A 111462-nucleotide genomic window follows, 5' to 3' on the forward strand; every position below is an offset into this window, starting at 1 on the left:
CTCTGCCCAGGTTGTGCAGCAAGGCGGGCGGGAGTTCCTGGCGGCGGCTCAGATGATGGCGGAGATTCGCGTGCTGTTCCGGCTGCGCTGGATCGAGGGCATTACCGTGCTTGATCGCGTTGCCTATGCCGATCGCCTGCACAACATCAAAGAGGTTCGCGAGCTGGGCCGGCGTGAGGGCCTGGAACTGATGACGGTGGCGGCCGCCCTATGAGCACGCGCGCTGCCCGGTTCAAACAGGCTGATGCCACCCGCGCCCTTCGCGCTGCGGTGGCGGCTGGCCTGAAACCGAGCGGCTACCGCATTGATCCGGCCGGCGCGATTGTCGTCATGTTTGCCGATGGCGCGCCCCGGAAGGCGGCGAACAGCAATCCTTGGGATGAGGAATTGCAGGCATGACGCGGCACCGCCTGCGCTCCAACCGCTTCCTCCCGGAATACGTCTCCCGGTTCAAGGATCGCCACGGCAAGGAGCGGCTGCGCTTTCGGCGCAAAGGCTACCCGTCCAAGTATTTCACCGCTCCGCTGGGCACTGAGGCGTTCCGGGAGGAATACCGGCGCTTCAACAGCCCTGAGGCTATCGCGGAGGGGATCGAGGAAGCGCACGCGGCGCGCACCGTGCCCGGCAGCATTGGCGACCTGCTACGGCGCTATTTCGCTGTGCCTGAGCGGCTGGGGCCGACCGAGACGACGCAAACCAAGGTGCGCCGCATTCTGGAGCGGTTCGCGGAGGGCCGCGAGGATCGCCCGGTGAAGGGCGTGAGCTTCGAGCATATCGACGCGATCATTGCGAAGGTGCGGAACAAGAGCGTTGACGCGCGGGGCCGCACGATCGGCGGCAACGAGGCGGCGCGGAAGCTGCGGAAGGAATTGCGGCGGCTGTTCGCGTTCGCTCGCAAGCTGGAATGGATCGCGACGAACCCGGTTGACGATTCGGAGCCGGTAAAGGTTGCGCCTAGCGACCGCTCGCCCGGCTTCTACACCTGGACCGAGGAAGATATTGCCACCTATCGGGCGCACTGGCCGCTGGGCACGAAACAGCGCCTCGCCATGGAGCTGATGCTGTGGACCGATCAGCGCAAGGTTGATGCGATCCACCTGGGCCGCCAGCACGTTCGCGCCGGCAAGTTCGTCATTCGGCAGAGCAAGACCGGCAAGCTGCTGCGGCTTGCCATTGCTCCCCAGCTCGCGGCGGCGATCGACGCCATGCCGGCGAGCGATGCCATGTGCTTCCTGGTGACGGAGTGGGGCAAGCCCTTCTCAGTCAAAGGCTTTGGCGGCTGGTTCCGGGAACAATGCGATGCGGCTGGCCTGCCCAAGTGCACCGCGCACGGGCTCCGCAAGGCGACCATGCGGCGCATGGCTGAGCTGGAGATGCCGAACAAAACCATGAAGTCTGTGAGCGGCCATTCCAAGGATGATGAGGTGGCGCGATACACCGCCGCTGCCAATCAAGAGCGGCTTGCCGACAGTGCAATCAAGCAACTTTCGGATTGGGAAATGTCTAACCCCGATCCAAGGTTAGACACCGATCCAGCGCAAAGGGCGGAAAATGGGTGACATTTTGAAAGAGGTGGAGGCCCGAGCCGGAATCGAACCGGCGTGCAAGGATTTGCAGTCCTCTGCGTAACCACTCCGCCATCGGGCCATCCGTCGCGGTGGACGCCGCAAATGTGCGGCTTTGGTTGCAAAGTCAAGCGGCGGATCGGGCAGTGGGCGCAAGATTCTGGTCCTTTGCCGTGCAAAGCCGCTTGGCGTGGCCTGCGCGCTGATTTAGAGGTCCGTTGATCCCCTTGCTGTATTGCATTACCAATACAGTTGTGCCAAGTCCAATCGACCAAGCGAGAATGATCGTGACCGAGCAGAATTTTTCTTCGATGCGGACCGCCATGGTCGAAAGCCAGTTGCGTACCAGCGACGTGGACGATCCGCGCGTGATCGCCGCGATGGCGAGCGTGCCGCGTGAGGATTATGTCCCCGTCGAGCGCCGGGCCATGACCTATGTCGATCGCCCGATCCCGCTGAGCGGCGGCCGTGCGCTGAACCCGCCGCTGGTGACGGGGCGCCTGCTGACCGAGGCGAAGGTTGCGCCCGGCGACAAGGTGCTGCTGATCGGCGCGGCGACCGGCTACAGCGCCGCCTTGCTGGCCGCAATGGGCGCACAGGTGACGGCGATCGAGGAAGAGGGCGGGCCGGACATTGCCGGCGTGAGCGTGGTGCGTGGTCCGCTCAATGCCGGATCGCCCGCTGGTGCGCCTTATGATCTGCTGTTTATCGACGGCGCGGTGGCGGAAGTGCCCGCCGTGCTCGTTGGGCAGCTTTGCGATGGGGCGCGGGTCGTCACGGGCGTGGTCGAACGCGGCGTCACCCGGCTGGCGAGTGGCCGGGTTGTCGCGGGCGTGCTGGGCCTGTCCAGCGTTGCGGATATTGAGATGGTGGTGCTGCCGGGCTTTGCCGCGCCGGAGCGATTCGTTTTTTGAGACGGGGATCATGACAGCAAAGCGACCTAATTTCCGGCGGACCACCGCTACAGCCTTGCTGTTGCTATCCTCTTGCCTGGCCGGTCCGGCCATGGCCGAAACGTTGCAGGGGGCGCTGGCGAAGGCCTATGCGTCCAACCCGACGCTGACCGGCGCGCGCGCAGGGCAGCGCGCAACGGACGAAAATGTGCCGCTCCAGAAGGCGAACGGGCGTCCCGCGGCCGACGTGAGCGGCAGCTATAGCGAAAGCATCCTGAAGCCCACGATCAGCTTCACCGCGCCACAGCGCACCGTGAATGCACAGGCGCAATTGAATGTGCCGATCTATTCCGGCGGGACCGTTCGCAATGGCGTGAAGGCCGCCAAGACCCGCGTCGCCGCCGGTCAGGCGAACCTGCGCGGCACCGAAGCAAGCGTGTTTTCGCAGACGGTTGCGGCCTATATGGACGTGATCCGCGACAGCGCCATCGTGGCGCTCAACCAGGCCAATGTGAAGGTGCTGGACGTCAACCTGCAGGCGACGAACGACCGGTTCGAGGTGGGCGACCTGACCCGCACCGACGTTGCCCAGTCCGAATCGCGGCTGGCGCTGGCCCGGTCCGACCTCCAGATCGCCCAGGCCAACCTGATCACCAGCCGGGAAAATTACATTGCGCTGGTCGGCGAGGCGCCCGACAATCTGGAGCCGCCGCCGCAATTGCCGGGTCTGCCCGCCAACCCGGAAACCGCCGTGCAGGTGGCCCTGCGCGACAATGCGGACATATTGGCGGCGCAGAAGCAGCGCGAGGCGCGCCACTATGACGCGAAGGCGGCGAAAGGCGGCGTGCTGCCGCGCGTGTCGGCTTTCACCCAGGCGGGCTACACCAATTATCTCCATTCGCTCGACAGCACCGCGCTCGACGCCAATGGCAATGCGGTCGAAGGGCCGCAGATCAACAAGCAGGCCGTCGCGGGCGTGCAGCTGACCATCCCGCTATATCAGGGCGGTCGTCCGGCCGCGCAGGTGCGCCAGACCCAGGCGCTCGAATCGCAGGCGATCGAACAGGAGATCGAGATCGAGCGCGGCGTGATCGCGCAGACGCGGGCCGCCTATGCCAGCTGGCAGGCGTCGCTCCAGACGATCGATTCGAACCAGAAGGCGGTCGAGGCGGCATCGCTGTCGCTGGAAGGCGTGCGGGCCGAAAATTCGGTCGGCAGCCGCACCATCCTCGACATTCTCAATGCCGAGCAGGAAGCGCTCAACGCCCGCGTCCAGCTGGTGTCGGCGCGGCGCAACGCCTATGTCGCCGGCTTCAGCCTGCTCGCCGCGATGGGCCATGCCGAAGCGGACGATCTGGGGCTGGCCAGCGGCACGCTCTATGATCCGATGGTCAATTATGACCGGGTGAAGGGCAAATGGTTCGACTGGGACTATGGTGCAGCGCCCATGCCGGTCGCCACGCGCACCGTTGACACGCTGCCACAAAACGCCAATGTGAGTCCCGAAACGGCACAACAGCCATAAGGGGCTGTGATTGCGGGGCCGATAGTCAGGGGACGGCATGGGCGACATGACAAAGGAACCGTCGATGGAAGAGATACTCTCGTCCATCAAGCGGATCATCGCCGAGGAAGGCGAGGAGGCGGTACAGGCGGCGCCGCGTCGCGGGCGGGCTGACGCCGCGCCCAAGCCCGTGATCGAGACTGGCACGCCTGACGAACCGGCCCCCGTATCCTTCGCGCCGATGGTCGACGAGGTGCTGGAACTGACCGATGAGGTCGTGGTGGAGGATGTGATGCCCGCTCCCAAAGCTGCCGCGAAGGCGACGCCCGCGGCCAAGCCCGCAGCCCCGGCGGATGAGTCGATCCTGTCGGTCGAAAGCGAAGTCGCCGCGCGCCATTCGCTGTCCGCCTTGTCCTCCATGCTGATCGCCGCGCCCGAGGGTGCCGACAATACGCTCGACGGGCTGGTCCGGTCGATGCTGAAGCCGATGCTGAAGGAATGGCTGGACGCCCGCCTGCCGGCCTTGGTCGAGGATATGGTGGCCAAGGAAATCGCCCGCATCACCGCGCGCTGATTTTTCCTTTGTTCGACGACTGACGCGATTGTTCCAATCATGATATGCTGCCCCTGGCTTGGCATGGCTGGGGGCATGGCGATATGATGCTGTTGATCGCGGCGACGGCGTTTGTCGGAACGCATTTCCTGATGTCGCATCCATTGCGCGCGCCGCTGGTGTCGCGTCTGGGGGAAAAAGGCTTTCTGGGCCTCTATTCGCTGGTAGCGGCGGTGACGATGATCTGGATGATCCTGGCCTATCGCGCCGCGCCGGTCACGCCCATGCTGTGGCCGGTGGGGGACGACCTGTGGGCGCTGGTGACGGTCATCATGCTGATCGCGTCGATCCTGCTGCTGGGGTCGCTGGTCGGCAACCCCGCCTTGCCCGCGCCTGATGGCAGCGCCATGGTGCCCGCCGAAGCCAAGGGCGTGTTTGCCATCACCCGCCACCCCATGATGTGGGCCATCGCGCTGTGGGGCGTGGCGCATATTCTGGTCTATCCCGTCATCGCCAACATCATCCTGTCCGTGGCGATCATCATCCTGTCGCTGGTGGGCGCTGCTCTGCAGGACAGCAAGAAAGCGGCATTGACCCCTGATTCGTGGCCGCTGTGGGAATCGCGGACCAGCTATTGGCCGTTCGCCGCCATCCTGGCCGGACGGGCGCGTTTCGGGCGTTTCGGTCTGCATGCGCTGGCAGGGGGAACGGTCCTTTGGCTGGTTGCGACCTGGGCGCATATACCGCTGACCGGCTGGCCTGCGGGCATTTGGCGCTGGCTGGGCTGATCTTTCGGCTGGAATGGAACGGGAAGGGCCATTAAGGGCGCTTCCATGACCGATCTGCCCAAGACATTCGACCCCGCCGATATCGAAGCCCGCTGGTACAAGCATTGGGAGACGAACGGCCTGTTCCGCCCCGAACGGCCGGACGCGCAGCCCTATACGATCGTCAATCCGCCGCCAAACGTGACCGGCAGCCTGCATATCGGCCATGCGCTCGACAATACGTTGCAGGACATCATGATCCGTTACGAGCGGCTGCGCGGCAAGGATGCGCTGTGGGTGGTCGGCACCGACCATGCGGGCATCGCGACCCAGATGGTGGTCGAGCGGCAGATGAATGCCCGCGGCGAGAAGCGCACCGATTACACGCGCGACGAATTCATCGCCAAAGTGTGGGAATGGAAGCAGGAAAGCGGCGGCACGATCACTGGCCAGCTGCGGCGGCTGGGCTGTTCGATGGACTGGAGCCGCGAACAATTCACCATGGACCCGCATTTCAGCAAGGCCGTGGTAAAGGTGTTCGTGGAACTGCACCAGCGCGGCCTGCTCTATCGCGACAAAAGGCTGGTCAACTGGGACCCGCATTTCCGTTCGGCCATTTCCGATCTGGAGGTGGAGACGAAGGAGACGCAGGGCGGCTTCTGGCGCTTCAAATATCCGCTGGCCGACGGCGTGACACTGGCGGACGGGAGCGATCATATCGTGGTCGCGACGACGCGGCCCGAAACGATGCTGGCGGACATGGCGGTCGCGGTCCATCCCGACGATGCGCGCTATCGCAGCGTGATCGGCAAGGAGATATTGCAGCCGATCACTGGACGGCGATTGCGGATCGTTGGCGATGATTATGCGGACCCCGAACTGGGATCGGGCGCGGTCAAGATCACGCCGGGGCATGATTTCAACGATTTCGAGGTCGGCAAGCGCGCGGGCATCGCCGCTGGCGCGATGCTCAACATGTTCGATGCGGACGCCAATGTCGTGCAGACGACGGACGGTCGGGTGCCCGACGCCTATCTGGGCCTGCACCGCTTCAAGCGCGATGGCGTGGACGGCGCGCGTGAGGCTGTGGTCGCGGAGATGAAGGCGCTGGGCTTCCTGATGCCGCATGTCACCAAGAACAAGGAAGGCGAGGAGGTCGTCGCGGACTTTGAGCCGCGCGTCATCCAGACGCCGTTTGGCGACCGCTCCGGCGTGGTGATCGAACCCTGGCTGACCGACCAATGGTATGTCGACGCCGCCAAGCTGGCCGTCGCGCCGATGCAGGCGGTGCGCGACGGGCGGATCGAGATCGTCCCCAAGACGTGGGAAAAGACCTTCTTCAACTGGATGGAGAATATCCAGCCCTGGTGTGTCTCTCGGCAGTTGTGGTGGGGCCATCAGATTCCGGCGTGGTTCGACGAGGATGGCGCATCCTATGTGGCAGAGACCGAAGCCGAAGCGCAGGCTATGGCTGGCAACAGGAAGCTGACCCGCGATTCCGACGTCCTCGACACCTGGTTCTCCTCGGCATTGTGGCCGTTCGGGACGCTGGGCTGGCCGGATGGCGCACAGGAAAAGGGGAGCAACTCACTAGTGTCCCGTCACTACCCCAATGATCTGCTGATTTCCGGCTTCGACATCCTGTTCTTCTGGGACGCGCGGATGGCGATGCAGGGGATGGAATTCATGGGGGACGTGCCATGGCGCAAACTCTATCTCCACGGCCTCGTTCGTGCGGCGGACGGGCAGAAAATGTCCAAGTCCAAGGGCAATGTCGTCGATCCGCTGGGCCTGATCGATACATATGGCGCGGACGCCCTTCGCTTCTTCATGAGCGCGATGGAGAGCCAGGGCCGCGACGTGAAGATGGACGAGAAGCGGGTCGAGGGGTATCGCAACTTCGCGACCAAGCTGTGGAACGCCGCGCGCTTCCTCCAGTCGAACGGCGTCACGGCGTCGACCAGCATCGATGCGCCCGCCGCCAGCCTGCCGGTCAATCGCTGGATCATCGCGGAGACGGTGGCCACCGTGCAGGCGATCGACACGGCGCTCGCCGACCTGCGTTTCGATGCGGCGGCCAACGCCATCTATCATTTCGTCTGGGACCAGTTTTGCGACTGGTATATCGAACTGACCAAGGGCGCGATGGATGACGAAACGCGCGCCGTCGCCGGATGGGCGTTCGACCAGATCCTGGTGATGCTGCACCCGTTCATGCCATTCATCACCGAAGAGTTATGGCACCTGACCGGCGACCGCGCGAGCGCGCTGATCGTCGCGCAATGGCCCAGGGCGCTGGCGGCGGTGGATACGGAGGCGCAGGCGGAGATTGACTGGCTGATCCGGCTGGTCAGCGCGATCCGCACCGGGCGCACCGAACTGAATGTGCCGCCCGGCGCGAAGCTGCCCATGGTGGTGCGCGACGGATCGGAAGAGACGCATCGTCGCCTCGACCGGCAGGGCGCGGCGCTGGCGCGGCTGGGGCGGATCGAGAGCCTGACGTTCGGCGAGCCACCCGCAGGCGGCGCGGCGCAGATCGTGGTGGATGAGGCGACCTTCATCCTGCCGCTGGAAGGCGTGATCGACATTGCGGCGGAAAAAGCGCGGCTCGCCAAGGCGCTGGCCGCCGCGGAGAAGGAGCGGGACGCGCTGGGCGGGCGGCTGTCCAACCCCAGTTTCGTTGAGAAAGCCAAGCCCGAAGCGGTCGCCAAGGCCCGCGAGGACCATGCCGAAAAGAGCGCCGAGGCCGAACGGTTGAAAGCAGCGCTGGACCGGCTGGGGTAAGTGAGTAGTCTGGCGTAGCAGAATATAGACCCGTTCGGGCTGAGCCTGTCGAAGCCTTGTTCTTTCCTTCAAGAAGGACGGCCCTTCGACAGGCTCAGGGCGAACGGGGGTGGAGGGTTTCATCCTCCGTTCGATTGGGTGGGCTGAGGAACGAGCATGGCAGCGAGCACAGCGGGCGGAAAAGACCTGACGCAGGGGCCGATCGCGTCCACGCTGTTGCTGTTTGCCATTCCCACGCTGGCGTCGAACATCCTCCAGTCCCTCAACGGCTCGATCAATGCGATCTGGGTCGGGCGCTTTCTGGGGCCGCAGGCGCTGGCTGCGACGGCCAACGCCAATATCATCATGTTCCTGATGTTCTCCGTCGTGTTCGGATTTGGCATGGCGGCCACCGTCATGATCGGCCAGTCGATGGGGCAGCGGGATGTCGATGCGGCGCGGCGCGCGTTTGGATCGGCGGTCGGTTTCTGCATGGGGCTGGCGGTCGTGGTTTCGACCGCGGGCTGGCTGGGCGCGCCCGCTTTGCTGCGGGTGCTGGCGACCCCGGCGGAAGCCTATGACATGGCGCTGGTCTATCTGCGCGTCATCTTCATCGCCATGCCCGCCACCCTGTTGTCGGTGATGATGATGATGGGCCTGCGCGGGGTGGGGGACGCCCGCACGCCGCTCATTTTCATGATCGTCAGCGTAGGCGTCGACCTGATTCTCAATCCCGTGCTGATCCTGGGGCTGGGGCCGTTTCCCGCCATGGGCATCGCCGGGTCCGCGACCGCGACGGCGCTGGCGGGCTTTATCAGCCTGATCGGCATCATCGCCTATAGCTATGCCAGGGATTTGCCGCTGCGGTTGCGCGGCCCGGAGCTTGCCTATCTCCGTCCCGCCGCCGACCAGATGCGGGTGCTGCTGGGCAAGGGGCTGCCGATGGGGCTGCAAATGATCGTCATGTCGGCGTCGGGGCTGGTGATGATCGGCCTCGTCAATCGCGAAGGGCTGGCGGTGACGGCGGCCTATGGCGCGTCGCAACAGCTATGGACCTATCTCCAGATGCCGGCCATGGCGATGGGCGCGGCGGTCAGCGCCATGGCGGCGCAGAATGTGGGGGCGGGCCGGTGGGACCGGATCAGCCGGATCACAGGGGTCGGCATCGGCTATCAATTGCTGATCACCGGCACGATGGTCGCGGTGATGCTGGCGTTCCACGAGCCGCTGCTGAGCCTGTTTCTGGGCAATAACAGCGCGGTGATGGCCGAAGCCTGGCATATGCAGTTGCGGGTGAGCTGGAGCTTCCTGGCCTTTGGCTGCACTATGATCCTGTTTGGCGTGATGCGCGCCAATGGCGTGGTGGTAAAGCCGCTCATCATCCTGATCTTCACCCTGTTCGTGGTGCGGATCGGCTTTTATTATGTCGGTTATCCGCTGATCGGGCCGGACGCGCTGTGGTTCAGCTTCCCGGCGGGGTCGTTCGTGTCGCTGCTGCTGGCGTTCCTCGTCTATGCCCATGGCGGCTGGCGCAAGGCCAAGTTGCTGGTGCCGGTGCACGAGGAAGAATGCCGCGAGGCCGTGAACAGCGAGGCGGAGCCGGCCGGGCGGATCGCACCAACCGGGTAAGGGGTCTTTTGAAAAATGCGCCGAAGGGCGCATTTTTGCAGCCGCACCGGCCCTCTCCCCCACCCGGCCACCCATAGGCTACTATCGTGGGGTGGCCGGGTGGGGGAGAGGGCCGGTGCGGCACGAATGTGCTAAGGCACATTCAACAATGAGCCGCTTTAGCGCCCCTGATTGCGCCAGCGGGTGATGGTGCGGTCGAGAATGGCGTCCTCGCCGCCCGACTGGCGCCAGAGTTCGGTGAAGCTGGGGTCGCCCGATGCGGGACGGCGATGTTCTTCCAGATTGTCGAGCGCGACGCGGATGGGCACCGCGACGCCTTCGCCGCAGATGATCGCTTCCCGATTGCGCAGTGCCGGGATGGAATCGAGGAAGCCGCGTGCGCCTTCGGGCATGGCGGCTTTCACGAAGGCCTGGTCGCGATCATTGTTCAGGCGCATCGAAATGATGGTGCCGCACTGGGATAGCACGCCTTCGGCCAGATCGGACGGGCGCTGGGTGATGAGGCCCAGCGAGACGCCATATTTGCGGCCTTCCTTGGCGATCCGCTCCAAAATCTTGCGCACTGCCTGACCCGCGCCGGTGGTGCTGTTGGGAATGTAGCGATGCGCCTCTTCGCAGACGAGCAGGATGGGGCGCTGCGGTTCGTCGCGCGCCCAGATGGCATAGTCGAACACTAACCTGGACAACACCGACACGACGGTCGAGGTGATGTCGGACGGCATGGCCGACACGTCGATGATGGAGATGGGCTTGCCGTCCGATGGCAGGCGGAAAATCTTGGCGATGAACGCCTGCATCGTGTCGGCGACCAGCATGCCGGAGAACATGAAGCTGTAGCGCGGGTCGGCCTTGATCTCGTCAATCTTGGTCTTGAGCCGCATATAGGGCAGCGAGTTGGTGCCTTTGTCGAGCTTGCCCATCTCATTCTGGAGAATGTTGGTCAGGTCCGACAGCAGATAGGGGATGGGCGAATCGACGGTCAGGCGGCCAATCTGTTCGGCCAGGCGGTTCTTCGATCGCGCCGCGAGCAGGCATTTGGCGAGAATGTCGCAATCGACGGTGCGTTCGGAGCCGGACGAGGTGACGAACACCTCGCAATGCTCCTCGAAATTCATCAGCCAATAGGGCAGGGCCAGATTGTTGATGTCGAACACGGCCCCGTTGCTGGCGAAGGCCGCGCCATATTCGCCATGCGGGTCGATCATGACGATATGCCCCTGCGGCGACAGGTCGCAGATGCGGTGCAGGATCAGCGCTGCGCTGGTCGATTTGCCGGTGCCCGTGGAGCCGAGCAGCGCGAAATGCTTGCCCAGCATCGAATCGACATACAGGGCGGCGCGGGTGTCGTTGGTCGGATAGACGGTGCCGATTTCGACATTGGCCCGGTCGTCCGCAGCGTAAATCTGCTGCATGTCGCTGCCCGACACGGGGAAAATGTCCGTACCCGGCGTGGGATAGCGGGTAACGCCGCGACGGAAGCGATGGATACGGCCGGTCAGCTTTTCCTCTTCGCCTTCACCCAGAAAATCGATGTCGGCGATGATGCTCTGGCTCGCCTGATCCAGCGTCATCGCGCGGACGCTGGCGACCAGCCAGCATTCGCCGACGCGCATCTTTACCTGACTGCCGACCTGCCCGGCCATGGCAGTGCAGGGATCAAGATCCTGACCCAGGACGGCGAGCCGCACAGGGTCTATCATCACCTTGGAACTGGAGCCGGCGATCTGGAACACCATACCCATGGCCTGCCCCAAGGCGGGGTGCGCGGACGGTACAGCATTACAAAATTCATGTACGCCCGGCATCTGGGTCATGAGCCTTTGTCATCCCTTTGACCGGAGCGGATTCCGGCAAACAGAGACTTGTCTAGGCGATGAAGGTAAAGATTGGCTTATACGCGCGGACGGTTAACAGGGCGTAGGCACGGGTCCGAAACGGATCGACCTTGCCACGCGGGGAACAGCGGGCCAATTGGCGCATTGTTGCCGCGTAACTGTCAGGATCTTTGTTTGTCCGAAACGATATTGGCCGATGGAGCGCGTCGCTCCGACGCGATCGCCATTGCCCGTGTCATCTGCATCCTTGGCGTGGTCTATGTCCATGCCTGGACCGGGCAGAATGGGGAAGCGCTCGCGGCGCTGCGCGGCAGTGCGCAGGATAATCTGCGCTGGGCGTTGATGGAGATATTCGGGCGCAGCGCGGTGCCGCTGCTGGGGCTGATTTCCGGCTGGCTGGTGGCGGGATCGGACGCTGCGCGCCATTGGGCGCCGCATGTCCGGCGCAAGGCGCGCACGATATTGCTGCCGATGATCCTGTGGAACGGGCTGGCGATCCTGCTCGTGTCGGGCACGGCCTACCTCTGGTCGCTGAGCGCGCCGGTGCCGACATCGCTTTGGTGGGTGGCGCAGGAAGTGCTGATCATCAGCCGCAACCCCGACATCAATGTCCAGATGCCGTTCCTGCGCGACCTGTTCCTGTGCATGGTCGTAGCGCCCATGCTGGTGCGTTCGCCGGGATGGGCGCTGTGGCTGGTGGTCATGGTGGCTGCTGCGGCGCATGTGGCGGGGCTGGGGCCGCCATTGCTGATGCGGGCGTCGATCCTGTGCTTCTTCACGCTCGGCATCCTTGCCCGGCGCGGCGCGTGGGCGCCGCGGGCGATCGCCCTGCCGCTGGCGGCGGCAGTGTTGCCCTTTGCGCTGATGATCGGCGTGCAGTTTTGCTTGATGGTCGGGCTGGTGGACATGCCCTACGCGCCGGTGCGCAATGCTATCGACCTGATGGTGCGGATCGCGGCCACGCTCGCTTTCTGGCGGTTGGCATGGGCGCTGGCGGGAAGCAGGGCGCGCGCCGTGCTGCTGCGGATCGAGCCTTTTGCCTTCTTCCTCTTCTGCGCGCACCTGATCCTGATCTGGCTGTTCGGGCCACTGCTGGGCAAGCTGTTCGGCAAGCTCGGATCGCCGCTCTATCCCGTCTACCTGCTGATCCAGCCATTGCTGGTGCTGGGCGCGGTCATGCTGATCGCTACCGGGCTGCGCCGGATCGCGCCCGGCGCGGCGAGCGTGCTGAGCGGTGGCCGGCTGAAACCTCGTTCGCGTTAAGCCGGTTCGCGGGCGGTAAGCGCCTGTGCCGCGGCCATGGCGATGGCGAAACTGTGCTTGCGCGCCTGCACATCATGGATCTGGCCCGTGAGGATCAACTCGTCCGCCTGGGTACGGCGCAGGAAGGCGGCAATGTCGCGCTCGACATGGGCCTGGGTGCCGATGCTGGAAACGCTCAGCACGTCGGACAGCATCGCCTGCGCCTGGGGCGGCAGGCTGTCATAATAGCCCTCCACCGGCGGCTGGAGCTTGCCCGGCTGCCCGGTGCGCAGGCGCACGAACGCCTGCTGCATCGAACTGGCCAGCAATTGCGCTTCTTCCATGCTGTCGGCGGCAAAGACGTTATAGCCCGCCATGACATAGGGATATTTCAGCTGCGCCGATGGGCGGAAATCGCGGCGGTAGATGGCGATCGCCTCATCCAGCGCGCCCGGCGCGAAATGGGAGGCGAAGGCGTAGGGCAGGCCAAGCGCGGCGGCGAGCTGCGCGCCATAGAGGCTGGACCCCAATATCCACAGCGGCACATCCTCGCCCGCGCCCGGCGTCGCTTCTATGCCCAGCCGCGCGTCACCCGCGAAATAGGCCTGCAATTCCATGACGTCGCGCGGGAACTGATCCGCGCCGCCGGCCAGATTGCGGCGGATCGCCTGCGCCACCCGCTGGTCGGAGCCGGGCGCGCGGCCCAGCCCCAGGTCGATCCGGTTGGGGAAAAGCGCCGCGAGCGTGCCAAATTGCTCGGCAATGAGCAGCGGGGCGTGGTTGGGCAGCATGATGCCGCCTGCGCCGATACGGATGGTGGAGGTCGCATGGCCGATATGGGCCAGCACGACCGATGTGGCGGCCGACGCAATGCCCGGCATGCCATGATGTTCGGCAACCCAGTAGCGATGATAGCCCAGCGCCTCGGCATGGGCCGCAAGATTGGCGGCATTGGCGAGCGCGGTGGATACGCTGTCGCCTTCGCGGACGGGGACGAGGTCGAGTAGGGAAAAACGTGTCATGCCCGCTATATGGGGGCATGATGAGTTTTATTTCAATACGGGAAATCAGACGGCGCGACCAAATCCCTGTGGCGGGGTGTCTGCGCGGCGGCCAAATGTCACGGGGCGGCGGGCGACCAGCGGATTTGCGTCCCGGTCGAGCAGCGCCATCGTTTCGGTAAAGCAGGGACGCAGCGCCACGACGGTTTCGATCAGTTCGTCCGGGCCTTCGCGGGTTTCGACGCATCGGCGGGCGACCATCTCGATTTCTTCGGCCATGGCGCTCAGCCGATAAGCACCAAACTGGGCCGATTCGCCCTTGAGCGTATGGGCCGGCGTCACCAGCGCGGCGGCGTTGCGGGCACGAAAGGCATCTTCGACCGCGCTGATGGATTTGGCGCCATCTTCACGGAAATAGCCAAGGATGCGCAGAAATGCCGCACCCAGCTCACCGCGGGTTCGTGCAAAATCGCTCCAATTGACGAGGTCGGCGTCTTGATGAGGCACCCGTGCCACTCCTTGTTCTACGAACGGGAAAATAAGTGGCGCGCGTAAATAGAGCGTTAAAGCGTGGCGGGCAGCAACCGATTGTTTGCGTCAATCCGGAGCCATGCGCGACAACGCATATTGGTGCGTGTCGAGGACCGCGAAAAGCCAGCCATTTTGCCGGGCAAGCGCTTCCAGTTCGCGCCCGGCAATCGGGTCATCCGCTTCGATCCTGATGGCGGGCGCATCGCGCATCGCCCGTGCCGCGCGCAGGGCGGGCCAGGGGCATTTCATGCCGCGTGCATTGACGATGACCGGGTCGGCCATCGCGCCTATTTGCCGAAGGGATTTTTGGCGCTGCGCAGCGTCAGCCGCACCGGCACCGCGCCAAAGCCCAGTTCCTTGCGGATGCCGTTGACCAGATAGCGACGATAGCTTTCGGGCAGATCATCGAGCCGGGTGCCGAACAGGATGAAGCCGGGCGGGCGCGTCTTGGCCTGGGTGATGTAGCGCAGCTTGATCCGCTTGCCGCCGGGCGCTGGCGGGGGATTGGCCTCCAGCGCGCTTTCGAACCAGCGGTTGAGGACGCCGGTGGACACGCGCTTCGACCAGGTGGAGCGGGTTTCGAAGGCGACGCGGATCAGATCGTCCAGTCCCTTTCCGGTCGCGGCCGACACGGTCATGATCGGCACGCCGCGCACCTGCGCCAACCCGTCGAACAGCGCCTGCTTGATGCCCTGATACAGGGCCGATCCATGTTCGACCGTATCCCATTTGTTGAGCGCGACGACGAGCGCGCGCCCTTCCTCCAGCACCTTGTCGGCGATGCGCAGATCCTGCGCCTCCAGCCCGCGCGTCGAATCCAGCAGCAGCACGACGACTTCGGCGAAATTTACAGCGTTCAGACCGTCGGTCACGGCCAGCTTTTCCAGCTTGTCCTGCACCTTGGCATGTTTGCGCATGCCGGCGGTGTCGATCAGGCGGACGGGACGCTCCAGCCCCTCGTCATCGACCCACATCCAGTCGACGGCGATGCTGTCGCGGGTGATGCCCGCTTCCGGGCCGGTCAGCAGCCGGTTTTCGCCCAGCAGCCGGTTGATCAGCGTGGATTTGCCCGCATTGGGACGGCCGACGATGGCGAGCTTGAGCGGGGCGCTCTCCTCATCCTCGTAAAAAGTCTTGTCTTCGGATTCAAATTCTTCCCGCTCCAGATGCGGGAGCAGCGCCTGGAACAGATCGGCCAGGCCCTGACCATGTTCGGCGGAAAAGGGGATGGGTTCGCCCAGGCCCAGGCTGAAGGATTCCATCACGCCATCGTCGGCAGCCTTGCCCTCCGCCTTGTTGGCAACCAGCACGACCGGCACGTCATTGGCACGCAGCCAGCGGGCGATTTCCTCATCCAGCGGGGTGATGCCCGCGCGCGCGTCGATCATGAACAGGGCAAGGTCGCAATTGTCGACCGCCGCTTCGGTCTGCATCCGCATGCGACCGGGCAGGCTGTTGGCGTCTTCATCCTCATAGCCTGCGGTATCGACGATGATGAAATCCAGGCCAAGCAGATGGGCCTCGCCCTCCCGCCGGTCGCGGGTCACGCCGGGCTGGTCGTCAACCAGCGCCAGCTTCTTGCCGACCAGGCGGTTGAAGAGGGTGGACTTGCCCACATTGGGACGCCCGACAATGGCTACTGTGGGCAGCATGGAGGCCCGTATCCTTCCGAAAAATTCAAAATCGACAAACGCCGCGCTCCCGCGAAGGCGGGAGCCCAGTCCGTATCGGGGAACTGGACTCCCGCCTTCGCGGGAGCGGGCTTAGCATGTTTGTTGCTCTTAGCGGAGTGCCGTCAACTTTCCATCATCGGCAAGCACATAAAGCATATTGTTGGCGACGATGGGCGGGAGCGACATGGAGCGATTCATGTCCACATCGGCCTGCACGCTGCCATTGGTGGGATCGACATAGACCATCTGGCCGCGCGTCGACACGACGATCAGCCGATTGCCCGCCAGAACGGGGCCGGTCCAGCGGATCGCCTTGTCCTTCTTCTTTTCCTTCTGCCAGCGGCGCAGCTGGCTGACCCAGCGAATCTTGCCGGTGGCGCGCGCGACGCAGAGCAGGCGGGCGTCGCTGGTGACGACGAACACCCATTCGCCGACGACCGACGGGGTGGAGATGCCCGCAATGTTGATTTCCCACAGGCGCTGGCCGCTGGTCAGTTCATAGGAGGCCATGCGGCCGCCCTGACCGATCGCGAACACACGGCCCCGGTCGATCACGGGATCAGCATCGATGTCGGTCAGGGTCGCGACGGCGGTGGAAATACTGGTGCGCGACAGTGCGTCGCCCCACAGCGTCCGGCCATTTTCATATCGATAGGCGGTCAGTTCGCCTGAACTATAGCCTGCGATCACCGTGCCCTGCGCCGCGGCGGGGGCGGCGACACCGAACACGCCGGTCACCTGCAACGTGCCGCTGTCGGTCCACTGGGTTTCGCCGTCGGACTGGTTGAGCGCGAAAATCTGATTGTCCTGACCCATCACATAGACATGGCCATTTTCCAGCGTCGGCGCGCCGCGCAGCGGCCCGGACAGATGCTTTTTCCAGATGATCGCGCCATCGGCGACGTTGAGCGCGAATACGTCGCCAAGGCCGGTGCTGGCGAACACCCGGTCGCCCAGGACGCTGACGCCGCCGCCGAAGAGCGAACGGCCATTGCCCTTGCCCTCGGCAGGCAGGCTGGTCTGCCACAATTTGCTGCCATTGGCCGCATCGAACGCGATGACATGGGCGCCTGCGTCAGTAACGAACAGCTTGCCGCCCGACACGACCGGCGATGCGGCGAGGCGCGCCTGTGGCGAACTGCCCTCGATCGAGGCGCTCCACACCTGCGTCGGCGATGCGCCGAGCGCGACATTGCCCATCGCCTTGGACGGATCGCCGCCCGGCTGCGCCCATTGATCGTTGACATAAGGGGCGGGCAGGGCGACGGGCACGTCGGCCAGAGCCGGTTCGACCTCGATACCCTGTTCATTGTTCAGGATGGACACGCGGTTGCCCAGCACCGGGGTCTTGGGGCCGCCCTTCTTGCCGCCGACAATGCCGCAGCCGGCCAGCAGCGCGATCATGAGGGTGAGCGTCACAGCGCGGCCGATGGGCGCCTTTGTCTTCATGCTGTCCATTCCCATGCGCTCATTCATCCCTGTGCCGGATCAGCGGGCGATTCCACCGCGTCGATCCCCAATAGTCCCGCCATCTGTCGCGCGCGTGAACGGATCGACTGGGGGACGTTGGCGTCCTTGGCGATTCCGGCGAACAGTGGCCCGGCGAGGTCATTCTTGCCCATCTTCATATAGGCGATCGCGACCAGTTCCCCCGCGCTGCCGAACCAGGGCGCGCCCTCGACCGCCAGCGGTTTCAGCCGATCGACGATCTGCTGCGGCTTCAGGCTGTCAAATTCCAGCGCGGTCTGGCGGATCAGCGCGACATCGCGATAGGGCTGGTCCAGCCCCGTGTCGGCGACCATCGCGCCATAGAGCGCGATCGCACCCTTGGTATCGCCCTTCCGCGACGCCGCCCCCGCCTGCACCAGCAGTGCCGACGCGCGATAGCCCGGCTGGCTGGCCTTCGTCAGCGCGTCCAGTTGCTTGGCGTCAGGAGTGCCGCCGCCGGTTGCGGTCGCCAGCACGGCGTCCATCTGTTCCGACACGGCTTCCGCCTCGGTCTTGCTGTGATGCTGCCAGTAGAGCCAGCCGCCAAAGGCCGCCAGCCCGGCCACGACCGCGACCAATATCCAGCGCCCGTAGCGCTGCCACACGGTCAAAAGCTGGTCCTGACGGACGGCTTCATCGACCTCGCGCATGAAGGCTTCGCTATTTTGCGGCGTCAGGGCCACTTTATTCTCCGGGACATGGATCAGAAACAGATGGGCAGAAGGCGCGATCAATAGCGGCGCTTATGCCACAGACAAATCACTTTTTAGGGCGATAGACCTGTTCTTCGGTCGGAAAGCTGCGCGCCCGCACATCATGGGCGTAACGCTCCGCCGCGCTGGCGATCGTTTCGGCGATATTGTCGAAGCGTTTGACGAAGCGCGGCACCCGTTCGAACATGCCCAGCATATCTTCGGTCACCAGCACCTGCCCATCGCAATGAGCCGATGCGCCGATGCCGATGACGGGCACATCGACGCTGTCGGTAATGGCGACGGCCAGTTCCTCCATCACGCCTTCCAGCACCAGCGCGAAGGCGCCCGCCTGCGCGACGGCGCGGGCGTCGGCCATGATCTTGGCATGTTCTTCCTGGCTCTTGCCGCGCGCGCCATAGCCGCCCAGCGCATTGACCGCCTGCGGGGTCAGGCCGACATGGGCCATGACCGGGATGCCGCGCTGGCTCAAAAAAGAGATGGTTTCGGCCATCACCTGACCGCCTTCCAGCTTCACCGCCGCCGCGCCGGTTTCCGCCATGATGCGGCTGGCGCTGGCAAAGGCCTGTTGCGGTGAGGCTTCATAGCTGCCGAACGGCATGTCGACGATGACGACGCTATGATAGCTGCCGCGCACCACCGCCGCGCCATGCGCGCACATCATGTCGAGCGTGACGGCAAGGGTGGAGGGCAGGCCGTAAATCACCTGCCCCAGCGAATCGCCGACCAGCAGCATGTCGCAATGCGGATCGAGCAATTGCGCCTGCCGCGCGGTGTAGGCGGTCAGCATCACCAGCGGTTCGGCGGTTTTTCCCTCAAACTTGCGCCGCTGGATGGCGGGCACGGTCAGGCGCTTCATCGGCGCGGGCGTGGGATTGGCGCGGCTGGTCGAGGTGTCGAGCGTGAAGGTCGTGGACATGGGCAGGCTCTAGCCCAGCCAGTCCCGCGGCGCAAATGGCCAGCAATGGGCGGAGTGGCATGGTCGTGCCGCTCCGCCCACCGGGGGTGAGAGGGATCAGAAGGAAAATTTGATCGTGCCGCCCCAGGTCCGGGGGTCGCCGGGCTGGCCAGCGATCAGGCCGGTATTGCCGGGTGCGACCTGGAGCGTTTCGATATAATCGACGTCGAGCGCATTGCGGACCCAGCCGAACACGTCGAACCCTTCGCCCCGAAAACCGGCGCGGAAGTTGGTCAGCGCATAGCCCTTCACATTGGTGTAGATCGAGGGCGAGGCGTTGCTGTTCCAGTGCGAACGGTAATTGCCGTCCACGCCGAAATAGACTTGGCCCTCTTTCGCCAGCAGCGTCACCGGCTGGTTGATCTCCGCACCATAGGAGAAGGCCCATTTGGATACGCCGGGCAGATCGGCGCCGGAAATGTCGCACTGGCGCGGGCTGAGTGCGCCCGGCACGCCGGGTTGCGAATAGTCCGGCGTCGCATTGGCCGCCTGGAACGTGCCGCCCGACAGTTCGGGCGGGCAAGGCGCGTCCACGAACTTCTTATATTTGGCGTCGGTATAGGCGCCATTGGCATAGGCGGTGAAGCGGTCGCTGGCGACGATCTTGAAGTCCGCCTCTATGCCCTGCGAGCGGACCTTGCCCGCATTGGCCAGATAGCCGCGCACCGTGCCGAACTGGCCGCCATTCACCGTTGCCTGAAAATTCCTGATGTCGGTGCGGAAGGCGGTGAGATTGAAGGTCGCCCGCCGGTCAAGGAACTGGGTCTTCAGGCCGATTTCAAAATGGTTGACCGATTCCGGCTTCACCGTGCTGGCGTCGTAGTTGACTGTATTGTCGGCGTTGAGCGGCAGGCCGTTCTGGTTGATCCCCAGCGTCTTGAAGCTTTTGGCATAGGTCGCATAGGCCAGCACGTCGCGGGCGATCTTGTAATTGATGTTGAAGTCATAGGTGAAATTCCATGCGCTGTCGGATGGCGTGCTGACCTGCGGCTGATAGACGCCGCATTGCTGTGACGTTCCCTTGATGGTTCCCGGCTCAGCGACGGCGGTGCAGCTGATGGCCTGACCCTGCGCATTGGTGACGACGCGCTGATAGAAGCCTGATTTCTTGTCATAGTTGAGGCGCAGGCCCGGCTGGATCGTCAGCGCGTCGGTCACCTTCCAGCTCAGTTGCCCGAACAGCGCAGCGCTGTCCGCCTTGAGCCACTGGGTGTTGCTGGCGGTCAGGCCAGCGAGTGTCGCGGGGTTATTGGCGGGGTTGGCCGGATCGGATGAAGGCGCAAGGCTCCATTGCGCGGCGGCGCTGCCCTGTTGCTCCGTCCCCTGGGTGTCGACGCGCTGCCTGAAGCCGAACAAGCCGACAACGACATCGACATGCTGGCTTTCGTAATTATAGCGGAATTCCTGGCTATACTGGTCCTGCTGAGAGGGGTTTTGCGATCGGGATACGATCGACAGGCCGGTAAAGTCGCGGTCATTTTCCGGCTTCCAGTCCCAGAAGCGCCAGGCGGTAACCGACGTGAGCGTGCCGGGGCCGACATCCCATTTGATCTTGGCCGACACGCCGCCAATCTTGTTGCCTGCGTTCAGGTTGGAATCCAGGTCGGTCAGCCGATCATAGGGATTGCGGCTGGGCACCACATAATTTTGTGCCGCCGCCAGCGCGTCATATTGGCGGTTGAGCGGGCGCTGGGTGCGGCCAACCCGCACGAAGGTCGTGCCGCAGCATTCCGGGTTCTGGCGGCTGTAATCGCCTGACAGGGTGACGCTGAAATCCTCGCTCGGTTTGAACAGCAATTGCCCGCGAAGCCCCAGATTGTCCTGTTCGTTGATCCAGCGCTGGCTTGTCACATTGTAGAGCGTGCCGCGTCGGCTGGTCGACGCCATGGCGATGCGCACGGCGACCGTGTCTGACAACGGGCCGGAAACAGCGGCCTTTGCCTGTTTGAGGTTGAGATTGCCGACGGTCAGTTCGGCGCGGCCTTCAAAATCGAAGGTCGGCTGGTTGGTCGTGATGTTGATCGCGCCTGCCGTGGTGTTCTTGCCATAGAGCGTGCCCTGCGGCCCGCGCAGCACTTCGACCTGCGCGACGTCGAGAAAGTCGAAGGTCGCAGCGGCAACGCGGCTGTTATAGACATCGTCGACATAGATGCCGACGCCCTGTTCAAAGCCATCGCTGGTCAGGCCGAATGGCACGCCCAGGCCACGAATGTTGACCGAGGTGTTGCGCGGGTTGGTGGTATAGACCTGCAAGGTCGGCGCGAGTTGTTGCAGCTTCACGATGTTGAAGTTGCCGGTGGCTTCGATGCTGTCGCCACGGACCACGGAAATGGCCAGCGGTACTTGCTGCGCCGTTTCCTGACGGCGGCGGGCGGTCACGACGATAACGTCGCCGCGCGGGTTCTGCGTTTCGGCGGCCGGATCGACCGGCTGTGGTGTGGCGTCCTGCGCATGGGCGGCAGGCGTGATGAAGGAAGCGCTTGCCACGCTGGCAAGCAACAGAAAACGCGCAATCATATTGGTCCCCTTTTCCGGCGGTCCGGTGGTTGTCGATCGCGGCGTTTCCGGTGGTCCGGTCAAAGCCTGTAATGTCGGGGTGATGCTGGATGATGCGGCTCACCCCCTTGCCGCACGGGCCGTGATGACCCGGTCGCTCTTGCGCGCCCTATATGGTCAGCTGGTCAGGCGCGTCTTTTCCGTAACGTCGATCTGGACCACGCGGGCGTCATGGACGGTCAGCGTGATCGATCCGAACTTCAGGCCCGTCAGCACGGCGCGCACCTTGTCGATGCTGACCATGATGTCGGAGCGCTGGGTGTCGGTACGGCCGTTGCGCAAGTCAGTTGGCAGGGTGTCTTTCATATGGCCTCCGTTTCGCGCTATATATCAACTAAAATGATAGACAAAAAAGCAAATATGGATGGCGCGCAACTTTCTCTTTGTCGCTCCCTGTCGGAGCCAAGGATCATCGGTGGGCGCGCGCACTGGCAGCCACCAGCGGCTGCCGCGCAAGTGGCATGGCCGGGCGGGACTGATGCATGGCGGACGCCTGTTCCCGCGCATTGTCGATCAACCTTTCGAGCAGCCCTTGCCCGAAGCGCCATCCGCCAAGGCCGGAAGCCGCGTTGATATGGCCGGCATGGCCAGCGTCCACAAATTCGCTGCCCCAATATTTGCCGATGCTATGGGCGCGCTCGAAGAAAATATAAGGATCGTCCCGACTGGCCACCAATATGGAGGGGAAGGGCAAGGGCGCGCGTGGCGTGGGGCCAAAGCCGCCGATCATTTCGGGCGTTTCCATCCGGTCGCAATCGGGCGGGGCGACCAGCAGCGCGCCGGTCACTGGCCAGCCATAGGCCTGGCTCTGCAAGGCGCCCCACCATGCGACCGCCATGCAGCCCAGGCTGTGCGCCGCCAATATGACGGGGCCGTTGGCGGCGCGGATCGCCGCGTCCAGCCGGGTGACCCAGGCATTGCGATTGGGGCTGGCCCAGCTGCCAAGATCCACCCGCTCACAATCGCCGCGCGTTTCTTCCCACAGGCTTTGCCAATGGTCCGGCCCGCTATTGTTCAGGCCGGGAATGGTCAGCACGAGCGGTTGGCGCGTGTCACCCGAAAATCCGAATCGCTCCATGATCTGGTCCTCAATCCTGTCTATCCAGGCCATGACCGTAATTCTACTATTTAGATAGACAATTGGTCAACGACGGAATGTGGCAGAATCCGGGCAATTGGAATGGCGTAGGTGGGAAGGGAGGCGAAGAAGCGGGAAACGTGGCGGCGGATCGGGGGCGCCTTGCGGCTGCGCCCGTCCGCCAGCACCATTTTACCAGGGGTAGATCAGGCCATAATATTGATAGACGTTGCGGCCATAGCCTTCGTCATAGTCGGGCCGTTGATCGGCCATGTAATGCGGGGCCTGCTCCAGCACCTTGCTGTCCAGGTCGACGACATAGCCGCCCTGTTCGGTGTCATAGTTCAGCATCGACCAGGGCAGGGGATAATGGTCATTCCCGATCCCCAGAAAGCCGCCGAAGGACAGCACCGCATAACGGACCTGCCCCGACATCTTGTCGACCATGAAGTTGGAGATTTTGCCGAGCTTTTCGCCCTGCCGGTTATAGACGGCGGTACCCTCCACCCGGTCGGACGCAATCAGTTCGCCATGATTGGCCGCATGATTGATCATTGTCGTTTCAGACATTGTCATTCTCCTGCATCAGTGGGGTTATATCTATGCAACCACGAGCGACGCTGGGGGTTCCTTGTCGATTAGCAGGAGATAGAAGCATGAAGATCAATCGCAGCGGCTCAGCGGTGTGGAGCGGCGGGCTGAAGGACGGCAAGGGCGCGATATCGACCCAGAGCGGCGCGCTGGACGCCTATCCCTATGGCTTTGCGACCCGTTTTGAAGGGGTGCCGGGCAGCAACCCGGAAGAATTGATCGCCGCCGCCCATGCCTCCTGCTTCACCATGGCCTTGTCGCTGATCCTGGGGGAAGAAGGATTTACCGCCAGCAAGATGGAAAGCCATGCCGTCGTCACGCTGGAAAAGCAGGAAGATGGCTTTGCCGTCACCGCCAGCCATCTGACGCTGAAGGCCAGCATCCCCGACGTCGACGAGTCGACATTTCAGGATCTGGCGGCAAAGGCCAAGGCCAATTGCCCGATTTCCAAATTGCTGAAGGCCGACATCAGTCTGGAGGCAGAGTTGCTGTCCTGACCCGTGCCGCCTTGCCGCGGACATGTTCGCGCCAGGCGATATAGAGACCGCTGGCGATGATCAGGCTTGCCCCGATCCAGGTCGTCGCCAGCGGCCATGGCGCGCCGATCGCCAGACCCAGCAGCGTCGTCCAAATGATCGCGCTGTAATCCATCGGCAGCACGACCGACACCGGACCCCAGCGCAGCGCGGCGGTCAGGCAAATCTGGGCGATGCCGCCAAACAGGCCGATCAATAGCAACAGGCCCCATGTGACCGGATCATGCATCTGCGCGAAAAAGGGCATGGCGATGCCCAGCGGGATCATCGACAGCGTGGTGAACCAGAATACGACCACGCCAGCGCTTTCGGTACGGCCCAGTTCGCGCAGCACCAGGCTGACGCTGGCGGTCACGAAAGCGGCGGCGATGGCGACCGCGACGCCCTGTAGCGGGAAATGGGCGGCATCGGGCCGTACCATCACCAGCACGCCGACAAAGCCGATCAGCACCGCAGCCCAGCGATGGATGCCCGTTGCCTCCCGCAGGATCAGCGCCGACAGGATCGTGCCGAAAATCGGCATGGTGAACCCGATTGTCGCGGCTTCGGCGGGCAGCAGCAGGATGTAGGACAGGAAGTTGAGCAGCATGCCGGTCAGGCCCAGCAGCATGCGGCTGGCATGGACGCCGATGCGCCGGGTTTGGACGCTGCGCAACCCGTCGGCCATCGCCACCCAGCCCAGCACGAAGGGAAGGGCCAGAGCCTGGCGATAGAAGAGCGATTCGACGACATGGACGCCCCGTCCATCGACCACCCGCACCGTCACGAACATGATGGACAGGCAGATGACAGCAGACAGCCGAAGTCCGATGGCGAATAGCGGTCGATGCGGTCGGGAATGGGGCGGGGCGGGCGTCACCGCTCCGCCTTAACCCGGTTGCGCCATCGCGCAACCGGGAAGGGACGGCAAAATCCTATTGCATCGGCTTGACGAATTTCAGCGTCATGCGATCGCTTTCGCCGATGGCCAGATATTTGTCGCGGTCGACATCCTTCTGGCTCAACGTCGGGGGCAGGGTCCATACGCCCTTGGCCCAATCCGCCGTATCCTTGGGATTGGCGTTCACCTCCGTTGCGCCGGCATAGGTGAAGCCGGCGGCTTCCGCGATGCGGCGGATGGTGGAGGGTTTGAGATAACCGCTGGTCTTTTCCAGCGCGCTGTCGCGTCCTTCGGGCATGCGATGATCGACCACGCCCAGCGTACCGCCCGGCTTGAGCATCGCGAAGAACGCCGCGAAGGTCGCCGCCTCCGTGCCGCCCATCACCATGTTATGGACGTTGCGGAAGGTCAGGACGGTGTCCACGCTGTTGGCGGGGATCGTGGCGCTTTCGTCGGGGAAGGGGACAACCGTGACCTTGTCATAGACGGTCGGCTTGGCGGCCAGGAAGGTCTTGTAACCGTCCAGATACCGCCCGGTCGGTTGCAGGGCATAGAATTTGCCCTGATCGTGCAGCAGCGGCGCCAATATCTCAGTGTACCAGCCACCGCTGGGCGCATATTCGACCACTGTCTGGGTCGGCGTCACGCCGAAAAAGGCGAGCGTTTCGGCCGGGTGGCGATATTTGTCGCGCGCGACATTGGCCGGCGTGCGGCTGGGCGCCGCGATGGCGGCGGCGATCGGGTCAGCCGCCTTGGGCGCGTTATGATCGCCATGCCCGGCATGCTGGGCGAGCAGGGGCAGGGCAGGCAGGGCAAGGCCGGTCAGCAGCAGTCCGGCACGGGCGAGACGGTTCATCGGCAGTCCTCTCTTGAAAAGTCAGGAGGAGGGTGTGCCGGTCGCGGCGAAGCGATGCAAGGGGGCTGGAGGGGAAATCCCCGCCAGCCACGATTCGTCATGAAACAGCTTTGCCGTTTCTCTCAGCCAGCGCTTACAGGCAGGCTTCCAGGAAAGGCTGATCGAAACCGAACATCCGCGCCTTGTCCAGCGTGTAGGGACGCAGGCCCATCGACCGATATTCGCCGACGATCTTTCCGCTGTCATCCTCATCATGATATTCGAACTTGAACAGTTCCTGCGTCACGATGACTTCGCCTTCCATGCCGATCACTTCGGTCACGTTGGTGATGCGGCGCGAACCGTCACGCAGGCGCTTGACCTGGATGATCAGATCCACCGAGTCGGCGATCTGCTTGGAAATGGCTTCCTTGGGGATTTTGATGTCCCCCATCAGGATCATATTTTCCATACGGCCCAGACATTCGCGGGGCGAGTTGGCGTGAAGCGTACACATGGAGCCGTCATGGCCCGTGTTCATCGCGGCGAGCAGGTCGAAACATTCCGCGCCACGAATTTCGCCCAGGATGATGCGGTCCGGGCGCATACGCAGGGCGTTCTTGACCAGATCGCCGATGGTGATGGCGCCATTGCCTTCCAGATTGGCCGGGCGGGTTTCCAGCGGCAACCAGTGCGGCTGTTGCAGCCGCAATTCGGCCGCGTCCTCGATCGTGAGCACACGTTCGCCCGGATCGATCATTTTCGACAGGGCATTGAGCATCGTCGTCTTGCCCGAACCGGTACCGCCCGAAATGACGATGTTGAAGCGGCAGGCGCCTGCAATCTTGAGCGCGGTCGCCATCTTGGGGCTCATGGCGCCCCATTGGGCGAGCATGTCGATGGTGATCGGCTTGGCAGAGAATTTACGAATCGAGATGGCGGTGCCGCGCAGCGACAGCGGCGGCACGATGACGTTGACGCGGCTGCCATCGGGCAGGCGGGCGTCGGCCAGCGGCGTGGTCTGGTCGACGCGGCGGCCAACCTTGCTGACGATCCGTTGCGCGATCTGGAACAGATGTTCCTCGTCCCGGAACTTGATCGGCGCGATCTGGAGCTTGCCCTTCTTTTCGATATAGGTCTGGTCCGGACCGTTGACCATGATATCGGTCACGTCCGGGTCGGACAGCAATTCTTCAAGCGGGCCGAGGCCAAGCAGTTCATCGACCAGCACCTTTTCCAGCGCGAACTGTTCGCGCCGGTTGAGGGTCAGCTTCAGTTCCGCCAGCACTTCCATGATGATCGGGCGGAATTCCTCGGCCAGTTCATCCTTGGTCAGGGTCGCGGCGGCTTCCGGATCGACACGCTCCAGCAGGCGGGGCAGCACCTGCTCCTTGATCTTGTGGACGCTGGCTTCAAAACCCTGCGGTCCGGCGTCGGCGACATGTTCATGATTGGCGCGGTCGGACAGGCGCTGGATGGCGTCGGCATTGCGCTGCATCTGGCTGGTCGGTGCAGCCAGTGGATCGACGCTCGTTTCGCCTGGCAGGGCCGCTATGTCGAGCGGGGGAAACTGATCGCCGCCGCGCGCTTCTTCCTTGGGCGCGCCGCCTCCCTGCATCGGCCGGGCAACGCCAAAGCCGGGCTTGATGCCAGCAGGTCCATTTTTCCGTCCAAAGGCGCTCATAAGTCTCCGCCAGTAATTCGCGATCGAAGCCGCCCAGTTGAGGGCCGATCAGATAGGGCTTGGGAAGGTGAATAAGATGGAAACTTTGACAAATGGCTAATGGACCGGCGGCCCGCCAGCAGCGCCAGTATCAGTAGCGCGATCAGGCTGACCGCCGCGCCAGCCGTTTCCTGCCACAACCGCACCCGCTCGATGCGGTAGGTGCCCGGCGTCGCGTCGAAGCTGATCAGCGGACCATGGCTCGCAATGGCCTGCCCGTTGCGCGTCACGCGCCAGATGGGAAAGGCCGCATGGCCCATCGTCACCGGGCCGGAGCGGGTCACGGTGATGCTGTCGCCGCGCGGGAGGGTGGCAAAGCGGCCAAGGTCGGTCCAGCGATCGACCCGATCGACGAGCGAAGCATCGAATCCGGCGGGCAGATATTCCGGCGCGTCAGGCTGGTGCCGTTCGATCCTGTTATAGTCGACAGGCATGCGCAGCAGGGCATGGGCGATCAGGCCAGTGAGCAGGAACGGGAAGGCCAGCACCAAAGCCGCGCCAAACGCCATGATGCGGCGAGGCGGGCAGGCGGCGATCGCAGTGACGGCGGCAAATTCGGTGATGGCCAATATCCGCCAGGGAAATTGCACCTTGTCGAGTAGGTCGATGCTCCACAGCAGCGGGATCAGGTTGATCGCCGCCAGCGCCGTGCCGATCGTGATGGCGGTCCATAGCGATCGCGCGCGCCAGGCAAGCAGGACAAGGCCCAGCGCGATGGAGGGGAAGAGTTCAAAGTCCTCGCGCCAGATCGACCAGACGCTTGCCTGATATTTGCCAGTCCATAAGAGCGCGGTCGACATGTGCGCCTGAAGCGTCGCGGCGGGTAGCAGATAGAAGGCGGCGAGCGCAAAGGCGAGCAGGCCGGCTACAAGGCCCGGTAGCAACGTCGCGCGGTCCTGCACGATCCGCTGAAGCATCAGTGGCGCGATCAGGAACAGGCCGGTCAGCGTTGCCAGTGGCAAATGGGTCAGGATCAGCGCTGCATAGGCGCTGGCGAGGAGCGTCACGCCACGCCGCGACGGCAGCCAGCCAATGCCCAGCGCGATCAAGGGCAGCCAGACAAATCCGGCAAATTCCGCCAGTGCGCCGCGCACATACAGGTCGAACAGATGATAGGGCGCAACCATATAGAGGGCTGCGCCGATCAATGGCCGCGTTCCTCTCTCGGCCAGCCACGCATACATGGCCAGCCCCGATGCGATCAGCAACAGCAGGCCAGCGCCGGTTATCGCTTGCGTTACGTTCAGCCCGATCGCGTTCAGGCCGCCCGACAGCCAATAGGCGAGCGGCGGATAGAAATAGAAGGTCGGGCTGCCCAGCCCTTCGAAACTGTGGGGGAGCCAGCGCTCGTAAAAATGCCCTGCCGCGATCTGATCGCCAAAATGGCGGGTCCACATAAGATTGTAGAGATGGCTGTGAGTCGCGCCCGGTCCCCATAGCAAGGCAGGCAGCATCAGGCCGCAGCCCAACAGGGTCAGCGTCCAGACCGGGTGCCGGCTGGCAAGGGAGGCGATGGCGCGCATGGGCCGGTGATGACGCAATATGGTAAATGAAGCGTAAGGATGATGGCGCGCACTTACGATCCATTAACCATTCTAGCCGATAGCGGAGTCAGTTTTTCGCGAGGATCATTGCGCCCATGCGCACGCTGTCGATCGTCATTCCGGTCTATAACGAGCAGGACAGCCTGTCGCTGTTCCTGGAGGCGGCGCGTCCGGCGGTGGGGCGGGCGCTGGCGCTGATCGGGCCTGATGCGCGGGCGGAATATCTGTTCGTCAATGATGGCAGCAGCGACCGGACCGGCGACATATTGACCATATTGGCGCGGCTGAACCCCGACATAAGCGTCGTCGCCCTGTCGCGCAATTTCGGCAAGGAAGCGGCGCTGGCGGCCGGGATCGACCATGCGAGCGGTGACGCCGTGATCCCGATCGACGTCGATCTGCAGGATCCGCCGGAGGTGATCGTGGATATGGTCCGCCACTGGCTGGCGGGCGCGCAGGTGGTCAATGCCCGCCGGTCCGACCGCTCCACGGACGGCTGGTTCAAACGGACGAGCGCGCGCGGATTCTATCGCCTGCTCAATCGTCTGTCCGATTATCCGATCCCCGAAAATGTCGGCGACTTCCGTTTGCTCGATCGGCAGGCGGTGGACGTCATCAAGCAATTGGGCGAGCAGGCGCGCTTCAACAAGGGGCTGTTCAGCTGGATCGGCTTTCGCGTCGCCACGGTCGATTATGTCCGTGCCGCGCGCGGGACGGGGACGACCAAATGGCGGCTCGGCAAGCTCTGGTCGCTGGCGATCGACGGCATCACCGCGTCGACCACCATGCCGCTGCGCATATGGTCCTATATCGGTGGCGGCATTGCGTGCCTGGCCTTTGCCTATGCGGCCTTTCTGGTCGCCCATACGATCATCACCGGGGTCGATACGCCGGGCTATGCTTCCATCATGGTCGCGGTGCTGGGGCTGGGTGGGCTTAACCTGCTCAGCCTGGGCATTATCGGCGAATATCTGGGCCGGGTCGCGCGCGAAGTGCGGCAACGGCCGCTCTATGTGGTCGCGGATCAATCGACTGTGCCGGTGGCTCCGGTCGCCGAACCAATCAGGGACGAGGATGAATGGACCGATCAGCCTATGCGAGCCTGAGCGCGCAGGAGGGGAGCCATTGGTGGTTCGTCGCCCGCCGCGCCATAGTGGACGCGCTGATCCGCACCCGGATCGCGCCGCGCGCCAACGCGCGCATATTGGAGGTGGGTTGCGGCACCGGCGGCAATCTGGCGATGCTGGCGCGCCATGGCACGGTCGATGCGCTGGAATATGACGGCGAATCGCTTGCTCTGGCGATGTCTCGCGGCGTCGGCACAGTTGCGGTGGGAGCATTACCTGACCAGATCGGCTTCGGTGACAACTGCTACGACCTCATCGTTTTGCTCGATGTGCTGGAGCATGTCGAACAGGATCGAGCATCGCTGGCGGCCTTGCGCGAACGGCTCGCGGTGGGCGGTTCACTATTGTTGACAGTTCCGGCCGCGCCATGGCTGTGGTCGGACCATGATATCCTCCACCATCACAAGCGCCGCTATACGCTTGGCAGCCTGTCTGCTGTCGCCCGTTCGGCCGGGCTAGAGGTTAAAGAAGTCGGTTATTTCAACAGCCTTCTATTCCCGGTTGCCGTTCTGGCGCGATTCGCGCAGCGCCTGACGGGGCGAACGACAGTTGCAGACTCGCGCCCTGTACGGCCTATAAACGCACTGTTTCGCCATATTTTCTGCATGGAACGCCACCTGATCGGGCGGATCAGCCTGCCTGTTGGCTTATCGGCTTACGCGATCCTGTCGGCCTGACGGCGGCGCATCCGGCTTGTCCGGGTGATGCCATGCCCCGTCCCAGCAGCGGTCCGGTTCGGTCGGGTCTAACCGATAAGGAACAGTCGGTCGCACGAGTAACGGCATTCTGTCCAGCGGAGCCAGATATGTGCCTTTGGGCTGAAACCAGAAACTTCCTTCCCAGGCCTTGACGAAACTGCATCGGACTTCCGGCGCCGGGGGATAGGCCAATGCGCGGCGTATTTCCGTCAGCGGGGTGATGATGCCGATGGCCAGCGCCAGCAAAAGCCATGGCCGTGCGGGCGAGGCGGTCCGCACGGCATCGGCGACCATGACTGCCAATATTGTCAATGCAGTGATCGACCCGCGCATCATGAAATCGGTGGACGATCCGATCTGAAGGAAGGGGATCGCCAACAGCCACAGCGTTAGTACCGCCAATATGTCTATCCCGAAACGCGACCTCCTCACGAACAACGCCAGTGGTACGACATAGACCAGCACTTCAAGCAGCTCGAAAAAAGCCCATTGCAACGGCACGATTGAGATCAGCTTTGCGCCCACGCCATCACCCGCTGCGCCCAGATAAAGCAGCCCGGGGATGCACAGCAAGGTGGTGAGGGCGGGCAGGGCGATGTCGGCGGGGCTGATGGCGCGCGCGCGCAGGCTCCGCACCCCCGCCAGTGCCGCAAATGGCATGGCGCCCATCAACCCCAGCGGCGACCAGAGCGCCGTCAAGGGCAGCAGCGCCAGATAGGCGCCCAGCGGCAATTTCTCGGCACGCCAAAGGAGGAAACCCAGCGCGCCGATCCAGCCTGAAATCGCATGTTGCGGCACCCAGAAGGCCAGGGTGACAGTCGATGAATATTGAAGATAGGCCCAGTTTTCGAGATGATCCGACAATCCACCACGAAACAGGATGCGCCCCAGCGCGTCGAGGCCGCTGAAGCCCACGACGACCGCCAGCGCGATCATTTTCGCGCGGCGCGTGACAAATAGCGTCGATCCCAAAGCCAGCAGCGTGCCGGTCATCAGGCTGTTCTGGAACAGCAGCGCGATGTCGCCAGCGCTTCCACCCAGCGCCTTGGCCACCAGCGCGGGGATCAGGAACATGCCGACCGGCGCGCGCAACAGTTCCGCCTCGCCCCTTGCGGTGTAGACGAACGGCCAAGGGTTGATGCTCATGTCGCGCAGCACGGCGAAGCGCACCTGCCAGTCGATATTGGCGTAGAAAAAGCGTCCCTCCCCGCCCAGGAGAAGGAGTATCGTCGCCACGCCGATGCAGATCAGCCATGTCGCGGCTGTCGGTCCGGCAAAGTCGCGCGCCGTCCGGACGATGGCGACGCAGAGCAAGCCGGTCAGCAGCGCGCCCAGCCCATAGGCCCAGAGGGGCATGACGTTCAGGAACCGCCACAGCAGCAACTGGTCGAGGGCGAGCCAGCCGGCCAGCAAGGCGATTAGCCAGCTGCCGGGCAGGGGCCGCTGGAGCGCGGGGGAAGGGGGCGGGGCGATCATCGGGCTTGTTCATGACAAGGCGGGGCGAGTGCGGCAATCGGCGTTGCCCGCCTCATGCATAAAAAAGTTGCGGTAAGGATGCAGATTGCCAACATTGCCTCATAGGACAGCAGGGCTATCGCATATGGCACCATGCCTATCTTATTCGTCACCCTGAACTTGGTTCAGGGTCCATTTCGCCAGCCCATGCCGTTGTCTGCGACGATAAATGGATGCAGAAATAAATTCAGCATGACGTTTGGGGGTAACGCTAAGTCATACGCGATAGCGCTGCATTGAGCAGGGAGACAGGCGATGCGGGTGATGGTGCTGGTGAAGGCGACGCCGGATAGCGAGACCGGCCTGTTTCCCGAACCCTGGACAAGTCAGATGATGGCGGCGATGGGCCGCTATAATGACGCATTGCGCGACGCTGGCATATTGATTGCCGCCGATGGGCTGACCCCCACATCGCAGGGCAAGCGTATCGCCTTCGACGGCGCGGATCGGGCCGTGATCGACGGTCCGTTCACGCCCAGCCGCGATCAGGTGGCAGGTTTCTGGCTATGGGATGTCAGGGATATGGACGAGGCGGTCGCCTGGGCGAAGCGTTGCCCCAATCCGATGCCCGGACCCAGCGAAATCGAAATCCGGCCCCTTCATGAATGACCGCCCAACAAAAGGGGCGCTGTCGAGCGCCCCTTCTGCTGACCGTGCCACGCCGGGCCGGTCCTTTCATATGCGGTGATCAGCCGGCCTTTTCGGCCAGGACCGTCAGACCCTTTTCATTGACCTCGGCAAAGCCGCCTTCCACCGGGATGATTTCGGGCGCGGCCCCTGCGGTCGCATAGATCTGGATGCTACCGTCGCGTACGGTCGACATGAAGGGCGCATGACCCTCCAGTACGCCGAAGTCGCCATCGGTGCCGGGCACCACGACCTGATAGACCTCTTCCGACCGGAAGAGCTTTTCGGGGGTCACGAGTTCAAAATGCAGTGCCATGTTCGTTTCCTTAGCCCCTCCCTTTCAAGGGAGGGGATGCAACAGGTCGCTTAAGCCGCTTCGGCGGCCAGCTTCTTGGCCTTCTCAATGGCTTCGTCGATGCCGCCGACCATGTAGAAGGCGTTTTCGGGCAGATGGTCATATTCGCCATCGACCACAGCCTTGAACGACTTAACCGTGTCCTCGATCTGGACGAACTTGCCGCTGATGCCGGTAAAGACTTCGGCGACGTGGAACGGCTGCGACAGGAACTTCTGGATCTTGCGCGCGCGGGCGACCGTCAGCTTATCTTCTTCCGACAGTTCGTCCATGCCCAGAATGGCGATGATGTCCTGCAGCGACTTGTACTTCTGCAGGATCGACTGGACGGCGCGGGCGGTGTCATAATGTTCCTGACCCACGGTGCGCGGTTCCAGAACGCGGCTGGTGGAGTCGAGCGGATCGACCGCCGGATAGATGCCCAGTTCCGAAATGGCGCGGTTGAGAACGGTCGTCGCGTCCAAGTGCGCGAACGACGTCGCAGGCGCGGGATCGGTCAAGTCGTCCGCGGGGACGTACACGGCCTGCACCGAGGTGATGGACCCCTTGTTGGTGGAGGTGATGCGTTCCTGCAGCGCGCCCATGTCGGTCGACAGGGTCGGCTGATAGCCCACGGCCGAAGGAATACGGCCGAGCAGAGCGGACACTTCCGCGCCTGCCTGGGTGAAGCGGAAGATATTGTCGACGAAGAACAGCACGTCCTGATTTTCGACGTCGCGGAAATATTCAGCGATGGTCAGGCCCGACAACGCGACGCGGGCACGGGCGCCCGGCGGTTCGTTCATCTGGCCATAGACCAGCGCAACCTTGGACCCTTCGGTGATGGCGTTGCCATCGGCATCCTTGGCGATGACGCCCGCGTCCAGAAATTCGTGGTAGAGATCGTTACCTTCGCGGGTACGTTCACCAACGCCCGCGAAAACCGACGTACCGCCATGGCCCTTGGCGATGTTGTTGATCAGTTCCTGAATAAGAACCGTCTTGCCCACGCCAGCGCCGCCGAACAGGCCGATCTTGCCGCCCTTGGCATAGGGGGCGAGAAGGTCGATGACCTTGATGCCGGTGACCAGGATCGCGCTTTCGGTCGACTGGTCGACAAATTCGGGAGCCTTGGCATGGATGGGCGAACGCAGTTCGGTCGCGACCGGGCCGCGCTCGTCAATGGGTTCGCCAACGACGTTGAGGATGCGGCCAAGCGTGGCGGGGCCGACGGGGACGCTGATCTGCGCGCCGGTGTCGGTCACTTCCTGGCCGCGGGTCAGGCCCTCGGTCGAGTCCATCGCGATGGTGCGGACGGTGTTTTCGCCCAGATGCTGCGCGACTTCCAGAACAAGGCGCTGGCCGTTGTTGCTGGTTTCCAGTGCCGACAGGATCGACGGGAGCGCATCAGGGAAGGTCACGTCGACGACGGCGCCGATGACCTGCGAAATGCGGCCTACATTGTTGGTGGTTGCCATGACTGCTTCCTTGCGTGCGTGTGCTTAGAGGGCTTCAGCGCCCGAAATGATTTCAACGAGTTCGGTGGTGATCGCGGCCTGGCGGCTGCGGTTATACTGGATCGTCAGCTTGTTGATCAGGTCGCCGGCGTTGCGCGTGGCATTGTCCATCGCGGTCATCGACGCGCCCTGTTCGGATGCGTTGTTTTCCAGCAGCGCCTTGAACAGCTGGATCGCGACGTTGCGCGGCAGCAGGTCGTCCAGGATCGCTTCCTCGCTCGGTTCATATTCGACCGTCGCGGCGATGGCGTTGCGGTCGGCGTCGGCGGGGATCTTGACGGGAATGATCTGCTGTTCGGTCGGGATCTGCGCCAGCGCCGACTTGAAGCGCGAATAGAAGAGATGCGCGACGTCGAACTTGCCGTTCAGATACATGTCGGTCAGCTCGCCAGCGATGGCGTGCGCCTGGTCATAGCCGGGCTGCTTGGCGCCAGTCGTGTCATATTGGGCGACGATCTGGCCGGGATACATGCGGTTGATCACCGGACGGCCCTTGCGACCGATCAGGTAGAATTTCACCGTCTTGCCCTGCTGGATCAGCTCGTCCGCCTTGGCGCGGGCGGCCTTGACGATGTTGGCGTTGAACGCACCGGCCAGGCCACGGTCGGAGTTGGCGACGACCAGCAGATGCACGTCATCCTTGCCCGTGCCCGCCAGCAGCGGCGATGCGCCTTCGCCCGAACCGCCCGCGATTTTCGAGGCGAGGGAGGCGACGACGGCTTCCAGGCGGCTGCTATAGGGGCGCGCGGCTTCCGCTGCGGCCTGCGCCTTGCGCAGCTTCGCGGCGGCGACCATCTGCTTCGCCTTGGTGATCTTCTGGGTCGATTTGACCGACCCGATGCGGATCTTCAGTTCCTTGAGGCTTGCCATCTCAATCCCGAATTCAGTGTAGGGAGGCCGCCGGTCGCCCGGCGGCCTTCATCAAATCACTTAGGCGCCAGACTTAAGCAAAAGTCTTGCCGAAGCTGTCGAGCGCGGCCTTGAGCTTGCCCTTGGCTTCGTCGCCCAGATCCTTGGTGTCGCGGATCATGGTCAGTACGTCGGCATGATCGTGGCGCAGATAGGCCAGCATCAATTCTTCGTAACGGGTCACGTCCTTGACGGCGACGCTGTCCAGATAACCGTTGGTGCCAGCGAAGATCGACGCGGTCTGTTCCTCGAACGGCAGCGGCGAGAATTGCGCCTGCTTGAGCAGTTCGGTCAGGCGCGCGCCGCGGTTCAGCAGCTTCTGGGTCGATGCGTCGAGGTCCGAACCGAACTGGGCGAAGGCCGCCATTTCGCGATACTGGGCCAGTTCCAGCTTGATCGAGCCGGACACCTTCTTCATCGCCTTGGTCTGCGCGGCGGAACCGACGCGCGACACCGACAGGCCGACGTTGATGGCCGGACGGATGCCCTGGTAGAAGAGGTTGGTTTCCAGGAAGATCTGGCCGTCGGTGATCGAGATCACGTTGGTCGGGATGTAGGCCGACACGTCGCCTGCCTGCGTTTCGATGATCGGCAGTGCGGTCAGCGAGCCAGACCCGTTGTCGCTGTTCATCTTGGCCGCGCGCTCCAGCAGGCGGCTGTGCAGATAGAACACGTCGCCCGGATAGGCTTCACGGCCCGGAGGACGACGCAGCAGCAGCGACATCTGGCGATAGGCGACGGCCTGCTTCGACAGATCGTCATAGACGATGACGGCGTGCATGCCGTTGTCGCGGAAATATTCGCCCATGGTCACGCCGGTATAGGGGGCGAGATACTGGAGCGGAGCGGGCTCCGAAGCGGTCGCGGCGACGACGATCGAATATTCCATCGCGCCATTTTCTTCGAGCTGCTTGACGATCTGGGCAACGGTCGAGCGCTTCTGGCCGACTGCGACATAGATGCAGTAAAGCTTCTTGCTCTCGTCATCGCCCGCATTGGCGGCCTTCTGGTTGATGAAGGTGTCGATCGCCACGGCAGTCTTGCCGGTCTGGCGGTCGCCGATGATCAGTTCGCGCTGGCCACGGCCGACGGGGACGAGCGTGTCGATGGCCTTGAGGCCGGTCTGCACGGGTTCGTGAACCGAGGTGCGCGGGATGATGCCGGGCGCCTTGCGCTCGACGCGCATGCGCTGGTCGGACACGATCGGCCCCTTGCCGTCGATCGGGTTGCCAAGGCCGTCCACGACGCGGCCCAGCAGGCCCTTGCCGACGGGGACGTCGACGATGGTGCCGGTGCGCTTGACGGTGTCGCCTTCCTTGATCTCGCTGTCGGACCCGAAGATCACGACACCGACATTGTCGGCTTCCAGGTTCAGCGCCATGCCCTGAATGCCGTTGGCAAACTCGACCATTTCGCCCGCCTGGACATTGTCGAGGCCATGGACGCGGGCGATGCCGTCACCCACGGTCAGCACGGAACCGACTTCGCTAACCTGCGCTTCGGTGCCGAAATTGGCGATCTGGTCCTTGATGACCTTCGAAATTTCTGCGGCGTTGATATCCATGTTCAGCCTTTCATCGCCATGGCGAGACTATTCAAACGGGTACGAATGGAGCTGTCGATCATCTGGCTGCCGATCTTGACGACCAGCCCGCCCAGGATCGCGGGGTCGACCTTCGCATCGATGGCGACGTCGCGGCCGACGCGGGCGCGCAGGCTTTTGCCGAGCGCGGTGATCTGCGTCTTGGTCAGCGGGTGCGCGCTCGTCACTTCGGCGCGGGCCTCGCCCTTGTGATTCGACAACAGGGTTTCATAGGCGCGGATGACAGCGGGAAGCTGGCCAAGCCGGCGGTTCCCGGCAAGCACGCCCAGAAATTTCGTGGTCAGGGGATCGATCCCCATGGAGGATGCGACGGCGGCGATCGTCTTTCCAGACGCATCGCGGCTCAGCACCGGGCTGTTGATAAGCGCTTTGAAATCAGGCGATTGGGCAATCGCACCCTTCAACGCAGCAAGGCTGTCCGCCACGGTGTCGAGCGATTGGCCATCGCGCGCCAGATCGAACAGCGCAACCGCGTAGCGGCCGCTGAGGCTGGCCTGTATACCGCCGGTAGTCTCCACGCGCTTACCGTCCTCCATTTGATGTGCCGGTCATGCAAAGAGGGGGGAGCAGTTACGCCCGTCCCCCTTGTTGTGGGGCCGGTTAGCAGCGCGATTATGACTATGCAAGTCATGCTGCGCGATTCCGGCAATAGTGCGAAACCGCTGGCATTTGACTGAGTTTTTTCGCGGCACCGAATCGGTTATTGCGCCGGATCGACCGGGGCAAGCCGACCTTTCTGGCAATGATAGACAATCCGTTCGTTGGGCTGGGCCGGGACGATTGCCGCAATATGCGATTGCAGCGCGGCAATCCGGGCCAGAGCTCCCGGGTTGCTGCCACAGGCGGGAATCGGCTTGTCCCCCACCAGCGCGCGCGCCTTGGCCATGGTGTCGGCATCGGGCAGCCAGCGGTCGACGCGCAGCACGCCATTGACGGGATCGAAGCGGCTGGAGGCGAGATAATGGCCCTCCGCCGGGATCGTCACCCGCTGCCATCCAGTGCCGCTGGCGACATATTGGGTGTCGCCATTGACGCAGCCGCCCTCCGCCCAGTTGAAGGCGATGTCATCGGGTTGCGACAGGGTCAGGCGGCTGCGCGCCATGTCCACCTTGCAGATATTGTCGCCCGCCCAGGCAAAGGCGGTATTGCTGACCACGCCCCCATCCTGCGCCACGGCGACCTTTTCGTCGATGCTGGCGAAACTGGGTCGAAAGAAGAACAGCCCCGCCGCCCCGAACAGCAGCAGCCCGCCGATCGCCAGCGACCATGTCGCATGCTTCTCCCGCTTCTGGCTGTAGAACAGCCCGCCAGCGCCCAGCGCCAGTACGGCCACGGCCAACAGTACGGCTGCCCCGGCCATCGCGTTTTCGCGCGCGGAAATCACCTCCCGCTCGGCAGCGTCGCGAGCGCGGTCCATCGCCTGCTGGCGCGCGCTGTCGCTGGCGCGCAGCTTCTGCTCGCTCATCGCCGATTCGCGCTGGAGGATCGCGGCCTCGGCCGAATCGGCGTCGGCAAAGGAACGGCACGGCACGACAGTATGGCGCGACGATACGCCCGCCTGCCGCAGGAAGGAGGCGATTTCTCGCCAGGATACGGCAAAGCCGAATTCGGCGTCGCTGCCGTCCGATACCGATCCGAAGCTGTTGACCCCCAGCACTCGACCACAATCATCGACCAGCGGCCCGCCGCTGTTTCCAGCCGCCAGGGGCGCTGTGTGCAGCAGCGTGTCGAAGCTGCGGCTCGCGCGGCCGGCGGACACATTGCCGCTGGTTTTGACGGTCGCCACTGGTTCGACCATCTGCTTGAGGCCCAGCCCCTGCGCCCGGTCGACCGTGCCGGGATAGCCGATCGCGGTGACATGCTGGCCGTCGGTCACGGCCCCGGCATAGAAAGTGCTGACCGGCAGGCTGCCCTGTTCCAGCTGGATCAGGGCCAGGTCGTTGCCGGGCGAAAAGGCGATGATGCGCCCGCCATAGCTGTTCGTGCCTTCGGAGGGGATCACGCCGATGACGAGATTTTTCTCTTCCCGCGCCAGTTCCACGACATGGGCGTTGGTCAATATCTTGTCGGGTGCGACCGCCAAACCGCTGCCATGGCCGACAAAATAGGCTTCGCTGCCATCGGTCGCGACCAGCACGACACGCACCACACCGCGCGCGGCAGCGGCGATGTCCTGCTGTTCGGCGCGGGAGACCGTCGGCGCGGCAAGGGCGAGCGCCAGGAGGATGAAGCGGAAAAGAGCGACCATAGGCGCGCATACATATGCGAAGGCGGGCGTTGCGCAATCGGGAAAAGTGCGTGGTTTTTTTGAGCGCAAGCCGCGGGAAGCATGGCCAGCGCTTTCGCTATATCCCATAATGTATGAACCAGATGACCCGCCTGTCCACGCCCGTGCCCTCCATGCCCGATCCCGACCAGTGCTGGGCGGCGGTCTTGCGGCGCGACCGGACGATGGACGGGCGCTTCGTCAGTTGCGTCGCGACCACCGGCATCTATTGCAAGCCCAGTTGTCCCGCGCGGCACCCCAGGCGGGAGAATATGACCTTCCTGCCCGATCCCGCAGCGGCGCGCGCAGCGGGCTTCCGCGCCTGCCTGCGCTGCCGCCCGGACGAAACGGGGCGGGACAGGCAGGCGGTGGCCGCCGCGATCGCACTGATCGAAGCGGCGGAGGAGTCCCCCCGGCTGGAGGCGATCGCAGCCCATGTCGGCTATGCCCCGCATCATTTCCACCGCCTGTTCAAGCGCGAGACCGGGCAGACACCCGCCGCCTATGCCCGTACGCTGCGGGCCGACCGGCTGAAGACCGCGCTGGACGCGGGCGGCAGCGTGACGGCGGCCATTTACGAGGCGGGCTATGGTGCGCCTAGTCGCGCCTATGCCGACGCGGCAACCCATCTGGGCATGACGCCCAGCGCCTGGCGCGCGGGCGGGCGCGGCGTCACGATTCGCTGGCGCACCATCGACAGCAGCCTTGGCCCGATGCTGATCGCAGCGACCGACAAGGGGCTGTGCCGGATCAGCTTCGATGAGGGCGAGGCGGCGCTGCGCAACCGCTTTCCGCAGGCGGACCTGCGCCCCGCCGACGCTGCTCTGGATCGGCTCGCCGCTGCCGTCGTGGCGCTTGTGGATGATCCGACCGGCGCGCCGGATCTGCCGGTCGATGTTGGCGGCACCGCCTTCCAGCAGGCGGTATGGTCCGCCCTGCGCGCGATACCTGCCGGGCAGACCCGCAGCTATGGCCAGATCGCCGCCGCCATCGGCCGCCCCGGCGCCGTCCGAGCGGCTGGCACTGCCTGCGGCGACAATGCGCTTGCCGTCCTCATCCCCTGCCACCGCGTCCTGCGCAGCGACGGCACGGCGGGCGGCTACGCCTGGGGCGTGGAGCGGAAACAGGCACTGCTGGCGCGAGAAAGGCGCAAATAGCGGATCAGATTGCACTTTCCAATCGGTCCGGCCTCCGCCACTCTGGGGACCGGTCTTTGGGTGAAATATAACGATGCGGATGTGGGCGGCCCTGTTGCTGGGCATCGGATGGATGATGGCGTTGCCCGGCACGGTGCAGGCGGCATGGTGGCAGGCGAAAAGCCGTCACTTTACCGTTTACAGCGAAGGCAATGACGAAAAACTGCGCGGCTTGGCCGAACGGTTGGAGAAGTTCGATTTCCTGCTGCGGCGGCTCCATGATGTGACCGATCCCGAACAGGGTAGCCCGGTGCAGGTCTATCTGCTTTCCAACGACAGGAAGGTGCAGAAACTCGCGGGCAATCCCAACATCGGCGGCTTTTACACGACATCGAATTGCAGCGCCTTTGCGGTGCTGGCGCGCGGCGAAAAGACCGGAAAATTTGATTTCGGCGCGGAAGAAATCCTCTTCCACGAATATACGCATCATTTCATGCTGCATCACTTTCCGGCTGCCTATCCCGCCTGGTATGTCGAGGGATTTGCCGAGTTTTTCTCTGTCGTGAAATTTCCCAAGAGCGGCGCGATCGAGTTCGGCCATGTGCCCATGGCGCGGTTGCCCGGACTGGTGCTGGGCCAACCCTATCCGCTCGAATATCTGTTCGCCCGTGACACGGGCGATCTCAGCCGACGTGACGGGGACCGTTATTATGGCACCGCCTGGCTGCTCACCCACTTCTATCAATATAACAAGACGCAGCGTGGCAAGGAGATCGCCAGCTATTTGGCGGATTTGGTCAGGGGCGTTCCAGACCGTTCGCCCGACAGCTATTTTGAAGGTGGGCTTGCAGGTCTGGAAAAGGACCTCAGGGCCTATATGCGCCACCGTCTGTCAGCCTCATCGCTCAAATCCAATGAAATGAAGATTGGCGAGATTGTCGTCAGCCCTGTCGATCCGGCGCAGGGCGCGTTGGTCGAGGATGAACTGCGGCTCATCAATCACCCGAAGGCCGACGAACTGCCCGCCATCGTCACCGCCATTCGCGCGACCGCCGCCCAATTCCAGGATTCTGCCTATGCGGCTGCCCTGTTGGCGGAAGCGGAATGGGCCGCTGAGGAAAAGGACGCCGCGTTGGCGGACGCGGACCGGGCGATCGCGATGGATGCCCGCTCATCGCGTGCCCATGCGGTTCGCGCGCAGGTTTTGCTGGAGCGCGCGCATGACAGCGACAAGGCGGACGACTGGAAGGCGGCGCTGACCGCCATCGTTCGCGCCAACCGCGCCGACACGGAGGACCCCGTGCCGCTTGCGCTATTCTACCGCTATCACGCGATGCGAGGCGGCAAGATGCCCGATCTTGGCTATGATGGGCTCTACAAGGCCTTCACCCTGTTGCCGCAAAGTCCTGACTATCGCTTCAATGTCGTCCGCGCGATGGCGGCGCGGGGCGACTATGCCACAGCTTCCCTGCTGCTCGATCCCATCGCCTATTCGCCCCATGCGTCTAACATGCGCGAAGCGGCGATCAGGTTGAAGGCGGAACTGGACGGCCAGGCGGCCCAGACGTCGGCAGAGAAGGCGAAGAAAACGGGAAATCCCGCACCCGCGCCATGACGGCGGCGCGGGCTTCGTCGCCCATGCTGCGCCAATGGACGATTTCGTCGATCGTCCGTCCGCAACCAGTGCAGATCCGCGCTGCGTCCAGCGCGCAGAGGTTGCGGCATGGGCTGGCGATAGGCGCGTCCATCACATGAAACTGTAGGGATCGACATCCACGGCGACGCGGGTGCTGGATTTCCACACGATATTGCCCAGCCATTCGCGAATCGCCGCCTGTATGTCGACCTGCCGCGTCGCGTGGATCAGCAGTCGGTGGCGATGCCGTCCGCGCAGGACGGAGAGCGGCGCAGGGGCAGGGCCATAGACGCGCATACCCTCTATCAGCGGCGCAGACTTGCCGATCAGGCGCGCGACCTGTGCTGCTTCGTCGGCATCCTCGCTCGAAATGATGATCGCGGCGAAGCGGCCGAAGGGCGGGGCGTTGGCGCGCCGTCGATTTTCGGTCTCGACCGCGTAGAAGCGCTCGGTATCGCCCTCGATCAGCGTCTTGATGACCTCGCCTTCGGGCATCCGGGTCTGGATGAACACGCGGCCCGGCTTTTGTCCGCGTCCGGCGCGCCCGGCCACCTGCATGATCTGCTGGAAGGTGCGCTCCGACGCGCGCAGGTCGCCGCCCTCCAGCCCCAGATCGGCGTCGATCACCCCCACCAATGTCAGATTGGGGAAATGATAGCCTTTGGTCACCAACTGGGTGCCCACGATGATATCGATGTCGCCCGCCTCCACCGATTTGACGAAATCGGCGACCCTGGCGGGCGAAAATAACGTGTCGGATGTGACGATGGCGGTGCGCGCCTGCGGCCAGAGCGCCTTCACCTCGTCAGCGATCCGCTCCACCCCCGGCCCGCAGGCGACCAGCGAATCCTCCTCCTTGCATTCCGGGCAGAAGCGGGGCGCGGGAACGACATGGCCGCAATGATGGCAGGCCAGCCGATGTGTCAGCCGATGTTCGACCATCCAGGCGGTGCAATTGGGGCATTGGAAGCGATAGCCGCAATGGCGGCAAAGGGTCAGCGGGGCATAGCCGCGCCGGTTGAGGAACAACAGGCTCTGTTCGCCCTTGGCCATCACCTCGTCGATGGCCTTGACCAGAGGCGGCGCGATCCAGCGACCGCGTTCGGGTGGATCGGTCAGCAGGTTGATCCCCTCGATCTGCGGCATTTCCGCCCCGCCATAGCGGGATGGCAATTTGATTTCGCGATAGCGGCCCAGTTCGACCTGATGCCGCGTCTCGATCGCGGGCGTGGCGGACGCCAGGATGACCGGGAATTTCTCGATCAGGCCGCGCATCACCGCCACGTCGCGGGCGTGATAATGGACGCCATCCTCCTGCTTGAAACTCGCCTCATGCGCTTCATCGACGACGATCAGGCCGAGCTTCGGATAGGGCAGGAACAGCGCCGAGCGTGCGCCGACGACGACCTGCGCCTGCCCGCTGGAAATCGCCCGCCACGCCCGCCGCCGCTCGGTCTGGCGCAGGCCGCTATGCCAGTTGACCGGGATCGTGCCGAACCGGGCCTCGAACCGTTCCAGAAACGGCTCGGTCAGCGCGATTTCGGGCAGCAGGACCAGCACCTGGGCATCGGCCCGGATGGCGGCGGCGATCGCCTCGAAATAGACTTCGGTCTTGCCCGATCCGGTCACGCCGTCGAGCAGGAAGGGCGCAAATTCATGGTCGCGCACGGCGTTCGCCATCGTCATCGCCGCGTCCGCCTGTGCCGCTGACAGGGTGGGCGGGGCATGGTCCGGGTCGGGCGCGGGGAGGGGTGTATCGACGCTGACTTCGATGGCGTCGAAAATATCCTGCTTGATGAGGCCGCGAATCACCGCGTCGCTCACCCCGCCGATCAGCGCCAGTTCGCGCACCAGCCCCTGCCGCTCGCCGATCCGCTCCAGCGCCTGCGCGCGCTGATCGGTCATGCGGTCGGGCTGACGGCCATTGGCCTTATATTCGATGACGGTGCGCGTGCCTTCCAGCGCCGCCATCGACGCCAGCGCCATGCGCAGCACGGCGGCAGGGGGCGACAGATAATAGTCCGCCGTCCATTCGATCAGCCGCCGCAGCGTTTCTGGCAAAGGCGGGGCGTCCACCAGCTCGATCAGGTTGCGCAGCCGGTTGTCGCCCACGCTCTCGACATCGGGGAAACTATCTTCCTCCCACACCACGCCGACCAGCTGGCGGGGCCCGAGCGGCGCGACGACGATGCTGCCGGGCTTCACGTTCATGCCGTGCGGCACGCGATAGTCGAGCGGCCCCAGGGCAGCGTTGAGCAGGAGGACACGGGCGCGGGACATGCCCCGTCCTTAGCGCCTGACGCCCGACAGGCAAATGCCGCCTGCTATATCCGCCAGCTCAATGTCAGCCAGGGTATATGGGCGACGACATCTGGCCGTGCCTCGCGAAAAGTCTGCTGCCGCATGTAGAGCAGTTGCGCATCGAGGTTCTTGCCGATCGGGTGGCGCAGGCCGATCTGTTGCCGCATCACGGCAAGGCCGGTCCTGTCGCTGGGCCGGGCGCGATTGAGGTGAAAGAAGAATTCCGTCACCGCGATCATGGTCCACTGTTTCGCCCGGTCCAGCGGTACGCTGGCCTGGAGCCGCTGGCGCAGGCGCCAGCTGGCGGTGTCGACATTGTCGAAGAAGCGCTCCTCCATCCGGGTGCGGGCTTGCCAGATGCCCTTGCTGAGCGTCACCTGCTGATGAAAGCGCAGTTCCTGGTCGACCTCGCTCTTGAGATAGGCGATGGCGCCGCCCACCTGCACCGCCGGGCTGATGCGATGGTCCAACGCGATCCGCGCCAGAAACTGCTCGCCGCCGCTGCCAGTGTCGGACCGCGCGCGCTGGCTTGCATCAATGGTGACCAGATCGTCCTTGCTGGCGTGGATCGTCGCCATTTCCGTGATCCACATTTGCGATTCCTGGGTCGCGGCTAGCGCGGGAGAGAGCATCGCGATGACCGGCAGGACGCCTGCCAGCAGGCTGAGGGGCAAATGGCGGCGCATCTCTGGTCCTTTGGCAGGGTGCGCGCCCTATAATCGCAGTGGCGGGACGACACAATCACCCGATCCGACATGGCCAATCCCGCCGCCAGCCGCTAAAGGGACCGGATTCGCCCATCCCCGGAGCCGCATTCCATGAAATTCTTTGTCGATACCGCCGACACCGCCGAAATCCGTGATCTCGCCGCCACCGGCCTGCTCGACGGCGTGACCACCAACCCGTCGCTGATCCACAAATCCGGCCGCAAGTTCCTGGAAGTGGTCGAGGAAATCTGCGGGCTGGTCGAAGGCCCCGTTTCCGCCGAAGTCGTCGCGCTCGATCATGAGACGATGATGAAGGAAGCCGCCGTCCTGCGGAAGATCGCGCCCAATGTCTGCATCAAGGTGCCGTTGACCATCGACGGCCTCAAAACCTGCAAGGCGCTGACCGACGATGGCGTGCTGGTCAACGTCACGCTGTGCTTTTCCGCCAATCAGGCGCTGCTCGCGGCCAAGGCGGGCGCCAGCTTCATCTCGCCCTTTGTCGGTCGGCATGACGATAACGGCTTTGACGGCATGGCCCTCATTCAGGACATCCGCCTGATCTACGACAATTATGGGTTCGACACCGAAATCCTGGTCGCGTCGGTCCGCCACCCCATCCATGTGCTCGAAAGCGCGCGGATCGGCGCCGACGTCATGACCGCGCCGCCCGCGGTCATCAAGGCGCTGTTCAACCATGTCCTGACCGACAAGGGCATTGCAGGCTTCCTGGCCGACTGGGAAAAGACCGGCCAGACCATCCTCTGATCCAGGAGCGCCGGGCGCGTTAGACGACGCGCCCGGCGCTGATCGTCCTTATATGATGGATGGTGACCCCGGCAGGACTTGAACCTGCGACCATCCGCTTAGAAGGCGGATGCTCTATCCAGCTGAGCTACGGGGCCATGCTTCGCCCCGATAGCGGCGAGCGCGGCAGCTTGCAATCACCGGCCTGTGCGATATGCACGGCTGCATGATCGACGGGGCCGTTCAGAAAATCGATGCCGATGCGCTGGGCGGTCGCCCGTTGCGCTATTTCGACTTTGTGATGGCGGCCTTCGTCGTCATCCTGCTTCTGTCCAACCTGATCGGCGCGGCCAAGCTGTCGACGCTGGGCGGCGTCACCTTTGGTGCGGGCATCCTGTTTTTCCCGCTGGGCTATGTCATCGGCGACGTATTGACCGAAGTCTATGGCTATGCCCGCGCGCGCCGCTGCGTCTGGGCGGGCTTTGTCGCGATGCTGTTCATGGCGCTGATGAGCTGGGTCGTGGTCGCGCTGCCGCCAGCGCCCGGCTGGCCGGGGCAGGACGCCTATGAATCGGTGTTTGGCAATACCTGGCGGATCGTGTTCGCTTCCCTCATCGCCTTCTGGGCCGGGGAATTTGCCAACAGCTTCGTCCTGGCCCGCATGAAGGTGCTGACGCAAGGGCGGCACCTTTGGATGCGCACGATCGGGTCGACCGTCGTGGGGCAGGGCGTGGACAGCCTGCTCTTCTATCCGCTCGCCTTTTACGGGCAGTGGAGCAATGCGCAGGTGCTGACCGTCATGGTCACCAACTGGGCGATGAAGGTCTTTTGGGAGATGCTGCTGACGCCGGTGACCTATGGCGTGGTCAATATGCTCAAGCGGCGCGAAGGGCTGGACGTCTATGACCAGGGCACCAATTTCACGCCGTTCCGCGCCCGGCTTTAAGCCGGATAATCGGCCCGCACAAAATAGAGGCCATCTGGCGGCGCATTGAGCCCCAGCGCGGCACGGTTGCGGGCCTCCAGCGCATCGCGCAGGTCATCGGCCGACCATCGCCCCATTCCCACCATCGCCAGGCAACCGACCATGGACCGCACCTGATGATGCAGGAAGGATCGTGCCCCGGCATGGATCGCAATCCGGTCCCCCTCCCGCTCGACGCTTAGCCGGTCGAGCGTCTTGACCGGGCTGGCCGACTGGCAATGGGCGGACCGGAAGGTGGTGAAATCATGCAGCCCGACCAGCACTTGCGCCGCGTCATGCATCGCCCCGGCATCAAGCTGCGGCTTTACCTGCCAGGCCAGCCCCGCTTCGAAGGTCAGCGCCGCGCGGCGGTTGACGATGCGATAGACATAGGATCGGCCCATGCAGGAAAAGCGCGCGTGCCAGTCGTCCGATACTTCTTCGCAACCCAATATCGCCACCGGCTGCCGTCCCAGCCGCGCGTTGATCGCCTCCATCAGGCGGAATGGCGTCATCGGCTTGGCCACATCGGCATGGGCGCGCATCGCCAGCCCGTGCACACCGGCGTCGGTGCGCCCGGCGGCATGAACCACGACCCGCTCGCCCGTCACGGCATGGATCGCATCTTCGATCGCCTGCTGCACGCTCGGCCCATGCGCCTGCCGCTGCCACCCCATGAACGGCCGTCCGTCAAATTCGACGGTGAAGGCAAAACGGGTCATGGCTCAGGGGCGTTCGTGTCGAACATGGTCGAGAAACAGGGGACGCGTCATCTCACCCGTCCACCCGGCTCCCCGCCGGCATATCGAACCCGCGCAGCATCTCATCCGGCGTCATCGCCGCCTTGCCCGCGCGCTGGATCAATGTCGGGCGGATCGCGCCATGGCCGCATGCGATCAGCAGCGCGTCGTCCAGCAACGCGCCGGGCGCGCCATCCTCATGCTCGACCTGCGCCGTCAGGATGCGAAACCGCTCCCCGCCATATTCGAAAAAGGCACCGGGAAAAGGATTGAAGCCGCGAACCTGCCGCTCGATCTGAAGCGCGGGCCGGGTGAAGTCGATCCGCGCCTCGGCCTTGGCGATCTTGGCGGCGTAGGTGACGCCCTCATCTGGCTGGGCCATTGGCGGATGCTGCGCGACATCGTCCAGCACTTCGACCATCAGGTCCGCGCCCGCCTGCGCCAGTTCGGCGGTCAGCGCGCCCGCCGTCTTGCCCTCTATCTTGGTCACATATTTGGCCCGCATCGGCCCGGTATCCAGGCCAGCCGCCATGTCCATGATTGTGACCCCGGTGACATTGTCGCCCGACAGGATCGCCCGCTGGATCGGCGCCGCCCCGCGCCAGCGCGGCAGCAATGATGCATGGATGTTCATGCAGCCATGGCGCGGCGCATCCAATATGGCGCGCGGCAGGATAAGCCCATAGGCCGCGACCACCGCGACATCGGCATCGAGCGCCGCGAAGGCGGCCTGTACCGCCGCGTCCTTCAGCGATTCCGGCGTCCGAACCTCAATCCCCATCGCCTCGGCCCGTTGATGGACAGGGGAGGGGGTCAGGTTCTTGCCACGCCCGGCCGGACGGGGCGGCTGGCTATAGACCGCGACGATGTCGTGCCCCGCCTTTGCCAGTGCGTCGAGCGCGGGAACCGCGAAATCGGGAGTGCCCATGTAGATGATACGCATAGCATCATCTCAAAGCCCTTGTCGGGACGGGTTGCAAGCCCTTATCTCACGGCATGGCCTCTCCCGAAATCGAAGCGCTGACGCAAGCCCTGTCCCGCCTGCCCGGTCTGGGGCCGCGTTCCGCGCGGCGGGCGGTGCTGCACCTCATCAAGAAGCGCGAGGCCGCCATGGCCCCGCTGCTGCGCGCGCTGGAGGCGGTGAACGACCGGCTCGTCACCTGCCATGTCTGCGGCAATGTCGACACGGTCGATCCTTGCGGCATCTGCGCCGATCCGCGCCGCGACCCGCGTGCGCTGTGCGTCGTGGAGGATGTTGCCGACCTGTGGGCGCTCGACAAGTCCCGCCTTTTCCCCGGCCGCTTCCATGTGCTGGGCGGTCGCCTGTCCGCGCTGGAAGGGGTGCGGCCGGAGGATCTGACCATCGATGCGCTGGTCGGGCGGCTGGAACAGGGCGGCATCGATGAAGTGGTGCTGGCGATGAACGCGACGCTGGAGGGGCAGACGACCGCCCATTATCTGGCCGAGCGGCTCGAACATTTCCCGATCCGCCTGACCCAGTTGGCCCATGGCGTGCCGGTGGGCGGCGAACTGGACTATCTGGACGAAGGAACGCTGGCGCAGGCGCTGCGGGCGCGAAGGCCGGTGGGGTAGGGGAGTGAAACCTTTTGCCCGCGCCGTGGATCGCTTGAAATCCTGCGTCTTTCCGCTATTTTATGAAGATGGCCATTCTTCCCATCCTAGAGGCGCCGGACCCGCGCCTGCGCACCATTTCGACCCCCGTGGAGTCGATCGACGACGATCTGCAACGTCTGATCGACGACATGTTCGACACCATGTATGACGCGCCGGGCATCGGCCTGGCCGCGATCCAGGTCGGCGTGCCCAAGCGGGTGTTGGTGATGGACTTGCAGGAACCGGAATCCGACGCGGAGGACGCTCCCCCGGTCAAGAAGCCGATGGTGTTCATCAACCCCGAAATCCTCAAGGAATCGGAGGATTTGTCCGTCTATAACGAGGGCTGCCTGTCCGTTCCCGACCAATATGCGGAGGTGGAGCGTCCCGCGACGATCCGCGCCAGCTGGATGGACCGCGACGGCCGCATTCATGAGGAACAGCTCGACGGGCTGCTTGCCACCTGCCTCCAGCATGAAATGGACCATCTGGAGGGTGTTCTCTTCATCGACCACCTGTCGCGCATGAAGCGCGACATGCTGATGAAGAAGCTGACCAAGGCCCGCCGCGCCGCCTGATTTATGTTCGTCATCCCGGCGAAAGCCGGGATCTCGTTTCCTTTGCGCGGCGCTGCAAGAATAAGGGAGATGCCAGCCTTCGCTGGCATGACGGGCCTCTGGGTCAGTTCACCCCGTCGGTATCCAGCGCATAGCCCGCCGACCGCACGGTGCGGATGATGTCCTGAAACTGGCCATCGCCGTTGATAGCCTTGCGCAGGCGGCGGATATGCACGTCCACGGTGCGCAGTTCGATATCGCTGTCCTGCCCCCACACGCTGTCGAGCAGCCGTTCGCGCGAGAATACCCAGCCGGGATGCTCCAGAAAATGGCGCAGCAGGCGGAATTCGGTTGGGCCGAGCGGGATAACCTGCCCGCCGCGCCGTACCTTGTGCCCCACCGTGTCCATCTCGACATCGGCAAAGGTCAGCGTTTCGCCGGCCAGCGCCGGGCGCACGCGCCGCAGCACCGCGCCGACCCGCGCCACCAGCTCGCGTGGCGAAAACGGCTTGGTCACATAATCGTCCGCGCCCGTTTCCAGCCCGCGCACCCGATCCTCTTCCTCACCGCGCGCGGTCAGCATGATGATCGGCACATTGGCGGTGCCGTTGGCGCGGCGCAGGCGGCGGCACACCTCGATCCCCGACAGGCTTTCCACCATCCAGTCGAGCAGCACGATGTCGGGCACATTTTCCTGCGCCATCAACAGGGCTTCCTCGCCATCGACCGTATGGGCGACGTCGAAATCCTCACGCTTGAAATGCCAGATCAGCAATTCGGCCAGCGCTGCGTCATCCTCGACCAGCAGCATTTTTGCACGGGCCATGGTCCTTATTCCTCCGCCGCCGCGCCGCCGCGATCGCGGTCGGGCAGGGTCTGGCCCGTAGCCGCATAATAGACCATTTCCGCGACATTGGTCGCATGGTCGCCGATCCGCTCGATATTCTTGGCGATGAACAGCAGATGCGCGCATTCGCTGATCGTCTTGGGATTTTCGACCATATAGGTGACCAGCGTGCGGAACACGCTGTTGTAGAAATCGTCGACCACCGTGTCGCGCTCGACCACGGCGACCGCCAGATCGGGATCGCGCGCGGCAAAGGCGTTGAGCGCGTCATGCACCATCTCGCTCGCCACCTGTCCCATGGACGGCAACAGCGATACCGGCTCCAGCGTGCGCTGGTTGACCATGATCAGCGGCACCCGCTTGGCGATATTCTTGGCATAATCGCCAATCCGCTCGACCACGCCGACAATCTTGAGCGCGGCGATGACGTCGCGCAGGTCATTGGCCATCGGCGCGCGGAGCGCGATCACCTGGATGACCAGCTTTTCGACTTCCGCCTCGATCGCGTCGATACGCTTGTCGTCGGCCACCACCTGCGCCGCCAGCGCCAGATCCTGCCGTTGCAGCGCGGTCATTGCGCTTTCGATGGCAGCTTCGGCCCGTCCGCCCATTTCCGCGATCAGGCCGCGCAGCCTGTCGATTTCCTCGTCGAACGCCTTGATCGTATGTTCAGCCATATTCGTTTCTCCCGCGATCAGCCGTAGCGACCGGTGATATAATCCTTGGTCCGCTCCTGCGTCGGGTTCGTGAAGATGTCGCTCGTCACGCCATATTCGACCAGATCGCCGAGGTGGAAGAAGGCGGTGCGTTGCGACACGCGCGCAGCCTGCTGCATGTTGTGGGTCACGATGACGATCGCATAGCGGCCGCGCAGTTCGTGGATCAGCTCCTCGATCTTCGCCGTTGCGATCGGGTCCAGCGCGGAACAGGGTTCGTCCATCAGGATGACCTCCGGCTCCACCGCAATAGCGCGGCCAATGCATAGCCGCTGCTGCTGCCCGCCGGACAGGGCAGTGCCGCTGTCGTGCAGCCGGTCCTTCACTTCTTCCCACAGGCCCGCGCGGCGCAGCGATTTTTCGACGATCACGTCCAGGTCCGCCTTGGCATGGGCCAGGCCATGGATGCGCGGCCCATAGGCGATATTTTCGTAGATCGACTTGGGGAAGGGATTGGGCTTCTGGAACACCATGCCGACCCGCGCGCGCAGTTGCACCACGTCCATCGACGGGGAATAAATATCGTCCCCATCCAGCGTGATCGTGCCTTCCACCCGCGCGCTGGCAACCGTGTCGTTCATGCGGTTCAACGTCCGCAGGAAGGTCGACTTGCCGCAGCCCGACGGGCCGATGAAGGCGGTGACATGGTCCATGTCGACGTCGATCGACACGCCCTTTATCGCCTGCTTCGCGCCGTAAAAGACCTTGACGTCGCGGGCCGACATTTTGGGGTTGGCAATGGCCAGAGGGTTTGTTGCTTCGGTCATGGGCGCGTTTACCACCGTGTTTCAAACTTGTTGCGCAGATAGATGGCCAGGCCATTCATCGCGAGGAGGAAGGCCAGCAGCACGATGATCGCGGCCGACGTCTTTTCGACAAAGCCCCTGGAGACTTCATCGGACCACAGGAAGATCTGCACCGGCAACACGGTCGCCGGATCGTTGATCCCGCCCGGCGGCGTTGCGATGAAGGCGCGCATGCCGATCATCAGCAGCGGCGCGGTTTCGCCCAGCGCGCGGGCCATGCCGATGATCGTGCCGGTCAGGATGCCGGGCAGCGCCAGCGGCAGGACATGGTGGAACACGACCTGCACCGGCGAGGCGCCGATGCCGAGCGCCGCGTCGCGGATGCTGGGCGGGACGGACTTGATCGCGTTGCGCCCGGCAATGACGATGACCGGCATCGTCATCAGCGCCAGCGTCATGCCCCCGATCAGCGGCGCCGATCGTGGCAGGTGCATGAAGTTGAGGAAGATGGACAGGCCAAGCAGGCCGAAGATGATGGAGGGGACCGCCGCCAGATTGTTGATCGACACTTCGATAATGTCGGTCCACCACGTCTTGGGCGCATATTCCTCCAGATAGAGGGCGGTGGCCACGCCAACCGGGAAGCTGAGCGCCAGCGTCACCAGCATCGTCAGCAACGAACCCTTGAACGCCCCCCAGATGCCGACCTGCGTCGGATCGGTGCCGTCGCTGGACGTCAGGAAGCCCCAGTTGAAGCCGGTCGTCAGCAGCCCTGCCTTGCGCAGGCGCTCCACTGCCGCTTCGGCTTCCGGCGCGCCTTCATGCTTGGCGGCGAGGTCTATGGTGGTCGAGGCTGGAACGCGGATCGTCACCGTCTGTCCCAATATCGCCGGATCGGCCTTGATCGCATCGCGGATGCTGATCCAGGCGGTCGGCGACAGCAGGGCGTCGGCGTCCGGGCCGAGCGCTGCCTTCGCGACCTGCCCGGTCACCATCGGCAGATTGGCATTGGCCAAGGCTGCGTCGGTGATGTTGGCCGGATCAAGCAGCAGAGGGGACGCAGGGAAGTTGACCTGAAGCGCGATTTCCGTGCGGGTGAATCCGCGCAGCCCGTTGCCGATCATCGTGAACAGCAGGAAGGCGAGGAAGGCGGCAGAGAGCGCCACGGCGAACAGGCCGGCGAATTTGAACCGCCGCTCGGCCGCATAGCGCCGCGCAATCCGCTTGCGCATCGCGTCCGACTTCCAGTCGGTGGGGTTGCGAGTGGTCATTCTGTCTCTCCCCGTTCGGGCTGAGCCTGTCGAAGCCTTCCACTGAGCGCAGCGAAGTGACCTCCTTCCGGTCGGTCGAACCCTTCGACTTCGCTCAGGGCGAACGGATGTTGGGTGTTCCGGCTCATTCGTAAGCCTCGCGATATTTCTTCACGACCCGCAGGGCCACGATGTTGAGCAGCAGGGTGACGATGAACAGCACGAGGCCAAGCGCGAAGGCGGCCAGCGTCTTGGCGCTGTCAAATTCCTGGTCGCCGGTCAGCAACTGGACGATCTGGGTCGTCACCGTGGTCACGCTGGCAAAGGGGTTGAGGGTCAGGTTCGCGGCCAGACCGGCGGCCATGACCACGATCATCGTTTCGCCGATCGCGCGGCTGACCGCCAGCAATACGCCGCCGACCACGCCGGGCAGGGCGGCCGGGATCAACACCTTGCGGATCGTTTCGCTCGTGGTCGCGCCCATCGCCAGGCTGCCGTCGCGCATCGACTGCGGCACGGCGGCGATGCTGTCGTCGGCCATGGAAGAGACGAAGGGAATGATCATCACGCCCATCACCAGACCAGCCGCCAGCGCGCTTTCCGACGAAGCGCCATGGATGCCGATCGTCACCGCAAAGTCGCGCAGCGCAGGCGCAATGGTGAGCGCCGCGAAATAGCCATAGACCACCGTTGGAACGCCCGCGAGCATCTCCAGCGTCGGTTTCATCCATTTGCGCACGACGGGCTGGGCATATTGGGTCAGATAGATGGCGCTCATCAGGCCCAGCGGAATGGCGACGACCATGGCGATGATCGCGCCGATGAAGATGGTGCCCCAGAAGAGCGGCACCGCGCCGAACGCATCCTTGTTGCCATAGCCCATCGCCGCCGATTGCGGCGACCATTTGGTGCCGAACAGGAAGTCCAGCGGATTGACCATGGAAAAGAAGCGGAAACTTTCCCACAGCAGGGACGCGACGATCCCCACCGTCGTCACGATCGCGATCAGCGATGCGATCAGCAGCGTCGCCATCACCAGCCGTTCGACCCGCGTGCGCGCCCGGAAATCGGGGCGAACGCGCGTGAAGGCATAGGCGCCGCCGGCAAAGGCGAGCACGATCGCCAGCACAGCGCCCGCCAGGCCATATTTGCTGATGGCGGCGCGATAGGGTTCGACCAGTCCCTGCGACAGCGGATTGAACGCGCCCGCCTGCGCGCCCGTCGCGATCGCCCGTGCCTCACCCAATATGGCGGAGCGCGAGAAATCGTCGGCGGGCAGGCTTTGCGCCGCCGGATCGGCCAGCACTGCCTGCGTCACCAGACCGGGCGCGACATTGGACCAGACCGCCAGAAACAGGACCGCCGGTACGATCGCCCACAAGGCGACATACCAGCCATGATAGCCCGGCAGCGAATGGACGGCATCGCGCCGCCCGGTCGCCCGTGCCACGGTCTGCAAACGCATGGCGCGGGCGCGGGCGCTGACCCAGGCGATAGCGCCCAGGCCAGCGAGCAGCAGGAAAAGTGCGGGACCGGTCATTATGGCCCTTACTTCAGCTTGGAGCCGTCAAGCACGGTCAGCGCCTTGATCGTTTCGGCGCTGGCCTTGCGGACATCTTCGGGGGCCGCGACCATGCCGCGCTTGGTGAGGGCGCCATCGGGCGCCCAGTTGGCGGCGAAGGTGTTGAGATAGTTTTGCAGCCCCGGAATGGCCGCAATATGCGCCTTCTTCACGTAGATATAGAGCGGACGCGCACCCGGATACTGGCCGGTCGAGACCGTTTCATAGGTCGCCTGGATGCCGTTGATCGGCACATCCTTGAGCGTGTCCTTATTCTCTTCCAAGAAGCTGTAGCCGAATATGCCGACCGCATTGGGGTTCGCGCCCAGTTTCTGGACGATCAGATTGTCATTCTCGCCCGAATCGACATATTTGCCGTCCTCACGGACGCGAGTGCAGGTTGCCTTATACTCGTCCTCGTTCTTCTCTTTCAGTTCCTTCATCGCCGGGTCGGACTGGCAACCTTTTTCCAGAATCAGTTCCGCCAGCGAATCGCGCGTGCCGCTGGTGGACGGAGGACCGAACACCGAAATCGCGATGGCGGGCAGGCTGGGATCGACATCCTTCCAGGTCTGCGCCTTGTTCGGGCCCTTGCCATAGGGATTGGCCGCCAGCGCCTCATAGACGATTTTCGGCGTCAGCTTGTAGCCGGGACCGTTTTTGGCTTCGGCAAAGGCCAGGCCGTCGACGCCGACCTGCACTTCGATGATGTCCTTGACCCCATTGGTCGCACACATGTCGAATTCGGATTTCTTCATCCGGCGCGATGCATCGGCAATGTCGGGATGCTGGGCGCCGACGCCGGCGCAGAACAGCTTCATGCCGCCGCCAGTGCCGGTCGATTCGATGATCGGCGACTTCATGCCGGGATTGCCCTGAACGAACAGTTCGGCAACCGCCGTCGCGAAGGGATAGACAGTCGACGATCCGACCGCGCGAATCTGGTCGCGGGTCTGGCCCGCGCCGCCGCTGCCGCTCTGGTCGCCGCAGGCGGACAGGGAAATGACGCTCAATGCCGTTGCGGCGAACAGGGTGAATTTATGCACGGAAACCTCCATTATGAAAGGCCGCGATTCGCTGTTCGCTGCCCCCTTTGACCGGCGCTATAGGGCCGCTCCATCGCGGCATTGTGACATTCAGGTTGCAGTTTGATGACATCGCAAAAGGCGATGATGACAGGATCGCTATTTTGGTCAAACCTGCCCGGCTTCCGCCTCGTTCATCAGCGGCAGCAGCACGGTCACGGTCGTTCCCTTGCCCAAAACGCTTGCTACGTCCAGCCGTCCGCGATGCCGTTCGACAATATGTTTGACGATCGCCAGCCCCAGCCCGGTGCCGCCCATCGCCCGGCTGCGCCCTGAATCGACGCGGTAGAAGCGCTCGGTCAGGCGTGGCAGATGGTCCGGGCCTATGCCTTCCCCTTCGTCGGCGACGGACAGGCGGCACATGCGGCTGCCGCCTTCGCTCAGCGTCACCCGGATCGGCGTGCCGGGACGGCCATATTTGACCGAATTGCCGATCAGATTGTGCAGCAGCTGCGACAGCTGCGCCCGATCGCCCTGCACCGCCTGCCGCCCCGGCGCGACATCCATCTCCACCTCGCGGCCACGCTCGCCATGGCTGGATCGGAACACATTGACCGCTTCGGCGACCAGTTCGCCCAGATCGACCGCGTCCGCGGGCGCGCGATATTTCTCCGCCTCGATCCGCGACAGCGAGATCAGGTCATCGACCAGTCGCTGCATCCGCCGCGCTTCGCCATCCATGATTTTAAGGAAGCGCTGCCGGGTTTCGTCGTCCTTGCCCAGTTCGGGATCGGCCAGCGTTTCGATAAAGCCCAATATCCCGGCCAGCGGCGTGCGCAGTTCATGGCTGGCATTGGCGACGAAATCGACCCGCATCCGCTCGGCGGCATGGGTGCCGCTATGGTCGACCAGATGCACCAGGCGGCGCATGTCCGCCACCGCGCCCACCGGCGCGACCCGCATCTGCCAGCGCTGCTCGCGCGTGCCCAGCCCGACCAGTTCGATCATGAACGGTTCGGCCAGCGGGGCAAGGCTCGCCAGTCGTTCGGCGGCGGCAGGATGCCGGATGGCGATGCGCGCATCCTCCCCCTCGATATGCGCGCCCAGCAGGCGCTGCGCCGCCCGGTTGACCCGCGCGATCCGCCCGCGCTCCACCAGCATCAGCGGATCGGAAATCCCCTCCAGCAGGCTCGCAAAATCGGGATGGTCGATCAGGTCCGGCTCGTCCAGCGTCACTTTCGGTACGTCGCGCCGTGGCGTACCGGCTTCGGCGGTAATGGCCAGGACGATCACGCCCGCCAGCACCGGCAGCATGACGGCAAAGGGGGATGCGCCCATCATCAGGGCAGCGCCCGTGCTCAGCAGCAGGACGGCGAAGGAGGCGATGATCTGGGAAGGACTGAGTCGATTCATGGTTACCGCACTGGATTTGTCGCGCATTTGCTGCGATGTCTGGCCCAATAGCGTGCAATCATGACGCTTTGGCAAGCCCGATAGCGGACCAGGATCAGATGAGCGAGCCGATGACCGGACAGGATGATGACCAGCAGCCCGATATGGCTGCGCAGGCCGACACGCCCGATCTGGCCGTGCCTTCGCGTCGCCAGTTGTTGATGGGTGGCGCAGCGGCGGCGTCCGCGATCGTGTCGATCCGCCCGGCGCTGGCCAATACCGCCGCCTCGGTCCTCAACTGCACGATACCCGTGCCGGATGCCGGCCGGGCGGGCAATCTGATCGCCCCCAATGGCCAGCTCGTCCCCGCCGGGACGCCCGGCGCCTTTCCCGGCGCGGGTCGCCCCTTCACCGGCGAACAGGTCAAGCAAGCCTTGCGGGGACGCCCGCTGCCGGGCACCAGCTATCAGCAGAATCAGGCCTATCTCAACTATATCCGCCGCCTTCAGTCCGGCACCAGCGGCTTCACCTGCTACGCCTCGCTCCAGATGCCGCGTTAGGCACTTGGCTACCCCTCTGCGTTAGGGCAGGGCGGATGTATGTGAGGCCAACATCTCCTTCATCGTCACCCTGAACTTGTTTCAGGGTCCATTTCACCAGATCAAGCAGTTGTTTGGGACGAGAAATGGATGCTGAAACAAGTTCAGCATGACGGGCATGTGGTGGCACCATATGCAATAGCGCCGGAGCAGGGCGCTGCTTATGGGGTAGCAGAGAGTGACAGCGACGAAACTCTATCGGCGGGACGGGGCGGATGCGGTGACCGCCTGCGCGCTCGACGACATCGTCCTCCTCTACCATCCACGGTCGGAGCAGACCCATATGGTGATCAGCCCGGTCCCCGAAATTCTTGATCAACTGGCCGATGGCGGCCCGGCCAGCGTGGCGCAGATCCATGACCGGCTGGCCCGCAGCTTCGACCTTGGCCCGGCAGACGAAGCGATCGACGAAATCGCCGCCCATCTTGACGCGCTGGTGGCGCTCGGCCTGGTGCGCCCGGCATGAGGCACCATCTGACGCTGCGCATTGGCCCGGCGACCTTCCGCATCGGCTCCGCCTGGCCAGCGCCGATCGACCAACTTGCCAGCCTCTACGCCGCCTATCCGCAACCTGCCGACGCCATCGCGGATTTCACCGTCCGGCTCCAGCCGACCAGTCTTGTGCGCCGCTTCATCCGCCCGTCCATTTTCATCACCGGCGACCATGGCCTGGCCGATGCTGCGCCGATGAGCCTGTCCCATGGCCTGCTCGCGGCGGAGATGGGGATGAACCTGCAAATGGCGCTGGGCTGGCGGCGGCACCTGCTGCTTCATGCCTCCAGCGTAGAAAAAGATGGTCGCGTGCTGGTGATGACCGGCGAGTCTGGCTCGGGCAAATCGACCCTCGCGGCCCTGCTTGGCGAACGTGGCTGGCGCTTCATGGGCGATGAATTTGCCTTGCTGGACCTTGATAGCGGCGCGATCCTGCCCTTTCCCCGCCTCGTCAGCCTCAAGAATCGCGCGATCGACGTGGTGGCGGGCCAAGTCGGGGAGGGGCGCATGGGGCCGCTGCTCGCCGCCACGGCCAAGGGCGACATTCGCCATATGGTCCCCGCCATGATGCGGTCGCGCGCATGGGGCAGGGGGCGATGCCCGCACTGCTGCTTTTCCCCCGCTTCGGCCACGCCGCCGATGTGCGTGCCGTTGGCCAGGCGGAAATCTTCATGCGCCTCACGCAAGCCTCGACCAATTATGTCGCGTTGGGCGAACCCGCTTTCACGGCGCTGACCCGGTTCGTGCGCGATGTTCCCGCCCGCGCGATCGACTTCCCCACGGGTGAGGACGCCATCGCCATGGTCGAACGGCTGTGGGAGGAGATGGCATGAGCGCCGCGCTGCTGGTGCGCACGCTGCGTGATCCTGCGTCCGTCGCCGGGCTGGACGCATCCGGCTGGAACGGCCTGATCGCCGCCGCGCGTGCCGAACGGCTGATCGGGACGCTGGCGTTTCGGCTTGATGGGGTGACGGTGCCCTCAGCGCTCACGCCGATCCTGTCCGATGCGCGGCTGGATGCCGCCCGCGAAGCGCGGCAGGCGCTATGGGAGGCTGATCGCGCGGCGCAGGCGCTTGGGGCTCTGGGCGTGCGTGTCGTCCTGCTCAAGGGCACGGCCTATGCCGCCGCCGGACTGAAGGCCGGGCAGGGGCGCTTCATCGGCGATCTCGACATCCTCGTGCCGGTCGAGGCGATGGCGGCGGTCGAACAGGCGCTGATCGCGGCGGGCTGGGAATGGGTGAAGGATGATCCCTATGACGATGTCTATTATCGCCAATGGATGCACGAACTCCCGCCGATGATCCACGCGACGCGCGACCGGATGATCGACGTGCATCACACGATATTGCCGCTCACCGCGCGCCAGACCCCCGATGCCGCCGCGATGATCGCCGACGCCGTGCCAGTGGATGATGGCCTTTTCGTCCTGTCCCCCGAAGATCGGGTCGTCCATGCCGTCGCCCATATGCTGGCCGATGGCGATTTGCAGGGCGGGCTGCGCAACCTGTGGGACATCCATCATCTGCTGGCCGACACTGACCCGGACATATTGGCGACCCGCGCCGCCCGCCATGGCCTGACGTCCCATGTCCGGCAAGCGCAGCGACTGGCCGCCGCGCTCTACGGCCCCGGCGCGCGCCTGACCCTGTGGGATCGCCTGATCCGCGCCCGGCTGCTGGCCCGCGACGGCTGGGGCCGCGAGACCCGCAAGGCGCTGGTGTTCGCCTTCTTCCTGCGCTCCCACTGGCTAAGAATGCCGCCCCTGATGCTGGCCCGGCACCTGTGGACCAAATGGCGCAAGGGGCATCGGCCGCAATAGGCAGCCTACTCCTTCTTCAATATATCCAGCGCCAGCACCGTCATCGCTTCGCTCGCCGTTGCGATCACTGCGTCGGCTTGCGGCGCCCAGAAAGGGCTGTGGAGCGAGGGAAGGGGAGCCTGGCCCGCCTGCGCCGCCGCCATCTTGTCCGCAGGCACGCCGCCGACCCAGAAGATGAAGCTGTGGATGCTCTTGTCCGCGCGATAGAAGCGGCCGAAATCCTCGCCGCCCATCACCGCCTGGGTCTTGACCACCCGGCCTTCGGGGAAATGCCCTTTCAGCACGCCTGCCATCTGTTCGGCAAATTCGGGCGGGTTGTAGGTGGAGGGGGTGAATTCGTCCTTCACCGTCACCACCGGCATCCGGTCGTCCGGCACCCCGGCCGCGATCGCTTCGCCGCGCGAAATGCGCTTGATCCCGTCGATCAGCCTGGCCCGCGTCTCGTCCGAATAGCTACGGATCGTCAGCAGCAATTTCGCTTCGTCAGGGATGATATTATGCTTGGCCCCGCCCTGGAAACTGCCCACCGTCACGACCGCCGGGTCGGATGGCTCCTGCTCCCGGCTCACCAGCGTCTGGAGCGTCCCCACGATCCGCGATCCCAGCACGATCGGATCTTTGGTCGTTTGCGGATAGGCGCCATGGCCGCCCACGCCCCGCACCAATATGTCCACGCTGTCGACATTGGCCAGCGCATAGCCGGGCGTATAGCCGATCTTGCCCGCCTCCAGATTGGCCGCGTCGTGAAAGGCGATGGCGTGGGTAGGCTTGGGGAAGCGGGTGTAAAGCCCGTCCTCCAGCATCAGCCGCGCGCCGCGCCCGACTTCCTCGGCAGGCTGGAGGATCATCACCAGCGTGCCTTTCCACTCATCCTTGGCCGCCGCCAGCAGCTTGGCCGTTTCGATAAAGGCGGTCATATGCGTGTCATGGCCGCAGGCGTGCATGACGCCCGTTTCAACGCCTTCGGGCGTCTTGGTACGCACTTTCGACGCGAAGGGCAGCCCGGTCTGTTCGACGACCGGCAATGCGTCCATATCCGCCCGGATCAGCAGCACCGGGCCGGACCCGTTCTTCATCACCGCAACCACGCCCGTGCCGCCGACCTTGTCGGTCACGTCGAACTTCAACGCTTTCAGCCGCTTGGCGAGCTTCGCGGCGGTATTGACTTCCTGTTCCGACAATTCGGGATTGGCATGGAGGTCGCGATAGAGCGCCATCAGCCCTTCCATATCCTTCGCTATGGTCGCGCCGATCGCGCTTTGCGGCGTTTCCGCCGGGGCTGTCGGCGGCGTTGCCGGATCGGTCTGGGCGATCGCGATGGAGGTGAAGCTGGCGACGGCCAATATGGCTGCGAGCGCATGGCGCATGATGAAAGTCTCCCTTGGCTGCCCGCAGCATAAGGCGATTTCAGGGCGGTGAAAGGGGGGGCTGCGTGCCAAATGCCGAAAAAGCGGCGGCCCTTGTAAACCCGTCCCGTCGATACTATTTCACAAGTGAAAGGAACGATCCGCCGCATCGCGTGGCGCGATGATCGTCCATCCTCCTGCGACATGCTTGATCCGCGCGCGTCCGACGAAGCGCATCCTGTTGCCCTGTTATCCCGATCCCTCGCGCAAAGGAGCCTGCTCCATGGCCCAGACATCCGCCTTCTGCCTTGCCCAGCAGTCGATCCATCACGCCCGTTCCCTGTCCGAAACCCTGCCCAACGCCCGTGGCGTTGCGCTGGCCGCTGCCAATGCCTGGGGCCGCGAAGCCAAGCTGGCCGCGAGCGCCGAACGCCGCCGCGCGACGCGCACGATCACGACGGAAGATGAGGCGATCGCCGCCGAATTTCGCGCTGAAGATGACGCCGAAGCCGCGTTGAACACGGCGCGCTGACCTCCCTCTCACATAGCGGAAAGATCCAGATCATGGCCAAGGGTCAGAAGAAATCGAACCGGGAAATCCGCAAGCCCAAGGCGGGAAAACCGCCCAAGGCCAATGCGTCCAACCCGTCTACCAAGCCCGGCCCGGTCGGCATCGTGACGTTGAAAAGCTGAACGATGACGACCGACACACCCGATCAGTCCGCGCCAGCGCCCGCTTCCAACCGCACATCGCCGGGTCGGCGCTTCACGCCGCACAATGCCGTGCGCCTGTCCCCGGCGGAAGCCGAACGGCAGGGCCGCGTCACCCGGATCGCGATCGAGAGGCTGGGCGCGCCTGCCGCGATCCTGTTCCTCAACAGCCAGCATGAGGGCATGGCCGACCGCCCGCTGCCGCTGGCGACGGCGAGCGAGGAGGGCCTGCAAGCGGTGCTGCGCCGGCTGGAGGCTGGCCCGGCCTGACGTCAGGCCGGGCGGCGCGTCATTGCGCCGTCCATCCGCCGTCAATGCTCATATTCGCACCAGTGATATTGGCGGCGGCGTCGCTGCACAGGAACAGCGCCATCGCGGCGACCTGTTCGACCGTCACGAACTGCTTGGTCGGCTGGCCCGCCAGCAGCACATCGTTCATGACCTGCTCGCGCGTCATGCCGCGCGCCTTCATCGTGTCGGGGATCTGGTTTTCAACCAGCGGCGTCCAGACATAGCCGGGCGAAATGCAGTTGGCGGTAATGCCACAGGTCGCGACTTCCAGCGCCACGGTCTTGGTGAAACCGGCCAGGCCATGCTTGGCGGTCACATAGGCGCTTTTGAACGGGGACGCGGTCAGCGAATGCGCGCTGGCGGTCTGGATGATCCGGCCCCATTTCTTGCTCTTCATATAGGGGACGGCCAGCCGCGTCGTGTGGAATGCGCTGGTCAGATTGAGCGCGATGATCAGGTTCCACTTGTCGACCGGGAAATCCTCGACCGGGGCGACATGCTGGGTTCCGGCATTGTTGATGAGAATATCGACCCCGCCAAAGGTAGCGGCGGCCTCCGCCATCATGGCCTCGATCTCTTCCTGCTTGGTCAGGTCATGGCCGCTATAGAGCGCCTTGGCCCCGCTCAGTTCCTCCAGACCCAACCGCTCCTTTTCGATCGCGTCCTTGTCGCCAAAGCCGTTGATGACGACATTCGCGCCTTCGCCAGCCAGCGCCTTGGCATAGGCGAGGCCGATGCCGGATGTTGATCCGGTGATCAAAGCGGTCTTGCCAGCGAGGGACTTGCTCATGCCTTTTTCTCCTTGAGATGATCGGGACGGTCGAGGTCAAACGTGGCGCTCTTGCCATCCAATATGTTGCGGGCGATCAGGTCGCCCTTGTGCATCACTTCTTCCACCGCGTCGCGGCCCTGGCTCCAATGGTCCAGCATCGTGGCGCGGGAAAATTCGAAATCCTTCGCGCCGCTTTCCCAGTTGCGGCTGCGGTAGATGAGGTGGACGATGTTGATCGATCCGGTTTCGACATATTGACGCAACTGCTGCGCATCCGCATCGTTCCGCAGCTCTTCGGGCAGTTTGTCGAGCAAAGCGCGGATCGTGCCATGTTCGCGCCGCAGCCGCAGATACTGGTCCGTCACCTGCCGGGTACGGCTGCTATATTGAATGTCCTTGGTCCGCGAATAGACGTCGGTCATCTGGCGCGGCATCGGCCCTTCGGCGGGGAACAGATCGACCTGAAACACCAGCATGTCTTCTGTCTGATGGTCCAGCACATGGGCCAGCGGCGTATTGGATACGATACCGCCGTCCCAATACCAGCGCCCGTCAATCTCGACCGGCGGCAGGCCAGGCGGCAGCGCGCCCGACGCCATGATGTGGCGCGCGTCGATCCGGGTGTTGCCGCCCGGCCCGCGCGTGTCCCAATAGGCGAAATTGCCCGTTTCCACATCGACCGCGCCAACCGAAAGCCGCACTGGCCCGTCATTCAGCAAGTCCCAGTCGATACAGGCGTCCAGCGTGTCTTTCAGCGGGGCGCTGTCGTAAAAGCTGATCGCGCCGGCCGATCCTTCGGGCATCATCGTCGCTGGCCACAGGCGCGGGCGGAACATGCCCGGCACACCAAAGGTCGCGACCGTCCCTGCGGCGGCCAGATGCGCGATCTCGCGGATATGGTCGATGTCGGGCAGCAGGATATTGGGCATTCCGCCCGATACGGTGTACCAGAATTTCTTGAGGCGGCTGATCCGCCGGTGGGGCGGGTTGCCCGCGATGATCGCGGCGTTGACCGCGCCGATCGATATGCCCGCAACCCAGCTGACATCGACCCCCAGTTCGTCCAGCCGTTCATAGACGCCAGACTGGAAGGAACCCAGCGCGCCGCCCCCCTGAAGCAGGAGCGCGACTTCGCGGGGGAGGGGCAAAGGCGTGCGGGCACGGCGGAGGGGCTTTGGCTGAATATCCATGATGCAGTGCAATATAGGCTTTGCGAACGGCAATCCAACTTTATGTCGCCAGATAAAATTTGCTTTGCCCGCAACCCTCTGGCCATTCCGGCGGTTTGCAGCATCCGGTGAATCGGCTAGGCACAGGCCTGAACAGGGAGGGCGTCATGCGTCTCGACGACGAACAGGAAAGCAGCCATTTCGAGGTGCAGGACGGCCGGGGCGGCGGAGGCGGCTTTGGTGGCGGGCTGGGGATGCTCCTGCCGCTGATCGGTAGCAGATTCGGGTGCGGCGGCATTGTCGTGGCGCTGATCATCATGATTGTCATGGGTATGAACCCATTGAGCCTGATCGGCGGCGGCGGGGGCGGCCAGCCTGTGCAGACGCAGCGCCCTGCGACGACCGAACTGACCGACATTCAGCGCACGTCGCTCAAAGTGCTGGGATCGACCGAGCGCCGCTGGGACGAGATTTTCAGGGCGGAAGGACAAAGCTATCCGCCGCCGACGCTGGTATTCTACAGCCAGAACGGCCAGTCAGGCTGCGGCGCGGCGCAGGCGGCGATGGGGCCGTTCTACTGCCCGCCGACCAGCGCATCTATATCGACACCGATTTCTTCAAGGAAATGGAGACGCGGTTCAACGCGCCGGGCGATTTCCCGATCGGCTATATCATCGCCCATGAAGTGGGCCATCACATCCAGACCATCACGGGCGAGGCGGACCGGATTCGCAGGGCGCAGCAGCGCGCATCGGAAGCGGAGGGCAATGCGCTGCAAGTGAAGATGGAATTGCAGGCGGATTGCTATGCCGGGGTGTGGGCGGCGCGCGACACCAATTTGATGGAAGCAGGCGACCTGGAAGAAGGAGTGCGCGCGGCAGAGGCGATTGGCGATGACACGCTGCAAAAGGCGGCGGGACGTCGTCCAGTGCCCGAAAGCTTTACCCATGGCAGCAGCGCCCAGCGCATGGCCTGGCTGCGCAAGGGCTTGTCGACCGGCGATCCGGCCCAGTGCGACACGTTCAACGGATCGCTCTGAGCCTATTGTCCTTGATCGTCGGTTGATTCGGCCTGATCTGCCTCCGGGTCGACCATCTGGCCGTTGGCGTCCGTTGGCGCGGCGCTCGGTTCAGGCAGGCCAGCGCCCGGCGCGAGCATCGGTTGCCCGGCTCCGGCCATTGGCTGGCCAAAGGCTGGCGCATCCGCAGGCGGGGGTGGCGGGACCGCCGGTTGCGCTACGGGCGCGGTGACGGACGGCGGTGGCGACGTGCCGAAGATGGCGGGCTGCGATGGGGAAGATTCGGGACGCCTGGGCAACACGTCCTGCACCGCCAGCACGACCAAGGGTGCTGCGATCACCGTGCAGATGGCAAAATTGCGGTATATCATCGCCTGGACTTCTTGCTGATCGACCGGGCGACAATATCCAAAATCGGTAAATAAATGCCTGTGCCGATCAGCGCTTTACCGGCTGAACACATCGAGCCGAGCCAGCAGGGCGGTCATATCGTCGGGCAGCCCATCGCGCGGCGGCGCGTAGGTAGAGCGCAGCGCATTGCCAACGCCTTCATAAGGCAGGGGAAGCGCGACAGTCACAACCCGTCCCTTGTCGCCTTGGCGACCCGGTGCCGATCGGCCGGACGATTTGCGCTGCATTTCCATGTCAGTAGAACGGACGTCGCAGGCAAAAGTTTCTGGCATTCGTCGCAAGCCCAAGCGATAGCGCGCGACAGCAGGCCCGGCGCAAGGGGAGAGACGATGGTGACGGACTGGCCCGAAACACTCGCGCGGATACGCGGCCATTCGCCCTTTCTGACGCGCGCGCTGGATCGCTACCCTGAAGTGGCGGCGGCGCTGGCGACCGGAGACATGGACGCGGCTCTGGCTGTGGCGCAGGCGCTTGGCCAGCCGGAGGATGGCGTCGCCCGGTCCTTGCGGCGGCGGCGCACGGGGATCGCGCTGGTGACGGCGGCTGCCGATCTGTCCGGGGCATGGGGGCTGGACCGGGTGACGCGCACCCTGTCCGATTTCGCCGATACCGCCGTGGAGGAAGCGCTGGCCGCCGCCATGGCCGAACGCTATCCCGATGCCGAGCATAAAGGGTTCGTCGTGCTGGCGCTGGGCAAGCATGGCAGCCGCGAGCTGAATTATTCGTCGGATATCGACCCCATACTGCTCTACGATCCCGCCACGCTGCCGCACGGCCCGCGCGAAGATCCCGCCGATGCAGCGGTTCGGATCGGGCGGCGGATGAGCGAATTGCTGACCGCGCGCGATGGCGACGGCTATGTATTCCGGGTCGACCTGCGCCTGCGTCCCTCGCCCGAAGCGACGCCGATCGCCCTGCCGGTGGAAGCGGCGATCGGCTATTATGAATCGACCGCGCTGGGGTGGGAACAGGCGGCCTTCATCCGGTCGCGCGCGGCGGCAGGGGACATGGCGCTGGGCGACTATTTCCTGCGCCAGATTCGCCCCTTCGTCTGGCGGCGGCATCTGGATTTCAGCGCGATCGACGCGATCGTCGACATCAGCCGCCGAATTCGCGACCATTATGCGCAGGGGCAGGCGTTCGGGCCGGGATTTGACCTGAAACGGGGCGGGGTGGCATCCGCGAGGTCGAATTTTTCGCGCAGGTTCACCAGTTGATCCATGGCGGTCGCGACCCGGCGCTGCGATCGGGCAATACGCGGCAGGCATTGGCGGCGCTGGCGCAGGCGGGGTTGATCGAGCCTGACGTCGCGGCGCGGCTGGACGAGGCTTATGTCCTGTTCCGCACCATCGAGCACCGGCTTCAGATGGTGGAGGATTTGCAGACCCACGAACTGCCCAAATCGGCGGAAGCGATGGACAATGTCGCGCGGCTCCATGGTGTGGTCGATGGCGACGCGCTGCTGGACCTGTTGCGGCCGCAGGTCGAATGGGTCGGGCAGAATTATGACCGGCTCAGCCCCGAACAGGATGACGCCTCCCTGTCGCAGGATGAGGCGCTGCTGGCCGGGCAACTGGTCGAGATGGGCTTTGCCGATCCTGAAACGGCGATGGCGCGGATCGCCCACTGGCGCGCGGGCAAGGTGCGGGCGCTGCGCAGCGGCCCATCGCGCGAAGCGCTGGAAAGCCTGCTGCCTGGCCTGATGCGCGCGCTGGCGACCGCGCCCGATCCTTCGCGCGCGCTCAACCGGCTGGACGACATGATCGGACGACTGCCCAGCGCGATCAATTTCTTCAAGCTGCTCGCCGCGCGGCCCGCGCTGGTCGCGCTGCTGGCGGAGATATTGAGTCATGCGCCGACGCTGGCCGATGCGCTGGCGCGGCGGGCGGAACTGATCGACGGCCTGATTGACGCCACGGCTTTCGACCCGCCGCCGCCGGTCGAGATATTGGCCGGGCAACTGGCCGCGCTGGAGCCGGGCGAGGATTATCAGGCCTTGCTCGACCGGGTGCGCCAGCGCGTGGGCGATCGCCGTTTCGCGCTGGGCGCGCAGATCATCCGGGGCGGCGATCCGCTGGAGGCCGGGCGCGGCTATGGCCGGGTGGCGGAGGCCGCGATCGAGGCGTTGGCGGCTGGGACGGTTGCGGAGTTCGAGGCTGCACATGGCCGGGTGCCAGGGGGCGAGATCGTCATTCTGGCGCTGGGGCGGCTGGGGGGCGGGGTGTTGACCCATGCATCGGACCTGGATGTCATCTTCCTGTTCACCGGCGATTTCCGCGCCGAATCCGACGGCCCCAAGCCTCTGGGCGCGACCCAATATTTCAACCGGTTGGCGCAGCGCATCGTCAACGCGCTGTCGGTCCATACCGCTTCCGGCCCGCTTTATGAGGTCGATACGCGGCTCCGCCCATCGGGCGCGCAGGGCCTGCTGGCGGTCAGTTTCGACAGTTTCGCCAAATATCAGCGCGAAGAGGCGTGGGCCTGGGAGCATCTGGCGCTGACGCGGGCGCGGCCGATATTCGGATCGGCCAAGGCCCGCACGGCGTTGGCCGCCATTCTGACCGAAACATTAGAAAAAGAACGCAATATCAATGATTTGGAGCGAGAGGCCGTCAAGATGCGCGGCGACATCGCAACCCATAAGCCGCCAGCGAGCGAACTGGACGTCAAATTGGTGCCGGGTGGTCTGGTTGATCTGGAATTTCTGATCCACATCAATCAATTCCGCTACGGCATGGCGTTCGACCCCGATCTGGGCAAGGCGCTGGCCATGCTGGTGGAGGCGGGCCATCTGCCTGCCGATCTGATCGAGGCCCATGCGCTCATCACGCGCTATTTGATTGTGTCGAGGTTAGTGTCGCCTTCTTCGACCGAACCGCCCGAAGCGACGCGCCCGCTGGTCGCCCGCGCCTGCGGTGCTGAACATTGGGACAGGTTGCTTGAAAGCTATGCCAAGGCGCGGCAAAGCATAGCCCAAGCCTGGGCTGCGCTCGCCGCGCCCTATCAGGAGGATATGTGATGCTGGTACAAGGCGACAGCGCGCCCGACGTCGCGCTCAAGGATGCTGATGGCGCGGATTTCACCCTGGCTCGCTATCGGGGCAAGCCGGTCGTGGTCTATTTCTATCCCAAGGCGGACACGCCCGGCTGCACCAATGAGGCCAAGGATTTCACCGAACTGGCCGGCGACTTTGCCGCGCTGGGCGTGCCGGTGGTCGGCGTGTCGAAGGACAAGCCCGCCAAGCTCAAGAAATTCGCCGACAAATATGGCCTGACGGTCACATTGGCGTCGGACGAGTCGGGCGATGCCTGCGAGGCGTTCGGGACATGGCTCGAAAAGTCGCTCTATGGCCGCAAATATATGGGGATCGAGCGGGCGACCTTCCTGATCGGTGCGGACGGCGTTGTCGCGCGGGTCTGGCCCAAGGTGAAGGTCAAGGGGCATGCCGCCGAGGTGCTGGAGGCGGCGAAGGCGCTTTGACCCTGCCCGACAGTGTCGGGGCGGCGTGCCGCCATGTCCTGCTGACTGCCGATCCCCATGCCAAGGTCATGGCTGCGCGCGCCGTCGCGCGGGCGTGGCGGCTGGGACGGCTGGCGCACCGCTTCGATGGGGCGATGCCCGATCAGCCCGCGCGCCCGGACGCGCCCGTCCTGCTGCATCCTGGCCAGATGCCCCGACGCGGCAAGATGGGGTCGGCGCGATCGCGCGTCGCCATGCTCCACGCGCTGGCCCATATCGAATTTGTCGCGATCGACCTTGCGTTCGACCTGATCGGTCGTTTCGGCGATCAGTTCCCGCCGGCCTTTGTCGACCAGTGGATGCAGGTTGGTGCTGAGGAAGCGATGCATTTCGCGCTGCTCGACCGGCGGCTGCGCCAGTGCGGCAGCCATTATGGCGCGCTCCCCGCCCATGACGGGCTGTGGCAGGCGGCGGAGGAAACGGCGCACGACGTTCTCGCCCGGCTCGCCATCGTCCCGATGGTGCTGGAAGCGCGCGCCCTAGACATCACGCCAGCGACGGTCGAGCGGTTCGAAGGGGCGGGCGACTTTGTGTCGGCAAAGTCCCTGCGCCGCATCATGGCGGATGAGATTCGCCATGTCGCCGCAGGGACGACATGGTTCCTTGCGGCGACGAACCGATTGGGGCTGTCCGCCCCAAATCATTACCAAATGCTTGTGAAAAGGCATTTTCGTGGTTCGGTTAAGCCACCGTTCAACGACTCAGCGCGTCGGCAGGCCGGTTTGACGCTAGAATTCTACGCCGCGCTTGCAACATGACCGCCGATTTGCAGTCTGCCTAACAGCGGGGGCGATCCAGGTCGCCAAAAAGTAACACGGGAAGCGCCGAGGGGCATAAGCCTCCGGTGACATAGTCGGGGTCGGCATGTTTGAACGTCATATGATCAATACTCGTGGTGCGCGTTTGTTCCAATCTGCCGTAAAGGCGACAAAGATTTTCGCAGGACTCGGTATCGCGGGCGCACTCTGCGCCGCTGCATCGGCCAATGCGACGGAAACCGACGATCCCTATGGCGATGCGTCGGAAATCAACACCAGCGCCCTTGGGCCGCAGGATGTCGGTTTCTCTAACCTCTTCTCCAGCCTTCAACGCCTCGATGGCAATGCCAAGACCGCTGCCTATATCCCGTCGGGCCGCCCGGTCGAAAAACTGGCGCTGACCTCCAATTTCGGCGTCCGGTCTGATCCGTTCAATGGCAGCGCCCGGATGCACAAGGGCATCGATATTCCCGGTCCCGTCGGCACGCCGATCCACGCCACCGCCGACGGCATCGTCAACCGTGCTGGCTGGGCCAGCGGTTATGGCAATCTCGTCCAGATCTCTCATGGCAATGGCATGGAAACGCGCTACGGCCATATGTCCAAGCTGCTGGTGCCCGCCAACAGCTTCGTCAAGCGCGGCCAGATCATCGGCCTGATGGGATCGACCGGCCGCTCGACCGGCAGCCACCTTCATTATGAAGTCCGTGTTGACGGAGCCGCGATCAACCCGCTGCCCTTCGTCGCTGGCACCGACTATCTGGTGGCGATGAACAACAAGCCCCCGGTCGCCATGGGCGGCCCGACCAAGGCGCAGGAAAAGAGCATCGACTGATCGCGCTTTTATCGACTTTCGTAAAAGGCCCGGTACCCTATGGGTTGCCGGGCCTTTTGCGTCATCCTATCTAGGGTAGCATGACCGATATTGATCTCACCTCATCTGCCGCTGCCCGTGTTGCCGCGATCGCTGCCAAGCAGGGCAAGCCTGCGATCCTGCGGCTGGCGGTGGAGGGGGGCGGCTGCTCCGGCTTCCAGTATCGCTTCGGCCTGGCCGATGCGGTCGAGGCGGATGACCTGGCGGTCGAGCGCGACGGGGTGACGCTGGTGGTGGATGACGTCAGCCTGGACCTGGTGCGCGGGTCGGCGGTCGATTTCGTTTCCGACCTTGGCGGCGCGGCGTTCAAGGTGACCAATCCCAACGCCACTGCTGGCTGCGGCTGCGGCACGAGCTTCTCGGTCTGATTTCATCCATGACGTGCTCCCGCGAAGGCGGGAGTCCAGTCGAGCCATCGGAACGGGGCTGCCGCCTTCGCGGGAGCGCATTTCATGCTATGGGCGGGGCATCGACATTGGAATCGAAACGGATTGGGTTAGGTCATGCGCATCGCCACCTTCAACATCAACGGCATCAAGGCGCGCCTGCCGCGCCTGCTGGAATGGCTGGACGAAACGCGGCCTGACATTGCCTGCCTGCAGGAAATCAAGACGTCCGACGAGACCTTCCCGGCCAAGGATATAGAAGCGGCGGGCTATGGCGTCATCTGGCACGGGCAGAAGGGGTTTAACGGCGTTGCTATCCTGGCGCGCGGCGAAACCCCGGTGGAAGTGCGGCGCGGGCTGGAGGGCGAGCCGGAGGACGAGCATAGCCGCTATCTGGAAGCGGATGTGAAGGGCGTGCGCGTCGCCAGCATCTATCTGCCCAACGGGAATCCGCAGCCCGGCCCCAAATTCGATTACAAGCTGCGCTGGATGAAGCGCCTGCGCGCCCGTGCGGCGGAAATCTGGGTGGAGGAAGTGCCCGCGATTCTGGCAGGCGACTATAATGTCATCCCGCGCGACGATGATGTCTATTCGGTCAAGGCGATGGCGGACGACGCACTGATGCAGCCCGAAAGCCGCGCCGCCTATCGCCGGTTGCTGGCCGATGGCTGGACCGACGCGCTGCGCAGCCGCCATCCCGCGGGCGGGGTGTGGACCTATTGGGACTATCAGATGAACGCCTGGCCCCGCGACGCGGGCTTCCGCATCGACCATCTGCTGCTCAGCCCCGCCGCCGCCGACCGTCTGGTCGATGCGCAGGTGGACAAGGAGTTCCGCGGCAGAGAGAAGGCCAGCGACCATGCGCCGACCTGGGTGGAATTGCGGGGCTGAGGAAGGGCGGTTTGGGTGGGTAGCCGCCGTGCCCTTCCCACACCGTCATCCCCGCGAAGGCGGGGATCCATTTCCCGCCTTCGCACCGTGTTGAGAGTTTGGGAGATGGGTTCCCGCTTTCGCGGGAATGACGAAAAAGGGTGGTTAGCGGACTGGCGACTTCGCTCGCAGTTTCAGGTGGAAACAGCCTTACCGCTTTGCGCGAAACAGTTCTCTTTGCGCCTGATTGATAGAAAGCTCATCCCAATCAACCTCACGCATTGATGGCGGGAAGCTTTCTCGCCGGTCATCATAGTCGTAGAATAGCGTTCCATGTATCCCCTGCGCTTCGCTCTTCAGAATGGGGCGATCCCAAAGAGGCGAAATAACGCGGCCCGCTTCGGCATCCCCAAGACGCGCAAACACGTCCTCAATGATTGCCATGTCACTATTCCCGACAAAAATCGCACCAAATTCATCGTCAGTGGCTTGAAACAGGCTGAAGGTCGCATTGAGCGCACCGTCAATGATCTGGATGTTTTTCATGAGCTTATTATGCGGAGGGCTGTGACGAACAGCAATGCTTTCGAGCGTCCGGTTTTGAGCCGAATTGCGAAGTTGCTTAGCGTCGGCAAATGGTCGCGTCTCGCCCTAAGCCGCCAGCCGCAGGAACGGTACGGGCTGGGTCGATCGCAGCACGATCGGCTTGCCTTCCGACGCTTCGAACAGTTCGCCGTCCAGAATGACGCTGCTGTGATTGCCCTCGATCCGGATGGTGTCGCCCTGTTCCAGATGGATGCCCTGCATCTGGCTCTTGCCCACGCGCTTGAAGAGGCTTGCAAAGATCAGGCGCAGCAGGGCTGGCAAGCTCTGTTCCACCGCCATCAGCTTCATATTGCCCCGGCGGCTGTCGCCCGGCTGGACGCCGAGCAGCAGTCGTTCCAGCGTGGTGACGATCAGCACGGAGAATCGCCCGGCCAGTTGCCCGTCGCGGATCAGGGATATGCTGACCGGCTTGCTGGATGGCGGCAGGAATTTGGCGCGGATGCCGAAAATCAGGGAAACCAGCACCGCCATCGCCGTCAGGAAATGGCTGAGGCCGTTGGACAGGCCCAGCGGATAGATCTGGTTGCGGCAATAGAGCATGTAATCGGCCAGCCCCGCGCCGCCCAAAAACATGCCCAGCACCGGGCGGCTGCCGACCTGCCCGTCCGACAGGGCGATCAGTTCGCGCGCGACGACATGGTCGTCAACGCCAGCCTTGGCCAGCGCGACGATTCGTTCCAGCGCCTTGATGGGATCGCCATGGATGCCAAGGTCGAGCGCGATCAGGTTGGTCTTGCCATTGGGCAGCACGGCGATGGGCGGCACCCGGCCCTTGAAATGTTCGCCCTGGTAAAGCTCGGTCAGCGCCGCCTGCACCGTACCGTCGCCGCCATTGATGACGATGACGACGGGATCGACGCGGGCAATCGTCTGGAGCGCGCGGCCGATCTGGTCGACATGCTCCACTTCATAATGGAAGATGTCCGGGTTGCTGGCGCAATAGCTGCGAACGCGCGGCAGGGTCTGGCGGTTGCCCGTGGACTTGGGATTGGACAGGAGCGCGACGCAGACCATGGCTTTTGATCACATATATTTGAGGGTGATGGTGATTTTCGTCACGCCGGGACCGGCATAGAAAGCGGCCTTTTCGACCCCAGGCTTGCCCAGATTGAAGATGTTGATCGACGGATTGTTGGAAAAACCACCGCCGTCGCGGCTGATGTCGGTCTTGCCATTGCCATCGCGATCATGACGCACGGCGATGCCATATTTGCCCGGCTGCGGCACCGGCATGCAAAAGCGCATCGTGCCATTGGACGGGCGAACCGGAATGTCGATACGATTGAGCCATTCGCCCTTGCTCAACCAGGCGGATTTGGTGGCGGGGTAGGATTGGACGCGCACCTTGCCGGTTTCCGCCGCAAAGCCGCGCACGTCGACCAATACGGCCGGGCCGTTCCGGCTGCCGCCGCAACGTTCCAGATCGTTGGGAATGACCTGACCATGGGCCATTGCCGGGATAGCTGCGATCATCGCTGCCACCGACATCAGACCCACTGCAACTTTTACCATGACCATTAGACTCCTGGAAGCTATAGCCGCCCGATCGGGTCGGACGGCAGCCCCTGTTCGCCCCGCTATTTTCCTGATTCCAATATGGAATGGGTTTGCGGCCAAAACATGGTGATGGGACGACGACTTAGAGAATGCTGACCGCCACCGACCGTTATCTTGCCCGCCTGATCGCGGTGCCCATGCTGGGTACGCTCGTGATCGCCGCGATGCTGCTGGTGCTGGACAAGATGCTCAGCCTGTTCGATTTCGTCGCGGCGGAAGGCGGGCCGGTCAGCGTCGTGTGGCGGATGCTGGCGAACATGCTGCCCGAATATCTCTCGCTCGGCATTCCCATCGGCCTGATGCTTGGCATCCTGCTGGCCTTCCGCAAACTGGCGCTGTCGTCGGAACTGGACGTGATGCGCGGGGTCGGCCTGTCCTACGGGCGGCTGCTGCGGGTGCCGTACATGTATGCGATTGCGCTCGCGCTGCTTAATTTCGGCATTGTCGGCTTCGTCCAGCCGCTGTCCCGCCACGCCTATGAAGCGCTGCGATTCGAATTGCGGTCGGGTGCGCTGGGTGCGTCGATCAAGGTCGGCGAGTTCACCAATCTGGGCAAGCGGATGACGATGCGGATCGAACGCAGCCTGGACGGCGGGCGCAATCTGCAGGGGATTTTCGTCCGCGCGGTCAGCCGGGACGGACAATCGGTCGCGGTCACGGCGGCGCAGGGCATGTTCCTGGCGACGGACGATCCCGACACGATCATCTTCCGCCTGCGCGACGGCGTTCTGGTCAACGACGCGCCCAAATATAAGACGCCGCGAATCCTGTCCTTTTCCAGCCACGACCTGCCGATCGACCTGCCGCAGATCGAAAATTTCCGCGGGCGCGACGTCGATCGGGAAAAGACGATCCCCGAACTGATCGTCATAGGCCGCGATCCGGCCACCCCGGACAAATTGCGCAACGAAGTGCGCGCCAATTTCCACTTCCGCATGGTGGAAGTGGTGATGATGATGCTGTTGCCGCTGGCAGCGCTGGCCTTTGCGATCCCGCCCAAGCGGTCGACATCGGCGCTGGGCGTGTTCCTGTCGATCATCTTCATCGTGACCTATCACAAGGTCAACCAATATGGCGAAAGCGTGGGCGCGCTGGGCAAGGTCGACCCGATCATCGCGCTATGGGGACCATTTCTGCTGACGGCGGGCCTGATCTTCTGGATGTATCATGTCATCGCGCACCGCCCCGGCGGGCAGCCGATCGGCGCGCTGGAAGTCGCCTTTGCCAAGGTGGGCAAGCAGATCGTGCGCCTGTTGCGGCTGGGCCGTCGACGCCCGCCCGCGGCGGAAGGAGCCGCCTGACCCATGCAATTTGCTTTCTTCCCCTCGCGCCAGATCAGCTGGTACATGGCGCGCCTGTTCCTTACGCGGACGCTGGCGGTGCTGGCGCTGCTGGTGCTGGTGCTACAGACGCTCGACCTTCTGGGCCAGTCAGGCGACATCCTTGCCTATCCCGGCAATGGCGACGCGCAATTGTGGCATTATGTCGGCCTGCGCGTGCCGCAGATCGTGGCGCGCTTCCTGCCTTTTTCGGTGCTGCTCGGTACGCTGGTGATGCTGGCGACGCTGAACCAGAATAGCGAAATCATCTCGATGAAGGCGGCGGGCCTGTCCGCGCACCAGATATTGGCCCCGCTTGTGGTGTCCGCGCTGGGCGTTGCGATCATCAGCTATGCCTTCAACGACCGGATCGTCGCCCGGTCCACCGCGGCGCTCAGTGCCTGGCAAGCGGTCGATTACGGCCCGATCCCGCGCGATAGCGGGGTCAAAAGCAATCCCTGGGTGCGCGACGGCAATAATCTGGTCAACGCCGCCATCGTCGCCGGGCGCGGTACGCAGGTGCAGTTGCGCAAGGTCGAGATTTTCAACCGCATCAACAACAGCCTGACGACCATCATCCAGGCGCCGCGCGGCCATTATGACGCGGCGGACAAGAGCTGGGTGCTGGAAGAGGCGCGCCAGTTCGACGTGGCGCGCGGCACCGTGACCAATGTCGGCACGGTGCGTTTTGGCCGCGACATTCGCCCTGACCAGTTCACCCTGGCCAAGGTCGATCCCGATGCCCTGACCTTCAGCCAGCTTCAGGCCGCGATTTCCGACCTGCATGATGCCGGGCGACCCACGGCGGAGTTGGAGGCCAATTTGTGGCACAAGCTGTCCGGCCCGCTTTCGGCCCTGCTGATGCCGATATTGGGGTCGGTCGCGGCGTTCGGGCTGGCGCGATCGGGCCAGTTGTTCGTGCGCGCAGTGATGGGCATGGCGCTGGGCTTTGCCTATTTCGTCGCCGACAATTTCTCGCTCGCGATGGGTAGCCTGGGCGCTTATCCGCCGTTTCTGGCGGCCTGGGCGCCCTTCCTGCTGTTCCTGCTGGTCGGTGAGACTGTGCTGTTCAGGACGGAAGAATAGCCTAGCGCGCCACCATGGTGCTGCGGGCGATCTTGCCGACCAGCGGCATCATCCCGCGATAATTGCCGCGATGATAGGGCGATTGCGGGTCCAGCGTCGCCACCAGCTTGCGGTGCGCGGCGGCCAGATTGTGATAGGGCACGCTGGGCAGCAGGTGGTGCAACGCATGATAGCGCAGGCCGACCGGCGCCCATAGCGCAGGCAGGCTGCCGGGCGGGGGCACATTGACCGAATCGAGATATTGCGCCGTCACGGTCATCGGTTCGCCTTCATTCTCCCACAAATGCGCGACCAGAGTGCGCAGCTGGTTGATGACGGTCATCGCCGAATGGACGGCCATATAGACCAGCAACGGCTTCCACCCGACCACGAACACGCTGCCGACCAGCGCCAGCGCGAACAGGGACGCGCCAGCCTCCTGCCACGCCCACATGCGGGCGAAGGCCCCTTCGGGCTTGCGGCGGCGATAGGCCGGATTGATCGACAGCGCGGACAGTTCACCGATCATCTTCGCGCGGAGCGGCGGGATGATAAGGGACAATGGCGTCAGCACAGCAAAGCGCAGGATAAGGCCGACAGGCGCCAGCGCGGCGACGAGGATGAACAGCGGCAGCGACCAGGGCTTCATGAGCGCGAGCGGCAGATATTCCGGATCTTCCGCCGTGCCATAGCGGGTGCGGGCGTGATGCTGGGTATGGACGCCTTCATACATGAAGGACGGGATCATCAGCGGAATGCCCACGATCAGGTTCCACGCGGCGCGGAAACCGGGCAGCGCGCCGGCGCGGATATGGGTGAGTTCGTGGATGAAGCTGGCCGCCCGATACAGCGCCAGCATCGCAATCACCGCGCAGGCTATGGCCAGCGGCACGCTGTCGATCAGGATAGCACCCGCCAGCGCACCCCAGCCGATCAGCGCGGACGCCAGCATGTCGGGCCAGTAGATGCGCGGATTGGCGGTGGACAGGTCGCGCGTCAGGTCGGCCGCCGCACGCAGCATCGCCACGTCATCGGGAATGGTCACACGGGCGCGCTGCGCGGCGGCAAGGATGGGATCATGCACAGTCATGGCAGGCGTCCTAATCTCCAAATGCGCTGACATCGTGGCAGCACGATGACATTATCCGCCCAATAGCGGGCTGGCGGCGGGCTGTGATTGACAATCCGCAAACAAGCGGCGAACTGCTGCCATCTTTTGGTGAAAGCGGCAGCCGTGGCACATTCTGATCTGGTGATTACGCCCGTTTCGGGCAAGGGCGACCTCAAGGCGTTTATCGACCTGCCCTGGTCGATTTACGCCACGGACCCCAATTGGGTGCCGCCGCTGAAGGCGGAAATGTACGAATTGCTGACGCCCGGCAAAAATCCCTTTTTCGAACATGCCAAGGCGCAATATTTCCTGGCTCGTCGCAACGGCCGTGTCGTTGGCCGCATTTCGGCCCATTATGACGAACTGGCGCTGTCGATGCCGCCGGAACAGGGCATGGGGCCGGGGACCGGCAATTTCGGCCTGTTGGAGGCGGAAGATGATGCGATTGGCGCGGCGCTGATCGCGCAGGCCGAGCAATGGCTGCGTCAACAGGGCATGACCCGCGTGGTCGGTCCGATCTCGCTGTCGATCTGGGAAGAGCCTGGCCTGCTGATCGCCGGGCATGACCATCCGCCGACGGTCATGATGGGGCACAACAGCCCGACCTATCAGGCGATGATCGAGGGGGCGGGGTATCAGCCGGTCAAGACCCTCAACTGTTTTGAGCTGGACATCACCCAGAATTTCCCCCCGCTGATCCAGCGGATCATCGCTTCGGGCCAGAAGAACGAGCGCATCCGTATCCGCAAGGTCGACAAGTCGAAATTCGATGCGGAGGCGGCGATCATCCTCAACATCCTGAACGACGCCTGGGGCCGCAACTGGGGCTTCGTGCCGATCACCGATGCGGAAATCGCGCATACCGGCAAGAAGCTGAAACCCATCGTATTCGAAGATCTGATCATGGTCGCCGAACTGGACGGTGAGCCGGTCGCCTTCATGATGACGCTGCCCGACCTTAACGAGGCGATCAAGCCGCTCAACGGCGCGCTGTTTCCCTTTGGCTGGGCCAGGCTGCTCTGGTGGCTGCGCAAGCCCAAGGTGCGCACGATGCGCGTGCCGCTGATGGGCGTGCTGCAACGGCTGCAATCGTCCCGGCTGGCCAGCCAGCTGGCCTTCATGATGATTGAGGCGATAAGGCTAGAAGCGATCGCCCATTATGGCGCGACCCGTGGCGAGATCGGCTGGGTTCTGGATGACAATCAGGGCATGAACGCCATTGCGCAGGCGATCAACAGCAAGGTCAACAAAGTCTATCAGCTGTACGAAAAGCCGCTCTGATCATGGATCGGCGGGCACTGCGACATCGACAGCGCCCGCTGCAATCCGCGCCACGACCGGCGTTTTCGCCAGCACTTCGCCGTCGATGGATATGCGCTGGCGCGGGCGGGTGGTGATGGTGAAGGCCTTGCCATGCCATTCCTGCGTATGCGCGTCGCGATCGCGCAGCTTGACGAATTTGGCGTACCAGTCCCACGCCAGCCGCGGCTTGCTGCGCCCGACGACCGCCTGGACCACGATTTCGCCGCTATCGACGTCGGCATGATCGGACAGTTCGACCCCGCCATGAAAGGGGCCGTTCAGGATGCGTACTTCGGTGGACCATAGCCGCCGTTCCTGCTGGCCATCGTCGATGATCAGGCGGAAGGCGCGGAAGCCGACCGAACATTTGATCGCCCATAGCAGATAGCCGATCCGCCCCAGATAGCGTTTCAGCTTGTGCGGCACCGTCCGGCCGATCATTGGCGACAGGCCGAGCGAGGCGGCGTTGACGAAATAATCCTGGTCGATCATGCCCAGGTCCACCCGGCGTCGGCGTCCGTTGGCGATGGCCGCGATCGCGCCGTCCAGATCGAGCGGCAGGCCCAGTGTCCGCGCGAAACTATTGGCGGTGCCGAGCGGCAGGACGGCGAACACGCAATCCTTGCCGACAAACTGGTCGACCGTGCTGGACATGGAGCCATCGCCGCCGCCTACAATCACCATCGGCGCGCCATCGGCAATCGCCTTCCCCACGGTTTCTTCCATCAGTGCGGGGTTTTTGACTGCATGGGCGGCGAGCAGGTCGATGCCCGCCTCCTCCAGTTTTTCCTTCGCCTCCGCAAAGAGCGCTTCGCCCTTGCGGCTGTGCGCGTTGACGATCAGCGCGGCCTGACGCGGGAGGGGGCGATTGGAGGATTTCATTATCATGCCACAACAACTCGCGAAGGCGGGTTCGGCTCCGGGGAAACCATGTCCCGCTGGATCGTTAACTGATCATGGCCCGTATCGCTCATCTGTCCGACATTCATTTCGGCGCGCACGATCCGCGCATAGTCGACGCCGCCACAGCCTGGCTGGAGGAGCGTCGGCCCGACCTGGTCATCATCAGCGGCGACCTGACCCAGCGCGCGCGGGTCGAGCAGTTCCGCGCGGCGTCCGCATGGCTCAACCGGCTGCGCGCGGCGGGGCTGAAATTGCTGGTCATTCCCGGCAATCATGACATTCCGCTCTATGACGTTGTGCGGCGCTTTGCTGCCCCGCTCAAACGCTACAAACGCTATATCAGTCACGACCTGTGCCCCTGGTATGAGGATGACGAAGTCGCGATCCTTGGCCTCAACACCGCCCGGTCGCTGACCATCAAGGACGGGCGGATCAATCATGACCAGATGGACATGCTGCGGGACTATTTCGCGCCGGTCGCCAGCGACAAGACCCGCATATTGGTGACGCACCATCCCCTTTTTGCCATGCCGATCGGCCGGGGCGGGGAATTGAGCGAAGCGGTCGGCCAGCATGACGACGCGGTCCAGGCGGCATGCGAAGCAGGCGTCCATCTGGCGCTGGCGGGCCATTTTCACCGCACCTATGCGCAGGCGGCGCGCAAGATGGTGGAACGGGCGGGCGGCGCGTTGATCATCCAGGCCGGCACCGCGACATCGACCCGGCTGCGCAACGCCGAACCGCAAAGCTTCAACTGGCTGCACGTCCGGCGCAATAATGCGATGGAGCTGCAAGTGATCGTCTGGGACGGCGCAGGCTTTCGCCGGGCGAGCCATGTGGAATATGTCCGCGACGGGCAGGATTGGACGCCTCGGGACTTGGCGGACGCTCCAAGGATCGGTGAGATCGTGGAGTGAGGATATGGCTGCCCGATTACACTACAAATTTTTGGGGGTAGCTGCTTTCCCTGGCCTGACCTAGGTCGTCGACATGATGGACACGCAAAGGACGGATATGGGCTGGGCGTTGACCGAGAAGGAGAAGCAGACGCTGCGCCTGATCGTTCGCGGTCATGACGCGAAGTCGGTCGCGCGAAGTCTGGGCCTGTCGGTCCACACAATTAACGAGCGGTTGCGCGATGCGCGGCGGAAAATGGCGGTATCGAGCAGCCGGGAAGCGGCCCGGTTGCTGCTGGAGGTGGAGGGGGACGGTGCGGGACCGTCCCCCAATTATGTGGGGGACAAGGAAATCCGGGCAGACGCGCCGGATAGTCCGGTGGATCAGGACAGCGTGCCGATTAGCGGCGCAGGGCGGGCCATCCGCCCTTACTGGATCATCGTCGGAGTAGCTCTCATGACGCTTGCCCTTGGCCTGTTGGCCCTCACCGCTCTGCCGCAACTCGCTTCTGCCCCTTCTTCCCCGGTGGCAGTTGCCAGCACAGCACAAAATCCGGCAGTGGTGGATGCAGCGCGTCGATGGCTGGTGCTAGTTGACGAAGGGCGTTGGGACGAAAGCTATCGCGGGACTACCGTGACCTTTCGCCGGATGAACACGGCAAAGGTGTGGGCCGATACCTCGGAACAGGTGCGCGTGCCCTTGGGCGCGGCACTTTCGCGTATCTTCGTCAGTCAGGAAAATCTGCCTGCACCGCCCGCCGGCTATGAAGTGGTGAAATTCCGCACCCGTTTCGCCAACAAGGGAGAGGCGATCGAGACGGTCAGTCTGGATCGCGAGGATGGGCAGTGGCGCATAGCAGGCATCACTATCGAATGAAGTGGGGCAGGGGGCAGGCGTTATCCCGCCTTCCCCTTCAACGCCTCCGCCAGCGATACTGTCGCGCTGCCGCGTCGGGCCGGGGCGGCCTGGCTGGGGTCGGGTTTCCAGCCTGACAGATAGAGGATCGCCATCTGCTCCGCCGTCCGGCCATCCGGGTCCGCTGCATCGGCAAAATGGCGCGCGGCGGCGACAAGCGCGTCCCGACGCAGCGCGGGGGCGCGCGCCGTCAGCACATTGCCCGCGCCCATGCCGCGCAGGTCATGCATCAGCCGCAGCAGATCGCCATAGCGGATCGTCAGCGTCTCGCCATCGGCCACCGGCATCGCAAAGCCCGCGCGGCTGAGCAGGTCGCCCGCCGATCGCACATCGACCTGCGGGTGGATATGCTGGCCCGGCCGGTCTCCTTCGCCCACCATCAGCGCGGCGCGCAATCGCGGCAGGCTGCCAGCACCGGTGAAGGCAGCCAGCATCAGCCCGTCGGGCCGCAGCACCCGCCGCATCAGGATCAGCGCACCGGGCAGGTCATTGACGCTGTCGAGCGTGCCGCAGGCGATGACCAGATCGAAACTATTGTCGGCAAAGGGGAGGGCGTCCTCATCCCCCTGCACCCCATTGCTGGCACGGGCGGCGCGGAAGCCGGGGTCGATGCAGGCGACCCGCTTGCCCATCGCTTCCAGAGCGGCCCTGGCGCTGCCGTCCGGGCAGCCGATCACCAATGCTTCGGGCAGGTCGCGCTGCACATCGCCCAGCCGGTCGAGCAGTTCGTCCAGCATGGCGCGATAGAGAAAGTCATGGGCCGCAAAATCGGCCAGCATCCGGTCCCGCCGAATGCTGCGCAGGGAACGGTCGAATATGTCGGGGCTGCTCATGCCGGGCCTTGTGCAACGGGCGGGAAGGGGGACAAGGCAGATGATGCCTTTCCTGCCGCTTCTCAAGAGCGCGATCCGCCCCGCGCTTGATTATGCGCTGCCGCCGCGCTGTCCCGGTTGCGGCGTGATCGTGGGGGAAGATCATGGTTTCTGCCTGTCCTGCTGGGACGGCATGGAATTTTTGGGCGAACCTTGTTGCGCGCGCTGCGGCATACCCTTTCCGCATGACATGGGGGAGGGCGCGGAGTGCGGCGCCTGTCTGGCCGATCCGCCGCCCTTCGACAGCGCGCGGGCGGTGCTGGCCTATGGCGATGTCGCGCGCACGGTGGCGCTGCGACTGAAATATGGGCGGCGCATCGGCCTTGCCCGGCTGGTCGCGCGGCAGATGTTGCGCCATGTGCCCGCGACCGGCGAAGACCCGCCGCTGATCGTGCCGGTGCCGCTGCATCGCTGGCGATTATGGGGGCGGGGGTTCAACCAGTCGGCGCTGATCGCGGATCATTTGGGGCGACTGACCGGGCTGGCGGTGGACAAACATGGTCTGCTGCGGGTCAAACGGACGGCGCCCTTGCGCGGCATGCATCCGGGGCAGCGGGCAAGGGCGGTGCGCGGCGCCTTTGCGCTGGCGGCCGGGCATCGGATGACGGGACGACGCATCCTGCTGATCGACGACGTTCATACCAGCGGCGCGACGGCGGCCGCCTGCACCCATATTCTCAAGCGCGGCGGGGCTGGCGAGGTGCGGCTGCTGTGTTGGGCGCGGGCCCTGCCACGCGAAAGCGCCGATTGACAATGTAGAGCAAAGCCCCAATTTCAGGGAATAAGGAGCAACGACGGACAGATGGCAAAGGTCGAAATCTATACCAAGGCGTTTTGCGGCTATTGCGCGCGGGCCAAGGCGCTGCTGAATGACAAGGGTGTCGCGTTCGAGGAATATGACATCACGATGGGCGGGCCGAAACGCGCCGAGATGCTGGAACGCAGCCGGGGCGGCAGCACCGTGCCGCAAATCTTCATCGACGGACAGCATATCGGTGGCAGCGACGACATGGCGGCGCTGAACCGGCAGGGCAAGCTCGACCCGCTGCTGGGGCTGTGACCACCATGCGCGCCGCGCTGTTCCAGATGACCAGCGGCATTGATCCTGCCGCCAATGCCGCTGCCATCGTGGCGATGGCGGCGCGGGCCAGGGGGGAGGGGGCGGACATGCTCTTCACCCCGGAAATGGCGGGCTATCTGGACCGCGACCGCGCGCGCGCTGCTGCCACATTGCGATGCCAAGCCGATGATGCGGTGCTTGCCGCCGTGCGCGATGCTGCGGCCAGGGAGGGCCTGTGGATTCATATCGGATCGCTGCCTTTGAAAGATGAGCGCGCCGACGGTCGCTGGGCCAATCGCAGCTTCCTGATCGACGACACCGGCGCGATCCGGGCGCAATATGACAAGATCCACCTGTTCGACGTCGATCTGGCGACGGGCGAAAGCTGGCGCGAATCGTCGGTCTACGGGCCGGGCGAACAGGTGGTCGCTGCCGATACGCCCTGGGGCCGTATGGGTTTTTCGATCTGCTACGACATGCGCTTTCCCGACCTGTATCGCGCACTGACCAATGCCGGGGCGACGATCCTTCTGGCCCCGGCCGCCTTCACCGTGCCGACCGGACAGGCGCATTGGCATGTGCTGTTGCGCGCCCGCGCGATCGAGGCAGGCTGCTTCGTCATTGCGACGGCGCAGGTCGGCGCGCATGCGGACGGGCGCGTGACCTATGGCCATAGCCTGGTTGTCGATCCATGGGGCGAGGTGCTGCTCGACATGGGGGAGGCTGGGGGACTGGGGCTTGTCGATATCGACCTGACGCGGCTAGGGGATGTGAGGGTGCGTGTGCCCGCCATCGCCAACCGCCGTGCCATTGCGCAGGAAGTGCAAATTTCGTGATCGTGTTCGACCTTAAATGCCAGTCGCAGGGCCATGTGTTCGAAGCCTGGTTCGGTTCCAGCGCCGACTATGCGGACCAGCAGGAACGCGGGCTTCTGGCCTGCCCGATATGTGGCGACCCGCAGGTGACCAAAGCAGTGATGGCGCCCGCGGTTGCGGCCAAGGGCAATAGCCGCTCGGTCGTGGTGCAGGACGCCCCCGCGCCTGCGCCCGGCGCCGCCGTCGCGATCAGCACGGGCGACGCGGCCAAGATGCGCGCGATGGTCGAAGCGCTTGCGCAGGCCCAGCAAAAGCTGCTGGAAGGGTCCACCTGGGTTGGCCGCGGCTTTGCCGAACAGGCGCGCGCCATGCATTATGGCGAACAGGCCAGCGGCAGCATCCATGGCGAGGTCGCCCCGGCAGAGGCGAAAGCGCTGATGGAAGAGGGCGTGCCGGTCGCGCCGCTGCCTTTTCCCGTCATTCCCCCCGAAGCGAAGAATTGACCGCGTCGCCCGCCCATAATAGAGGCCAAGCGATGGGCACCCGTAGCTCAGCAGGATAGAGCATCAGATTCCTAATCTGAGGGCCATGGGTTCGAATCCCGTCGGGTGCACCACCTTTTTCATTTATGCCTCCTTTTTCAATAGCTTGTCGCTCTGATTGGCTAACCGTTTGCCAAGGTTAGCCATCAACATCGCACCAGCTTCGTCCGAAAGTGACTTTTGATCAGCCGCCGCTGTGTAGCGCGCGACCTCGCTATCAGTCGTGTGACCGGTCCAAGATTTGATTTGCTGATTGGAGCAGCCTGCCTCTGCGAATCGTCGTGCAGCCGCTTTGCGGAGGCCGTGGGCGCTGCATTCGGTCAGACCGGCTTCATCGCACCACTCGCGGATTTTGTTGCCAAATCCCTTGCGCGTGAAAGGACGACCAAAGCCGTTGACGATGAACACCATCGCGCGGGAAGGGGTCGCTAAGATCGAGGTTGCCAGCGGAGGCAGGACAGGCAGGCTTACCGTCACACCGGTTTTTTCCTGTGTGAGGGTAATTCGCTTGTCACGAACATGGCCCGGCCCGAGCAAGCGCACGTCGCCGCCGCGCTGGCCGGTGAACAGCAGCAGGTCGAACGCAAGGCGCGCCATCGTGCCGATCTGGTGCGTCGCCTCATAGGCGGCAATCTCCGCCTCGGTCCAAGTGTGAAAGCCGCCACCTTCGACCTTGAAGGGCCGCGTAGCATCGACGGGATTGGTTTTCGCGAGACCCTGCCGAATCGCGAATTGCATTAGAGCCTTTAGGCGCTTGCGAAGCATGTTTGCCGATGTCCGGTGCGGCAGCATGTCGGCCATCATCTTCTCGACGTGACGCGCCTGTAGGTCGCGCACCAGTGCCTCGCCATAGCGCCTGCCGCTAGACGGCTTTTGCTGCCGCCAGCGCTCCAGCACCCCGCGATACACGACCCGGGTGCGTTCGCCAGGATCGAGAAAGTCGGGTGACCGGTAATAACGGGCTATCAGGTCGTCAAACGTGCCGGGCATCGCCCTATCGGCGCCAGGATCGATCGCGGGCGCGGTTATGCCATCAAGGCAGGCCGCATATTCCTGCCGGAATGCGTCCGTGCCCGGCGCAGCCTTGAAAGCATATGAGGTGAAGCCCTTGCGACGAAAGCGATAGCGCGGCTTTCCGTGCCGGTCGCGATACTCGCTTACCCATTCAGGAAGCCAACGCCGTTTCATGTGCCTAGGATCTCATCGAATGAATTGCTGGCTGCTGCGCGTGCTTGGCCGTCAAACAGAACTTCGATCAAGCCGGCCGGGTCAAAACGAACGCCGGTCGGCTTCAATCCGGCCGCGACAGCTGCCTTTAAGGCGCGTGTAGCGTCGGCTTGTTTGAATGTGGCGCGGCGTGCGGTCATCGCTAAATAGCCTTCACGACAGTCCAAGCCCGGACAAAACTTGATTGCGGAGGGCATTGAGATTGATCAAAATCGTCGCGGGAGCCATGAGTTGCGAAGATGGATTGAACATCAACTCGATTGGCAAAACATCGTTCGTCGCGACGCACTGGCCGCGCTCCGCGCCGGGGCAATAGACATAGAGCGTATAGCCCAAAGTCTTCTCATCAAACACGTCGCCCGGATTGCGATCATGACCGCCGAAGCTGTCCGTGACAGAGCCAACATGGGCAAAATCATACATCGCTCGGTCAAAAGCGACTTTGGGTTCGATCCCGCAAGACACGAGCTGATGCGCCAGAGCATAGCCTAGCGCATCTTCGAGGGTGAACTCATGCCCTTTGCCGAATGTCTCGGCGGCCTTGGAATCTCCAATAATGCGCCAGTTTCCTCGCGACAGGTGCGCGCGGAAATTGATGGCGGTCATGCCTGCGGCTTTTGCCACTTGCGAACTGGAGAATTTGGCGTTGGAAATGTTCATCTGATCACCTAACACTGTAGTATCAAGGCGTATGTCTGTTACTGCGGTATCATGCAAGCAGTTTTCACTTTGCGCGCATTTTGGCATTCCACGCCAGAAAGGCGAGCGAATGCGTACGGCACGCTCTGACCGGGCGATCATGGACGACAACCCATATCCCAGCGCCGCTGGCGCTCTGACTCGATCTCGTTGAGCGGCCCTAATGTCTGATCGACGCCATAGACCGGCAAAAGGCGGTAATAGTCCTGGCCCTCTGCCGCCTGCGGTTCGTCCTCGACATTACCGCCGAACCAGTCGTCCTGGTCATCGTCGCTGTCCGGTTCGGCGTCTGGGGTCTTGGAGCTGGCAGTCATAGCCCAACCGGCCATGCGAAAACGTGCGGGCGTCGTCGTCCGACGCGGCGCAACAATCTTCATCGTCATCCTCCCGATCGGGGTCGCCATCCGCCGCGTCGAGCATGGCAATCAGAAATTCAATCTGATCCTCGATCGCGCGACGATTCGCTGGCGACCAGGACAGGGGCGATGCTACGGGGAAAGGGAAATGCATGCTCATCGGGCAGCCTCCCACATGCTAAGAAGGCGATCAGCGTCACGCAAAACTAGATCGATGACCGCTGGATATTCATCATCACCATCCAGCACGTCCATATCGCCTGTTTTGATGTAGGTGAGCTTGGCCCGTAGTGCTGTCAGGGTGGCAATAGGCGCAGCCATCATGGCCCGCTCTGCCTCCCTATGAAGCGCGCCCCAATCATTCATTTCCTCATCCGACATGTCAGATGACGTCGTTTTGAAACTCGCCTCCCATGCCGCATCGATCTTGATCCTGTGCGCGTGCAGCTGCCAAAAAAGCGCGTCCGCTTCATCTGCGCGAGCAAAGAGAGGCTTCCGCCCTTCCGAAATGGAAGGGGTCAGCGCGTGAACGGAGGGCACTGTCGCAATTTGGGAAATGGCCAAGGCAGCGAGTGCCTGGCGGCGACCGATAGGGTTGGCATAGGCGGATTCCGCCCGTAGATGGGAGTGAGCCACGATCGATCTCCTGGATCGGTTGTTGGTTAGGGCTGGCGCAAGGATTAGGCCCCTTGCGTCCGCCCGTTATTTATGGTTGCTTAAATTAGTGAACGCAAGCGAAAAAATGCAACCAAAAAAGCGAGGCCGCCCAGCGATCGGGGCAGGCACGCCTATCCAGGTCCGCCTTCAGCCTGAGCAACTAGCTGCGCTAGACGCATGGATTATGCGCCAAGACGGACGGCGGCTATCAAGACCCGAAGCGATCCGCATTCTAATCGACCGTCTAATTTAGTGTCGAAAATTCAGGGGAAATAATGTGAAATGGACATGTCCCTACTGTCAAACCGCGCAAGTAGTTGTGCCCTCACAGAGGAGCCTAAAGACCTCTCTGGTTGGTATAGAGAATCTTTCTGAAGGACGGGTTGGATTTTCTATAGAATCGATCGGATGCGCCAATTCAGATTTTTCTCGGTTGACAGTTTTCGTAGCTTTACGACGTGTTCATCCCAGTTATTCTCCTGATCGACTTGATTTTGATTCATGCTACCAAGAGTGGAATTTTCTTCCAGAAGGATCGGCGAAGCCGCAGCCCAACTATATACCCGCTCCACTTTTGGAAGATTACGCTGAAGCCTGTCGTATCCGGACCCTTAGTCCAAAGGCCTCCGCCACTTTATCACGGCGCTGTTTGCAAGGCATGATAAGAGACTTTTGCGGCATATCAAAATCGACTCTTTTGCAAGAAATTACCGAGTTGAGAAAAAGGGTAGATGAAGGCGACGCACCTAAGGGCGTCAATAGTGAGGCTGTCGACGCGATCGACCAGGTGAGGGGTATCGGCAATATCGGTGCCCACATGGAAAAAGACATCAACCTGATCATTCCGGTTGATGCCGATGAAGCCCAGGTTCTTATTCAATTGATCGAAATGCTGTTCGAGGAATGGTATGTCGCTCGCAACAGTCGCCAGCAGCGCCTTGCACGCATTGCCAGCGTGAGTGACGAAAAGAAGGCAGCGATCGCGAACGCTCGCGCCGGACAAAATGCCCTTGCTCCGCCCACGGTCAATCCTCCTGAAGAATCGACTGAATGAGCATAGGAGGGACAGACTTTCGCCTGTCCCTCCTACTGCCGTGCTGCGCGATTGAACCAATCAGCCCACGCTAGGCATCCGCCAGGCATCGCACTTGTCGCTGTCGGCCGCACGGCGTCGGCCTCGGGAGTCGGCGGACTTATTCGGCGGAGACCCGCAGCAACTTGATCGCTTCGCTGTTCAGAACGGAGCCATGAACCCGCTTGCGGAAATACCATTTGATGATCCCCTTCGTGGTGTAGGGGTCGCGCAACACATTCAGCTGGACACCTCGAAAAACTCTGGCGTTTGATCGGCGGATTTGATTCACTTCGTCGGCGATGCGTAGGAGGCGATGATGGCAAGTCAGCCTGGTTTCTTCGATCTTTCGGACCGGTACGATGCGCTGAGCGCGGCGGGCGATCCGCTGGAGCGATTAGCGGCAGTTGTGGATTTCGAGGTTTTCCGTGGTCCGCTGGTGGCAGCGCTTCGTCGCTGCGTTCGCGGCAAGGGTGGGCGACCGCCCTTTGATCCGGTGCTGATGTTCAAGATTCTGGTTCTACAGGCGCTCTATTCGCTGTCGGACGAGGCCGCCGAGTTTCAGATCAAAGACCGGTTGTCATTCCAACGGTTCCTGGGCCTTGGGCTCGATGGCACCGTGCCGGATGCGACCACGGTGTGGCTGTTTCGGGAACGCCTGGTAAATGCCAAGGCCATAGACAAACTTTTCGCTCGCTTCGACGCTGCCCTCAAGGATCGGGGCTATCTCGCCATGGGCGGGCAAATCATCGACGCTACGGTCGTGCAGGCACCCAAACAGCGCAATACCGAAGCGGAGAAAGCAGCGATCAAGGAAGGCGGCGTGCCCGAGGGCTGGAAGCCGGCCAAGACCCGGCAAAAGGACCGTGATGCGCGCTGGTCGATCAAGTACAGCAAGGCCAAGATCAAAGAGGGCGCCGATCCCAAGGCGGCTAGGCCGGTCGATCTGGCCATCCCGATGTTCGGGTACAAGAATCATATCGGCATCGACAAAACCCATGGGCTGATCCGCACCTGGGATGCCAGCGCCGCCAATGCCCATGACGGCGCACGGCTGCCGGTTCTGATCAGTAAGGACAACACTGCCTCCGGCGTCTGGGCTGATACCGCCTATCGATCCAAGAAGAACGAGGCGTTCCTGGCCAGTGGCATGTTCACCAGCCACATTCACCAGCGGCGTAAACCGCGGCGAGCGTTGCCTGAGCGGATCGCCAAGGCCAATACCCGGCGTTCCAAGATCCGCGCCCAGGTCGAGCATGTGTTCGCCGGGCAAAAGAACCGCATGGGGCTGGTCGTGCGCACCATCGGCATCGCCCGCGCTACCATCAAGATCGGCATGGCCAACTTGGCCTATAACTTCCAGCGCTTGGCCTGGCTCGAAGGGCGAACTGCGCCTGCTTGATATGAACCAAGCGCCACCGACGGTAAATCCGGCCACTGCGGCACCGGCAATATCGAAATCACCGACAAATACGCTGCAACATCACTCCTTCCACGCCGCCTCAATCCGCACCGTCGACCCTACACGCAAATCCAGCGGTTCTTCGAGGTGTCCAGCTTAGTGCGGTCGCCGATGACGTAGCCGCGTTGCCAGTTGCCAAAGGCGAGCGGCGTAGCGTCCGCAACAACCGGGTCCATATGTTCCGCCTCCAGCACAGGATAGCCCAACAGCGTTCCTGGCACACCATCGGTCAATGACGGGATGAAGAGCGGGCGGCCAAGTTCATCCCTGAGCTGGGTCAGATAGGAAATCATCTCGGTTGCGGCGAGCCATGCCACGCCAGGCGCCTGTCGGTAACCGGCCTTCATGCTGAAAATCATCTTCACCAGGAGCGAGATCATGTCAGTGGAAAGCGACGCAGGGTTTCCGGTCGGGATATATTGCAGGGTGCCCACTGGACGCGCGCCATCGGCCTGCGTGGTGGCGATGCGATCCGGTGCAAGAAAACCGGCTGGCTTCTTAATCCCGTTGCCCCGGATGAACGCTTCGCTCTCGCTTTCCGCGAAAGCGTCCACCACATTTTCCTCCAGGAACTGGTCCATGTTGATGATTGCATCCTCTACCACTTCTTCGCTCGCAGCGGGCAGGGCGTAGAGGGTGCCACCCGGCGGATTGACTGTCGCCAGTTCGGGCGTCTCTGTTTCAGTGCGCTCCTCGGTTTCACCGACCCATCCGGCCGTCGCACCCCGCGCGTTTACGGGCAGTACGACCTTGGGGCTGGATATGAAATCAACCACCCGACAAATGCGGCGCAAAGGCGACTGGCGCAGCACTAGGGTCTCGATCTGCGCTGCTATGACCTCCGGCACCAGATAGCCTCCATCGGGGTCGCTATTTTCACGCATGGCCGAAGTCACCACGCCCCGCATGATGTTGGCCAGGCTGTCGCGGGCATCGCCGCTGCAACTCAGGTTCCGCATATCCGCCATGCCGAAGCTCGAAGGGGCGATGCCGTCGACGTTGCCTGCCGGCTGCTGTCCGGGGCGGGAGATGCCGCCGCCGCGTGCGGCAGCTGGATGGAGGGGCTGTTGCCGTTGTGACCGCTGGAGCGCCTGAACGGCGTCGTTGATGGTGGTAATCTGCCCCTCGAAGCCGGACAGCGCCGCGTCAACGCTATCGGTATGCTGGCGCAGCAGTTCTTCAATTTCGCTCATGTTCGGTCCTTCTTGAAACGGGCCAGTTTACTGCTGGCGCTGGTGAGGATGGTGGAAATGGCTTCGTCGGCCTGCCCGTCGCTGGCGTTGATCGCCCGCCAGGCCGCACTTGCGGCAATTTTTGCCTTGCGCCCTGACATGCCCGCGTCGCGCAACAGCTCTTCAACCTCGCGCGGTCCGTTGAGCGAATTGACCTGAAGGATGTTCGTGCCTTTGTTCGCAGGGACGCTCACAAGGCTGATCTCTACGAGATCCGCCTCGGTGATGATCTCGCCCGAAACGTCGCCGGCGGATCGTCCAGTCGGGCGAACGACCTGACTTTTGATGTGAAGTGCGCCAGTCGATAGGCTCTGGATCGCCTTTGCCTTGACAAGGGCATAGGCTTCTGCACCGTCGCGGGTCGATCGCTCGATCGTTCCTTGCACGTGCATCTTGTTGCCCTGCGACTGGATCGACCGCCATGCGCCGACCGGGCGATTCAAGTCATGAAACATCAACATGGCGGGCATCGTCCCGGCCGCCATATGCGCCGCTACAGACTTGTCGAAGGCACCGGCCGCATAACGCCGCCGGTTTCGATCAAGCTGACCATCGTCGAAAGCGGCAATGCCGGTCAGGGTGCCAGCATCATCAAGACTTGAAATGGTAATTGGGAAATTCATGCGCATAGTCCGACAGCTCGCCCAAATGGGCGTTTCAGGAAGCCGTCGCCTTGCGCGATCCTCGCGGTTGGCAGAGGGTCAGAAACACGGACACCCGCGTTTTGACCTTCACGGCATAGCAAAGGAGTGATCGAGGATCAAGCGCCCCGATGTGGGCGCGCCGCAGTGTCCAAACGGTCCATGCGGTCCACGCGATCGGCTTCCGTTCTGAGGGCATCGGAAAGCACACGGCTCGCACCAAATCGCCGGAATAGCTCGACCGTTGCAGCAACAGATCCCGCCAGAACTAAATGCCGCGGGTGTAGGGCCAGCTCCTCGTAAATGGCCGCACTGACTCGCTGCGCCACCGCGCCCGCTTGATCCAGTTCATTCACTTTCGGTTCCTTTGCGTTTTGAGAAAAGCTCGTCCGCGTATGCTCGGCGCAGCGTTGGCTCGGACACGCCCAGCGCTTTTGCGATCGTCATCTTGCTCGCCCCGGCGCGGCGCATACGGGCCACTTGGGCGCGGGTCGCATCGGTCGGGACGTGGCGGGGCCGTCCGCGCGGGACAGAGCCGACGCCAAGCTCAGAAAAATAAATGGCGTAAAGGGTGGACTGCGAGACACCGATAGCCCGCGCTATCGCTGGTCGTGTTTTACCGGAACGTACCAAGTCACTGACAAGTAATGATTTTTCTGGCGTTTTATTGTGGGGTGGTATGCCACCTCGTCGGGGTGGCGTATCACACGCCGGAACCGCGCTCTGAAAATCGCTTTCAGCTAAAAAAAGTCTCCCGATGGGGACTGAGGCGGTGCAGACCCCCCGGCCTTAGCGACTTTTGACCACCCCCCCGGCCTCTGTTTGCCGGTGCTGTATCACACCCTGCGTCCCCAGACGTGTGATTGACCACACGGTCTCGCTGTCCCTTTTGGCTCATCGTCCAGCCTCCATGTCAGTGGCGAGCGCGGCGATCTCCCGGCGCAGTTCATCGCGCCGCTCGAAGTAGCGTTCGGGGTTTTGCCAATCGGGATGAAGGCGGCCGACTTCTCGGGCGAGCGAGCGCAGCCGGGATGAAGGGGAAACCCGCCTCATAACACCGACCCTTGCACCAAAAGCTGTGAGCCTTGCACACCCTTGCGCAGTCTGGAGACATGGAATGGCGGAAAACCGCCATTCTCTTTGAGAGAATGCAATACTTGCAAGACTAGCAAGGCTTTTGTGTAACTCTCGCGCATGCGCGCAGACGCGCGCCCGCGCGCACACGCATGAGGACAACAATGCACATAGGCGTTGCAGGTGTTGCAAAGGCGCAGAAAACCGCGCCTAAAGCGTTGCATCAGGTGTTGCGCTAGCGTTGCACGAAGCGTTGCAAGCCTAGATTGGCAAGTCATCGTCATCCTCCCAGGGGCGACGGGGCGCTTCAAATCCGGGCACGAAGTCGTCGGCCATCTCATCACTCGCCAGGTCGTCGGCCGTGCGCGTCATCTCCAGGTCGAGCCACCGCATGCCGTGACTTTCGATTTTGCGATAACCGCGATCGAGCATGGCTTTGCTGAAGCCCATCTGCGTCCACTCCCGTTCACCGGCGGCGCGCGCCCATGCCAGGAACAAAGCGTAGAGCTTGGATGACTGGACCCGCTGCCCATCGGCAGGGCGCGTGCAGGCCGCCAGGAAGCGACCGAGCGGGTCGCTCTGCTCCCGATAGTCGGCCGTCGCACCGCGCACGCTGGCCGGTTCCTGAAGGCCGCGAAGCCGCCAGTCGAGTAGCCCGGCCAAAAGCCGGTTGAGTATCCCGCTGGCCTCATCCCGAAGCTTGGCGACTAATTGCCGGTCTTTCTCCGCGTCGGGGATTTGGACGTCCCACGGCACCAGCATCACGCGCCGCCAGATGCCATCGTCCACCCCACTGATCGACGGGCGATGATTGCCCGATATGATCATCTTGAAAGCGGGATGCAGATCGAAAGGATCACGGTTTAAGCGCCGGACCGGCATAGGCTCGCCGCCCGTCGCCAGTTTGATCAGCGCTTCGGCCAGTTTCGATCCCTTTTCAGGTTCGGACGTGCGCAGCAGACGAACGCCCACAAGCGCCGCCAGGTCCGGGGAAGCCTCTGACCCTTTCCGCTTTCGACCCTGATCAAGGAAGGTCTCGATCGGCACGGTCCCGGCATAATCGCCCGCGATCGTCGCCCATGTGTCCACCAGCGTCGATTTGCCGTTTGCACCCTTGCCATAGAAGAACGCCAGCTTTTGCTCGCTCACGTCGCCTGTCAGGGACAACCCGCCCCAGCGATGGAGAAAAGCCCGCATTTCGTCCGAAGGCTGCACCCTCTCTAGAAAGCGATCATAGCGCTCGCACGTCGCGCCTGGCCGATACTCTACCGGCACAAGCCGCGTGATCAGGTCGCGCGGATCATGCGGGCGTAGCCGCAGTTGCGCCCACGGTTCCGGCGCATCCGGTTCATGCACAAGCTCTAACGTGCCGTTGGCGCAATTGATCAGGAACGGATTGCGATCGAGCTGCTCAGGCTGGACCGTCAGGCCATAGCCTTCGAGCTGGCGTGCAATACCAGCAATACAGGCGAGCTTCGCCGCGCTCTCCGAGGCCTTCGCCCAGGCCGCGAGCTTATCCGACAAAAGCACCTCATCACCGTTGCGCTTCGTCTCGATCAGGTCATCCAGCGCGCCCGCGTCGCCATGATCGCGACGGCCGCTGTCCCGCATGACGCGCGCCTCCTGCCTGATCGCGCGCACGGTCGCATGCACCCACCCGCCAATCAGGGCTTCGGCCCCGTCATGGATGTAGCGCCGCCCGTCATGGGCAATCCAGCCCCATTTATCGACATAGCGCACGCGATCACCAAAGCGGGCCGCGAAACGCTCCGCGTTGCCCAGGTCAGTCAGCGGCACCATGCATAGACGGCGATGCAGAGCATCCTCATCCGGCGTATTGTCATTGGCCTCTGCAGGCCGCACCCGCGCCGTTGTTTGGCGGCGCACTTGCTGCCGATCCGCAATGGCTGCAAGGTCGCGTGGCTTGCCCAGGCCCGCCAACCAACCGCTGTCAATGGTGGCCGTCAGTTGCGCCTCGCTGTCCCTTCCCGGATTCTTCGCGGCCGACTGTTCCAGCGCTGCGCGCGCCATCCCTTCTGGCAAAGCGCCAGCCGCGACCAGCTGAGCAATGTTGAACGCTGCGCGGTTAAGGCTGTCCTGCCTCCCGCCCGTTCCTGCGGTTTCCACTTCGGCACACTCGCGCTGGAGCGCGGTCAAGGCATAGCGCTCCGTCGCCGCGTCACCCTTTCCCTTGCCCAGAGGAGGCGACCCATTGGCCTTGCTGGCCTTGCGCGGGCGAAGGATCGACAGCAGCGCGTCTGGCGCATCGACAATCGGCGCGGCGCTATCATCGCGTAGCCAACGATAAACGCCACCGGCGGCATTGCGCCCAGGCGGTGCAATCACATAGCCGCCATCGCCGCGCACATCGACATGATCGGGCAGCGCATTGCTGTTGCGGATCGGATCCTCGTCAGGCTGGCGATAATATACATGGACCCCGCCCGAGGGGGTTCGGACGGCGAGTGACGGCGGCAGGGCGCAGCCCATCTGCGCCTCTAATTCCGCCTTCAGTCGATCGAGCGTCCATTCCTCGCCCGTATCGGCGTCTATTCGCGGATCGAAGTCGAGGGCGAAAAAACCGCTCTTTCCCGTCGCAATGCCGATCAGCGCGTGTGGCCAGCGCCTCCACCAGGCCCGCACCGTCTCCGTGTCGCAACTGGCCTTGGACAGGCCTCCGCTCTTGGGAACCGGCTTCCCGTCAACAATCTCGCGCTGGACAAGCGGACGCTTGTCGCGCGGATTGCAGGGCAACACCGGCCAACCCCGCGCAGCATAGGCCAAGGCGGTGGAAAGTATCTTTTGGTCGATCGCAGGGGGGCTAGGCTCAGTCGCCATGGACCGAACCGAAACATAGCCGCGCCGCCTTAGAGAGGCGCAAAAGTGGCTTCGTTCGGTTCGCCAACGCGTTCATAACGCATTGAACTTGCTTGGCAGCTGTTGGCCGGGTTCGCCAGCCTAAGCCATTATAAATCGGAGAAACAAGCAACCCCGTCGGGTGCACCATTTTTTACAGCTTCAGGCGCCAGCGCGGGCATGCGTGCCCGTTCAGCCTTCTGCCAGCATGGCGTCGATGATCGCCTGCCAGGCGGCAAGCGCTGTGCTATCCATCGCCAGGTCGGGATCGCGGATCGTAGCCAGCACGACGCGGGCATTGTCGCGATACATGCGCCGCATCGGTTCTGCATCGGGATCGTCCCAGTCCCAGTCGGGCGCGATATTGGCGTACATGGCGCGGGCTGCGCGTTCCAGGGCGTTGGTTACAGCCATTTGAGTTTCCTGAAGCGAACATAGAGCAGGGCGCAGATGATGCTGATCACGCCCAGCACCACGAAATAGCCATAGCGGGTGCGCAGTTCGGGCATATTCTCGAAATTCATGCCGTAAATGCCCGCAATCGCGGTCGGAACGGCCAGGATGGCGGCCCAGGCAGCCAATTGGCGGGTGATGACGCCGGTGCGCTGCTGTTCCAGCAAATTGCTGAATTCGAACACGGACGCCAGAATCTCGCGCAGATCCTCCACCATCGTCTGGACCCGGCGCACATGGTCGCGCACGTCGCTGAAATAGGGGCGGGCCTCCGCATCGATGCAGGGCAGTTCCTGCTTGACGAATTTGGTAGCGACTTCGTGCATCGGCGTCAGGATACGCTGGAAACGCAGCAGCTGACGGCGCAGGTTGAAGATGCGGGTGATGTCATCATGTCCCAGGAACGTGTCGATGGTGTGCTGTTCCATCGCCAGCACCTCTTCCTCTATCCCCTCGATGATCGGCAGATAGCCATCAACCACGAAGTCGAGAATGGCGTGCAGGACATAATCGACCCCCTGGGCGAGGCGGGCGGGCACCGCCTCCAGATCCTGCCGCAGGGCAAGGTGCGCGCGCGAAGAGCCGTGGCGGACGGTGATGATATGGCTGTGGCCCACGAAGATCGCGGTTTCGCCGTAGCAGATGCTGTCATCTTCGACATGGGCGGTCCGGGCGACGACGAACAGCTGGTCGCCATAAAGGTCGACTTTGGGCAGCTGGTTGGCCTTGACCGCATCCTCGACAGCCAGCGGATGCAGATCATAGGTGCGCTGGAGCGCCTGCATTTCCGCCAGCGTGGGGTCGGCGACGCCGATCCAGACAAATTCGGATTTGTCGTGGGCGCAGTCGATTCGCTCGTCGATCGACACCGACCGGACACGGGCGCCGTTGCGATAGAGATAGGCAGCGATGACAGTCATGAACAGGTCCGGCTTGGGGCAAGGCGAGGTTCGATTAGCAGATGGCGGGGATGGCGTCCTATCCCAATCAGGCCACGGCCCGCATGATTTTTCGACGAAGCGGTGGCAGGTGACTTCGCCCTGACATAGTTGGGGGCGAGAGGGGGATTGGAAATAGCAGGCGAAGGCGGTCCCCATCATGTTGGCCATAGATTTCGAGGCATCCTGCCTGCCGCGCCACGGACGGTCCTTTCCGATCGAGGTCGGACTGGCGGGAACGGATGGCGCGCGCAGCTGGATCATAAGGCCGCATCCCGACTGGGCGGGCTGGGGCTGGACGGCGGAGGCCGAGGCTTTGCACGGGCTGAGCCGGGCGCGGATCGAACGGGACGGGCTGCCTGCCCATGTCGTGCTGGATCAACTGGTCGAGGCGGTGGGTGGCCAGCGCGTGGTCGCCGACAGCCTGATCGACCCCTATTGGCTGGAGACGCTGGCGGCGGCGGCCGGTCGGGCGGCCCCCTTTGCGATCGATCATGTCGCAACGCTGCTCGACGAACGGCAGGTCGATGAGGCGCAGATCAGTGCGGCCGTGCGGATCGCCGACCAGCGCTGTCCGACGCGGCACCGGGCAGGCAGCGATGCCCTGTGGCTGGCATGCGTCATGGCGCAGCTCTGGCCCGACCTTGCCGCTGCTCCGCCGGTGCGGATGCCGCTGATGTCCTGCTACTGATCCAAATCTGCCGTCGGCCATTAGCAACAATTTGTTACCTCCGGCAAATTTCGGAGACATTCGCCTGCCCTAATTCGGGCGCGCCGGCTTCGCAGGGGCCGGATGCTTTCGCCTGAGCAGGAGTTGCGATGATGACGCACAATGCCGCGCCGAATGGTCCGCGATGCCGGTAACCGCGCCGTTGATCATGGTCGCCGAGACGCAGCCGGATCTGCGCCGGACGATCCGCGAGTTTCTGGAGGAAAGCGGCTTCCGCGTCCTGCCTGCCCAATCGTCCGACGATGTGTTTCAGGCGCTCGGTAAAGTGCCTGTGGGTGTCGTGGTGCTGGATTCGGCGTTGCGCGGGGCGGATGGGCTGGACCTGTGCCGCGACGTGCGCGAACGCAGCGACGTGCCTGTCATTCTGGTCGGCGCCAATAGCAGCGAAGTGGACCGGGTGGTCGGGCTGGAACTGGGGGCGGACGATTATATGGCCAAGCCCTATTCGGGGCGGGAACTGGCTGCGCGCGTGCGGGCCGTGCTGCGCCGCGGGAGGAGCGATCGGTCCCCAGGCCTCAATCGCCAGACCCAGGCGGTCTTCGACGGCTGGACAGTCGATTTCGGACGGCGGACCATCCTTGATCCAGCCGGCGCGCCGGTCGATCTGACGGCTGCGGAGTTTACATTGCTGGCTGTGTTGCTGGACCATCCCCAGACGGTAATCGCGCGGGCGCGGCTGATGGAACTGGCCGGCGTGCGCGACGCGCCATCCTCGGATCGCAGCGTCGACGTGCTGATCAGCCGCCTGCGCCGCAAATTGCGCCATGGCGACCAGCCCGCGCCGATCGTGACCGCCCGCGGCATCGGCTACATGTTCAGTGCCACCGTCGATCGTTGCTGAAATATGCTTTCGCCGCACTGCAACATCGATTCAACGTTCAGACATACTATTTAACAAAGCCGCTGCGACCTAGCAAAGCCGCTCTCCTATCTAACGTGACAGGCCGGTCCGTTCCGACTGGCAAAACAACGAAGGAGAGACTCCATGAACGAGCTCATCGGTCGCGTTTTCAACTTCGAAAAGCACACTTTTCCGAACGAAAGCGCGCTTTACAACCGACTCGCCAGTGACGGTCAGAGCCCCAAGGCGCTGATGATCTCCTGCGCCGATTCGCGAATCGTTCCCGAACATATCATGCAGGCGCAGCCGGGCGATCTGTTCGTATGCCGCAATGCAGGCAACATCGTCCCGCCGCACGCGACGCAGAATGGCGGGGTCACCTCCACGGTCGAATATGCCGTCATGGTTCTGGGCGTCCGCGACATCATCGTTTGCGGCCATAGCGATTGCGGCGCGATGAAGGCTTTGTCGACCGAGGCCGACCTGACCGCCATGCCCAATGTCGCTGCCTGGCTGCGGCACAGCCATGCCGCGCAGCAGGTCTGCAAGGCAAGCTATCCCGCCGATCTGAGCGACGCGGAAAAGCTGCGCAACATGGCGCTGGAAAATGTCGTCGCGCAACTCGCCCATCTGCGCACCCATCCATCGGTCGCATCGGGCATCGCCCGTGGCGAGATTGCATTGCATGGCTGGTATGTCGACATTCATGCCGGTCTGGTGATGGGCCTTGATGGCGAAACCGGCCGTTTCTCGCCGCTGCGCGAAGGCCAGCCGCTGCCCGTAGCGCTCCCCCACGCCCGTCGCCTCGCTGGCGAAGGCGAATATGCCCTGGCGGCGGAGTAAGCCATGTTGAAAGCCTTTTCCGGCGGCACATTCAGCCGCGATTTCGTAGCGTCGATCGTTGTCTTTCTGGTGGCGATGCCGCTGTGCATGGGCATTGCGGTTGCTTCCGGCGTGCCACCGGGAAAGGGTCTGATCACCGGGATCATCGGCGGCATCGTCGTTGGTCTGATGGCAGGTTCGCCCTTGCAGGTCAGTGGTCCGGCGGCGGGCCTGGCCGTCATCGTCTTTGAAATCGTCCGCGAACAGGGGCTTTCCGCCCTTGGTCCCATCCTGATCCTGGCAGGCGCGATCCAGGTGATTGCCGGACTGTTGCGGGTCGGCGGCTGGTTCCGCGCGATTTCGCCCGCGGTCGTACACGGGATGCTGGCTGGCATCGGCGTGCTGATCGTGGTCGGCCAGTTCCATGTGCTGTTCGACGACAAGCCCTTGTCGAGCGGCCTGCACAATCTGATCGCCATGCCGGGCCAGATTTTCGGCCTGACCAACGGCGATGCGGCGACGGCCTTCGCGGTCGGCCTCATCACCATCTTCGGCATGCTGGGTTGGGAGAAATTCCGCCCCGCCTCGCTCAAGCTGGTGCCCGGCGCACTGGTTGGTGTGGTTGCGGCCACGCTGGTCGCCTTCCTGCTCGCCCTGCCGGTTGCGCGGGTCGTCGTGCCGGAATCGATTGTCGGCGCCATCACGCTGCCCGAGGGCGGATTGCTGGCGCAATTGCTCAATCCGACCGTGATCACCACCGCCGTTGCGATCGCCTTCATCGCCAGCGCCGAAACCCTGCTGTCGGCTGCTGCCGTCGACCGGATGCATGATGGTGTGCGCACCAATTACAACCGGGAACTCAGCGCGCAGGGCGTCGGCAATCTGCTTTGCGGCTTTGCCGGGGCGTTGCCGATGACCGGCGTTATCGTGCGCAGTTCCGCCAACGTGCAGGCGGGGGCCAAGACCCGGATGTCCACCATACTGCACGGCATCTGGATTTTGGGCTTCGTGGCGCTGCTCCCTTGGTTGCTGCGTGAAATTCCGATGGCTGCGCTGGCAGGCATATTGGTTGTCACCGGCGTCCGTCTGGTCAGTGTCGATCATGTTCGCCATCTGCTGCACCGCTATGGGCCGTTGCCGGCCATCGTGTGGGCCGCGACGCTGATCTGCGTGGTCGCAACGGACCTGTTGACCGGCGTGCTGGTCGGCATTGGCCTGTCGATGCTGGAACTGATCCCGCATCTGAGCCGTCTGCGGCTGAAGATGGAGGAAGAAAGCCGTGGCGACACGCATGAAGTCGCGCTACGCGGTTCGGCCACCTTCCTCAACCTGCCCAAACTGTCGGCCAAGCTCGACTCGCTGCCTGCGGCCGGCCTCGTCATCCTGAATGTCGAGCGGCTGGGGCATATCGACCATACCTGCGCCGAAATGGTGCGGGAATGGGTCGATCGCCGCCGCGGTGCCGGTTCCCCCGTGGAGTTGTTCGGCGCAACCGGACGGATGCGCCAGCTCGTCGCCTGATCATCCCCCCCCTGATCAGGCGACCAAAATGCCGCCGTGTTCCTCCCGACACGGCGGCATTTTGCCGTTTCAGAGCGGCGAGGGTGACGGTCAAATCGTTACTTTTATGTCACAGCAATTTCCAACATCTCGCATATGCGAGAAAAACCTGTTTGCCTGCCGGGCATTTGAGAATTAGTCAGACGTCGACCACAGGCACTGGAAGCGGCAGCAACAGACTTTCGGGCCAGTGGACGCAGGACGGAACATTCTTTCGTAAAGGGGAATGTTCATGAAGTATAAGATCGCTACCGCCGCCCTCGCCCTTATGTCGAGCGTCCCGGTTTTCGCGCAGGAAGAACCTGCCGGTCCCGTCACCATATCGGGCAGCGTTGCCCTGGTTTCCGACTATCGCTTCCGTGGCGTGTCGCAGACGGACAAGGGCATGGCCGTTCAGGGCGGCATCACCGCCACGCATGAAAGCGGCGCCTATGTCGGCACCTGGGCATCGAACCTGGGCGGCTGGGGCCGTTTCGGTGGTTCCAATATGGAACTCGACCTGTTCGCCGGTTACGCCATTCCGCTGGGCAGCGCGACGCTCGACGTTGGTTTGACCTGGTACATGTATCCGTCGGGTGCCGACACGACCGATTTCGCCGAACCCTATGTCAAGCTGTCCAGCACCGTTGGTCCGGTCAAGGGTCTGGTTGGCGTTGCCTATGCGCCCAAGCAGGAAGCGCTGGGTAATGTGTGCAGCGACGCGGCTTGCACGATCTTCAATCCGGGCGACAAGGAAGACAACCTTTACGTCTGGGCTGACGTGAGCGGCGCCATCCCCAACACGCCTGTCTCGCTGAAGGCGCATTTGGGCTGGTCGAACGGCAACCCCGGCCTTGGCCCGAACGGCACGTCGATTGCCCCGACCGGCAAATATCTCGACTGGCTGGTCGGCGCGGACGTCGCCATTCCCGGCACGCCGCTGACGCTGGGCGTCGCCTATGTCGATACCGACATTGCGCGCGTCGAAGAAAACTACCTCCGCCCCAACTTCATGGTGTCGGGCGACAGCAAGGATGTCGGCAAGTCGATCGCACGTAGCCAGGTCGTCTTCTCGCTGACCGCAGCCTTCTGATCCAGATGCGCCGGGCCTGTCACGCAGGCCCGGCGCAACCTGTCCCGCCGCGCCAACCCGCCGATGTCGCGGGCATGACAAATTGTTGCTGTCGCGCTTGCAGTTCGTTTCCCAAGCGTCTCATGGTTGACCCCTGTTCCGGGCGACCTTATCCCTGCTGACATGACCAACGTCCTGTCGTTCCCATCATGACCGCCCCCACCATCATCCTGGTCGAGGACGACCCGCCACTGCGTACGCTGACCGCGCGGGCGTTGCAGGAGCATGGCTATCAGGTCCGTCCAGCCTCTTCGGGACCGGAAATGTGGGTGGCGTTCGATGCCGGGCCGGTCGATCTGGTCGTGCTGGACGTCATGTTGCCGGGCACCAACGGCATAGACCTGTGCCGCCAGATCCGGCGCAAGAGCGACGTTCCCATCATCTTCATCAGCGCCAAGGGCAGCGAGACCGATCGTATTGTCGGGCTGGAACTGGGCGCGGACGATTATCTGCCCAAGCCGTTCGGCACCCGCGAACTGATCGCCCGCATCCGCGCTATCCTGCGCCGTGTCGGGCTGGAGCGCGGGCCGGACGATCATCGCGAAAATGAAGCGCGCTTCGACGATTGGGTGGTCAATTTCCCCCGCCGCGAACTGCGGTCGCCCACGGGCGCGATCGTCGACCTGACGGGCGCGGAATTCGACCTGCTGGGCAGCTTCCTCAGCCATCCGCAGCGGGTGATCGCGCGCGAGCGGCTCATAGAATTGTCGCGCACCCGCATGGGCGACAGCAGCGACCGCAGCATTGACGTGCTTGTCAGCCGTTTGCGCCGCAAGCTGACCACAGAGGATCGGCCAGCGCCCATCACCACGGTGCGAGGCGTCGGCTATATGTTCAATGCTGAGGTCAGCCGCGCTTGAAACGGCATTTCAAAGGATCGCTGGGGCTGGTCGGCCGCATTTTCGCGATCCTTTTGCTGACGGTGACGCTGGAATTTGCCGTCGGCACGCTGATGTACGAGCGGGCCAGCCAGCTATCCCTGCAGGATGACGAGGCGCGGCGGCTGGCCGAGCATCTGGTGATCGCGCGCAAGCTGCTGACCGAACAGCCGGTCGAGGAGCGGCGCACGATGGGCGTCCAGCTGACCACGGACCGCTATGACGTGCATTGGTCGCCCGCTGCGCCTCCGCCGCCGCCCCTGTCGCCCGAACTGGAGCGGATGCGCCAGCAGATCATCGCCTGGGAACCCAGTCTGGAACGGTCCCGCCTTTGGCTGCGGCTGGCGTCGCCGGGCCGCCATTCGGAAATCAATGGCGGGCTGCAATTGCCCGATGGCAGCTGGCTCTATTTCGGTATGCACCATGGCGGGGGCAAATGGGCCTTCACCATCGGACGGATGGGGATGGCGCTCATTCCCGTGCTGGCGCTGTTGATTGCGGGTTGGGTTCTGATCCGCAAGACGCTGGACCCGCTGCGCGACCTGACCCGCGCGACCGAGCAGATCGGCCTGGGGCGCGAGGTGATCCTGCCAGAAGCGGGCACCAACGATGTGCGCAACCTGATCCGCGCGTTCAACGTGATGCAGACCCGCATCCACCGTCTGATCGATGAACGGACGGAGACGCTGGCGGCGGTTGGCCATGACATGCGTACGCCGCTGGCGCGGCTGCAATTGCGGCTGGAAACGGTGCCCGACGGGGAAACGCGCGAGGCGATGGATGGCGACCTGGAGGAAATGGGGCAGATGATCGAATCGCTGCTCGATTTTCTGGGCGGTGAGAAAGACCCTGAACCTGCAGTGCGGACGGACCTGGCGGTGACGGTCGCGACGATCGTCGATTCGTTTCAGGACCATGGCCATGATGTCGAATATGCCGGGCCGGATCATCTGGAACTGGCGGTGCGGGCGCTATCGCTCCGCCGGGCGGTGCGCAACCTCATCGAAAATGCGCTGCATTATGGCAAGCGCGCCCGCGTGAGCCTGGAGCGCAAGGGGAATGAGGTGCTGATCCGCGTCGATGATGATGGACCGGGCATCCCCCGCGACCAGCTCGACGCCGTACTCAAACCCTTTGCCCGGCTCGACACCGCGCGCCAGCGCAATACCAGCGGATTGGGGCTGGGGCTGGCGATCGTGCAGAAGGCGGTCGATGCCGAAGGCGGCAAGCTGACGCTCGCGAACCGGCCCGAAGGGGGCTTGCGCGCTGAAATCTGCCTGTTCCTGCCTTCGGGCAAATGAGAAACCGCGGCCGCGAGCAATATTCGCGGCGCGAACGGGAATAGCCCCGCCAAAGCCCCGTCATTGCGCGGGGCAACTGCTCCCTTCACCCGCCACCAGATCCAGGCAACGGCCATCAATCTCGCTCTTGGGAACGGGCAGGCCGATCAGAGCCGCCAGCGTCGGCATGATGTCGACCGTTTCCACGCCCAGCGGCTGCTCGAAATGGGTTAGCCCCTTGCGCCAGAACAGGATGGGCACGCGGCGATCATAGTCCCACGGGCTGCCATGGGTGGCGACATAGCCCTTGGTCGGATCGACGATCGGCGTGATCCGGGGCTTGAGCAGCAACAGGATGTCGCCCGACCGCGCCGGATCGAAACTGGCGCGCGCTTCCTGTAGCAGCGACCAGCTTTCCGGCGGGCCGGACGGGGAGGGGACGGCGGCGATCTGCGCCTTGGTATAGGCGGCCTCGACCTGCGGATGCGCGCGCAGCAGCTTGAGCGTCTCGGCCTCCACCTTCGCGCGCTGGGCGGCGGTCAGCCCCTTGTCGACATAAAGGTCGCCCGCCGGGCCGTCGCCCCAGATCAGCGTCTTGCCGGACAGGCCGGTCATGGCCCCGATCGTCGCGCTCAGCGCCTTGGGCGTCAACGCCGCGTCGACGCGGTTTTCCATCGGCATGGCATTTTCGCGGTGACGTTCGGGCAGGTCGTGGCCGCCATGGTCGGCAGTCAGCACCACCGCATAGTCGATGCCATCCTTGTCGAGCCGGTCGAAGAAAGCGCCCAGTTCGCGGTCCAGACGGTCGATCTGGATGCAGCTTTCGGTGCCTTCGGTGCCGTAGGTGTGGCCGACATAATCGGTCGCCGACAGGCCGATGGAGATGATGTCGGTCTGCGCCTGCTTGCCCAGCGCCATGCTTTCGATCGCACCGGCGGCCAGCACCAGCGTCATCGCATCCTGTTCGGGCGAGGCGCGGAAGGCTTTGAAATCACCGGCTACGCGCGCGAAGCGGCCGGTGCCAACGCTCTTGCCAGCGCCGATCGCGACCGGGAAATCCTTGGCCACGCATTGTTGCGGCAGATCGAATCCAGCATTGGGCTGGGCCAGTCGCGCGGCAAAGGCTTCGTTGATCTTCGCCACCAGTGGCGGGGTGCCGACGCCCTTGTAGCTGACGAAGCCTTGTGCCCCGCCGATCCACCATGTCTGGTCGGCGGTCGGTCCGCCCATCATGATCGCGGCGCGATCCTTCCCCGCGACCGATACGACGCGGGTGGCGGGGTTGGCGATCTTCATCCGGCCGCCCAATGTGGGGACTTTCAGGTGAACGGGGGAGGCGACATAATTGCCGCTGTTGCTGCCCGGCTGACTTTCATCCTCGGCGCAATAGACCGCCTTGTCCTCGCGCGCGGTCGACAGGTCGAACCATGTGTTTGCGATGATCCCGGTGCGCGACGGGCGGCTGCCGGTCAGGATGGTTGAATGGCCGGGGCAGGTTTCGGTCGCGGCATGGCTTTGATAGCCCTTGGGGAACACGACCCCTTGCGTCAGCCGCTTCAGGCCGCCGCTATAATATTGGCGATATTCGCTGAACAGGTCGGCGGAAAACTGGTCGACCGATATGGCGACGATCAGCTTGGGTGGCGTCGTCTGGGCCGTGGCCGGGATCGCGGTGGCGAGCAGCAGAGCTGTGGCGACTTTTCTCAACATCTACTCTACCTTCTCCAGCCTTGACGGCGAACGTCACCCGACCTAGCCCGCTGACACCCACGCGACCAGAGGCCCGATGCGGATTTTTCATGTCATATTGATGACGCTGGCTTTGCTGGCCGGGGTTTCAGGCGCGCAGGCGCAGGGCGCGTTCGGGGGCGGTGCGCCGCATATTTCTGCGCATCTGGTGGCCGAAAGCGCTACGCCCGCACCGGGCAAGACGACGAACATAGCCTTTGCCATGGTGCCGGAGGCGGGATGGCACGGTTATTGGGAAAATCCGGGCGACGCCGGCCTTGGCATGACGGTGAGCTGGACATTGCCCAAGGGCGTGAGCGTCGGTCGCCTGCGCTATCCAGTGCCTGAAACGCTGCTGATTTCGGGCCTGATGAACCATGTGTATGAAGGCCCCTATGGCATATTGGCGACCCTGACGGTTGCGCCCGATGTCGCGGCAGGCACGCGCCTGCCCGTGCGGGTGAAGGCGCAATGGCTGGCCTGCACCGACAAGGTGTGCGTGCCGGAAAGTGGCGAGATGGCGCTGGATCTGGTCGCGGGCGACGGGCAGGTGGCGGCAGCCGATCGGGCGCGGTTCGACGCCTGGCGCAGCCATCTGCCGCGGCCGCTGGGGTCCGAAGCGACCTATGCGATTGCCGATGGCAAGCTGCGCCTGTCCGTACCCTTTCCCGCCGATGCGCAGGCGGATCAGGTGCATCTGTTTCCCTTGGGCGAAGGGCTGGCGCGCTATGCCGCGCCGCAGAGCGTGACCCGCGATGGCGACCGGCTGCTGGTCGAAACCGATGCGGGCGAGGGCGGCAAGGGCGGCGCGGTGCAGGCGGTGCTGGCCACGGGCGACCATGTCGGCTTTCTGCTGACGGCCCGTCCCGGCCAGGTGGCGGCATCGGGCGGCGGCGTGACCGGCGCGATCCTGATCGCGCTGGGCGGGGCGCTGCTGGGCGGGTTGCTGCTCAACATCATGCCCTGCGTCTTCCCGATACTGGGCCTCAAGGCCATGAAACTGGCCAAGGCCGGGGGCGATGAACGGACCGTGCGGCGCGAAGCGATCGCCTATGCCGCCGGGGTGATCGCCACCTGCCTGGCGCTTGGCGCGGCGCTGCTGGCGTTGCGCGCGGCGGGGGCGGCTGTCGGCTGGGCGTTCCAGTTGCAGGACCCGCGCATCATCCTGACGCTGCTGTTGCTGGTCGGCGCGATCGCTTTCAACCTCGCGGGCCTGTTCGAATTGCAGGCGGTCGGCGGGGGCGAGGGGCTGGCGGGCAAGGGCGGCATGGCGGGTGCCTTCTGGACTGGGGCGCTGGTCGCCTTTGTCGCGACGCCCTGCACCGGGCCGTTCATGGGCGCGGCGATGGGCGCGGCGCTGGTGCTGCCGCTGGCCGCCGCGCTGGCGGTGTTTGCCGGGCTGGGGCTGGGGCTGGCGCTGCCCTTCCTGCTGCTGGCCTATATCCCCGCGTTGCGCACACGGTTGCCGCGACCGGGGCCGTGGATGGGGCGGTTCCAGAAGATATTGTCGATCCCGATGTTCCTGACCGCGCTGGGCCTGGCATGGCTGCTGGGGCAACAGCGCGGCGTGACGGGCATGACGATCGGGCTGGCCGCCATGCTGGCGCTGGTGCTGCTGCTCTGGTGGCTGGGCAGCCGACAGCGGGCCGGGCGGGGCGGCGGCTGGATCGTGGCGCTGGCGGCCCTTGCGGTGCTGGGCGGGGCGGCGGCGCTGCTGCCGTCGCGCGCGCCTGCCGCCGCTGCGCAGGAGGGGGCGGCGCTGCCGTTCGACGAAGCACGGCTGGCCAGCCTGCGCGCGGCGAACAAGCCGGTATTCCTCTATTTCACCGCCGACTGGTGCCTGACCTGCAAGGCCAATGAAGCCGCCGCGATCGACCGCGCCGAGACCCGCGCCGCCTTCGACAAGGGGGGCGTGACGGTGATGGTCGGCGACTGGACCAATGCCGATCCGGCGATCACCCGCTTTCTGGAAGGTCAGGGCCGGTCGGGCGTGCCGCTCTATCTGTGGTATGCGCCGGGCAAGGACGCGCAGACGCTGCCGCAATTGCTGACGCCCGCGACGCTGACGGCGCTGGTGGGCTGATGGCGAAGATTCGCGCCGACCAGCTGCTTGTCGACAATGGCCTGGCGGAAAGCCGCGCGCGCGCGCAGGCGCTGATCCTGGCTGGCCTCGTCTTTCTGGGCGACAGGAAGATCGACAAGGCCGGGCAGCAGATCGCGCCCGATGCCGAACTGGACGTACGGGGCCGGGACCATCCCTGGGTGTCGCGCGGCGGCATCAAGCTGGCCCATGCGCTGGCCGAATATGCCATCGATGTGACCGGCATGGTGGGGCTGGACGTGGGCAGCTCGACCGGCGGCTTTACCGACGTGCTGCTGACCAATGGTGCGGTTCGCGTCTATGCGGTGGACAGCGGCACCAACCAGCTGGCGTGGAAGTTGCGCAGCGATCCGCGCGTCATCGTCCATGAACAGACCAGCGCGCGCATCCTGACACAGGCCCATATTGCCGAGCCGATCGACATCATCGTGTGCGACGCCAGCTTCATCGCGCTTGCCAAGGTATTGGAACGGCCGCTGACCTTCGCCCGGCCCGGCGCGTCGCTGGTGGCGCTCATCAAGCCGCAGTTCGAGGCGGGACGTGAGGAGGTCGGCAAAGGCGGGGTGGTGCGCGATCCGGCGATCCATGATCGTGTCTGCCAGGATGTGCGCGCGTGGATAGAGGGGCAGGGCTGGACCACCATCGGCATCACGCCCAGCCCGATCACGGGACCGCAGGGCAATGTCGAATTTTTACTCTATGCCCGGCTTGGTGGATAAGCGTCCTGTATTCGTTATTTGCGACGTTGTTACATCTTGCGACAAAAGGCCATGTTGTGTCGCATCGAAAGGCCCGATAGCCCTCCACCATGCGCAAATCCCTGTTTCTTATCACCGCCCTATGCCTTGCCGGTTGCAGTGGCGACAAGACATCCAAGCCGCGCCAGGCTGCGCTGGTCGAGGCAGCGCCGATTGCGAAGGCGGATTTTGCCGATACGCTGGATGCCGTCGGCACGGCGCTGGCCAATGAACAGGTGATCCTGTCCGCGCCCGTGACCGAACGGGTCACCTCGATCAATTTCGCCGATGGCGGCTATGTCGCCAAAGGGCAGGTGATCGCGACCATGGCGATCGCGCAGGAACAGGCCGAACTGGCCGCGGCGCAGGCGCAGGCATTGCAGGCGGGACAGCAACTGCAACGGGTACAGGCGCTAAAGGCGCGCGGCTTTGCCACGGCCGCCTTGCTGGACCAGCAACTTGCGCTGGCGAACGCAGCCAAGGCCAGTGCCGATCAGAGTCGTGCCGCGATCAACGACCGGGTGATCCGCGCGCCCTTTGGCGGCTGGCTCAGCCTGCGCACCGTGTCGCCCGGCGCAATCGTGACGGCGGGCACGGCCATCGCCACGGTCAGCGACATTTCACGGATCAAGCTGGACTTCACCGTGCCCGAAACCCGCCTGTCGACCATTCGCGAAGGGCAGACGATCCGCGCCGTGTCCGCCGCCTGGCCCGACCGGCCATTCAACGGCACGATCGCGACCATCGACCCTGTGATCGACCCCGCCACGCGCGCGGTGCGTGTCCGCGCGATCCTGCCCAATCCTGACCATGCGCTGAAACCGGGCATGTTGCTGACCGTCAGCATCGTGTCGCGCCAGCGCCAGTCGCTCGCGCTGCCCGAACTGGCGGTGGTGGGCGATGGCGAGGATCGCTTCGTGTTCGTGGTGGAGGATCGCAAGGCCAAACGGGTCAAAGTCGATACCGGGCTGCGGCAGAACGGGCTGGTCGAGATATTGGGCGGGGTGAAGGCGGGCCAGCAGGTGGTGACCGATGGCGTCGTCAAGCTGAGCGATGGCGTGCCGGTGCGGCTGGCGGGGGACAAGCCCGCACCGTCTTCCAAATCGGCGGGGTAGGGCACCGCCATGCAATTGTCCGACCTGTCCGTCCGCCGCCCGGTATTCTCCGCAGTCATCGCGATCCTGCTCTGCATCGTCGGGGTGGTCGGCTATCTCAGCCTGTCGGTGCGCGAATATCCTGACACCGACCCGCCGATCGTGTCGGTGGAGACCATCTACACGGGTGCTGCCGCTTCGGTCGTCGAAACCCGGATCACCCAGTTGATCGAGGATGCCGTCGCAGGCGTTCAGGGCATCCGCACCATTACGTCGACATCCCAGGATGGCACGTCCGACATCAGCATCGAATTCGATCCCTCGCGCGATATCGACACTGCGGCGAACGATGTGCGCGATCGGGTGGGATCGGTGGTGGAGGATTTGCCGGAAGAGGCGCTGGCGCCCGAAATCCGCAAGGTCGACGCCGATGCGCGGCCGATATTATACCTGTCCTTTTCCCGCCCCGGCTGGAGCGAAATCCAGCTGAGCGACTATATCGACCGCAACATCGCCGATCGCTT

General features: G+C 63.7%; 113 protein-coding genes, 3 tRNA genes and 3 pseudogenes (2 of these 119 cut by a window edge). 57 read left to right on the forward strand and 62 right to left on the reverse strand.

The features are described 5' to 3' along the window. The 3 genes in view from CJD35_RS09575 to CJD35_RS09585 are tightly spaced (each overlapping or abutting the next) and all read left to right on the forward strand, a layout consistent with a single transcriptional unit that may run on beyond the window. Positions 1-214, forward strand: the 3' portion of a protein-coding gene (locus CJD35_RS09575; RefSeq protein WP_216628939.1) for a phage head closure protein. It extends 80 nt beyond the left edge of the window; the window shows 214 of its 294 coding nt (coding positions 81-294); its start codon lies beyond the left edge, outside the window; it ends in the stop codon at positions 212-214. Continuing rightward, positions 211-399, forward strand: a complete 189-nt coding sequence (locus CJD35_RS09580; RefSeq protein WP_095687007.1) for a hypothetical protein — start codon at positions 211-213, stop codon at positions 397-399. The genes CJD35_RS09575 and CJD35_RS09580 overlap by 4 nt, the downstream gene beginning before the upstream one ends. Continuing rightward, positions 396-1559 (forward strand): tyrosine-type recombinase/integrase, encoded by a 1164-nt coding sequence (locus CJD35_RS09585; RefSeq protein ID WP_095687008.1) that lies wholly within the window; start codon positions 396-398, stop codon positions 1557-1559. The genes CJD35_RS09580 and CJD35_RS09585 overlap by 4 nt, the downstream gene beginning before the upstream one ends. Positions 1560-1573: 14 nt before the next feature. On the opposite strand, the gene CJD35_RS09590 is transcribed toward CJD35_RS09585, so the two are convergent. Beyond that, a tRNA-Cys gene (locus CJD35_RS09590) sits at positions 1574-1647 on the reverse strand. A gap of 199 nt (positions 1648-1846) precedes the next feature. On the opposite strand from CJD35_RS09590, the gene CJD35_RS09595 reads away from it, so the two are divergent. The 6 genes from CJD35_RS09595 (at position 1847) to CJD35_RS09620 (ending at position 9674) form a co-directional block, all read left to right on the forward strand. Further along, the gene (locus CJD35_RS09595; protein ID WP_017181605.1) at positions 1847-2479 is read left to right on the forward strand and encodes a protein-L-isoaspartate O-methyltransferase family protein; all 633 of its coding nucleotides are present in this window, start codon (positions 1847-1849) and stop codon (positions 2477-2479) included. Positions 2480-2489: 10 nt separating this feature from the next. Further along, positions 2490-3983: a TolC family outer membrane protein gene (locus CJD35_RS09600; protein WP_026002128.1), complete on the forward strand. Its 1494-nt coding sequence runs from the start codon at positions 2490-2492 to the stop codon at positions 3981-3983. A gap of 37 nt (positions 3984-4020) precedes the next feature. Then, positions 4021-4536: a DUF2497 domain-containing protein gene (locus tag CJD35_RS09605; protein ID WP_017181603.1), complete on the forward strand. Its 516-nt coding sequence runs from the start codon at positions 4021-4023 to the stop codon at positions 4534-4536. A 44-nt stretch (positions 4537-4580) separates the two neighbouring features. Further along, positions 4581-5303, forward strand: a complete 723-nt coding sequence (locus CJD35_RS09610; RefSeq protein ID WP_017181602.1) for an NnrU family protein — start codon at positions 4581-4583, stop codon at positions 5301-5303. A gap of 45 nt (positions 5304-5348) precedes the next feature. After that, positions 5349-8066: a valine--tRNA ligase gene (locus CJD35_RS09615; RefSeq protein WP_017181601.1), complete on the forward strand. Its 2718-nt coding sequence runs from the start codon at positions 5349-5351 to the stop codon at positions 8064-8066. Between the two features lie 156 nt (positions 8067-8222). Next, a complete protein-coding gene (locus CJD35_RS09620) occupies positions 8223-9674 on the forward strand; it encodes an MATE family efflux transporter (RefSeq protein WP_017181600.1) in 1452 nt (483 codons plus the stop codon). 158 nt (positions 9675-9832) lie between these two features. On the opposite strand, the gene CJD35_RS09625 is transcribed toward CJD35_RS09620, so the two are convergent. Continuing rightward, a complete protein-coding gene (locus CJD35_RS09625; protein ID WP_026002126.1) occupies positions 9833-11488 on the reverse strand; it encodes an ATP-binding protein in 1656 nt (551 codons plus the stop codon). Between the two features lie 195 nt (positions 11489-11683). Here CJD35_RS09625 and CJD35_RS09630 point away from each other — a divergent pair, with 195 nt between their 5' ends. Next, positions 11684-12772 (forward strand): acyltransferase family protein, encoded by a 1089-nt coding sequence (locus CJD35_RS09630; protein ID WP_017181598.1) that lies wholly within the window; start codon positions 11684-11686, stop codon positions 12770-12772. Here the strand turns inward: CJD35_RS09630 and CJD35_RS09635 are convergent. From CJD35_RS09635 to CJD35_RS09685, 11 genes are all read right to left on the reverse strand, one after another. Beyond that, positions 12769-13773 (reverse strand): LLM class flavin-dependent oxidoreductase, encoded by a 1005-nt coding sequence (locus tag CJD35_RS09635; RefSeq protein ID WP_017181597.1) that lies wholly within the window; start codon positions 13771-13773, stop codon positions 12769-12771. The genes CJD35_RS09630 and CJD35_RS09635 overlap by 4 nt on opposite strands. Positions 13774-13818: 45 nt before the next feature. Further along, complete coding sequence (locus CJD35_RS09640; RefSeq protein ID WP_026149755.1) at positions 13819-14259, reverse strand: Hpt domain-containing protein; 441 nt, start codon at positions 14257-14259, stop codon at positions 13819-13821. A 90-nt stretch (positions 14260-14349) separates the two neighbouring features. Continuing rightward, a complete protein-coding gene (locus tag CJD35_RS09645) occupies positions 14350-14565 on the reverse strand; it encodes a sulfurtransferase TusA family protein (protein WP_017181595.1) in 216 nt (71 codons plus the stop codon). 5 nt (positions 14566-14570) lie between these two features. Further along, complete coding sequence (der, locus tag CJD35_RS09650) at positions 14571-15935, reverse strand: ribosome biogenesis GTPase Der (protein WP_017181594.1); 1365 nt, start codon at positions 15933-15935, stop codon at positions 14571-14573. A 129-nt stretch (positions 15936-16064) separates the two neighbouring features. Further along, complete coding sequence (locus CJD35_RS09655; RefSeq protein ID WP_017181593.1) at positions 16065-17414, reverse strand: outer membrane protein assembly factor BamB family protein; 1350 nt, start codon at positions 17412-17414, stop codon at positions 16065-16067. Between the two features lie 14 nt (positions 17415-17428). Then, positions 17429-18127: a tetratricopeptide repeat protein gene (locus CJD35_RS09660; protein ID WP_026002125.1), complete on the reverse strand. Its 699-nt coding sequence runs from the start codon at positions 18125-18127 to the stop codon at positions 17429-17431. A 76-nt stretch (positions 18128-18203) separates the two neighbouring features. After that, entirely contained in the window at positions 18204-19076 is an 873-nt protein-coding gene (panB, locus tag CJD35_RS09665; protein ID WP_017181591.1) for a 3-methyl-2-oxobutanoate hydroxymethyltransferase, read from the reverse strand. A gap of 96 nt (positions 19077-19172) precedes the next feature. After that, positions 19173-21632, reverse strand: a complete 2460-nt coding sequence (locus CJD35_RS09670; protein ID WP_017181590.1) for a TonB-dependent receptor — start codon at positions 21630-21632, stop codon at positions 19173-19175. A 156-nt stretch (positions 21633-21788) separates the two neighbouring features. Beyond that, a complete protein-coding gene (locus CJD35_RS09675) occupies positions 21789-21977 on the reverse strand; it encodes a YezD family protein (protein WP_017181589.1) in 189 nt (62 codons plus the stop codon). Between the two features lie 103 nt (positions 21978-22080). Next, positions 22081-22749: an RBBP9/YdeN family alpha/beta hydrolase gene (locus tag CJD35_RS09680; RefSeq protein WP_026002124.1), complete on the reverse strand. Its 669-nt coding sequence runs from the start codon at positions 22747-22749 to the stop codon at positions 22081-22083. A 192-nt stretch (positions 22750-22941) separates the two neighbouring features. Then, positions 22942-23319 carry a PRC-barrel domain-containing protein gene (locus tag CJD35_RS09685; RefSeq protein ID WP_026149751.1) on the reverse strand — a complete coding sequence of 126 codons (378 nt, stop codon included), beginning with the start codon at positions 23317-23319 and terminating at the stop codon, positions 22942-22944. An 86-nt stretch (positions 23320-23405) separates the two neighbouring features. On the opposite strand from CJD35_RS09685, the gene CJD35_RS09690 reads away from it, so the two are divergent. After that, the gene (locus CJD35_RS09690; protein WP_017181586.1) at positions 23406-23837 is read left to right on the forward strand and encodes an OsmC family protein; all 432 of its coding nucleotides are present in this window, start codon (positions 23406-23408) and stop codon (positions 23835-23837) included. Here the strand turns inward: CJD35_RS09690 and CJD35_RS09695 are convergent. The 4 genes from CJD35_RS09695 to CJD35_RS09710 all read right to left on the reverse strand — a co-directional run bounded on the left by CJD35_RS09695 (position 23809) and on the right by CJD35_RS09710 (position 28837). Next, positions 23809-24648: a DMT family transporter gene (locus tag CJD35_RS09695; RefSeq protein ID WP_017181585.1), complete on the reverse strand. Its 840-nt coding sequence runs from the start codon at positions 24646-24648 to the stop codon at positions 23809-23811. The genes CJD35_RS09690 and CJD35_RS09695 overlap by 29 nt on opposite strands. Before the next feature lie 142 nt (positions 24649-24790). Continuing rightward, positions 24791-25612, reverse strand: a complete 822-nt coding sequence (locus CJD35_RS09700; RefSeq protein WP_017181584.1) for a class I SAM-dependent methyltransferase — start codon at positions 25610-25612, stop codon at positions 24791-24793. A gap of 133 nt (positions 25613-25745) precedes the next feature. Then, positions 25746-27275, reverse strand: coding sequence for a TadA family conjugal transfer-associated ATPase (locus tag CJD35_RS09705; RefSeq protein WP_017181583.1), 1530 nt, complete (start codon positions 27273-27275; stop codon positions 25746-25748). Next, the gene (locus CJD35_RS09710; RefSeq protein ID WP_017181582.1) at positions 27272-28837 is read right to left on the reverse strand and encodes a hypothetical protein; all 1566 of its coding nucleotides are present in this window, start codon (positions 28835-28837) and stop codon (positions 27272-27274) included. The genes CJD35_RS09705 and CJD35_RS09710 overlap by 4 nt, the downstream gene beginning before the upstream one ends. A gap of 116 nt (positions 28838-28953) precedes the next feature. Between CJD35_RS09710 and CJD35_RS09715 the strand changes: the two genes are divergently transcribed. Together CJD35_RS09715 and CJD35_RS09720 are read left to right on the forward strand one after the other, a co-directional pair. Next, on the forward strand, positions 28954-29964 hold the full coding sequence (locus tag CJD35_RS09715) for a glycosyltransferase family 2 protein (RefSeq protein ID WP_017181581.1): 1011 nt from the start codon (positions 28954-28956) through the stop codon (positions 29962-29964). Then, entirely contained in the window at positions 29937-30662 is a 726-nt protein-coding gene (locus tag CJD35_RS09720) for a class I SAM-dependent methyltransferase (RefSeq protein WP_017181580.1), read from the forward strand. The genes CJD35_RS09715 and CJD35_RS09720 overlap by 28 nt, the downstream gene beginning before the upstream one ends. On the opposite strand, the gene CJD35_RS09725 is transcribed toward CJD35_RS09720, so the two are convergent. Further along, positions 30633-32159, reverse strand: a complete 1527-nt coding sequence (locus CJD35_RS09725; protein ID WP_095687009.1) for a hypothetical protein — start codon at positions 32157-32159, stop codon at positions 30633-30635. The genes CJD35_RS09720 and CJD35_RS09725 overlap by 30 nt on opposite strands. A gap of 294 nt (positions 32160-32453) precedes the next feature. On the opposite strand from CJD35_RS09725, the gene CJD35_RS09730 reads away from it, so the two are divergent. Next, a complete protein-coding gene (locus tag CJD35_RS09730) occupies positions 32454-32807 on the forward strand; it encodes a YciI family protein (protein ID WP_017181578.1) in 354 nt (117 codons plus the stop codon). A gap of 79 nt (positions 32808-32886) precedes the next feature. Here the strand turns inward: CJD35_RS09730 and CJD35_RS09735 are convergent, their stop codons facing one another. The 6 genes from CJD35_RS09735 to CJD35_RS09760 all read right to left on the reverse strand — a co-directional run bounded on the left by CJD35_RS09735 (position 32887) and on the right by CJD35_RS09760 (position 39436). Beyond that, a complete protein-coding gene (locus tag CJD35_RS09735; protein WP_017181577.1) occupies positions 32887-33141 on the reverse strand; it encodes an ATP synthase F1 subunit epsilon in 255 nt (84 codons plus the stop codon). Between the two features lie 50 nt (positions 33142-33191). Next, on the reverse strand, positions 33192-34637 hold the full coding sequence (gene atpD / locus CJD35_RS09740; RefSeq protein WP_017181576.1) for a F0F1 ATP synthase subunit beta: 1446 nt from the start codon (positions 34635-34637) through the stop codon (positions 33192-33194). Positions 34638-34661: 24 nt separating this feature from the next. Further along, entirely contained in the window at positions 34662-35546 is an 885-nt protein-coding gene (locus CJD35_RS09745; protein ID WP_017181575.1) for a F0F1 ATP synthase subunit gamma, read from the reverse strand. Positions 35547-35619: 73 nt separating this feature from the next. Continuing rightward, positions 35620-37149 (reverse strand): F0F1 ATP synthase subunit alpha, encoded by a 1530-nt coding sequence (gene atpA / locus CJD35_RS09750; RefSeq protein WP_017181574.1) that lies wholly within the window; start codon positions 37147-37149, stop codon positions 35620-35622. A 2-nt stretch (positions 37150-37151) separates the two neighbouring features. Further along, a complete protein-coding gene (locus tag CJD35_RS09755) occupies positions 37152-37706 on the reverse strand; it encodes a F0F1 ATP synthase subunit delta (RefSeq protein ID WP_026002122.1) in 555 nt (184 codons plus the stop codon). A gap of 182 nt (positions 37707-37888) precedes the next feature. Continuing rightward, positions 37889-39436 carry a S1C family serine protease gene (locus tag CJD35_RS09760; RefSeq protein WP_017181572.1) on the reverse strand — a complete coding sequence of 516 codons (1548 nt, stop codon included), beginning with the start codon at positions 39434-39436 and terminating at the stop codon, positions 37889-37891. A gap of 113 nt (positions 39437-39549) precedes the next feature. Here CJD35_RS09760 and ada point away from each other — a divergent pair, with 113 nt between their 5' ends. Further along, positions 39550-40611 carry a bifunctional DNA-binding transcriptional regulator/O6-methylguanine-DNA methyltransferase Ada gene (gene ada, locus CJD35_RS09765; protein ID WP_017181571.1) on the forward strand — a complete coding sequence of 354 codons (1062 nt, stop codon included), beginning with the start codon at positions 39550-39552 and terminating at the stop codon, positions 40609-40611. Positions 40612-40684: 73 nt separating this feature from the next. Beyond that, positions 40685-42205 (forward strand): hypothetical protein, encoded by a 1521-nt coding sequence (locus CJD35_RS09770; RefSeq protein WP_095687010.1) that lies wholly within the window; start codon positions 40685-40687, stop codon positions 42203-42205. Here the strand turns inward: CJD35_RS09770 and CJD35_RS09775 are convergent. From CJD35_RS09775 to CJD35_RS09785, 3 genes are read right to left on the reverse strand one after another with little or no spacing between them, the layout of a single operon-like run. After that, a complete protein-coding gene (locus CJD35_RS09775; RefSeq protein WP_338057727.1) occupies positions 42117-42410 on the reverse strand; it encodes a DUF1289 domain-containing protein in 294 nt (97 codons plus the stop codon). The two genes, CJD35_RS09770 and CJD35_RS09775, sit on opposite strands and share 89 nt — an antisense overlap. Next, positions 42338-44506 carry a primosomal protein N' gene (locus CJD35_RS09780; RefSeq protein ID WP_017181568.1) on the reverse strand — a complete coding sequence of 723 codons (2169 nt, stop codon included), beginning with the start codon at positions 44504-44506 and terminating at the stop codon, positions 42338-42340. The genes CJD35_RS09775 and CJD35_RS09780 overlap by 73 nt, the downstream gene beginning before the upstream one ends. 44 nt (positions 44507-44550) lie before the next feature. Then, positions 44551-45213 carry a DUF2490 domain-containing protein gene (locus CJD35_RS09785; protein WP_017181567.1) on the reverse strand — a complete coding sequence of 221 codons (663 nt, stop codon included), beginning with the start codon at positions 45211-45213 and terminating at the stop codon, positions 44551-44553. A 132-nt stretch (positions 45214-45345) separates the two neighbouring features. Between CJD35_RS09785 and fsa the strand changes: the two genes are divergently transcribed. Continuing rightward, the gene (gene fsa / locus CJD35_RS09790) at positions 45346-45999 is read left to right on the forward strand and encodes a fructose-6-phosphate aldolase (RefSeq protein ID WP_017181566.1); all 654 of its coding nucleotides are present in this window, start codon (positions 45346-45348) and stop codon (positions 45997-45999) included. Between the two features lie 60 nt (positions 46000-46059). Here the strand turns inward: fsa and CJD35_RS09795 are convergent. Beyond that, positions 46060-46136 (reverse strand) — tRNA-Arg (locus CJD35_RS09795). Positions 46137-46204: 68 nt separating this feature from the next. Between CJD35_RS09795 and CJD35_RS09800 the strand changes: the two genes are divergently transcribed. Next, the gene (locus CJD35_RS09800) at positions 46205-46924 is read left to right on the forward strand and encodes a queuosine precursor transporter (RefSeq protein WP_017181565.1); all 720 of its coding nucleotides are present in this window, start codon (positions 46205-46207) and stop codon (positions 46922-46924) included. Here the strand turns inward: CJD35_RS09800 and truA are convergent. Together truA and fmt are read right to left on the reverse strand one after the other, a co-directional pair. Further along, on the reverse strand, positions 46921-47664 hold the full coding sequence (gene truA, locus CJD35_RS09805) for a tRNA pseudouridine(38-40) synthase TruA (RefSeq protein WP_017181564.1): 744 nt from the start codon (positions 47662-47664) through the stop codon (positions 46921-46923). The genes CJD35_RS09800 and truA overlap by 4 nt on opposite strands. Positions 47665-47716: 52 nt before the next feature. Further along, complete coding sequence (fmt, locus tag CJD35_RS09810) at positions 47717-48625, reverse strand: methionyl-tRNA formyltransferase (RefSeq protein ID WP_095687011.1); 909 nt, start codon at positions 48623-48625, stop codon at positions 47717-47719. Between the two features lie 53 nt (positions 48626-48678). On the opposite strand from fmt, the gene recR reads away from it, so the two are divergent. Both recR and def read left to right on the forward strand, forming a co-directional pair. Continuing rightward, a complete protein-coding gene (recR, locus tag CJD35_RS09815) occupies positions 48679-49275 on the forward strand; it encodes a recombination mediator RecR (RefSeq protein WP_017181562.1) in 597 nt (198 codons plus the stop codon). A gap of 68 nt (positions 49276-49343) precedes the next feature. Beyond that, complete coding sequence (def, locus tag CJD35_RS09820; protein ID WP_026002120.1) at positions 49344-49874, forward strand: peptide deformylase; 531 nt, start codon at positions 49344-49346, stop codon at positions 49872-49874. Positions 49875-49977: 103 nt separating this feature from the next. Here the strand turns inward: def and phoB are convergent, their stop codons facing one another. The 7 genes from phoB to CJD35_RS09855 form a co-directional block, all read right to left on the reverse strand. Further along, positions 49978-50679 (reverse strand): phosphate regulon transcriptional regulator PhoB, encoded by a 702-nt coding sequence (gene phoB / locus CJD35_RS09825; RefSeq protein WP_026002119.1) that lies wholly within the window; start codon positions 50677-50679, stop codon positions 49978-49980. A gap of 5 nt (positions 50680-50684) precedes the next feature. Continuing rightward, on the reverse strand, positions 50685-51377 hold the full coding sequence (phoU, locus tag CJD35_RS09830) for a phosphate signaling complex protein PhoU (RefSeq protein WP_017181559.1): 693 nt from the start codon (positions 51375-51377) through the stop codon (positions 50685-50687). 17 nt (positions 51378-51394) lie between these two features. Beyond that, positions 51395-52183: a phosphate ABC transporter ATP-binding protein PstB gene (gene pstB, locus CJD35_RS09835; protein WP_017181558.1), complete on the reverse strand. Its 789-nt coding sequence runs from the start codon at positions 52181-52183 to the stop codon at positions 51395-51397. Between the two features lie 8 nt (positions 52184-52191). Continuing rightward, positions 52192-53433, reverse strand: a complete 1242-nt coding sequence (gene pstA / locus CJD35_RS09840; RefSeq protein ID WP_095687012.1) for a phosphate ABC transporter permease PstA — start codon at positions 53431-53433, stop codon at positions 52192-52194. Positions 53434-53557: 124 nt separating this feature from the next. Continuing rightward, the gene (gene pstC / locus CJD35_RS09845) at positions 53558-54952 is read right to left on the reverse strand and encodes a phosphate ABC transporter permease subunit PstC (protein ID WP_017181556.1); all 1395 of its coding nucleotides are present in this window, start codon (positions 54950-54952) and stop codon (positions 53558-53560) included. A gap of 8 nt (positions 54953-54960) precedes the next feature. Beyond that, on the reverse strand, positions 54961-56031 hold the full coding sequence (locus CJD35_RS09850; protein WP_017181555.1) for a substrate-binding domain-containing protein: 1071 nt from the start codon (positions 56029-56031) through the stop codon (positions 54961-54963). A gap of 135 nt (positions 56032-56166) precedes the next feature. Further along, on the reverse strand, positions 56167-57411 hold the full coding sequence (locus CJD35_RS09855; protein WP_026002117.1) for a sensor histidine kinase: 1245 nt from the start codon (positions 57409-57411) through the stop codon (positions 56167-56169). 98 nt (positions 57412-57509) lie between these two features. On the opposite strand from CJD35_RS09855, the gene CJD35_RS09860 reads away from it, so the two are divergent. The 4 genes and pseudogenes from CJD35_RS09860 (at position 57510) to CJD35_RS09875 (ending at position 60300) form a co-directional block, all read left to right on the forward strand. Beyond that, positions 57510-57950, forward strand: coding sequence for a hypothetical protein (locus CJD35_RS09860; protein WP_017181553.1), 441 nt, complete (start codon positions 57510-57512; stop codon positions 57948-57950). 217 nt (positions 57951-58167) lie between these two features. Further along, positions 58168-58455 carry an HPr-rel-A system PqqD family peptide chaperone gene (locus CJD35_RS09865; RefSeq protein ID WP_017181552.1) on the forward strand — a complete coding sequence of 96 codons (288 nt, stop codon included), beginning with the start codon at positions 58168-58170 and terminating at the stop codon, positions 58453-58455. Further along, positions 58452-59314: pseudogene (locus CJD35_RS09870) on the forward strand (HprK-related kinase A). Before CJD35_RS09865 ends, CJD35_RS09870 begins: the two are co-directional and overlap by 4 nt. Then, entirely contained in the window at positions 59311-60300 is a 990-nt protein-coding gene (locus CJD35_RS09875) for a nucleotidyltransferase domain-containing protein (protein ID WP_017181550.1), read from the forward strand. Before CJD35_RS09870 ends, CJD35_RS09875 begins: the two are co-directional and overlap by 4 nt. A gap of 5 nt (positions 60301-60305) precedes the next feature. Here CJD35_RS09875 and CJD35_RS09880 read toward each other — a convergent pair whose 3' ends face one another. After that, positions 60306-61667, reverse strand: coding sequence for an amidohydrolase (locus tag CJD35_RS09880; protein WP_017181549.1), 1362 nt, complete (start codon positions 61665-61667; stop codon positions 60306-60308). A 262-nt stretch (positions 61668-61929) separates the two neighbouring features. Between CJD35_RS09880 and CJD35_RS09885 the strand changes: the two genes are divergently transcribed. Genes CJD35_RS09885 through CJD35_RS09890 form a run of 3 tightly spaced genes read left to right on the forward strand, consistent with a single transcriptional unit; the run spans position 61930 to position 62627 of the window. Further along, on the forward strand, positions 61930-62178 hold the full coding sequence (locus CJD35_RS09885) for a hypothetical protein (RefSeq protein ID WP_241763575.1): 249 nt from the start codon (positions 61930-61932) through the stop codon (positions 62176-62178). Positions 62179-62210: 32 nt separating this feature from the next. Beyond that, positions 62211-62339 carry a hypothetical protein gene (locus CJD35_RS23395; RefSeq protein ID WP_017181547.1) on the forward strand — a complete coding sequence of 43 codons (129 nt, stop codon included), beginning with the start codon at positions 62211-62213 and terminating at the stop codon, positions 62337-62339. Between the two features lie 3 nt (positions 62340-62342). Then, a complete protein-coding gene (locus CJD35_RS09890; protein ID WP_017181546.1) occupies positions 62343-62627 on the forward strand; it encodes a hypothetical protein in 285 nt (94 codons plus the stop codon). A 19-nt stretch (positions 62628-62646) separates the two neighbouring features. Here the strand turns inward: CJD35_RS09890 and CJD35_RS09895 are convergent, their stop codons facing one another. Continuing rightward, the gene (locus CJD35_RS09895) at positions 62647-63438 is read right to left on the reverse strand and encodes a 3-hydroxybutyrate dehydrogenase (protein WP_017181545.1); all 792 of its coding nucleotides are present in this window, start codon (positions 63436-63438) and stop codon (positions 62647-62649) included. After that, a complete protein-coding gene (locus CJD35_RS09900) occupies positions 63435-64610 on the reverse strand; it encodes a patatin-like phospholipase family protein (RefSeq protein WP_017181544.1) in 1176 nt (391 codons plus the stop codon). The genes CJD35_RS09895 and CJD35_RS09900 overlap by 4 nt, the downstream gene beginning before the upstream one ends. 146 nt (positions 64611-64756) lie before the next feature. Between CJD35_RS09900 and ypfJ the strand changes: the two are divergent. Continuing rightward, positions 64757-65628, forward strand: a pseudogene (gene ypfJ, locus CJD35_RS09905) (KPN_02809 family neutral zinc metallopeptidase). A gap of 2 nt (positions 65629-65630) precedes the next feature. Here the strand turns inward: ypfJ and CJD35_RS09910 are convergent. After that, positions 65631-65948 carry a hypothetical protein gene (locus tag CJD35_RS09910; RefSeq protein ID WP_244917180.1) on the reverse strand — a complete coding sequence of 106 codons (318 nt, stop codon included), beginning with the start codon at positions 65946-65948 and terminating at the stop codon, positions 65631-65633. A gap of 105 nt (positions 65949-66053) precedes the next feature. Continuing rightward, on the reverse strand, positions 66054-66251 hold the full coding sequence (locus tag CJD35_RS09915) for a hypothetical protein (protein WP_017181541.1): 198 nt from the start codon (positions 66249-66251) through the stop codon (positions 66054-66056). 96 nt (positions 66252-66347) lie between these two features. Between CJD35_RS09915 and CJD35_RS09920 the strand changes: the two are divergent. The 6 genes and pseudogenes from CJD35_RS09920 to xth all read left to right on the forward strand — a co-directional run bounded on the left by CJD35_RS09920 (position 66348) and on the right by xth (position 72446). After that, positions 66348-69037 (forward strand): annotated as a pseudogene (locus tag CJD35_RS09920) (bifunctional [glutamine synthetase] adenylyltransferase/[glutamine synthetase]-adenylyl-L-tyrosine phosphorylase). After that, positions 69037-69498 (forward strand): thioredoxin-dependent thiol peroxidase, encoded by a 462-nt coding sequence (gene bcp / locus CJD35_RS09925; protein ID WP_017181539.1) that lies wholly within the window; start codon positions 69037-69039, stop codon positions 69496-69498. Before CJD35_RS09920 ends, bcp begins: the two are co-directional and overlap by 1 nt. Further along, positions 69495-70295 (forward strand): ferritin-like domain-containing protein, encoded by an 801-nt coding sequence (locus CJD35_RS09930; RefSeq protein WP_017181538.1) that lies wholly within the window; start codon positions 69495-69497, stop codon positions 70293-70295. Before bcp ends, CJD35_RS09930 begins: the two co-directional genes overlap by 4 nt. A gap of 121 nt (positions 70296-70416) precedes the next feature. Further along, on the forward strand, positions 70417-71130 hold the full coding sequence (locus tag CJD35_RS09935) for a M23 family metallopeptidase (RefSeq protein ID WP_019051600.1): 714 nt from the start codon (positions 70417-70419) through the stop codon (positions 71128-71130). 80 nt (positions 71131-71210) lie between these two features. Continuing rightward, positions 71211-71537 carry an iron-sulfur cluster insertion protein ErpA gene (gene erpA / locus CJD35_RS09940; RefSeq protein ID WP_017181536.1) on the forward strand — a complete coding sequence of 109 codons (327 nt, stop codon included), beginning with the start codon at positions 71211-71213 and terminating at the stop codon, positions 71535-71537. 135 nt (positions 71538-71672) lie between these two features. Then, positions 71673-72446 carry an exodeoxyribonuclease III gene (gene xth, locus CJD35_RS09945; protein ID WP_017181535.1) on the forward strand — a complete coding sequence of 258 codons (774 nt, stop codon included), beginning with the start codon at positions 71673-71675 and terminating at the stop codon, positions 72444-72446. Positions 72447-72635: 189 nt separating this feature from the next. Here the strand turns inward: xth and CJD35_RS09950 are convergent, their stop codons facing one another. From CJD35_RS09950 to CJD35_RS09960, 3 genes are all read right to left on the reverse strand, one after another. Then, positions 72636-72971, reverse strand: a complete 336-nt coding sequence (locus CJD35_RS09950; RefSeq protein ID WP_017181534.1) for a hypothetical protein — start codon at positions 72969-72971, stop codon at positions 72636-72638. Between the two features lie 105 nt (positions 72972-73076). Continuing rightward, positions 73077-74045, reverse strand: a complete 969-nt coding sequence (locus CJD35_RS09955) for a diacylglycerol/lipid kinase family protein (RefSeq protein WP_017181533.1) — start codon at positions 74043-74045, stop codon at positions 73077-73079. A gap of 9 nt (positions 74046-74054) precedes the next feature. Further along, positions 74055-74549 carry a DUF2141 domain-containing protein gene (locus CJD35_RS09960; RefSeq protein WP_017181532.1) on the reverse strand — a complete coding sequence of 165 codons (495 nt, stop codon included), beginning with the start codon at positions 74547-74549 and terminating at the stop codon, positions 74055-74057. 128 nt (positions 74550-74677) lie between these two features. On the opposite strand from CJD35_RS09960, the gene lptF reads away from it, so the two are divergent. Together lptF and lptG are read left to right on the forward strand one after the other, a co-directional pair. Further along, the gene (lptF, locus tag CJD35_RS09965) at positions 74678-75889 is read left to right on the forward strand and encodes an LPS export ABC transporter permease LptF (protein WP_017181531.1); all 1212 of its coding nucleotides are present in this window, start codon (positions 74678-74680) and stop codon (positions 75887-75889) included. 3 nt (positions 75890-75892) lie between these two features. After that, positions 75893-76993, forward strand: coding sequence for an LPS export ABC transporter permease LptG (gene lptG, locus CJD35_RS09970; RefSeq protein ID WP_017181530.1), 1101 nt, complete (start codon positions 75893-75895; stop codon positions 76991-76993). 1 nt (position 76994) lies between these two features. Here the strand turns inward: lptG and CJD35_RS09975 are convergent, their stop codons facing one another. Then, positions 76995-78062, reverse strand: coding sequence for a fatty acid desaturase family protein (locus CJD35_RS09975; RefSeq protein WP_095687014.1), 1068 nt, complete (start codon positions 78060-78062; stop codon positions 76995-76997). A 144-nt stretch (positions 78063-78206) separates the two neighbouring features. Between CJD35_RS09975 and CJD35_RS09980 the strand changes: the two genes are divergently transcribed. Then, a complete protein-coding gene (locus CJD35_RS09980; RefSeq protein ID WP_026002115.1) occupies positions 78207-79364 on the forward strand; it encodes a GNAT family N-acetyltransferase in 1158 nt (385 codons plus the stop codon). Here the strand turns inward: CJD35_RS09980 and CJD35_RS09985 are convergent, their stop codons facing one another. After that, a complete protein-coding gene (locus tag CJD35_RS09985; protein WP_017181527.1) occupies positions 79365-80267 on the reverse strand; it encodes a diacylglycerol/lipid kinase family protein in 903 nt (300 codons plus the stop codon). Positions 80268-80341: 74 nt separating this feature from the next. Here CJD35_RS09985 and CJD35_RS09990 point away from each other — a divergent pair, with 74 nt between their 5' ends. Both CJD35_RS09990 and CJD35_RS09995 read left to right on the forward strand, forming a co-directional pair. After that, positions 80342-81205, forward strand: a complete 864-nt coding sequence (locus CJD35_RS09990) for a metallophosphoesterase family protein (protein ID WP_086485417.1) — start codon at positions 80342-80344, stop codon at positions 81203-81205. 76 nt (positions 81206-81281) lie between these two features. Beyond that, positions 81282-82061 (forward strand): helix-turn-helix domain-containing protein, encoded by a 780-nt coding sequence (locus CJD35_RS09995; RefSeq protein WP_167383164.1) that lies wholly within the window; start codon positions 81282-81284, stop codon positions 82059-82061. Positions 82062-82081: 20 nt separating this feature from the next. Here the strand turns inward: CJD35_RS09995 and CJD35_RS10000 are convergent, their stop codons facing one another. Further along, entirely contained in the window at positions 82082-82933 is an 852-nt protein-coding gene (locus CJD35_RS10000) for a class I SAM-dependent methyltransferase (protein WP_017181524.1), read from the reverse strand. Between the two features lie 40 nt (positions 82934-82973). Between CJD35_RS10000 and CJD35_RS10005 the strand changes: the two genes are divergently transcribed. From CJD35_RS10005 to CJD35_RS10025, 5 genes are all read left to right on the forward strand, one after another. Then, positions 82974-83723: a ComF family protein gene (locus tag CJD35_RS10005; protein WP_017181523.1), complete on the forward strand. Its 750-nt coding sequence runs from the start codon at positions 82974-82976 to the stop codon at positions 83721-83723. Positions 83724-83774: 51 nt separating this feature from the next. Then, positions 83775-84032: a glutaredoxin 3 gene (gene grxC / locus CJD35_RS10010; RefSeq protein ID WP_017181522.1), complete on the forward strand. Its 258-nt coding sequence runs from the start codon at positions 83775-83777 to the stop codon at positions 84030-84032. Between the two features lie 5 nt (positions 84033-84037). Further along, positions 84038-84868, forward strand: coding sequence for a carbon-nitrogen hydrolase family protein (locus tag CJD35_RS10015; protein WP_026002113.1), 831 nt, complete (start codon positions 84038-84040; stop codon positions 84866-84868). Beyond that, positions 84865-85350, forward strand: coding sequence for a DUF1178 family protein (locus CJD35_RS10020; protein ID WP_017181520.1), 486 nt, complete (start codon positions 84865-84867; stop codon positions 85348-85350). Before CJD35_RS10015 ends, CJD35_RS10020 begins: the two co-directional genes overlap by 4 nt. Positions 85351-85386: 36 nt before the next feature. Beyond that, positions 85387-85463, forward strand: a tRNA-Arg gene (locus tag CJD35_RS10025). Positions 85464-85473: 10 nt separating this feature from the next. Here CJD35_RS10025 and CJD35_RS10030 read toward each other — a convergent pair. The 5 genes from CJD35_RS10030 to CJD35_RS10050 form a co-directional block, all read right to left on the reverse strand. Next, a complete protein-coding gene (locus CJD35_RS10030) occupies positions 85474-86577 on the reverse strand; it encodes a tyrosine-type recombinase/integrase (RefSeq protein ID WP_017181519.1) in 1104 nt (367 codons plus the stop codon). Beyond that, a complete protein-coding gene (locus CJD35_RS10035; protein ID WP_017181518.1) occupies positions 86574-86756 on the reverse strand; it encodes a hypothetical protein in 183 nt (60 codons plus the stop codon). Before CJD35_RS10035 ends, CJD35_RS10030 begins: the two co-directional genes overlap by 4 nt. Positions 86757-86769: 13 nt before the next feature. Continuing rightward, complete coding sequence (locus CJD35_RS10040; protein ID WP_017181517.1) at positions 86770-87276, reverse strand: hypothetical protein; 507 nt, start codon at positions 87274-87276, stop codon at positions 86770-86772. Positions 87277-87413: 137 nt separating this feature from the next. Further along, the gene (locus CJD35_RS10045) at positions 87414-87719 is read right to left on the reverse strand and encodes a hypothetical protein (RefSeq protein WP_167383146.1); all 306 of its coding nucleotides are present in this window, start codon (positions 87717-87719) and stop codon (positions 87414-87416) included. A 108-nt stretch (positions 87720-87827) separates the two neighbouring features. After that, on the reverse strand, positions 87828-88307 hold the full coding sequence (locus CJD35_RS10050) for a hypothetical protein (protein WP_026002112.1): 480 nt from the start codon (positions 88305-88307) through the stop codon (positions 87828-87830). Between the two features lie 454 nt (positions 88308-88761). Here CJD35_RS10050 and CJD35_RS10055 point away from each other — a divergent pair, with 454 nt between their 5' ends. Beyond that, positions 88762-89382 (forward strand): DUF4145 domain-containing protein, encoded by a 621-nt coding sequence (locus CJD35_RS10055; RefSeq protein ID WP_017181514.1) that lies wholly within the window; start codon positions 88762-88764, stop codon positions 89380-89382. 139 nt (positions 89383-89521) lie between these two features. Here CJD35_RS10055 and CJD35_RS23570 read toward each other — a convergent pair whose 3' ends face one another. Continuing rightward, positions 89522-89635: a hypothetical protein gene (locus CJD35_RS23570; protein WP_167383147.1), complete on the reverse strand. Its 114-nt coding sequence runs from the start codon at positions 89633-89635 to the stop codon at positions 89522-89524. An 84-nt stretch (positions 89636-89719) separates the two neighbouring features. Here CJD35_RS23570 and CJD35_RS10065 point away from each other — a divergent pair, with 84 nt between their 5' ends. After that, positions 89720-90802 carry an IS5 family transposase gene (locus CJD35_RS10065; protein WP_031309815.1) on the forward strand — a complete coding sequence of 361 codons (1083 nt, stop codon included), beginning with the start codon at positions 89720-89722 and terminating at the stop codon, positions 90800-90802. Between the two features lie 119 nt (positions 90803-90921). Here CJD35_RS10065 and CJD35_RS10070 read toward each other — a convergent pair whose 3' ends face one another. The 7 genes from CJD35_RS10070 to CJD35_RS10095 all read right to left on the reverse strand — a co-directional run bounded on the left by CJD35_RS10070 (position 90922) and on the right by CJD35_RS10095 (position 98038). Then, on the reverse strand, positions 90922-92055 hold the full coding sequence (locus CJD35_RS10070) for a phage major capsid protein (RefSeq protein ID WP_095687017.1): 1134 nt from the start codon (positions 92053-92055) through the stop codon (positions 90922-90924). Next, positions 92052-92717, reverse strand: a complete 666-nt coding sequence (locus CJD35_RS10075; protein ID WP_157742298.1) for an HK97 family phage prohead protease — start codon at positions 92715-92717, stop codon at positions 92052-92054. Before CJD35_RS10075 ends, CJD35_RS10070 begins: the two co-directional genes overlap by 4 nt. A gap of 366 nt (positions 92718-93083) precedes the next feature. Next, a complete protein-coding gene (locus CJD35_RS23575; protein ID WP_086485418.1) occupies positions 93084-93206 on the reverse strand; it encodes a helix-turn-helix domain-containing protein in 123 nt (40 codons plus the stop codon). A 423-nt stretch (positions 93207-93629) separates the two neighbouring features. After that, complete coding sequence (locus tag CJD35_RS22390) at positions 93630-93788, reverse strand: hypothetical protein (RefSeq protein ID WP_157742299.1); 159 nt, start codon at positions 93786-93788, stop codon at positions 93630-93632. 282 nt (positions 93789-94070) lie between these two features. Beyond that, positions 94071-96647 carry a phage/plasmid primase, P4 family gene (locus CJD35_RS10085; protein ID WP_017182206.1) on the reverse strand — a complete coding sequence of 859 codons (2577 nt, stop codon included), beginning with the start codon at positions 96645-96647 and terminating at the stop codon, positions 94071-94073. Positions 96648-96857: 210 nt separating this feature from the next. Further along, positions 96858-97079, reverse strand: a complete 222-nt coding sequence (locus tag CJD35_RS10090; RefSeq protein ID WP_017182205.1) for a hypothetical protein — start codon at positions 97077-97079, stop codon at positions 96858-96860. Then, positions 97070-98038, reverse strand: a complete 969-nt coding sequence (locus CJD35_RS10095) for a magnesium and cobalt transport protein CorA (RefSeq protein ID WP_017182204.1) — start codon at positions 98036-98038, stop codon at positions 97070-97072. The genes CJD35_RS10090 and CJD35_RS10095 overlap by 10 nt, the downstream gene beginning before the upstream one ends. 178 nt (positions 98039-98216) lie before the next feature. Here CJD35_RS10095 and CJD35_RS10100 point away from each other — a divergent pair, with 178 nt between their 5' ends. The 7 genes from CJD35_RS10100 (at position 98217) to CJD35_RS10130 (ending at position 105299) form a co-directional block, all read left to right on the forward strand. Next, positions 98217-98747, forward strand: coding sequence for a hypothetical protein (locus CJD35_RS10100; protein WP_017182203.1), 531 nt, complete (start codon positions 98217-98219; stop codon positions 98745-98747). 163 nt (positions 98748-98910) lie between these two features. After that, positions 98911-99627 (forward strand): response regulator, encoded by a 717-nt coding sequence (locus CJD35_RS10105; RefSeq protein ID WP_086485419.1) that lies wholly within the window; start codon positions 98911-98913, stop codon positions 99625-99627. A 144-nt stretch (positions 99628-99771) separates the two neighbouring features. Beyond that, complete coding sequence (locus CJD35_RS10110; protein WP_017182201.1) at positions 99772-100470, forward strand: carbonic anhydrase; 699 nt, start codon at positions 99772-99774, stop codon at positions 100468-100470. A gap of 3 nt (positions 100471-100473) precedes the next feature. Continuing rightward, on the forward strand, positions 100474-101970 hold the full coding sequence (locus tag CJD35_RS10115; RefSeq protein WP_095687018.1) for a SulP family inorganic anion transporter: 1497 nt from the start codon (positions 100474-100476) through the stop codon (positions 101968-101970). Between the two features lie 265 nt (positions 101971-102235). Next, on the forward strand, positions 102236-103081 hold the full coding sequence (locus tag CJD35_RS10120; protein ID WP_017182199.1) for a TorF family putative porin: 846 nt from the start codon (positions 102236-102238) through the stop codon (positions 103079-103081). Between the two features lie 188 nt (positions 103082-103269). Next, positions 103270-103980 (forward strand): response regulator, encoded by a 711-nt coding sequence (locus tag CJD35_RS10125; protein ID WP_006961535.1) that lies wholly within the window; start codon positions 103270-103272, stop codon positions 103978-103980. After that, a complete protein-coding gene (locus CJD35_RS10130; protein ID WP_019051561.1) occupies positions 103977-105299 on the forward strand; it encodes an ATP-binding protein in 1323 nt (440 codons plus the stop codon). The genes CJD35_RS10125 and CJD35_RS10130 overlap by 4 nt, the downstream gene beginning before the upstream one ends. Positions 105300-105359: 60 nt before the next feature. On the opposite strand, the gene CJD35_RS10135 is transcribed toward CJD35_RS10130, so the two are convergent. Then, positions 105360-106988, reverse strand: a complete 1629-nt coding sequence (locus tag CJD35_RS10135) for an alkaline phosphatase family protein (protein ID WP_017182197.1) — start codon at positions 106986-106988, stop codon at positions 105360-105362. A gap of 76 nt (positions 106989-107064) precedes the next feature. On the opposite strand from CJD35_RS10135, the gene CJD35_RS10140 reads away from it, so the two are divergent. The 4 genes from CJD35_RS10140 to CJD35_RS10155 form a co-directional block, all read left to right on the forward strand. Next, positions 107065-109089, forward strand: coding sequence for a protein-disulfide reductase DsbD family protein (locus CJD35_RS10140; RefSeq protein ID WP_017182196.1), 2025 nt, complete (start codon positions 107065-107067; stop codon positions 109087-109089). Next, the gene (locus CJD35_RS10145) at positions 109089-109826 is read left to right on the forward strand and encodes a TlyA family RNA methyltransferase (protein ID WP_017182195.1); all 738 of its coding nucleotides are present in this window, start codon (positions 109089-109091) and stop codon (positions 109824-109826) included. Before CJD35_RS10140 ends, CJD35_RS10145 begins: the two co-directional genes overlap by 1 nt. 89 nt (positions 109827-109915) lie before the next feature. After that, positions 109916-110959, forward strand: coding sequence for an efflux RND transporter periplasmic adaptor subunit (locus CJD35_RS10150; RefSeq protein WP_017182194.1), 1044 nt, complete (start codon positions 109916-109918; stop codon positions 110957-110959). A gap of 9 nt (positions 110960-110968) precedes the next feature. Continuing rightward, positions 110969-111462 carry the 5' portion of an efflux RND transporter permease subunit gene (locus CJD35_RS10155; protein ID WP_017182193.1) on the forward strand. 2611 nt of this gene lie beyond the right edge of the window, so 494 of the gene's 3105 nt are visible here — the first part of the coding sequence; the start codon lies at positions 110969-110971; its stop codon lies beyond the right edge, outside the window.

The organism is Sphingobium xenophagum, assembly GCF_002288285.1.
In the GTDB taxonomy this organism is placed as follows: Bacteria; Pseudomonadota; Alphaproteobacteria; order Sphingomonadales; family Sphingomonadaceae; genus Sphingobium; species Sphingobium xenophagum.

Excerpts from the sequence above, each read along its gene's own strand:
- CJD35_RS09670 (WP_017181590.1), bottom strand. The coding sequence starts at position 21,632 with ATGATTGCGCGTTTTCTGTTGCTTGCCAGCGTGGCAAGCGCTTCCTTC.
- CJD35_RS10110 (WP_017182201.1), top strand. The coding sequence starts at position 99,772 with ATGAACGAGCTCATCGGTCGCGTTTTCAACTTCGAAAAGCACACTTTT.
- CJD35_RS09985 (WP_017181527.1), bottom strand. The coding sequence starts at position 80,267 with ATGAAATCCTCCAATCGCCCCCTCCCGCGTCAGGCCGCGCTGATCGTC.
- CJD35_RS09890 (WP_017181546.1), top strand. The coding sequence starts at position 62,343 with ATGACGACCGACACACCCGATCAGTCCGCGCCAGCGCCCGCTTCCAAC.
- recR (WP_017181562.1), top strand. The coding sequence starts at position 48,679 with ATGGCCTCTCCCGAAATCGAAGCGCTGACGCAAGCCCTGTCCCGCCTG.
- CJD35_RS10125 (WP_006961535.1), top strand. The coding sequence starts at position 103,270 with ATGACCGCCCCCACCATCATCCTGGTCGAGGACGACCCGCCACTGCGT.
- CJD35_RS09615 (WP_017181601.1), top strand. The coding sequence starts at position 5,349 with ATGACCGATCTGCCCAAGACATTCGACCCCGCCGATATCGAAGCCCGC.
- CJD35_RS09675 (WP_017181589.1), bottom strand. The coding sequence starts at position 21,977 with ATGAAAGACACCCTGCCAACTGACTTGCGCAACGGCCGTACCGACACC.
- CJD35_RS09885 (WP_241763575.1), top strand. The coding sequence starts at position 61,930 with ATGGCCCAGACATCCGCCTTCTGCCTTGCCCAGCAGTCGATCCATCAC.
- phoU (WP_017181559.1), bottom strand. The coding sequence starts at position 51,377 with ATGGCTGAACATACGATCAAGGCGTTCGACGAGGAAATCGACAGGCTG.
- CJD35_RS09715 (WP_017181581.1), top strand. The coding sequence starts at position 28,954 with ATGCGCACGCTGTCGATCGTCATTCCGGTCTATAACGAGCAGGACAGC.
- CJD35_RS09645 (WP_017181595.1), bottom strand. The coding sequence starts at position 14,565 with ATGGCCGACCCGGTCATCGTCAATGCACGCGGCATGAAATGCCCCTGG.
- CJD35_RS09875 (WP_017181550.1), top strand. The coding sequence starts at position 59,311 with ATGAGCGCCGCGCTGCTGGTGCGCACGCTGCGTGATCCTGCGTCCGTC.
- phoB (WP_026002119.1), bottom strand. The coding sequence starts at position 50,679 with ATGGCCCGTGCAAAAATGCTGCTGGTCGAGGATGACGCAGCGCTGGCC.
- ada (WP_017181571.1), top strand. The coding sequence starts at position 39,550 with ATGAACCAGATGACCCGCCTGTCCACGCCCGTGCCCTCCATGCCCGAT.
- CJD35_RS10075 (WP_157742298.1), bottom strand. The coding sequence starts at position 92,717 with ATGAATTTCCCAATTACCATTTCAAGTCTTGATGATGCTGGCACCCTG.
- CJD35_RS09620 (WP_017181600.1), top strand. The coding sequence starts at position 8,223 with ATGGCAGCGAGCACAGCGGGCGGAAAAGACCTGACGCAGGGGCCGATC.
- CJD35_RS10000 (WP_017181524.1), bottom strand. The coding sequence starts at position 82,933 with ATGAGCAGCCCCGACATATTCGACCGTTCCCTGCGCAGCATTCGGCGG.
- CJD35_RS10065 (WP_031309815.1), top strand. The coding sequence starts at position 89,720 with ATGGCAAGTCAGCCTGGTTTCTTCGATCTTTCGGACCGGTACGATGCG.
- CJD35_RS22390 (WP_157742299.1), bottom strand. The coding sequence starts at position 93,788 with ATGAGGCGGGTTTCCCCTTCATCCCGGCTGCGCTCGCTCGCCCGAGAA.
- CJD35_RS09610 (WP_017181602.1), top strand. The coding sequence starts at position 4,581 with ATGCTGCCCCTGGCTTGGCATGGCTGGGGGCATGGCGATATGATGCTG.
- CJD35_RS10095 (WP_017182204.1), bottom strand. The coding sequence starts at position 98,038 with ATGACTGTCATCGCTGCCTATCTCTATCGCAACGGCGCCCGTGTCCGG.
- CJD35_RS09710 (WP_017181582.1), bottom strand. The coding sequence starts at position 28,837 with ATGCGCGCCATCGCCTCCCTTGCCAGCCGGCACCCGGTCTGGACGCTG.
- CJD35_RS10140 (WP_017182196.1), top strand. The coding sequence starts at position 107,065 with ATGCGGATTTTTCATGTCATATTGATGACGCTGGCTTTGCTGGCCGGG.
- CJD35_RS09800 (WP_017181565.1), top strand. The coding sequence starts at position 46,205 with ATGATCGACGGGGCCGTTCAGAAAATCGATGCCGATGCGCTGGGCGGT.
- CJD35_RS09900 (WP_017181544.1), bottom strand. The coding sequence starts at position 64,610 with ATGGATATTCAGCCAAAGCCCCTCCGCCGTGCCCGCACGCCTTTGCCC.
- CJD35_RS09595 (WP_017181605.1), top strand. The coding sequence starts at position 1,847 with ATGATCGTGACCGAGCAGAATTTTTCTTCGATGCGGACCGCCATGGTC.
- CJD35_RS09995 (WP_167383164.1), top strand. The coding sequence starts at position 81,282 with ATGGACACGCAAAGGACGGATATGGGCTGGGCGTTGACCGAGAAGGAG.
- CJD35_RS09655 (WP_017181593.1), bottom strand. The coding sequence starts at position 17,414 with ATGGACAGCATGAAGACAAAGGCGCCCATCGGCCGCGCTGTGACGCTC.
- CJD35_RS09745 (WP_017181575.1), bottom strand. The coding sequence starts at position 35,546 with ATGGCAAGCCTCAAGGAACTGAAGATCCGCATCGGGTCGGTCAAATCG.
- CJD35_RS09780 (WP_017181568.1), bottom strand. The coding sequence starts at position 44,506 with ATGTCCCGCGCCCGTGTCCTCCTGCTCAACGCTGCCCTGGGGCCGCTC.
- CJD35_RS09680 (WP_026002124.1), bottom strand. The coding sequence starts at position 22,749 with ATGGAGCGATTCGGATTTTCGGGTGACACGCGCCAACCGCTCGTGCTG.
- pstB (WP_017181558.1), bottom strand. The coding sequence starts at position 52,183 with ATGACCGAAGCAACAAACCCTCTGGCCATTGCCAACCCCAAAATGTCG.
- CJD35_RS09625 (WP_026002126.1), bottom strand. The coding sequence starts at position 11,488 with ATGACCCAGATGCCGGGCGTACATGAATTTTGTAATGCTGTACCGTCC.
- fmt (WP_095687011.1), bottom strand. The coding sequence starts at position 48,625 with ATGCGTATCATCTACATGGGCACTCCCGATTTCGCGGTTCCCGCGCTC.
- atpA (WP_017181574.1), bottom strand. The coding sequence starts at position 37,149 with ATGGATATCAACGCCGCAGAAATTTCGAAGGTCATCAAGGACCAGATC.
- CJD35_RS23575 (WP_086485418.1), bottom strand. The coding sequence starts at position 93,206 with ATGCGCCGCGCCGGGGCGAGCAAGATGACGATCGCAAAAGCGCTGGGC.
- erpA (WP_017181536.1), top strand. The coding sequence starts at position 71,211 with ATGACCGATATTGATCTCACCTCATCTGCCGCTGCCCGTGTTGCCGCG.
- CJD35_RS09685 (WP_026149751.1), bottom strand. The coding sequence starts at position 23,319 with ATGTCTGAAACGACAATGATCAATCATGCGGCCAATCATGGCGAACTG.
- CJD35_RS10040 (WP_017181517.1), bottom strand. The coding sequence starts at position 87,276 with ATGAACATTTCCAACGCCAAATTCTCCAGTTCGCAAGTGGCAAAAGCC.
- CJD35_RS09960 (WP_017181532.1), bottom strand. The coding sequence starts at position 74,549 with ATGGTCATGGTAAAAGTTGCAGTGGGTCTGATGTCGGTGGCAGCGATG.
- der (WP_017181594.1), bottom strand. The coding sequence starts at position 15,935 with ATGCTGCCCACAGTAGCCATTGTCGGGCGTCCCAATGTGGGCAAGTCC.
- CJD35_RS09990 (WP_086485417.1), top strand. The coding sequence starts at position 80,342 with ATGGCCCGTATCGCTCATCTGTCCGACATTCATTTCGGCGCGCACGAT.
- CJD35_RS09695 (WP_017181585.1), bottom strand. The coding sequence starts at position 24,648 with ATGTTCGTGACGGTGCGGGTGGTCGATGGACGGGGCGTCCATGTCGTC.
- CJD35_RS09700 (WP_017181584.1), bottom strand. The coding sequence starts at position 25,612 with ATGAACCGTCTCGCCCGTGCCGGACTGCTGCTGACCGGCCTTGCCCTG.
- CJD35_RS09935 (WP_019051600.1), top strand. The coding sequence starts at position 70,417 with ATGATCAATACTCGTGGTGCGCGTTTGTTCCAATCTGCCGTAAAGGCG.
- CJD35_RS10135 (WP_017182197.1), bottom strand. The coding sequence starts at position 106,988 with ATGTTGAGAAAAGTCGCCACAGCTCTGCTGCTCGCCACCGCGATCCCG.
- CJD35_RS09785 (WP_017181567.1), bottom strand. The coding sequence starts at position 45,213 with ATGCGCCGCCATTTGCCCCTCAGCCTGCTGGCAGGCGTCCTGCCGGTC.
- CJD35_RS09955 (WP_017181533.1), bottom strand. The coding sequence starts at position 74,045 with ATGGTCTGCGTCGCGCTCCTGTCCAATCCCAAGTCCACGGGCAACCGC.
- CJD35_RS09605 (WP_017181603.1), top strand. The coding sequence starts at position 4,021 with ATGGGCGACATGACAAAGGAACCGTCGATGGAAGAGATACTCTCGTCC.
- CJD35_RS10145 (WP_017182195.1), top strand. The coding sequence starts at position 109,089 with ATGGCGAAGATTCGCGCCGACCAGCTGCTTGTCGACAATGGCCTGGCG.
- CJD35_RS10100 (WP_017182203.1), top strand. The coding sequence starts at position 98,217 with ATGTTGGCCATAGATTTCGAGGCATCCTGCCTGCCGCGCCACGGACGG.
- CJD35_RS10030 (WP_017181519.1), bottom strand. The coding sequence starts at position 86,577 with ATGAAACGGCGTTGGCTTCCTGAATGGGTAAGCGAGTATCGCGACCGG.
- CJD35_RS09855 (WP_026002117.1), bottom strand. The coding sequence starts at position 57,411 with ATGAATCGACTCAGTCCTTCCCAGATCATCGCCTCCTTCGCCGTCCTG.
- CJD35_RS10105 (WP_086485419.1), top strand. The coding sequence starts at position 98,911 with ATGCCGGTAACCGCGCCGTTGATCATGGTCGCCGAGACGCAGCCGGAT.
- CJD35_RS09690 (WP_017181586.1), top strand. The coding sequence starts at position 23,406 with ATGAAGATCAATCGCAGCGGCTCAGCGGTGTGGAGCGGCGGGCTGAAG.
- CJD35_RS09950 (WP_017181534.1), bottom strand. The coding sequence starts at position 72,971 with ATGAAAAACATCCAGATCATTGACGGTGCGCTCAATGCGACCTTCAGC.
- CJD35_RS09770 (WP_095687010.1), top strand. The coding sequence starts at position 40,685 with ATGCGGATGTGGGCGGCCCTGTTGCTGGGCATCGGATGGATGATGGCG.
- lptF (WP_017181531.1), top strand. The coding sequence starts at position 74,678 with ATGCTGACCGCCACCGACCGTTATCTTGCCCGCCTGATCGCGGTGCCC.
- CJD35_RS09635 (WP_017181597.1), bottom strand. The coding sequence starts at position 13,773 with ATGACACGTTTTTCCCTACTCGACCTCGTCCCCGTCCGCGAAGGCGAC.
- pstC (WP_017181556.1), bottom strand. The coding sequence starts at position 54,952 with ATGACCGGTCCCGCACTTTTCCTGCTGCTCGCTGGCCTGGGCGCTATC.
- CJD35_RS10005 (WP_017181523.1), top strand. The coding sequence starts at position 82,974 with ATGATGCCTTTCCTGCCGCTTCTCAAGAGCGCGATCCGCCCCGCGCTT.
- grxC (WP_017181522.1), top strand. The coding sequence starts at position 83,775 with ATGGCAAAGGTCGAAATCTATACCAAGGCGTTTTGCGGCTATTGCGCG.
- CJD35_RS09725 (WP_095687009.1), bottom strand. The coding sequence starts at position 32,159 with ATGATCGCCCCGCCCCCTTCCCCCGCGCTCCAGCGGCCCCTGCCCGGC.
- CJD35_RS10070 (WP_095687017.1), bottom strand. The coding sequence starts at position 92,055 with ATGAGCGAAATTGAAGAACTGCTGCGCCAGCATACCGATAGCGTTGAC.
- CJD35_RS09705 (WP_017181583.1), bottom strand. The coding sequence starts at position 27,275 with ATGAGCGCCTTTGGACGGAAAAATGGACCTGCTGGCATCAAGCCCGGC.
- pstA (WP_095687012.1), bottom strand. The coding sequence starts at position 53,433 with ATGACCACTCGCAACCCCACCGACTGGAAGTCGGACGCGATGCGCAAG.
- CJD35_RS09580 (WP_095687007.1), top strand. The coding sequence starts at position 211 with ATGAGCACGCGCGCTGCCCGGTTCAAACAGGCTGATGCCACCCGCGCC.
- CJD35_RS09760 (WP_017181572.1), bottom strand. The coding sequence starts at position 39,436 with ATGGTCGCTCTTTTCCGCTTCATCCTCCTGGCGCTCGCCCTTGCCGCG.
- CJD35_RS09880 (WP_017181549.1), bottom strand. The coding sequence starts at position 61,667 with ATGCGCCATGCGCTCGCAGCCATATTGGCCGTCGCCAGCTTCACCTCC.
- bcp (WP_017181539.1), top strand. The coding sequence starts at position 69,037 with ATGCTGGTACAAGGCGACAGCGCGCCCGACGTCGCGCTCAAGGATGCT.
- CJD35_RS09730 (WP_017181578.1), top strand. The coding sequence starts at position 32,454 with ATGCGGGTGATGGTGCTGGTGAAGGCGACGCCGGATAGCGAGACCGGC.
- panB (WP_017181591.1), bottom strand. The coding sequence starts at position 19,076 with ATGTCCACGACCTTCACGCTCGACACCTCGACCAGCCGCGCCAATCCC.
- CJD35_RS09775 (WP_338057727.1), bottom strand. The coding sequence starts at position 42,410 with ATGGCTGGGCAATATCGTGTGGAAATCCAGCACCCGCGTCGCCGTGGA.
- CJD35_RS23395 (WP_017181547.1), top strand. The coding sequence starts at position 62,211 with ATGGCCAAGGGTCAGAAGAAATCGAACCGGGAAATCCGCAAGCCCAAG.
- CJD35_RS09600 (WP_026002128.1), top strand. The coding sequence starts at position 2,490 with ATGACAGCAAAGCGACCTAATTTCCGGCGGACCACCGCTACAGCCTTG.
- truA (WP_017181564.1), bottom strand. The coding sequence starts at position 47,664 with ATGACCCGTTTTGCCTTCACCGTCGAATTTGACGGACGGCCGTTCATG.
- CJD35_RS09585 (WP_095687008.1), top strand. The coding sequence starts at position 396 with ATGACGCGGCACCGCCTGCGCTCCAACCGCTTCCTCCCGGAATACGTC.
- CJD35_RS10090 (WP_017182205.1), bottom strand. The coding sequence starts at position 97,079 with ATGGCTGTAACCAACGCCCTGGAACGCGCAGCCCGCGCCATGTACGCC.
- CJD35_RS09975 (WP_095687014.1), bottom strand. The coding sequence starts at position 78,062 with ATGACTGTGCATGATCCCATCCTTGCCGCCGCGCAGCGCGCCCGTGTG.
- CJD35_RS10085 (WP_017182206.1), bottom strand. The coding sequence starts at position 96,647 with ATGGCGACTGAGCCTAGCCCCCCTGCGATCGACCAAAAGATACTTTCC.
- xth (WP_017181535.1), top strand. The coding sequence starts at position 71,673 with ATGCGCATCGCCACCTTCAACATCAACGGCATCAAGGCGCGCCTGCCG.
- atpD (WP_017181576.1), bottom strand. The coding sequence starts at position 34,637 with ATGGCAACCACCAACAATGTAGGCCGCATTTCGCAGGTCATCGGCGCC.
- CJD35_RS09850 (WP_017181555.1), bottom strand. The coding sequence starts at position 56,031 with ATGGAGGTTTCCGTGCATAAATTCACCCTGTTCGCCGCAACGGCATTG.
- CJD35_RS09915 (WP_017181541.1), bottom strand. The coding sequence starts at position 66,251 with ATGGAAATGCAGCGCAAATCGTCCGGCCGATCGGCACCGGGTCGCCAA.
- CJD35_RS10150 (WP_017182194.1), top strand. The coding sequence starts at position 109,916 with ATGCGCAAATCCCTGTTTCTTATCACCGCCCTATGCCTTGCCGGTTGC.
- CJD35_RS10045 (WP_167383146.1), bottom strand. The coding sequence starts at position 87,719 with ATGGCGACCCCGATCGGGAGGATGACGATGAAGATTGTTGCGCCGCGT.
- CJD35_RS09895 (WP_017181545.1), bottom strand. The coding sequence starts at position 63,438 with ATGAGCAAGTCCCTCGCTGGCAAGACCGCTTTGATCACCGGATCAACA.
- CJD35_RS09720 (WP_017181580.1), top strand. The coding sequence starts at position 29,937 with ATGGACCGATCAGCCTATGCGAGCCTGAGCGCGCAGGAGGGGAGCCAT.
- CJD35_RS09735 (WP_017181577.1), bottom strand. The coding sequence starts at position 33,141 with ATGGCACTGCATTTTGAACTCGTGACCCCCGAAAAGCTCTTCCGGTCG.
- def (WP_026002120.1), top strand. The coding sequence starts at position 49,344 with ATGGCCATTCTTCCCATCCTAGAGGCGCCGGACCCGCGCCTGCGCACC.
- CJD35_RS09860 (WP_017181553.1), top strand. The coding sequence starts at position 57,510 with ATGAGCGAGCCGATGACCGGACAGGATGATGACCAGCAGCCCGATATG.
- CJD35_RS10015 (WP_026002113.1), top strand. The coding sequence starts at position 84,038 with ATGCGCGCCGCGCTGTTCCAGATGACCAGCGGCATTGATCCTGCCGCC.
- lptG (WP_017181530.1), top strand. The coding sequence starts at position 75,893 with ATGCAATTTGCTTTCTTCCCCTCGCGCCAGATCAGCTGGTACATGGCG.
- CJD35_RS10120 (WP_017182199.1), top strand. The coding sequence starts at position 102,236 with ATGTTCATGAAGTATAAGATCGCTACCGCCGCCCTCGCCCTTATGTCG.
- fsa (WP_017181566.1), top strand. The coding sequence starts at position 45,346 with ATGAAATTCTTTGTCGATACCGCCGACACCGCCGAAATCCGTGATCTC.
- CJD35_RS10035 (WP_017181518.1), bottom strand. The coding sequence starts at position 86,756 with ATGACCGCACGCCGCGCCACATTCAAACAAGCCGACGCTACACGCGCC.
- CJD35_RS10115 (WP_095687018.1), top strand. The coding sequence starts at position 100,474 with ATGTTGAAAGCCTTTTCCGGCGGCACATTCAGCCGCGATTTCGTAGCG.